We start from the raw sequence: 115,343 nt of genomic DNA on the forward strand, positions 1-115,343 counted from the left end.
CGCACCGCAGGTCGACGTTGACTCTGGCCGACCGGGTCGCCGTCTTGGAGGATGGTCGCATCACCGACGTCGGCACCGTCGACGAACTCACCGAACGCAGCGCGCACTTTCGCCTACTGATGTCCACTGGCGATTGGGATGCTGCCGCCGCCCCCGATCACATCCATACCGAGGGCGAATTATGGCCTACCGCAACCGAATCAAGAATTGACCGCGACAACTCGGGGCTCGGCTCCCAAGTCGTTCCGCCGGCCGTCGCACGGACCCTGGACACACTCGGCCCGGCCACCGAAGAGCCCGGCGTCGACCCCAGCCAGGCGCGCGCGGATAACCCACGTTTCTCGCTGCGCCAGATACTGCGGCCCGTTCGCTGGTTACTCGCCATATCGATCGGTCTGGTCGCTGTGGATACGCTTGCGAGCCTTGCCTTTCCGACGCTGGCCCGCGCGACCATCGATTCGGCGGTGGCGCATCACCTTGACCAGATGGCCATCGCTGTCGGGATCGGAGTGGCACTGGTAATCGGTGACTGGATCTGCGGGGCCGCGCTGATCATGACGTCCACTCGCGCGGGTGAACGGATGTTGTTCGGCCTGCGCGTACGCAGCTATGCCCACCTGCAACGCCTCGGCCTGGACTATTTTGAGCGCGAATTGTCCGGCCGAATCATGACCCGGATGACGACTGATATCGACGCGCTGTCGAGTTTCCTGCAAACCGGTCTGACGTCGGCGGCTGTCGCCGTGCTCACACTCGCCGGAGTCAGCGTCGCGCTGATCATCACCGACCCGCTGATGGGGCTGATCATTCTCGCGCCGGTCCTGCCCATCCTGGTGGCGACGACCATCTGGTTTCGCCGGGTGTCATCGGCGTCCTACACCCGCGCCCGCGAACTTGTCAGCGTCGTCAATGCCGATTTTCAGGAGAATATCGCCGGCGTTAAAACCACCCGCGGCTACCGACATGACTCCGACGCGGCGGCACGCTTCGCACATCATGCCGATGATTGGTATCGCGCGCGGATGGTGTCCCAGCGCGCGGTATCGCTCTACTTCCCGTTCATCATTCTGCTGTCGAATCTCGCCGCAGCCGCCGCGATCGGTATCGGTTCGGCCCAGATCTCCGACGGCGCCTCGGCGGGCACGCTGATCGCATTCCTGTTGTATCTGTCGATGTTGTTCGGGCCTATCCAGCAGTTGACGCAGGTATTCGACGGTTATCAGCAGGCCGCGGTCGGGTTGCGGCGGATTGGCGATCTGCTCCGCACACCCAGTTCACTGTCAGCGTCGGGGACGGCGCTCCCGCCGCTGAGTGGATTCGACGGCCACGCCGTCCTCGACGCTGTGACCTTTCGTTACCGCGGGGCCGATGCGGCCGACACAGCGTTGCCCAATGCGCTCTCGGAGGTCGACTTGGCGATTCCGCCAGGAACCTCACTCGCGTTGGTCGGACAAACCGGCGCGGGCAAGTCCACGATCGTGAAACTGCTCGCCCGGTTCTATGACACGACTTCGGGGTCAGTGCGAATGGATGGCACCGATATCCGGGACTTCGCGTTGAGCGCCTACCGGCAACGGCTGGCCATCGTTCCGCAGGAGCCACATTTGTTCACCGGAACCGTCGCCGACAATATCGCCTACGGACGACCCACCGCCTCCCGCGGTGACATCGTCGATGCCGCTCGCGCTGTCGGCGCGGTGGACATGATCGCCGGCCTCGACGGTGCGATGACATACACCGTCGGCGAGCGGGGACGCGGCTTGTCTTCCGGACAACGGCAATTGATCGCACTGGCTCGCGCCGAATTGGTACAGCCGGACTTGATCCTGCTCGACGAGGCGACCGCCACCCTGGACCAGGCAACCGAGGCACGAGTGCTCGCGGCAGGTGAACGTGTCACTCGTACAAGAACATCGGTGATCGTCGCACACCGCTTGGCGACCGCCGCGCGCGCCGACCGGATCGCCGTCGTCGAGGACGGCCGGATCGTCGAGCTGGGTACACATGCGGAATTGTTGGCCGAAAATGGTCGCTATCAACGGTTTTGGCGTGATGGCACGTCGCCGGACGCCGATACCTGCCGACTTCGCAGCGAAACGTCGTCGGGGTAGTCCCCGAGTCGCTAGCTGAGATAGTCGCCCAACGACGCCAACAGTCCCTCAGTTCCGTTGGCGCGGTTGGGTCCGTCTGCCCAGAATTGATCGAAGAAGACACCGTGCTCGGTGTGGGTGAACCGCGTACCGCCATCGATCGGGTCGAACTCCAGTGTCGCGATCGACGTCGACATGTGGCTGCCGTCGATCCACATGTCGTAAGTGGTGACGATGCGCAGCTGCTCGACAATGTCGGTGTACGTCGCCTCATACCGGGAGACCGGTCCGTCGTGGAATTTCCCTTCGGCGATATCGCGACCGCCGACCCGGAAGTCGAACGCCCATTCGCCCGGCGTAACGGCATCACCCGCGCCCCACCAGGACAACTTCTGGTGCTCGTCGGCAAACGCGTCCCACGCGCGTCCCACCGGAACCGGGTAGTCGCGGGTCAGGGTGAATTCTGCGCGGGCAATTCGGCGTTCAATCGCCATATCCGTGTTCATTTCGTGAAGGTGACGTGGATGGTGCCGCTTTCCGCCACCTCCGACGTCACCCGGTGGGTCTGGTCAAGGTTGGGCAGTTCATCCCACAGTCGGGTTCCGCGGCCGAGGATGATCGGCGCGATCATGAGATGCAGCTGGTCGACGAGCCCAGCGCGGAGGAAGGCGATGGCAGTACCGACGCCGCCGCCCACGCGCACATCGCGTCCGTCGGCAGCCGCCGAAGCCTCCGCCAGCACGTCTTCGATTGCCCCACTGCGGAAATGGAAGGTCGTGCCGCCCCGCATCGCAATCGACGGTCGGGGCGCGGAGTGGGTAAGGACGTAGACCGGGGTTCCGAACGGCGGCTCGTCGCCCCACCAGCCTTCCCAGTCCGGGTCGTCGGGGAAGGCGTGTAGACCGAACATCGACGCGCCGATGATCTCCGCGCCGATTTCATCGAAATGTGCTGCGGCATAGGTGTCGTCGACCCCGGTGGTTCCCGCACTGTCGCCGAGGATTCGCTCGTGAAAAGTGCGCGTCTGCGCGTATGCCGCCGTCAGGCGACCCCAATCATCGCCCATCGGATTGTCGGCGGACTGGCCCGTCGTGGCGGTATAGCCGTCCAGGGAGATGAACATATCGATGCGTACGCGAGTCATGGCAGTCTTCCTTCGGCGGTGGAACGGGTCAGGTGAATGCCGAGTCGATCGGCTTGGTTTTCGGCCGGAGTTCGCTGCTCGCCCAACCACAGGTGCACAACGTCGAGTGCTCCCGGTCGCAGGCTCACGGTGCGGATCCGACCACTCTTGTGAGAGATGACGAGGCCCGCGTTCTCGAGCACGCGCAGATGCTGCATGAACGACGGCAACGCCATCGGGAAGGGTGCCGCGAGTTCGGAGACCACGGCGGGCGACTTCGCCAGTCGCTCAACCACTGCCCGTCGCGTCGGATCCGCGAGCGCGCGGAGCGAGGCGTCGAGCTGGTCGTAATACTTAGGCACAGGACTAAGTATTAGGACGTATCGGTGCCACGTCAAGTACCGCGACCGAGAGAAGTGATGAAATCCCAACATCTACGCCGCAAGGGACCAACACCGTTCGCACCAGATCGCAACGACTCGATGAAGGCGTGCTGTTGGGCACGAGCACCCATCGTCGAATTGGCGGGCCAGACCCTCGACATCGCAACCAGGCGCAAGCGCATATCAGCCAACCCGTGACACGCACCACACTGACTGCCTGTGCGTCCAACCACCCAGCGCGTCCCGTAGCGATACGCGTAGCATCCTATGGTGGTTCACCTGCTCGGGGTTACCACTCCACGGCGAGCCACCGCGCACCCGACACGCTTGAGGGAATTGAGGCGAAACACCGCTGTGAGCAGTTCGACATCAGACTTCGGACAGAACACCTGGCTGGTCGATGAGATGTACCAGCAGTACGTAAAAGACCCCAACTCGGTCGACCCGAGTTGGCACGAGATTCTGAAGGATTACCGGCCTTCGGCGAACGGGACCAACGGCAGCGCACCTACGCCGCCGTCAACCGCGACGCCTTCACAACCCGCGGCAGCCCCCGCGCCCGCCCATAAGCCCAGTGCTCCGGTGACCCTCGACACCGAGCCGACCCGAGCCCCCGCACCGGCGCGGAAGGCTACCCCGACACGGGAGAGCCAGGCGACCAAAGCGGCGTCGGGACGCAGCATGGCTGAGACCGCCAACCGGCCGTCAGCCCCGACCCCGGCCAAAGCACCGGCACCGGAGTCCGCGACCGAGGAGACCAAGATTCTGCGCGGTGCGTCCGCCGCGGTCGCCAAGAATATGGCGGCATCGTTGACGGTCCCGACTGCGACCAGTGTGCGTGCCATCCCGGCCAAGGCGATGATCGACAACCGCATCGTCATCAACAATCACCTGGCCCGCACTCGCGGCGGCAAGATCTCCTTCACCCACATCCTCGGGTACGCGATCGTCCAGGCGCTCAAGTCCTTCCCCAATATGAACCGGCATTTCGCCGAGGTCGACGGCAAGCCGAACGTCGTCACCCCGGCACATACCAACCTGGGCCTGGCCATCGACCTGGCCGGCAAGGACGGTAACCGCTCGTTGGTCGTCGCGGCGATCAAGAACACCGAGACGATGAGTTTCGCCGAGTTCCACGCGGCCTACGAGGACATCGTCCGACGCGCTCGGGAAGGCAAGCTGACCGCGGAAGATTTCGCGGGCGTCACCATCTCGCTCACCAACCCCGGCACCATCGGCACCGTGCATTCGGTTCCCCGGCTGATGAAGGGACAGGGCACCATCGTCGGCGCCGGCGCGATGGAATATCCAGCCGAATTCCAGGGCGCCAGCGACGAACAGATCGCCGAGTTGGGCGTCGGCAAGCTGATGACCCTGACGTCGACCTACGACCACCGGATCATCCAGGGAGCGGAGTCTGGTGACTTCCTGCGCACAATCCACAATCTGCTGATCGACGACTCCTTCTACGATCAGATTTTCATCGCATTCCACATCCCCTACGAGCCGGTCCGCTGGCGTCGCGACATTCCGGCCGGACTCGTCGACAAGAGCACCCGCGTTCTGGAACTCATTGCGGCATACCGCAATCGCGGTCACCTGATGGCCGACATCGACCCGCTAATGATGGATTCCGATGCGCGCGCCGCGCACCCGGATCTCAACATCCAGACATACGGCCTTACCCTGTGGGACCTCGACCGCAGTTTCCGGGTCGGCGGATTCCACGGACAGGAGCGCATGAAACTGCGCGATGTCCTGTCGATCCTGCGCGATGCCTACTGCCGTCATGTTGGCATTGAATACACCCATATCCTTGATCCCTCGCAACAGCGCTGGGTGCAAGAGCGGGTTGAGATCAAACATGTGAAACCACCGGTCGGCGAACAGAAGTACATTCTGTCCAAGCTGAACGCGGCGGAAGCCTTCGAGACCTTCTTAGCGACGAAATACGTTGGGCAGAAACGCTTTTCACTTGAGGGCGCGGAGTCTGTCATCCCAATGATGGATGGTGTCATCGACCAGAGCGCCGAGCACGCACTTACCGAGGTCGTCATCGGTATGCCACACCGCGGTCGCCTCAACGTCCTGGCCAATATCGTCGGCAAGCCGTACTCGAAGATCTTCACCGAATTCGAGGGCAACCTGAATCCGTCGCAGGCGCACGGGTCGGGCGACGTCAAGTACCACCTGGGCGCCGAGGGCAAGTACTACCAAATGTTCGGCGACAACGAGATCACCGTGTCGCTGACCGCCAACCCCAGCCACCTCGAAGCCGTCGACCCTGTGTTGGAGGGCCTGGTCCGGTCCAAGCAGGACGAGCTGGCGACTGACGAAAGGCCGTTCCCGCTCCTGCCGCTGATGCTGCACGGTGATGCGGCCTTCGCCGGGCAGGGCGTGGTGGCCGAGACGCTTAACCTCGCTCAACTCCCCGGTTACCGCACCGGTGGAACCATTCACATCGTGGTGAACAACCAGGTCGGCTTCACCACCGCGCCGGAGCACTCACGATCGACCGAGTACTGCACCGACGTCGCCAAGATGATCGGCGCGCCAATTCTGCACGTCAACGGCGACGACCCAGAGGCCTGCGTGTGGGCGGCGAAACTCGCCGTCGACTACCGCCAGGAGTTCCACAACGATGTCGTCATCGACCTCGTATGTTTCCGCCGACGCGGACATAACGAGGGTGACGACCCGTCGATGACGCAGCCGGCGATGTACGACGTCATCGACACCATGCGCGGTGTTCGCAAGAGTTACACCGAAGCCCTCATCGGCCGTGGTGATATCTCGACCAAAGAAGCCGAAGACGCCCTGCGTGACTACCAAGGTCAGTTGGAGCGGGTCTTCAACGAGGTCAAGGAACTCGAGAAGTACACCGCCGAGCCGAGTCCGTCGGTCGAGGCCGACCAGACCCTGCCGACCAAGTTGGTCACCGCGGTCAGCCCGGAAGTACTCACCGGAATCGGCGACGCGTTCGTCAACGTGCCCGAGGGGTTCACCCCGCATCCGCGCGTCAAGCCGGTACTAGAGCGCCGACAGAAAATGTCGCGCGAAGGCGGCATCGACTGGGCGTTCGCGGAATTGCTCGCCTTCGGCTCGCTGGTACAGGAAGGCCGCCTCATTCGACTGTCCGGCCAGGATTCGCGCCGCGGCACCTTCACTCAGCGCCTGTCGGTGCTGATCGACCGCGAAAACGGCACCGAATACACGCCGCTCAACCATCTCCCCAAGATCGGCGACACCGAGAAGGGCGAATACCTCGCCTATGACTCGCCGCTCAGTGAGTATGCGGTACTCGGATTCGAATACGGCTATTCGGTCGGCAACCCCGAGGCATTGGTGCTCTGGGAGGGCCAGTTCGGTGACTTCGTCAACGGCGCTCAGTCCATCGTCGACGAGTTCATCTCGTCCGGTGAGGCTAAGTGGGGCCAGACGTCGGGTGTCGTGATGCTATTGCCACACGGCCACGAGGGCCAGGGGCCCGACCACACGTCGGGTCGTATCGAGCGGTTCCTGCAGTTGTGTGCCGAAGGGTCGATGACCGTCGCACTACCGTCGACGCCGGCCAGCTACTTCCACTTGCTGCGGCGTCACGCACTCGACGGCATCGAACGCCCACTGGTGGTTTTCACGCCAAAGTCGATGCTGCGCAACAAGGCTGCGGTCTCGCCGGTCGAGGACTTCACCGATTCGAAGTTCCTGTCGGTTATCGACGATCCCAAGTACGTCGCAGGCGGTGACCGCAGCAAGGTCAACCGGGTGCTCCTGGTGAGCGGCAAGCTCTACTACGAACTCGCCGCCCGCCGGGACAAGGAGAATCGCGACGACGTCGCGATCGTCCGCGTCGAGCAGCTCTACCCGGTGCCACACCGTCGCCTGCGAAAGACGTTGGAGCAGTACGGTTCTGCCACCGACTACGTATGGGTGCAGGAAGAGCCGGCCAACCAGGGCCCGTGGCCCTACCTCGGCCTCTGGCTGCCCGAAGTCCTGCCGGAGATCCTGCGGGGTCTGCGTCGGATCTCCCGTCGCGCGATGAGTGCGCCGTCGTCGGGTTCGTCGAAGGTGCACGCCGTCGAGCAGCAGGAGATCGTCGACGGGGCATTCGAGACGTAACCCCACCCGCTCGCAAACCCAACACCACGCGACAGACCCGACTCGATTTCGAGTCGGGTCTGTCGCGCTGAGTGGGGTTTCAGCCCGGCGCAACCACCGCACGAGTGACGATCGAGACGAGTTCACGGATATGAGCGCCGTCGGTCGGTTGCTTGGTGACCAGGCGTCGGTACACGATCGGCCCGAACATCAGATCACGCACCATTTCCGAGGTGATATCGGATGCGATGGCTCCGGCTTGTCGGGCGCGGTTGATCATCCGGTCGAGGACCTTGCCGCGCGGTGAAAGGTACCGCGCGACGAGGTCACCGAGCTGCGGATCGTAATCTGCGCACGCATGCAGTTGCATGACGACGCCGAAATGTCCGCTCTCGATGAACGCGGTCAGGAAGTCGACCGCCGATTCCGTGAGATCAGCCATCGGGTCACCTGTATCGAACTCCCGAATCGGTGGCACCGAATGGGTTATCGCGGCAACCGCCAGTTCCGCCGTGGTAGCGCCACGTCGATAGATCGTCGATCGCGGAACGCTGGCTTCTGCCGCGACCTTGCTGATCGACAGTCCGTGAAAGCCACCGGCAGCCAGGAGCCGCAACGTCGCAGCGGTGATTTTGCGGGCCACCTCGGAGTCCGGTGGTCTGCCCGGGGGCCGACGCTCTTCCGAGTTCATCACCCGAGTATGTCATTACGCTTCACTATGTTGCGTAATTATGTATCGTACCGTTCTGTGAAGACACCAAAACTCGCGATCGTGGCCGTACTGACGTTCGCAACGATATCGGTCCTCGGCGCGACTCCCCCCGCGTCGGCGGCTCCCTCCTGCCCGTCGCCCGACGCCGGGGTATTGATCCGCACAGGCGAACCTGGGCTCTCGTGGGCAGAGAACGTCGGCTACGACCGCGACGGCAACCTATGGGTGTCACGCTCTCTGCGCAACGTCGTCGAACGCTATGACCGCAGCGGCCGACTGACCGGCTCAGTCGCCGTCGAGTCTCCCGGCGCGATTCGACTGGGGCCAGATGGCCGGATGTACGTCGCCGCTGGCGACTCCCCGGTGAATATGATTCCCGGCCTGCCGAGAACCGGCCGCATCATGGCCTTCTCCCCCTCCTTGAAACACCCCCGACCGCGGGCTTTTGCCATCGGCCTCGGGATGCCGAACGGTCTCGCATTTGCCACCGACGGCGCGATGTACGTGGCCGACAGCAACATTGGCGTCGTGCGAATCGACCCGCGCGGTGTGATCGACAAGTCGTGGACCGCGCGCGCACCAAAGAACCTGTCCCCCAACGCCGTCGTAAACGGCACGGGTATGAACGGCATCGTTATCATCGACGAGATCGCTTATGTCACACTCACTTCCAGCCTCACCGGCCGAATTCTGCGTATTCCACTTCGGCATCCGAATGCGGTCGGCGTCGCCGTCGATCTGACCGGACCACTGCCGGGCGTGGTCGACGACCTTGCCGCGCTCGACGATCACACCGTCGCCGCAGCCACCACGACTGGACAGGTGATCGTGGCGGACCTACGCACTGGCCGACGATGTACGGTGTCGCTGGGCGAACCACTGACCTCGGTAGCCGTCGTTCCCGCCCGAAGTCGCACCCTGGTCATCGGAACTGAGTCCGGAAATATCCGCCTAGTGCGCCTCTGACCACCGCACCACCGGCGAACCCCACGCAACAGGTCATCCCCAACACCGAAATGGTGTTGGGGATGACCTGTTGTGCAGGGTTTGCGAGTGCGGGTCAGCAACCGAAGGCGGACGCCGTCGATGCCGGCATACCTGTGCCGCTGCAGATGGAGCCGGTGCCCAGCGCGACGGCGCTCCACCCGCCACCGGTGTAGTGGAACGCCACCCGCGCGGGTTGCGCAGCACTCGACACGGTGGCGCCTATCGCCCAGTCCCCATCGCACTTGATGTTACCGAGGGTGAACGGCTGCACCAGCTGCGAGCCGTACTGCATGTTCGCCACGCCGTGCAACATCTCCGCGGTAGCCGAATCACAGTGCGACACAGCAGTTGTTGTCGCAGCCGGTGTCGACGTGACCGCGGGTGTCGGCGTCGTGGACTGAGTCGTTCTGGACTGGGTCGTCGTGGACTGGGTCGGCTTCGGACCGTCGGCAAGTGATTGCGAGGGCACGTCTTTGTCAGCGGTGATCGTCTTGCCGTTCAGTGTGTAAGTGACAGTCACCGGACCGCCGGTCGGATTGGCATTCGCATCACGCGAGTTGAGCCAGCGGTAGTTCACCGAAACCGAGCTATCCGTCCAACTGGCCACCGACGTGAATGCCGTGTTCCGGTCGGTATCGGTGCGCAGAAAACCGTCGGTGTCGAAGAAGAGCACCTGCTCGGGCGAACTCGCGGTTCCACCGCGCAACTCCGCTTCGACCCACATCAACTTCGGGCAATTGCCGAGTTTCGCGCTCGTGCCACGAACTGCCACCAGATCTCTTCCGTAGTAGGTATCGATGTTTCCGACGGCCCGCGTGACGACCGGCGACATCAGATCCAGACATTTTCCACCCCCGGCGGTCGCCGGCGTCCCCGCGTTACTCGGCGATGTCGAGTTGACCACCGGCGACGCTGGCGCGCCGGAGGTGGTCACCATTCCCGGTGACGTCACCGTGACCGACGGGCTCTTGGTGGGCAAGGCGATGTCGTCGCCAGGCTTACATCCGGTCACGGTCACTGCAATACAAGCCGCCACCCCGAGCGCGGTCACGAGTCGTTTCATGAGTCCCTCCATCGTTGGCTCTCCGGCCGTGGTGGCGAGTGAGCGGCAACGCGTGCTGCCGAGGGTGAATTCGCGCCGTCCCGTTCAACCGTTAGCACCCGGAACTACTGCCCATCCAATCGAATGACGAGCGGTTATGCCGTCAATTCGAGACGGCGGCCGCGACGCTCGCGAGCATCGGCAGCGATCCGGTGATCAGACCGAGGAGTTGGTCTCGATCAACATCGCCCTGATCGGCAAGCCATGCGAGAGTGACTTCTTCGACGAAGGATAGCCAGCCACTGACGGCCATCACTACCAGCGGAGTCACCTCGATTCCGAGGACTTCGCTGTAGTCGATGATGCGTTGACGCATGGTCGCGCGGGTCTGCGCGAAGACCTGCTGCAACGCCGGGTCGGCGCTGGCGGAACCACGAATGATCGCGCGATACGCGCCAGCATTGCCGTAGACGAAATCCACGAACGACGACATCGACACGCGCAAGATCTCCAGCGGGTCCCCCACCGTGGAATCGGGAGCGGTGCGTTCGAGCATGGCTTTGGCCTGCGCCGACGCCAGGGCGACATGGAAGTCCTGTTTGGACTCGAAGTAATGGAACAGCAATGCGCGCGACACCCCTGCGGCGTCAGCTATCGCCTCGGTCGTCACGTCTTCCAGTGCGTGGGCGCGCAACATCTCCATGCCGAGTTCGAGAAACTGCTCCCGACGTGCCTCGGGTGTCATACGCGTTCGTTTGGTCTGCGCGTCAGTTCGGGAGGTCACCAGCCAACCCTAACCCGCTATTGACATTTGTTCAATAGCTATTGACGACCATTCAATAGCGCTCTATGGTTGATGACCATGACAACGAGTGATGTACAAGTCGCGATCATCGGTGCAGGCTTCTCGGGCCTCGGCGCAGCCATCAAACTTAAGCAAGAAGGCATCTCTGACTTCGTGCTGCTCGACCGCGGCAGCGACTTCGGCGGAACCTGGCGCGACAACACCTATCCCGGAGCCGCGTGCGACGTACCGTCACACCTCTACTCCTATTCTTTCGCGCTCAACCCCTCGTGGTCGCGGTCGTATTCGCACCAGCCTGAGATCCACCGCTACATCAACGGCGTCGCCGACACCTACGGAGTTCGGTCCAACGCACGGTTCAATACCGAAGTGACACAGGCGAAATGGGACGACGCCGCATCCCAGTGGATCATCGAGACCGTGTCGGACGGCGTCACGAAGCAGATTCGCGCCGCGGTGATGGTCGGCGCTGTCGGCCCCCTCTGTGAACCGAACCTGCCAGATATCAAGGGATTCAACGATTTCGAGGGCAAAATTGTCCACTCGGCCCGTTGGGACAATGACTTCGACTACGCGGGTAAGCGCGTCGCGGTAATCGGCACTGGAGCGTCCGCGATTCAGATCGTTCCGCAGCTGGGCAAGATCACCGCGCAGCTCGACGTCTATCAGCGCACCGCGCCGTGGATCGTCCCGCGCAACGAGCGTCGCTACCTCAAGGCCGAGAACTGGGCGTTCAAGAATGTCCCAGGATATCAGGCAGCAGCGCGCGGAACCATTTACAGCGCAAGCGAATTCGTGGCGTTCGGAATGACTTACGCACCCGCCGTACTCAAGCCCGTCGAAGGCGTCTGCCGCGCGACGATCGCCCGCGCGATCAAAGATCCGGTACTGCGCGACAAGGCAACACCGAAATTCGCGGTCGGCTGCAAGCGCATCCTCAAGTCCAATGAGTGGTACCCGACGCTGGCTCGCGACAACGTCGACCTCGTCACCGACGGCATCGCGGAAATCACTTCGACGGGCATCAAGACCGTCGACGGCACCACCCGCGACGTCGACGTCATCGTGGTCGCCACCGGCTTCCACGTCACCGACTCCCCCGCCTTCGAGCGCATTGTCGGCGCCGACGGGCGCTCGCTCGCCGCGGTCTGGGAAGACGGCGGCATGCAGGGCTACAAGGGATCATTCGTACACGGGTTCCCGAATATGATGCTGATGGTCGGCCCGTCGACCGGCCTCGGTCATACCTCGATGGTGTACATGATCGAATCACAGCTGAACTACCTGGTTGACTACCTGAAGACCGCCCGCAGCGGCTCGATCACCCGGGTGGACGTCAAACCCGATGCCCAACGCGCCTACAACCAGCACATCCAGCGAAAACTGCGTCGTAGTGTCTGGACCAACGGCGGTTGCGCCTCCTGGTACAAAGATGCACACGGCAATATCACCACCCTGTGGCCCGGTTTCACCTTCGACTTCCGTCGGCTCACCCGCAGCTTTGACGTCGAGGCATTCGACGTCGTGCGCGGGGTGGCCAAGCCGGCCACGGCCACCAAGACATCGGTCACCATCGACGCAGTCACCTAGCCCCACAACGTCACTCACTTAAGGACTGATTATGAAAGACTTCCGCGGAAAAGTAGTCGTCATCACCGGTGCCGGCTCCGGCATGGGCCGCGACCTCGCCATCAAGCTCGCCAAGCGCGGCGCCAAGATCGCCATCTCTGACGTCGATCCCACCGGTCTGGCCGCGACCGAGAAGCTGGTCGCGGCGACTGGCGCGCAGGTACACAGCCAGCTTCTCAACGTCGCCGAGCGTGAAGCGGTGCTCGAATACGCCGACACCGTTGCCAAACATTTCGGCACCGTCAACGTCATCTTCAACAATGCCGGTATCGCCCACAACGGCGACGTCGAGAAGATGGAATTCAAGGACATCGAGCGCGTCATGGACGTTGACTTCTGGGGAGTTGTCAACGGCACCAAGGCATTTCTGCCCTACCTGATCGCATCGGGCGATGGCCACGTGGTCAACACCTCGTCGCTCTTCGGCCTGCTGTCCGAGCCCGGCCAGTCGGCCTACAATTCGGCGAAGTTCGCGGTACGCGGCTTCACCGAGGCGCTGAACCAGGAGATGATCGTCGCCAAGCATCCGGTCAAGGTGACCTGTGTGCACCCCGGCGGCATCAAGACCGCCATCGCGCGGAACGCGACAATGTCGGGTGACGACCCCAACCACGACAAGCTGACCGCAGCCTTCGAGAAGTACCTGCTGCGCATGCCGTCGGAGAAGGCCGCCGACATCATCATCCGCGGCGTCGAGCGAAACCGCGCTCGCGTACTGGTCGGAAACGACGCGAAATTCCTGGACCTGTGGGTCCGTCTGGTCGCCTCGGGCTATCAGGGCATCACCGCCCGGATCACCGCCCTTGGCACCAAGCGGTTCACCAAGTAACACCGGTCCCCGAAAACGGAGACACCAATGTCGCCGAGGGCAAGCTGCCCTCGGCGACATTGCTATCTCCAGATTGTTTAGTGGGTCAGTCCGTGGGTAACGACCCACCGCGCCGCCAAATTAGCCGGATCCGCACCGCGCGCCACCTCGCCGGACATCGCCACTAGGTCGCCTGCGGTCAATTCTCCTGCGACCTTGTTGATCGTTTTGACCTGCTCACGGTTCAACGCCGCACCGCGGTAAACCGGCACCAACTGCTGCGACAGCTCATTCTGGTTATCGGACGGCTTGTCCGACGCCGCTCCGGCCAGCCCCGCCGTGGTGACCGTCGTGGGGTCGGCAAGCGTAATGCCTTGTGGGAGAGATCTGTTCAGCTGAATGTAGGTTTGATCGAAGTCAGCGGCGGGCTCTGTCGACGCCGCTGTCGCATTCGTAGCGACGCTCTGCGGCACCAGCGCGGCAAGGAGTCGACCGCTGAACGCCGGAAAGAGATCTCGCTCCGCGCTGCCCATCGCAGTGAGTTGCGCGGTGTCGTCGGCGATGATGACCTCGGGCGAAACCTCGGTGCCGGCTGCAACGAGCACCGCCCGGTAGATATGAGCGACCATCCTCATCTCCGGTGCGGATGACGCACCAATGACAAGGGGACTCGACTCGTTCGATTCTGATGTCTGCACCGTGCAGCCGGTCAGGATCACCACACCCAGCAGCGCCGCGACCGCAGCGGTCAACCAAGTCGCCGAACGTCGGGAGCGAGACAATCGTTTCACGCGCACGTCATCAAGGTACCGGGTTCACCTCCGCTCGCTATGCACTCGGCATCGGGCCAGTTGTATCAGGAACCTGGGAGTAACATCTGCAACTGTGCCGTCGATACCCAGCATCCGCGGACCCGGCTGGGGACAGCCCGGTCGTCGCGACCAGTCGTCGCTCCCCCATATTCCCGTACCCGTCGCGCGCGCCATCGTCGACTGCGCTATCTACGTCGATGGACGGCGGCTCCCCGGAAAATACGCGTACACCGCCGCGCTACGCCAAGTCCGCGAACGCGGTGAGGGATTCGTCTGGCTTGGTCTGCACGCACCCGACGACGGCCAGATGCAGGGTGTCGCACAGGCTTTCGGCCTCCACGAGTTGATGGTCGAGGACGCGGTGCACGCACACCAGCGGCCGAAGTTGGAAATCTATGACGAGACTCAGTTCCTCGTGCTGCGCACCGTGAAGTACGTGGAACACGAGTCGATTCAAGCGACCAGCGAGGTGGTCGAGACCGGGGAGATCATGATCTTCTTCGGCAAGGATTTCGTCATCACCGTCCGGCACGGAGATCACACGCATCTGTCCGACCTCCGGCATCACCTGGAAAAGCGGCCCGAGCAGCTAACTCTCGGGCCGACGATGGTTATGCATTCCATCGCCGATCTCGTCGTCGACAGCTATCTCGCGGTCACCGACCGGATGGAGGATGACGTCGACGCGATCGAACAATCAGTGTTCGGGCGCGGCGGGCTCGATATCGACCCGGTCTATCTACTCAAGCGTGAAGTACTGGAGATGCGACGAGCCGTCGCACCGCTGATCGGCCCGCTAAGCCAGCTCACGGCGTCGAATCAGGTTCCCAAAGAAGTGCGACGCTACCTGCGCGACGTCACCGATCACCTCACCACTGTCATCGATCGAGTCATCGAATTCGACGACGTTCTGTCGTCACTACTCGATGCCGCTGCCGCAAAGGTTGCGCTGCAACAGAATACGGATATGCGCAAGATTTCGGCGTGGGTCGCCATGGCGGCTGGCCCCACGATGATCGCGGGCATCTACGGAATGAACTTCGACCATATGCCCGAATTACATTGGGGGTACGGCTATTACCTCGTGCTAGCGGTGATGGTATTGCTCACGATCGTGCTCTGGCGCAACTTCCGCAAACACAACTGGCTGTAAGTTCTTGGGTTATGCACCAACTCTTCTCCTACGGCACGCTGCGACTCGCATCCGTCCAACAAGCCACCTTCGGCCGGCTGCTCGACGGACACCCCGATGCAATCGTCGGATTTCGCAGCGAGATCCTGACCATCACCGACACCGAGGTCATCGCCCGCAGCGGAAGTGACAAACACCCAATCCTGCTGCGCGGCAGCGCATCCGATGTGGTCGAGGGAACCACCTTCACCATCGACGACACCGACCTCGCGGCAGCCGACGACTACGAGGTGGACGACTACACCCGGATCGAAGTGCCGCTCCGGTCGGGAGGCGTCGGGTGGGTCTATGTGTTTGGTAGAGCTGAGGCCAGCTCCGGCTGATCAGACACGGTCCGGCTAAATCGGAGTGATCCAAGACTGCCAGCCGCGGCGAGGCCCAGGCCCAGACTGGGAACACTCACAGTCGCGCGCCCGACCGGGCCGGATCGGTCACGTCGATACCGGCCTCCGTCCACGCATCACGCAGTGCCGCAGCGCCTTTCAGCCGAACCCACGCGGCTTCATTCGCAGTGATGGGAACTGCGCGCAGAAAGGTCACCGGGTCCATCGGGTCGGGCAATGCGAGATCAGCGATCTCGTCGGAAGCCAAAAGCAATGCGGTGCAAGATGATCCATCCCACAACGGCTCTCCCAGATCGACCAGCGCGTCAACCGACAGGATCAACCCCTCGACTGCGGGGGCGGCGGCAACGGTTGCGAGCCGCTTATGCAATCCCGGCAACGGCGATGCCGGAGACATTCGCACGACTATCTCCGCACGCGGTCCACGCACCGGGTCGGCGTGCAAATCGGTCGGATCACCCATCGGATGCCGGGAGCAACCGACGGTAGCGAATACCAACTGAGGTTGCCCGTCGACGTCGACGGGTATGCGCAGAACGTCGATCGGTTCGACGCCAAGGAACGTCACCGAGGCCCGTTGCGGTGCGGCATCACTCAGACTCGCGAGATGTCTGGTGACGAGTTCCGCGACCGATTCACTCACGGGTGCCACCCTACCGAGTCCGATGGGTCACGACGTAACCCGGGAGTGCCCGAGCGGATCGGTAGCCTCCTAGCCCTTGTGCAGATTCTGCCCAGTCACCTGATCGAAGACGGCGACCTTGTTCGGCTCGTAGAACAGCTCAGCCTGTGTACCTCTGACGACCGGCGATTCCGCATGCAGGCGGGCTACCATCTCGCCTCCGCCGAGGGCTGCCCCGGTCTCCGCGGAAAGCTCTGCGAGCGTTGCGCTTTCGGCTATCGGCGACGACACACTGAAGTACGCGTACTTATCCGAACCGAGTGACTCCAGCACTTCGACGTTGACTATGAAAGAGTTGCCGCGGCCACGCAACAATGGATCGACCATGGATGCGTCGGAGAGATGTTCCGGTCGGATTCCGATGATCACCTCACCGTTGCTATTGGTGCTACCGGCCCGTTGCACGATGCTCTGGTAGTCGGGTACCGCGATCGTGCCGATCGGTGTCTCGACACCGGCGGAACCGAGGCGTCCGGGCAGGAAGTTCATCGACGGCGAGCCGATGAATCCCGCGACGAAAAGATTCGACGGATCGTTGTACAGCTCAGCCGGCGTCCCGATCTGCTGCACATGGCCCCCGCGAAGCACCACCACCCGATCGCCGAGTGTCATCGCCTCAGTCTGATCGTGGGTGACGTATACCGTCGTCGTATTGAGCCGACTCTGCAGCCGCGCGATCTCAGTACGCATCTGAACACGCAGTTTGGCGTCCAGGTTCGACAGCGGCTCATCCATCAGGAACGCCTTGGGGGAGCGCACAATCGCTCGTCCCATCGCGACCCGCTGCCGCTGACCACCGGATAGATTCGCCGGCTTACGGTCCAGGTGCTTTTCTAGATCAAGGATGCGCGCTGCCTCGTCGACTTTCTGCGCGATCTCCGCTTTCGACAGCTTCGCCAGCGTCAACGGGAACGCGATGTTCTGCCGCACCGTCATATGCGGGTACAGGGCATAGCTCTGGAACACCATGGCGATGTCGCGGTCACGCGGCGCGCGCTCGTTGACACGCTCACCGCCGATCCTCAACTCCCCGCCGCTGATGTCCTCCAGCCCCGCAATCATGTTGAGCGTCGTCGACTTTCCACAGCCCGACGGCCCGACGAGGATGACGAACTCGCCGTCGGCGATGGAGAGGTTCACTCCGGCGACGGCCACCGAACCGTCGGCATACTGCTTGGTGACGTTGTCCAAGACGATGTCGGCCATGGATTATCCCTTCACCGCGCCGGAGGTGAGTCCGGCAACGATTCGACGTTGGAAGATCAACACAAAGATGATGATCGGAATGGTGATGACGACCGCGGCTGCGGCGATCGAGCCGGTCGGTTCCTCGAATTGTGAACTGCCGGTGAAGTTCGCGATCGCGACCGGCGCTGTGATCGCGCGCTCGGTCGAGGTCAGCGCCAACGCGAGCAGCAGGTCGTTCCAGGCGAAGATGAATACCAAGATCGCTGCGGTGACAACCCCGGGCGCCGCCAGCGGCACGATCACCCGACGAAACGCCTGCCACGGCGTCGCGCCATCCATCTTGGCGGCTTTCTCCAACTCCCAGGGAATCTCCCGGAAGAACGCCGAGAGCGTGTAGATCGCCAGCGGCAGCGCGAAGGTGATGTACGGAATGATCAATCCGAGCCAGGTGTCGAACAAGCCGACGCTGCGCTCGATGTTGAACAGCGGTGTGACGAGCGATATCTGGGGAAACATCGCGATCAGCAGTGCTGCGCCGATCAACAACTTCTTTCCCGGAAAGTTGAGCCGCGCAACTGCATAGGCGGCCATTGTCCCGATGATCACCGCGATGATGGTTGTGATCAGCCCAATGCCGATCGAGTTGATCAACGCACTGGTGAACGCACTGGTGTCGAAGATGCCCTGGTAGTTCTCCAGCGTCCATTCCTTGGGAATGAAACTGCCGTCTTTTACAGTGCCCGACGTCTTGAACGACAGACTCACAATCCACAGGACGGGTATGACCGCGTACAGGACCACGAGCAGGTTGGCGACGGTCCAGCCGACCTTCTTATTCACTGAAGTAGCCATGTCGCTCACTTCCCCTCCGCGTCGGAACCTGGTGCAGCTGTACCGAATCCAATGACGAATAGCGCCGCGATGATCGCCACACAGATGAAGATCACCACGCTTATCGCCGAACCGATGCCAAGGTTGAATGCCTTGAATAGGTTGTCGTAACCCAAGATTGAGACCGATCCGGTCTTATTCGCACCAGCAGTCAACACGTAGATATTGTCGAAGATCCGGAACGCGTCGAGTGTGCGGAACAGCAATGCCACCAGGATGGCCGGCTTCATCAGCGGAATGATGATGCGCCACAAGCGAGTCCATGCTCCGGCACCGTCGACTTCAGCCGCCTTGAGCAAATCATTGGGGACCAACGCCAACCCCGCGAGCAAGAGCAGCGCCATGAACGGCGTGGTCTTCCACACCTCGGCGAGCACGATCACCGCGAGCGACTGCCACTGTTGAGTTAGCGGCGCCGAACCGTCGGGTAGCAGATTGGCCAGATAGCCGGTCCCAGGCGTCCACGCGTAGTACCACGAGAACGCCGCGGCCACCGTGACGATGCCGTATGGGATCAACACCAGCGTCCGGATGGTTCCCTTACCGAAGATGGTGCGGTGCATGACCAAAGCGATCGCCATACCCAGGACCAACTCAATGGCAACGGAGACAACGGTGATCAGCAGGGTCACGCCGAAAGCCGTCCACCAATACGAGTCGGAAAGAACGGTCGCGTAATTGTCGAACCATACGAAGGAACTCTCCCCCGGTGCCGACAGGCTCGCCTTGTTCAGCGACAGCCAGAACGCGTAAATGATCGGGTAGCCAGTCACCACCGCCATCAGCAGCGCGGCCGGTGCGACCATCCAAAAGGCAAGGCGCCGTTCGCCGGAACGTCCACCCGATGCCTTCGCCGGCCGACGCGGTACAGCGGCGACCGCCGTCGGGCCGACCGACGCTGATCGCCGGACATTCGGTTCTTGCGCTGCGTCTGACGGTGCCGGATCGGGCAACGCGTGCCGACCGGCGCGGGCCGGTTCATCCCGACGGCCGTCGCCAATGGACCCATCGCGGTAGGTCATGGCACCAAACCTTCCCCATTGATTGCCTTACGTACCTGCTCCACCAGCGGGTCGACCAGCGCCTCGGGATCCCACTGTCCCACCGGGCTCAGTTTTGCCGTGATCAGGGTCGAAATCGATTGGTAGACCGGCGATGCCGGGCGAGCAGGAGCACCAGTGATCTCCAACTGCCGTCGAATGTCGTCACCCATCGGGTAACTCGCCTTGAAGTCGGGCTCATCGTAAATAGACGCAATGGTCGGTGGTGTGCCACCGGAAACGGCGTACTGCTTCTGCGCCTGCGCGTTGGTCAGGCACTGCGCAGCTTGGAACGCCAACTCAGGTTGGCGCGATGTACTCGCGACGGCGAGATTGATACCGCCGAGCGGAGGCCGCATCTTGTGATCGGCGCTGACGCCGGGATAAAGACCCCAGCTGAACTTGGTCCGAACCGCCCTATTCGCCGGTGCGAGTTCGGCGTCAGTCGGCGGATTCTCTTCGTCGGTCAGCATCGACGTGTACGGCGCCAAGGCCGGAATGATCTTGCCCGACGAATCGGTGAAGAACGGCACGTCGCCTGCTGCCGCGTTGGATCGCATCGACGCCCACACGAACGGCCAGTTGATCTCGAATGAGGCCTTGCCGGTCTCCATTCCGAGGCGGGCCGAACCCTCGTCGGAGTTGGTCAGCGACGGGTCATGTCCCTTAGCGGTTGCGACTGCCTTGAGAATGCTCAGCGCCTTGACGGTGGCCGCGCGATGCTCGGGAGTATCGGCGAGGGTGACTTTGTTCGGATCATTAGGGTCGAGGATTTGCCCACCCGCACTGGCGAGCACCGAGGTGAACCACACCATCAGGCCTTCATATTGCTTGCCCTGCACCATGATGTAGCTCGGGCCGCCGGCGTCGGTGATGGTCTTGTTGTCAGAAAGCAGTTGGTCCCAGGTCTTCGGCGGCGTGGCTCGCTGCAAGTACTGGCGCATCACATCCGGTCGATACCAGACGAATTGGGTGTTGGTCCAGGTTGGGATGGCATACAGCCGCTTCTCGGTGTCACTGGCCGTCTTCCAGCGCGCGGTTTCCAGCGGACCTGAAAGCGTTTGTGCGGAAATGGTTTTCGCGAGAGCATCGGGCACCGGTTTGATCCAACCGGCGTCGGCGAATTCCGCGGTCCACACCACGTCCATCCCCATTAGATCCAGTCCGTGATCGTTGCCAGCGAGACGTCGGGCCAGCTGGAGGCGCTGGTCGTCAGCCGACTTGGGCAGCGGCGTGCTCACGATGCGATAGGCGCCACCCGAACCGGCAGAACATTTTTCGGCGATCTTCGCGATCTCGGATGCACCATCCGCAGGCGGGTAGACATTGATAACTCCGGCTTGATACCCGGACCCGCATGCCGCAACCCCAGGGATTGCTATTCCGAATGCTGCCGCCGCGATGACCAATTTGGTCCGCAACCTGCGTTGCACGACGCCTCCTCACGCGTAGAAGTCACGAGTACAAATGACGGCTAACAGTAGCGGTAGCCGTTCGTGACATGCAACACATTCGGTACGGGCGTCGGATTTTGCTCCAGCGCGCAGCTGCGGACCCCGAGCGTCAGATATTCAGCTTCGCGAGCATGTCTCGCGCGCGCTCGGCATTGCGGGGCTCGCAGAGTACGTCGTAACGGCCGGCGACCAACTGCATCGTCGACGAGAAGTCGCGGGTGCCCTTGGTGGCCGCATACGGAATCGACGTGGAGATGACACCGAACACCACGCCACCGATAACACCGAGCCCGATCGCCAGGAATTGTTGTTGCACAACGAAACTCATCAAGAGGCCGAAGAACAGGCCAAGCCAAGCGCCCGAAACCACTCCTCCGCCAATCACTTTGCCCCACGTCAACCGGCCGATGACACGCTCGACCTGCATCAGATCGACGCCCACGATGGTGACCTCCCGAACCGGGAAGTTCTCGTCGGAGAGATAGTCGACGGCACGTTGGGCCTCGGCATAGGTCCGATAGGAACCGATCGGCCAGCCCTGCGGCGGTGTCGGCAGTCCCGGTGTCTCTCTACCCGGCCGCATCGGATTGGTCATGACTTACCTTCCTCTATGTCAGAGCCGCGGTCGCCGCAAGGCTGTGGGCCTCAACGAAAACTCGCCGCTACCACGGTCAAACCGAATCTCAGTCCGAGCGGGCATTACGCTAACCGCATGGCATCGGTCAACAAGCTCTTCGTGGCCAGACTAGTCGGCCTCGCAGTACTTGGCCCGGACGGCGAATCTATCGGTCGCGTCCGTGACGCGGTCGTGTCGATCCGCCTCACCGGTCAACCGCCGCGGGTCCTGGGACTCGCCGTCGAATTGACCACTCGCAGACGCATTTTCGTGCCGATGCTGCGGGTGACCAACATCGACCCCCAGTCGGTGACCCTCACTACCGGAACAATCAGCATGCGCCGGCTCAACATCCGCCCCGGCGAAGCGCTCGCCGTCGGTCAGATTCTGGACACTCGCGTCCGCACCGACGATCCCGATCTTGCGGGCCTACACGGCGCCGACCTCACTGTCGTCGATCTGGGCATTGAACAGACGCGCACCCGCGATTGGCTGGTCACCAAGGTCGCCGTGCGCGGCGGACGTTTGCGGCTGGGCCGCCGCGGCGAGACGCATATCGTCGAATGGTCGCATGTGCAGGGCATCACCCACACATCGTTGAATCTTCCCGGTCAGGGTGTGGCTCAGGTGTTGATGCAATTCGAAGGCATGCGCCCGGCTGACGTCGCCAATGCCCTGCGTGAACTGCCGGACAAGCGGCGCAACGAGATCGCCGCCGCACTCGACGACGAGCGGCTCGCCGACGTGCTGGCCGAATTGCCACCCGACGATCAGACCGCGATGATCGCGCGGATGGATCGCGGCCGCGCGGTCGACGTACTCGAGGCGATGGACCCCGACGACGCCGCCGACCTTCTCGGTGAGATGACACTGACCGAGGCGGAGGCTCTGCTGACCCGAATGGATCCGCAGGAATCCGAGCCGGTCCGCCGCCTGCTGGTCCACTCCCCCGATACCGCCGGTGGTCTGATGACCCCCGAGCCACTGATCGTTACCGCCGCGACGACGGTTGCCGAGGCACTTGCCCGGGCCCGCAACCCCGATGTGACCCCGGCTGCGGCAAGTCTCATCTTCGTGGTCCGACCGCCAACCCAGACGCCGACCGGAAAGTACCTGGGCTGCGTGCACCTACAGGCGCTGTTACGGGAGCCGCCGGCGAATATCGTCGGCGGCATCCTCGACACCGACCTGGCATCACTCAAGCCCGAGGACTCCATGGAAACCGTGACCCGCTATTTCGCGACCTACAACCTGGTCTGCGGCCCCGTCGTCGACGACGACGGTCATCTGCTCGGCGCGGTCAGCGTCGACGACCTGCTCGACGAAATGTTGCCGCGCGACTGGCGCGAGACCGAACCGGATGATGAAGTCAGCCCTTCGCCGAGAACGGCCGACCATGAGCACTGAGTCATCGGGCCGCCGTCTCGACACCCCGAAATCGGGGCGTCGGGGCCCGTTCCTCAACATCGACGCCGACATCATCGGCGTATACGCCGAGCGCATCGCACGTTTTCTCGGTACCGGCCAATACCTGGCCTATCAGACCATATTCGTCATCATCTGGGTCTTCTTGAACCTGGTCGCAGTCACGTGGCGGTGGGACCCCTACCCGTTCATCCTGCTGAATCTCGCGTTCTCCACCCAGGCCGCCTACGCCGCGCCACTGATCCTGCTGGCACAGAACCGACAGGAGAATCGAGACAAGATCGCGCTCGACGAGGATCGCTCCCGCGCGGCCCAGACGAAGGCCGACACCGAATTCCTCGCACGCGAACTCGCCGCGGTACGCCTCGCCGTCGGCGATACGGTAACTCGCGACTACCTGCGCAAAGAACTCGACGACCTGCTCGACGACCTCGTGGCCCGATTATCCGAACGGACCGCAGACCCCGAATCAACCGAGTCAGACTAGCCGTCTAAATCCACGGATTGACGGGTTCGCGATACTGCACCCAATTGCCGAATGTATGGTGGGACACATTCGTGCATCTTGACTGATAGGGGGATGGCGGTGTCACCGACCAGCCATCAGACGCGCGGGAGTCGACGATGACCACCCTGCGCTTCTGGCAGCGTGCCCAAGGACCGAAACGCCCATCGTCGTCGCATCGCGTCTTGACGACGGGCGTCGGCGGCGCTTTGGCCGCCGCGCTCATGCTCGGTGCGGCAACGTCGAGCGCTCATTCCGACGACGCCGCACCCGTACTCGTCGGCGAGACCGTTGCTACCGTTTCGGTCGTCGATGTAGTCCCGGCGGCATCGAATACCCAGGCCATGGGCAATTTCGCGCCGCCCGCACCATTGCCCGCCTCGCTGATCGCACCGCAGTTCCGGTTGGCCGCCGACTTGCCGTCGGGTCCGTTGGGAATCCCCGGCGTGGTACTGCAGGCCTACAAACTGGCCGCCGGTCGACTCGGCGACGAGCAGGCAACCTGCAAACTCCCCTGGTATCTACTGGCCGGCATCGGCCGCATCGAGTCGAATCACGCGAGTAATGGCAACGTCGATGCCTTCGGCACAACCCTGACCGCGATCAACGGGCCCTCGCTGGACGGCACCCTGGCCGGCAACGAAGTGATCCTCGACCATCGGGGCGAGGGCGTGCGCGCCATGGGTCCGATGCAGTTCATCCCCGGTACGTGGAACAAGTGGGGCTCAGACGCCAACGGCGACGGCAAGTCAGATCCCAACAACATCTTCGATGCCACATACTCGGCCGGTCGCTACCTATGCGCCGGGGTCAACGACATCATGGCCGGTCAGAACGAAGTCTCTGCGGTACTCCGATACAACCACTCGATGGAATACGTATCCAACGTGCTTGGCTGGGCCGCCGCATACGCCACCGGCGTGATGCCGACCAACCCGCCGAAGGATCCGCGCCGGGCCGCCGACAAGTCGACGACAACCAAGTCGTCACCGTCGACGTCGGGACCGTCGGCGAGTACCACGCCGTCGACACCGAGTCCGACGACGCGTCCACCGCAGAACTGCTTCATCGTGTGCCTGCCGACCCTGCCCGCTCCGGCGCCCAAGCAGCAGCCCGCACCGAAGTCTGCGCCCAAGACCGGACCGGCCAAGCCGCGGACACCTAAGACCACCCCCGCCGCAGTACCGCGGCCGCGCTGATTTCCCAACGCCGGTAGGCTAGAAGACAATGACTACCGTCGCTGTCCCCACCGAATCGTCGGTGCGCGCTGCTCTGTCTAAGGTCAACGACCCTGAGATCGGCAAACCGATCACTGACCTGGGTATGGTCAAATCAGTCACCGTCAACGACGATTCCAGCGTCGACGTTGTGGTGTATCTGACCACGTCCGGTTGTCCGATGCGCACTGAGATCTCCGGCCGGGTACAGACTGCGGTTTCCGATGTCCCCGGCGTCGGCAAGGTCGACGTCGAGCTGGATGTCATGAACGACGAACAACGCACCGAGCTCCGCAAACAACTGCGCGGTGAGGCGTCCGAGCCGGTTATCCCATTTGCCCAGCCCGGATCACTGACCCGCGTGTACGCGGTAGCCTCCGGTAAGGGCGGCGTCGGAAAGTCAAGTGTCACAGTCAATTTGGCCACCGCGTTGGCAGCTCGAGGCCTGTCGGTTGGCGTACTCGACGCCGATATCTACGGCCATTCGGTACCCCGCATGCTAGGCAGCGACGCCAAGCCGACTCAGGTCGAGCGGATGATCCTGCCGCCGATGAACCACGACGTGAAGTTCATTTCGATCGGCCAATTCACCGACGGAAACACCCCGGTCACCTGGCGCGGGCCGATGCTGCATCGCGCACTGCAACAGTTTCTCGCCGACGTCTACTGGGGCGACCTGGATATTCTGTTACTAGACCTGCCGCCAGGTACCGGCGACGTCGCGATTTCGATTGCCCAGCTCATTCCAGGTGCCGAGATCATAGTTGTCACTACCCCGCAACAAGCCGCGGCCGAAGTGGCCGAACGGGCCGGCGCGATAGCTTTGCAGACCCGTCAGAAGGTGCTCGGCGTCATCGAGAACATGTCGTGGCTCGATCTGCCCGACGGCACTCGGATGGAACCATTCGGTGCGGGCGGCGGCGAGCAGGTCGCCGAACGGCTCACCCGCGCGGTCGGCGCCAATGTCGAACTGCTGGGCCAGATTCCGCTGGAGACCGCATTGCGCGAAGGCGGCGATGCGGGCAATCCGGTGGTGCTGTCAGCACCCGACTCACCGGCCGGTTCGGCCCTACTCGGCATCGCCGACAAACTCGCCGTACGCAAACGCGGGCTGGCGGGTATGAGCCTGGGAATCGACACTACGCGTCGGTAAGGCGAACCTCGGTATCACCGTAATCCGTTGGTACCACGCGGTTTAGCGCAGTGTGGGCAGACCAGCTTGGTACGACGCGGTTAGGTCGCGTCCCACTCGCTGACGTCGTGCCGGGTCTGCGGCTTGACCGGCTGCGCAGGCGACGTCGACTTGGACATATCCACCGCAGGCGTATCCACTGCTGGCGCAGACTTGGTCAGCGAAGGACCAGAGGTAGTTGGCTCGTCGTCATCGTCGCCGAAGTAGGCCTTCGACGACAGCAACGACGAGTCGCCGTCGAGCAGATGTTTCGTTACGAAGCCGGTCGGAGTCATTCCGCGCAATTGATTCAAGTCGGACAGCGGTTTGCGAAGATCCTCAAACTCGGGGCCGAGTTCTTCCTTGAGTTGACTGGTGGCCCCAGTCGCGTAATCGCGCACCTGGCGAAGCGATTTGAAAGTCCACGACACCGCACCGGGAAGCCGCTCCGGGCCCAAGATGATGAGCCCAGCGGCGAGAATGATCAAAATCTCGCCCCAGCCGACATTAGGGAACATAGTGCGAGCCTAGTCGGACGCCGGCGTGATGGTGCCGTTGAAGGTACGCCCACCGCGCCAATAGGTGAACGGGACGGACTTGCCGATCTGGGATTTGAAGACTGCCACCGTTAGTTCATCGGCAAGCTGGACGGCATCGCCGGCGAATCCAGTTATCACGTCGCCTTCACGCAGTCCCGCTCGATCCGCTGGGCCGCCTTGTACGACGTTAACCACCTGTGCGCCGAGTACCCGCACATTGCGCACATCCCGAGTGCTCACGCCGATCTGAGCATGTGCGATCTTCTCACCGCGAATCAGCTTCTGCGCGACGGCCGTTGCCTGATCGATGGGGATCGCGAAGCCAAGGCCGACCGACCCACCGGTACGCGATGCGATCAGGTAGTTCATACCGACGACAGCTCCGGAATCGTCCACGAGGGGACCGCCGGAGTTACCCGGGTTGATCGCGGCGTCGGTTTGAATCGCGTCGATGACCGACGACACATCCGACTCGTCTTCTTGCGGCCCAACCGTCGGGCGGTGCAGCGCACTCACGATCCCGGTAGTCACTGTGCGCTGGAGTCCCAATGGCGAGCCGAACGCGATTACTTCCTGACCGATCTGCAAACTATTGGGGTCACCGATTTTGGACACCGTAAGGTTGTTCACGTTGTCGACTTTGATGACCGCCACGTCGTTTCTGGGGTCACGTCCAACGATTCGCGCAGGCACCCGAGTCCGATCGAAGAAGACCGCCTCGATCCGGCTGTTCTTCGGATCGTCTGCCGCCATCGCGACCACGTGATTGTTGGTGAGGATATAGCCAGCTTTGTCGATGACGAATCCGGAACCGGTACCGCCTGAGGAACCAGCCCGAACGTCGATCGACACCACTGACTTGGCTACCGCATTCGCGACGCGGGTGACCGCACCCGCGGGACGCTGGTCGCCGCTGTCGCCTTTAGCGAGTTCGACGGTGTCGGAATTCAGTGGCGCGACGACCTCGGCTGTCCAGCGGCCCATCAGACCGCCGATCAAGCCGACAAATAGCGCAATGACGACCAGGGTGACAAGCGCGGGCCAGGCGATGCCCCGACCGAGCAGGACTTCTTTGACGCCGAGCTTGGGGCCGGGCCCCGAGGGCCGCACGCCTTGACCTTTAGCGAAGGCAGGCGCGGCGAGCGACGGTGCGCTTTCCGGGTCGCGCCACGGATCGGGTGCGGTCTGCGGGATTTCCTTCTCGCCATATCGGGCGTCGGGATCGCGCGGCAGTGATTCGCTACTGCCAGCGGGACGGCCGAAAGCTTCGGCGAGCACCGGATCGGGCGCTGCGACCGTTGGCTGGGGCTTATCTAACGACGTCGATTTCGATTCATCGAATGACCCGGTAACCCCGTTTGGTCGACCGAAGACACTGGCCTCGGTCGGTGACTTCACCCCGGTCAACGCTATCGGCCCCGCCTTGGGTGCAGTGGACCACGGTTAGTCATGTCGATCTCCTGAGTCGGAATTGCGGCAAGCTGCCCGAGTAGCGACGGCGGCACCGACAGCGGACCCGACGACGAACGAAGCATAGTACGGGCGGCGGCCTGAGCGTCGACCGCGGCGCGGCATTCCATGCAGAGCTCCAGATGGCCCGCGGCGCGCAGATGAGCATTGACGGTGAGCTCGCCGTCGACGTAGGCGGCTACCGCTTCGGGCGCAAGGTGTTCGGTCGCCGCGAATCCGCGACCACCGGGTGTACCCGGTGCGCGATAGCGGGGGTTCGCAGCAAAGGACGTGGTGATGGGGGTCCAGGTCGCGGGATTCCAAGGCGAACGGCGTCGTCGACGCATCTCATTCGCATCGTTTTGCGGAAAACTAGCATCTTCCGCGAACGGAGTGCCAGCAGCGCGGTCGTGCACCTTGCGACCCCTTTCGTTCGTGGAAGCCGAACACCCGGTGCGCTCGACCACCTTCCAAGACTATCCGAGGCTACCAACGAACGACGTATACGAGAGGTTCCCGTGTTACACATGGCAAGGTTCACCGCCGTCGCCGCTGGGGTATCGACCCGGTTTGGGTGTCTACCGCGAACCTCACCGGTTCGCGGTGCCGACCTGCTAGGCGGGCTGCGCTCCGAGATGCACTGACCTGGAATCGGTCAGCCCCTGGGCGATCAGATAGTCGCGGATCGTCTGGCGACCGCGGTGGATCCGGCTGCGCACCGTACCGAGTTTCACACCCAGCGTGGTGGCGATTTCCTCGTAGGACAGACCTTCGATATCACACAGAACCACTGCCGCACGGAAGTCGGGTGCAAGCTGATCGAGCGCCCGCTGCAACTCGGGATCCAAGTTGGCATCAGCGAAGATCTGCTGCGGATCGGGGGTATTGGCCGGTACCCGGTCATACTCCTCGGGCAGTGCCTCCATCCGAATCTTGTTGCGGCGTCGAACCATATCGAGGAAGAGGTTCGTGGTGATGCGGTGCAACCAGCCTTCAAATGTGCCCGGCTTGTAATTCTGCAACGAGCGGAACACGCGGATGAAGGTCTCTTGGGTCAGATCCTCGGCGTCGTGCTGGTTTCCCGACAAGCGGTAGGCCAATCGGTACACACGATCAGCATGCTCGCGGACCAGTTCATCCCACGACGGCATCAGCGTCGAATCGCCGGTGGCGTCGAAACCCGCGGTACCCGGGACGCTAGTCGGAAGGTCCTCCACCGCGTTCGTCGAATCGACTTCATCGCGAACTGCTGGGGTGAACACTGCAGGATCAGTCATCGTGTGTGGCCAGTCCTTCCCGCGGCACGGCCTGTGCCATCTGCACTATGGAGAACGCAACCGCGCGCGGCGGTATTCCGTCCGTTGGTATAGACCTTCTCCTATCGCTGTGTGGCAGCCGTATGAGCGACCTGAGTGTTGCCTGAGGATGTTGTCGGCAGATATCCCCTAAGGTTTGGAGGGTGACTGACTCCCGCGCGCAGGCGCCGTCTCCCGAGGCCGCAATACTCGCCTACGCCGAATCGGCGATCGTCGAAGATGACGCCCTCCTCGCCGCCCGCGAACGTGCCGACGAACTGGGCGCGCCAGCCATCGCGCCATCAGTCGGCGCCCTGCTATCGCTCCTCGCCCGGGCCGCCGACGCACGCGCTGTTGTCGAAGTCGGTACCGGGGCGGGCGTCAGCGGCCTGTGGCTGCTCAACGGGATGTCCGAGAACGGTGTTCTGACCACGATTGATCCCGAGATCGAATATCACCGCGCTGCCCGTGAATCCTTCCGTGGCGCCGATATTGCCCCGGGCCGCACCCGCCTGATCAACGGCACCCCGCGAGACGTGCTGCCCCGCCTCGCCGATGAGTCCTACGACCTGGTCTTCATCGACGGTCCAGTGATCAATCATCCGCAGTTCGTCACCGAAGCGGCCCGCATCCTGCGCCCCGGCGGCATCGTCGTAGTGCACAACGTCACCGCGGACGGCACGGTCGCAGATCCTGACGCCAACGACGCCGTAACCGTGGCTGCCCGCGAAGCGGCATTGATCATCGCAGACGACGACCGATTCCTGCCAGTGGTCGTGCCGCTGGGTACCGGGGTCCTCGCCGCCGCTAAGGCCCGCTAGGTCGTTGCCCGGCTGGAACTGTCCCCCTGATCGACGCAGACGGCAATATGGCGCCTGCGCGTGCCACGGGGGAGATTGCAGCAGGAATCACACGTCGGTACTGAACCGCACCCCGTTGTCGGGTATTTGCACACCCGGCCACACTCGCGCCCCGCGTAGCAATTCGCATCGCGCACCGATGTCGGCGCCATCGCCGATCACCGTGTCACGTACCAGTGCTCGCGGTCCAAGACGCGCACCGTAACCGATGATGCTGCGCTCGACGACGGCTCCCGCTTCGATCACCGCGCCATCGAAGACGACTGCGCCGTCGAGCCGCGCACCAGGCCCGATCTCCGCACCTCGCCCGACGACCGTGCCGCCGATGAGCAGCGCACCGGGCGCGATGCCCGCGCCCTCGTGGACCAGGAACTCACTATGCCGGTCACCAAGGGCCGGCGACGGAGCGATGCCGCGCACCAGATCGGCTGATCCCCGAACGAAATCTTCGGGGGTTCCCATGTCTCGCCAATACGCATGGTCGACATGTGCCTGCACGTGGCGTCCCTCGGCCAACAGTCCGGGAAACACCTCACGCTCCACTGACACCGGCCGTCCCGCGGGTATCTCTTCGATGACCGAGCGACGGAACACATAGGTGCCCGCGTTGATTTGATCGGTCGGCGGGTCCTGGGTCTTCTCCAGGAACGCGGTCACGCGGCCGGTATCGTCGGTCGGCACGCAGCCGAACGCGCGGGGATCACCGACGCGAACCAGGTGCATCGTCACATCGGCACCCGAGGACTCATGAGTATCGAGAACATCGCGCACATTGGTGCCGCCGAGTACGTCGCCGTTGAAGACGAGGATCGTCTCGGCGGTCAATTCCGGCAATACGTTTCGGATACCGCCGCCGGTGCCAAGCGGCTCGGATTCGGTGACATACCGTAGCTTCATCCCCAGCTTGGAGCCATCGCCGTAATAATCGGAGAACACTTCAGCTTTGAATGAAGTGCCCAGCACCACGTCATCGATACCCGCCGCCTGGATTCGCGACAACAGATGAGTGAGAAACGGGATACCCGCGGTCGGCAGCATCGGCTTGGGCGCCGAAAGGGTCAACGGCCGCAAGCGGGTGCCCTTTCCCCCCACCAGGACGACTGCCTGGACCTCCGGCCGGTCCGATGCGTTGCGCTCAGTCGACATTCGATGTTCCTTCCTGATCACGAGAATCCACCGCGGCTGCCGCGTCAGCTCTATCCAACGCTCGACGCGCAGCGGCCACGGCGATCTTCGATCGCACGGCCAGCCCTATCCGTAACGCGAGTCGGAGCGGTGCCCGCACCGGTCCCGGATTACGGTCCGCCTGGAAACGGTAGGCGCTTTGATGGTGCGCGGGGAGCATCTTCTCCGGATGTCGTCCGGCCGCATGGCCTTTGGTATGCACGATATGCGAGGTCGGGACAAAGATGTTGAGCCAGCCCGCTTTGCCGAGCCGATCACCTAGATCGACGTCCTCCATGTACATGAAGTATCGCGAGTCGAAGCCATCGATCGAATCAAAGGCATTGCGGCGCAACAACAAGCACGACCCCGACAACCAACCCACCGGACGTTCGGTTGGCGCGGCGTCCTCTTCGCGGTACGCGGTAGTCCAGGGATTCGACTTCCAGACCGCGCCCAGTAGAGCGTGGCCGGTGCCCGACACCAGATCGGGTACGCGACGTGCGGACGGGTAGACGGTGCCGTCCGGTTCGCGGATCAACGGCCCGAGCGACCCGGCCCGCGGCCAGCGGCGGGCGGCTTCGAGAAGTTCGTCGAGTGAGCCGGGCTCCCAGGCGACGTCGGGGTTGGCGATGACGATGAACTCGACCGCCGGATCGATTTCGGCGACACCGCGATTCATCGCGCCGCCATATCCGATATTGCCGCCGGTGCGGACGAGTGTCACATTGTCGTGGTCACGCTCGGCCTGTTCGGGCGCGCCGTCATCTGAGCCGTTGTCGGCGATGATCACGCGGTGGTTTTCGCTGGTCGCCGACTTGAGGGTGTCCAGGAAGGTCGTCAGGTAGTCACCCGAGGAATACGTCACCGTCACCACGGCCAGCTGATCAGTCACCGAGTCAGGGTAACCAACTCTGCCGCAACGTCGAAAATCCCAGCGCGACTCGACTCGATCAGTCCAGCGACAGCGCGTCGGTCAGCGCCCGACGCCAGTCGCGAAATGGTGTCAGTCCCACCTGCGCCCACGACGCACCCGATAGGACGGAGAAGGCCGGACGCGGCGCGGGGCGCGGGAATTCATCGGTGGTACACCGCTGTACGCGCTGGGGATCCAGGCCCAGCTCGGTGAAGATCTCCTGAGTCAATTCCCACCAGGTTGCCCGGCCCGCATTCGTCGCATGCAACACCTTGCCGGCAACGGCGGCGCGCGGAGCTCCGACCAGTTCCCAAAGGCCACGGGCCAGATCTACCGCGTATGTCGGCGAGCCGATCTGATCGTCGACGACCGAAAGGGTGTCCCGCTCAGCGGCGAGCCGCCGCATGGTGCCGACGAAATCAGCACTGTGTTCACCACCGGTATACACCCAGGCCGTCCGCACGACGGTGACCTCTGGATTCGCATTGTGCGCGGCCCGTTCGCCGGCAAGTTTGGTCTCGCCGTAGATCGTCGGCGGGCTTGCCGCGACGGCCTCGTCGGGTTCGTAGGCGCGCGTCCGGGACGACACGGTGCCGCCACCGGCGGCCGGGCCGTCGAAAACGTAGTCGGTTGAGATGTGGATGAGCCACGCACCCGACGCCGCGCAGGCGGCTGCGAGACTGGCCGGACCGTGCACATTCGCTGCCCAGGCAGCTTCCCGCTCGGATTCGGCACCGTCAACATTCGTGTACGCAGCGCAGTTGAGCACGATGTCCCGGTCCGTCAGATCACCGAATAGACGAGCTACTCCGGCGTCGTCGGCGATGTCGAGGTCCCGCGACGTCAGCGGGACCACCCGGGTGTCGCCGGGGACGGTCGCCAGCAGTGCTCGCCCCAGTTGGCCGCCCGCTCCCGTGAGGAAAACCACACCAGCATTCATACCGACCATCCTGCACCGAAGCGATTCGCGGACATTTCTTGGGCGCGGCTTCGGCGTTGCGCTCCACGACTTTCAGCACGGCACAAGTAGCCTTGCAGTAACACCAGAAACTTTTGCAACAGCAACATCATCAGACGCAGCGTCGTTCCGCTGCCCGAAATCGGAGGGAGCAACCCGGCCGGTGGATTCTCGTTCCCCCCGCACACCCGATCAGCGACGCGCGAAGCCCCCTACGCCGGAGGAGCGCGCGGTTCGGCGCGGTGCTGAAGACCGCGGCGGTGCGCCACGTCCCAACCGTGGGCAGCAGACTCGCGACGGACAGGCACGACGCCCGATCGATGCGGAGCGCAAACCTCGACGTCCCCGTCCCGACGGCGACCGGCAGCGTCCGCAACGCATCCCCAATGACGGTGAAGTGCGGCGTTCGTCGGGTGAAATCCACACTCGCGAGCAGAACGATCCGCGCCGCCCCAAAGCCCGCGCCAAGCGGCCCGCGCAGGCTCGGCCCGATGCTCCGAAAACTGGTGCGGCCAAGCCGAAATCCCCACGCACCGAAGGGCCACGCGACTCTCGCCCGGGCCGATCTAATTCGGCTGGTGCGAAAGCCCGCGCGAAAGATCCAGCGGCGCTGGATAAATCGCGTCCCAAGCGTCCGAATTCGGCTCCTGCCGGTCCACCGCCGCCCGACGGGGGGCCATCCTCGACTCTCCTCGCGGCGATACCGCCGCGCGGTCGGCTGGCCGGACGATTCGCGGTCGCACTGCTGTCCGCCGTCGTCCTGCTGGTCTGTGGCTACGCGTGGAATAGCGTTCGCGGCCTCGAAGGCGGAATCACCCAGCTCGCTGGCCTGGATCTCGGGACCGGCGACGACGGCGCCGTCGACATCCTGCTGGTAGGCACCGACTCGCGAACCGATGCCAAGGGAAACCCGTTGTCGGCGAAAGAACTTCGTTGGCTGCGCACCGGCGACGATGTTTCCACCAGTACCGACACCATCATCCTCATCCGGATTCCCAACAACGGATCGTCGGCTACCGCGGTCTCCATCCCGCGCGACGCGTACGTCAATGTCCCCGGTCTGGGCAAGAGCAAGATCAACGCTGCCTACGGGGCGACCCGAGAGCACGTACGGCGCACCGAAGTCGAGGCCGGCAAAGACGCCAAACAAGCCGAGACCGACGGCACCCAGGCGGGCCGGAAGGCACTCGTGCAGACCGTCGCCGACCTGACCGGCGTTCAGGTCGATCACTACGCGGAAGTCGGTCTACTCGGCTTTGCGCTGCTCACCGACGCGGTCGGTGGCGTCGACGTCTGTTTGAAAGCGCCTGTGCGCGAACCATTGTCAGGCGCCCGGTTCAAAGCCGGTCGCCAAACTCTCACCGGCGGTAAGGCATTGAGCTTCGTGCGGCAACGCCATGACCTGCCGCGCGGCGACCTCGACCGTATAACCCGCCAGCAGGTGTTCATGGCGTCGCTGGCGCAGAAGATCCTGTCCACGCAAACTTTGACCGACTCGGGCCAACTGTCCAAACTTCAGAACGCGGTCTCGCGGTCGGTGGTCATCGACGACAACTGGGACATCCTCAAATTCGCCGAACAACTCAAAGACTTGTCCGGCGGCAACGTCAAATTCTCCACCGTGCCGGTCGTCACCGAGCAGGGGTGGAGTGATGACGGCACTCAGAGCGTGGTCAAGGTCGACCCTGCCGAGGTGAAGAAGTTCACCGAGAAGTTGTTGAGTAGCGGCTCGTCGTCGTCGAAGTCGAAAGATTTCGACCGCGGCGACTACACCGTCGACGTGGTGAACGCCGGCACTATCGATGGCTTGGCCGGAAACGTTGGAAACATCTTGTCCAGCAAGGGTTTCCAGACCGGCAAGACATCGACGTCGAGCGCGAATGACCGCGATAGCGTGGTGTACACGCATAGTAAGGGCAAGGCGTCACAGGCGTTGGCTGCCGACCTGGGCAACATCGCCGTGCGGGAGGATTCGTCGCTGCCGGAGAATACAATGCGGGTCGTGTTGACCAATACCTTCGAAGGCCCGGGCTCGATCGCCGACACCGGCCCGACGTCGGATGCGAGTAAAGCCGCAGCCGACGCCAAACCCAAAGCGGCCGCACCGATTTCAGCGGGCACCAACGGTCCGATGTGTGTCAACTGATGGCGCACAACACGATTACGGCCGCGCTCCTGGCCGCCGTGACCGACTACTCCCAGCCGATGCTGACCTTCTATCACGACGGCACCGGAGAACGGACCGAACTGTCGGCGGCGACGTTGGGTAACTGGGCGGCCAAAACCGCTAACTACCTGCGTGACGAGGCCGGAATCGCTCCGGGTGACGATGTCCTGATCCACCTGCCCGAACACTGGCAGACCGCGGCGATCCTACTGGGCGCGTGGTGGGCCGGCGCGCACGTACATACCGGAGCCGGCGCCGACGACGTCGCACACCTATCAGTCGCCTTCGTCACAGTCGACGACGTTGACCGCTATGACGCAGACGAAGTGGTCGTCGCGTCACTCGATCCGTTCGCGCTCGCTGTCAAAGATCTCCCGATCGGTGTGGCCGATTTCGGTAGTGCGGTTCGGGTACATGGCGACCAGTACTCCCCCGTCGGGATCCCGGCCGGACCGGCCCTCGACGGCAGGTCTGTGGCCCAAGTACTCGACACTGCCGCCGCACACGCAGCCGACAACGACATCTCGGCGGGTACGCGGGTGTTGACCACCCGACCCTGGCATGACGCGAATGGCGTCATCGAACAACTGCTGGCACCGCTGGCGGTCGGCGCGTCGCTGGTGGCTGTCGCGGATGCCGATCCGGCCAAAGTCGAAGCCAAGGCAACCGCGGAACGCGCGTCGGTCCGGCGATAGAGAGCCGACCGGCGTGTGGGATTTTTCGGCTGACATTGGAAAATCCGATCCTGTGAATTTTGCCCGGCGTGTCACGGCGTGTCGTCGGCGTGTCGCCCGGCATGTCGGACACAAATCCATCTCGATACCGTCTAGTCAGCTTTACACAGCGTAGTTAGCACCCCTATTTTGTGACGCATGGGCATCAAAGTGAAAGTTGCTGGGTTTCTTGCTGCCAGCGCCGTCGCAGTGACTACTGCATTGGGTGCGGCGCCAGTCGCACACGCGTCGCCAACGACCGTCGTCAACGGAATTCTGTCTACTGTCGGCGGATGCCAAACGGCCAACGACGATCTGATCAAGTTCTGCACAAACCTCGAGCGACTCACCCCGGAAATCCCGATGATGCTCAAGCTCAACCCCGTCGGCACCCGAATCGTCGTGCTCGGCGCCGCACTCAATCGTGATGGCTCGATGAAGCCGGTACTGATTACCCGACTCAAGGCAGCCTTGTCGCTGGCGAGGTCGTACCCGACCGCGGGCATCATCACCACCGGCGGACTCCCCCGGGGCGGTCGCACCGAAGCTCAGGCCATGCGCACGTGGCTTATCGCCAACGGCGTCTGGCCGTGGCGGATCGCGACCGAGAATCGATCCCGCTCGACCGTCGAGAACGCCCGCTACACCGCGCGCATGCTGGCCGCGGGCCGCGCGACCGGCGCCGTCGTCGTGAGCAGTCCGACCCACGTCAAACGCGCGATGATCAACTTCCGCCAGTCTGTTCGCGGCTCGATCCCCGTCGCCGGAGTGATCTCCGGTTATACCAACGGAGCGCCGTCGAGCGACGGTTCCAGTTCCGGATCCAGCTAGCACTCCACGACACAGGCCCCGACATCTTTTCGATGTCGGGGCCTGTGTCGTGAGTCGGCCGGAAAGATGAAGCCGCTCAGCAAGATTGACGTCTTCGACGCCGTGCGGACCTAGCGGAGCAGCGCCCGGCTCATCACCACGCGCTGGATCTGGTTGGTGCCCTCATAGATCTGCGTGATCTTCGCATCACGCATCATGCGCTCAACCGGGAAGTCACGCGTGTAACCGGCGCCGCCGAACAACTGCACGGCATCGGTGGTCACCTCCATCGCGACGTCGGACGCGAAACACTTCGACGCCGACGAGATGAAGCCGAGGTTCTGCTCACCACGCTCGGCGCGGGCCGCCGAGGTGTACACCATGAGGCGCGCGGCTTCGACCTTCATCGCCATATCGGCGATCATGAATTCCACGCCCTGGAAGGTGCTGATGGACTTGCCGAATTGCTTTCGGTCCTTGACGTATTCGATGGCCTTGTCGAGCGCACCCTGTGCGATACCGACAGCCTGTGCGCCGATGGTCGGGCGGGTGTGGTCGAGGGTCTGCAGAGCGGTCTTGAAGCCGGTGCCCTCGTCGCCGATGATCCGATCGGCGGGAATGGTGCATTCCTCGAAGTAGAGTTCAGCGGTCGGTGAACCCTTGATGCCGAGCTTCTTCTCCAGCGGGCCGACGGTGAAGCCGGGGTCGTCCTTGTGGACCATGAACGCTGATATGCCGTTGGCGCGCTTCTCCGGATCCGTCACGGCCATCACGGTGTACCAGCTGGACTTGCCACCGTTGGTGATCCAACACTTGGTGCCGTTGAGCACCCAGTTGTCGCCATCCTTGCGGGCGCGGGTCTTCATCGACGCCGCGTCAGAGCCGGCCTCACGCTCGGACAAGGCGTATGACGCCATCGCTTCGCCGGAGGCGATGGACGGCAAAACCTGCTGCTTGAGCTCGTCGGAGCCGTTGAGAATCAGCCCCATCGTGCCCAGCTTGTTCACCGCGGGAATCAGCGAAGACGAGCCACAGACGCGGGCAACCTCTTCGATCACAATGCAGGAGGCGACCGAGTCGGCGCCCTGACCGTCATAAGCCTCGGGCACGTGGATGGCGTTGAAACCCGACGCGATCAGGGCGTCGAGCGCCTCCTGCGGGAAGCGGGCCTCTTCGTCGACGGCCGCCGCATACGGCTCGATCTGCTTCTCGGACAGATCACGGATCGCCTCGCGCAGCGCGACGTGCTCCTCGGGTAGCTGGAAAAGTTCGAAATCGGGGTTACCGAAACCCATGACAGCTCCTCACGACACTCAGTGCCAAGATTATAGGTATTCACAGTTCATCACGGCACTGAGTGCCGCGTCAATCCTCCGGGCATTCTCATTGTCGCGGACCCGCGCCCGCATCGCGCAGACGTTCGCCGACTTGGCGGGCCACCTCATCAGACGTCAAGCCGGCATCGAAGGTCACCACGGCGACTCGATGTCGCTCGGCGCCTCCTCCGGCACCGAGTGCCAGCCGGATCCGGTCAAGTTCGTCGCGCAATCGCCCAATGGTCGCCGTGGCGTCACCGCGGATCATCGCCCGCAGCAGATAGTTGTGCGCACCGGTCACCGCCGCGGCGTAACCGGCCAGGTGGGCGGCCGATTCGTCGGGTAGGCGCATCCGCAGGTCCTCTTCGAACAAGCGCTGATAGCGGTAGGTCGTCACCAATTCGCGGTCGCGTAACGCAGGAACTTCCTGCACGACGCGGAATCGTCGCACGGCTAGTTCACGGGTACGTGAGAAGTGACTGAAGACGATCTCCGCAGCCGAGCATGGCGCCTTCCACGGATCGCCCCCGACGGTGGCGAGATGATCGGCCACACGCGCGAAGAGTGCCTCATGATCTGCGAAGATCACATCTTCTTTGGAACCGAACTGACGAAAGAAAGTCCGTCGGGAAATGCCGGCCGCCGTCGCGATCTGGTCCACCGTCGTCGACTCATAGCTCTTCTCACCGAACAGTCGAATCGACTCGGCGACCACCTGGACCCGGAAGTCCACGTGATCGTCGGATACCGACTCCGAATCACTCTCCATACCCTCAGTATCGCCGATCGGGCACGCAGTGCCACACCCGATTGACGACTTCTGAGCCAAACCCTGGTCGGGCGCATATCGTGAGGCACATGAAAATACCTATGGCTGTCGCACGGTTCAACAAACACGTGACCAACCCGATCCAGGGGGTGTGGGCTCCCCGCCTCGCACCGTGGGCTGTCGTCGAGCATGTCGGCCGCAAGTCCGGCACCAAATATTCGACGCCGGTACTCGCCTGGGTGCAGGGGGATCGATTGTCGATCGTTCTCACCTACGGCCCGCACACCGACTGGGTCCGCAACGTTCAGGCAGCCGGCAACTTCCAGATCACCCGAAAGTCGAAGAAGTTCAAAGTGGTTGGGCCGCGGGTCATTCCGTCGGACTCCCCCGACATCGTCAAAGGCGCCCGGGTGCCGGCCAAGGCATTCGAATCCGTCCTCAACGGAACTGTGCTACCGGCGTGAGTGCCAGGGTCGATCCGCTCGACGATTTCACCCGCGACATCTTCACTCACCGCGGCGTCACACATCGCGTCTACACCAAGGGTTCTGGCCCGGCCGTCATCGTGATGGCGGAGATTCCCGGCATCACGCCGAAGGTCGCCGACTTCGCGCGTCGAGTCGCCGATCGCGGCATGACGGTGGTTATGCCGTCCCTATTCGGTGAAGACGGCCTCGACGCCAACATCACCTCGGTCGGTGACGTTGGCGCAGTTGCCAAGGCGATGACCAAAGTCGCCGGTCGGATCTGCATTAGCCGGGAGTTCACCCAGTTGGCGACCGGAAAGTCATCGCCGGTGGTCACGTGGTTACGCGCACTGGCTGCCGACGCGCACGAGCGGTTCGGCGGCCCCGGCGTCGGGGCAGTCGGCATGTGTTTCACCGGCGGGTTCGCGTTGGCGATGTCAGTCGACGATCGGATGCTCGCACCGGTGCTGTCGCAACCATCGCTGCCGTTCCGTCCGGTGGGTAGCGCGCGAAATATCGACATCAGTCCAGGCGACTTGGACAAGGTGAAAGTTCGTTGCGCGGCCGGGCTCCAGGTTCTTGGCCTGCGCTTCGAGGGTGACAAACTCGCGCCGGGCGCTCGATTCGATTTTCTGCGCGAACAACTCGGCGACGCGTTCATCGGCGTCGAGTTGCCCGACAGTACGGCCAATCCGGACGCACAGATTCCACCCCACTCGGTGTTGACCGAACACCTCATCGACGAGCCGGGCGAACCAACCCACGACACCCTTTTGCAGGTACTCGATTTCTTCGCGACGAAACTCGAAGTTGCGCCAGTCGCCTAGCTGAGCGGCGGCGAACTCCGACAGATGATCCCTGATTCGGCACCTCCCCGGTGTCGGATCAGGGTCGCCGAGGGTGGGTCCAAAGCCAGCGCCGCCGACGACCCGCCCGGTACGATCTGCGAACCTTGAACGGTGACCACACTCCATCCCCTCGACGACCCGATCACCAACGCGCTGTTCGGGCGCCAGTCGGGTATCGCGCAGACGAAGGGGCGCATCGCCCGGTTTCACCCCGACATCTCGCTCTTCTACGCCCATCCGCGCGACTTGACCGATCAGGACTGGGCCGACCTCGCCGCATTGTCGTCGGGGACGACCGCGTCGATACGCGACCGTCGCGGACCGCTTCCGGCCGGTTGGCAGATACTGGAAACCGTTGACCTGGTTCAGTATTCGGGTGAGCATGTCGACACCGAACCCTTCGACGGTGCGCCGAAGGTCGTAGAGCTGACCGCCGCGGATGTCGCCGAGATGAGCGCACTGGTACGACTCACCAAACCCGGCCCATTCCTCGCGCGAACGATAGAACTGGGTACCTACCTCGGCGTTCGCGACGACGATGGTTCGCTGATCGCGCTGGCGGGTGAACGGATGCGGCCCGACGGCTGGACGGAGATCAGCGCGGTGTGCACCGCACCGGCCGCACGTGGCCGTGGCCTCGCATCGACACTGATCCGTGCGGTCGGCGCCGGAATCCGCGCCCGCGGCGACCTGCCATTCCTGCACACCTCAGCCAATAACCCCGCTCGAAAGCTTTACGAGTCAATGGGTTTCGAATTACGAAGCGAAGTACCGCTCGAAGTTGTGCGGGCTCCGCACAGCTAGTTCGCCGCCCCGACCACGTCGGCGCAGATCTGCAGATGGCCTGCGTGCTGCGCCAGTTCACGCAGCACGTGCAGAAGTACGAATTCGGGTGATGATGAAGCGGCGCCAGGGCGCGTCGTTCCAGTTGCGTTAGGGTTGCGTATCCCTTCGGTTCGCGCGATTGCCGCCCAACCCGGTACCCGAGATCTAGCGCGTGCCAACAACTCTCGTGCTTGAGCCACAGTTCCAGTGGCCCGGAACTCCGCATCCCGCTCACGCGGGATTGTTTCCCCGGCGACAAACGATCCGAGCCAGTAGCCGACCACTCCGTCGATATGGGTCACGAGTGCGAATACCGAATTGACCCCTGGCACATCGGGTGTCGCGTTCACGGTCGTGTCATCGCATCTGTCGAGTACCGAGGCGATGCAGTCGAAGGTCTCATCAATGATCAACTCATAAGCCGCGAGCAGCGATTCGTCGGAGAATCCAGCGACCGCCATTGGCTCAGTCCTCCAACAGTTTTCGACGCAGAGTCTGGTCCTTGTCCAGAACCATCGTCTCCAGATCACGTTGGAAGTCGCTCATCCGCGCTTGCAGATGCGGGTCGGCCGACGCGAGGATTCGGACCGCCAGCAGACCGGCATTGCGGGCCCCGCCAATGGATACGGTGGCCACCGGGACACCGGCGGGCATCTGGACGATCGAGAGGAGTGAATCCATTCCGTCGAGGAATTTCAGTGGGACCGGCACTCCGATCACCGGTAGCGGAGTCGCCGACGCGACCATGCCGGGCAGATGGGCGGCGCCGCCGGCACCCGCGATAATCACCGAAATACCACGTGCCGCAGCACCTTTAGCGTAGTCCAGCATGCGCTGAGGCGTACGGTGCGCTGACACGACGCCCACCTCGAACGGTACGCCGAATTCAGCCAACGCCTCGGCCGCTGCCTTCATCGTCGGCCAGTCCGAATCGCTTCCCATGATCAGGCCGACCCGCGGTAAGGCCACTGCCGCCGATGCAGCTTCCTCACCAACTGGCAATTCCACTGCCGGAGTGCCGGTTTCAAGTTTTGGGTCGACCGCTTCACGCTCTTGGTCGAAGTCAGCCGTTCCGTCGAACTCGGTCATCGTGTTCATCCTCTCGATAGTCCGTCGCGTCACCGGCTCCGTCCGTCCACGCCGCGTGTGACATCCAGTGCGCGGCACTCTCTGCCCGCTCACGCACATTCACCTGGGGCTCGCCCGGCCGTCCCACGATATTGACATGCCCGATCTTTCGGTCCGGCCGCTCCCCTTTGCCGTACAGATGTACTTTCGCGTACGGCATCCGCGCCATCAGATGGTGCAGGCGCTCATCCATCGACATCGTCGGAGTCTCTTGTGCACCAAGGATATTCGCCATCACCACGACCTCCGAACGTGCCGTGGTATCGCCGAGTGGATAGTCCAATACGGCACGCAGATGCTGTTCGAACTGCGAGGTGACCGAGCCATCCATGGTCCAGTGCCCACTGTTATGCGGACGCATCGCCAACTCGTTGACCAGCAACTCACCGTCGAGAGTTTCGAATAGTTCCATCGCCATCACCCCGACGACTCCCAGTTCGGCGGCCAGCGTCAATGCCATCTGCTGCGCCTGTTCGGCGGTCGCCTCCGACAAACCCGGCGCCGGTGCGATCACTACCGCGCACTGTCCGTGGCGCTGAACAGTTTCGACGACGGGCCACGCCGCGCCCTGGCCATAGGGTGAGCGGCCGATCATCGCCGACAATTCGCGACGCATCGCAACCTTCTGCTCGGCCATCAAGATCGTCGATGCGTCCTCGGCGGCCCGATCGAAGGCGGCCAGACCCGCGTCGCGGTCGTCGATCAGCCATACGCCACGCCCGTCGTATCCGCCGCGCACGGCTTTGAGCACGACGGCCCACCCATGCTCCTGCCCGAACGCTGCGAACCGCTCGCGCGCCGCCGCTCGGTCCCCGGCCAAGTCGACAAACGCCGGGACCGGCAATCCCAACTCCGAGAGTCGCAGCCGCATCGCCATTTTGTCCTGCGCGAATTGCAACGCCTTCGAAGGCGGCAGCACTTTGACGCCGTCCGCCTCCAATGCCCGCAGATGTTCCAACGGCACGCCCTCGTGATCGAAGGTCAGCGCGACCGCTCCGTCAGCGGCACGGCGCAGATCATCAAGATCGTCATGCGATCCAATGACAACGTCGGCGCTCACCTCTGCGGCCGGATCCGCATCGGATGCCGCCAGAACGCGGAGTCCCTGCCCGAGTGCGATAGCCGCCTGATGCGTCATCCGCGCCAGCTGACCACCGCCGATCATCGTCACCGTCGGCATCTTCTCACTCACGCGGACCAGTCTTTCACGCCCTGGTCTCCGGGTTGCGGCGCCTGCCCACCCTCATGCGATGCATCTCTCATTCCTCCCCGCCGAAGCTACTGCCGAGTTGGGTTTCGTACACTTGCATCTTGTGCCGTTGATCGACGACGTAATCGCCGCCCTCCCCGAACCGATTCGTCGGCTCGTCATGCGGCATCACGAACTCATCAAGTTCGCCGTCGTCGGGGGAACCACCTTCATCGTCGACATGGCGATCTACTACACCCTGACCTTTACCGTGCTGGAACCGAAGCCGGTGATGGCGAAGATCATCTCCGGTGTGGTCGCGACCATTCTCAGCTATATCCTCAACCGCGAGTGGTCGTTCAAGAACCGCGGTGGGCGCGAGCGTCATCACGAAGCATTGCTGTTCTTCGCGATCAGCGGCATCGGCGTAATCCTGGCCGCCGCACCGTTGTGGCTGGCCAACAACGTCTTCATGATGCGGTCCAATATCAGTGGCGTAGAGCTGCTGGTCATCGACTTCGCCCTGAACTACATCATCGGCAATATCCTTCAGATGGCATTCCGATTCTGGGCGCTGCGCAAATTCGCCTTCCCCGAAGAGCAACTGCGTGGCGGCGACGCCGGTTCCACCGACCTACGCGCCACATTCGACGAACTCACCGATGAGGAGCTCGGTCACGCTTGACCGCGGTGACCTCCGGGGCGCTGGCCGGCACGACGATGGCGAATACCGTCGGATGTCGTGACACCAAGTCGAGACGACCGCCGTCGGCCTCGATCAGCGCACGTGCAAGTGCCAGCCCGACTCCGCTTCCGCGACCGCCGGTAAAACCCCGGCGGAAGATCTGAGTCACCAGGGCGTCGGGAACACCGCGCCCCTCGTCGCTGACGGTAATCCGCAGCATCGGAGCCGAAACCAGCCCCGCGACACTGATCGTGCAGGTGCCCGCCCCGTGCTGCAGCGCGTTGTCCACCAGCACCGACAGCGCTTCGCGTAGTCGCGAGGGTTGTGAACTCCAGGTCGTCGCGTCTGCTGGTACCCGCAGGACGATTTTGCGGTTTTTCGCCCCGTAGGCGTGTGCGAAGTCGGCGCTGAGTGTCGTCACCAGTGCGGCGACTTCGATCGGGATCGCCGGCGCGTCGGGTGACTCGCGCGATGCCGCGACCATCTCGTCTAGATCCGACGACAGCCGATCCACCTGCGCGGCTGCGGCCTCAGCTTCGACGACGACGTCGGGGTCGGCGTGCATCGACAGTTCGTCCAGTCTCAGCTGGATAGCGGTCAGCCGGCTGCGGAGCTGATGCGACACCTCGCCGACGATCTCGCCTTCGCGCTCCCAGCGGTCGGCGATCTCACTGTTCGCGTCGTTGAGCGCAGTCGACAGCCGATCGAGTTCGGCGATGCCGTAGGTGCGCCACTCGGATCGGAAGTCGCCCTTTGCCATCGCACCGGCCCGCTTGGCGAGGTCGATGACGGGGTCGGCCAGGCGGCTCGCGGTGATCGCGGCGACGACGGTCGTCGCCGCGACCGATGCCACGACGATCGATGCGACGATGCCGATCGCGGCCCACTGATCATCGCGGACCGAGTCGAGCGGGATGGATAACTGCAAAACGCCCAACTCGCCCAGATCCATCCGGTCGGTATAGAGCGGTCCGGTCGGCTGATCCCCGACGACGACCTCGGTCGCCCCGGCACGCGGCCCCGACGTCGGCGCGGTGATCACCAGGATGCCGTTTTCGGGCACGAGCAATCGGAATGCCGAATCGGTCCGCGCGACGCCCGCGACGTCATTCGGGCCGATCTCGTCGCGGATCAGCAGCACCGAGAGCCGCTTGAGGCGGCCCTCAAGATCCTGATGCGCGTGGTCGGAAACCCACCACCATGCGATCACCATCAACGGCGCACCCAGCAACACACCCACGCCGGCAACCATCGCGATCATCGACGTCAAGATGCGGTGTCGCATGACCAGCCCCTATGGATCGAAGCGGAATCCGACGCCGCGCACGGTGACGATATGGCGAGGACGATCACCGGCGTCGTCGCCGATTTTCCGCCGTACCCAGGAGATATGCATATCCAGCGTCTTCGACGATCGCAGATCCGCCGACCCCCACACCTCGCGCACGATGTCCTCGCGGCTGACCACCTCACCCGGTCGTTCCATCAGGAATCGCAACAGGTCGAATTCCCGGTTGGCCAGCACCAGATCGTCGCCGTCGACCAGAACGCGCCGCGCCCTGGCGTCGAGGGAGATATTGCCGCCCTCCAAGACATCGTCGTCGGGGACCGGGTGCCGACGCAGCAGCGCGCGCACCCGCGCGAGCAGTTCGGCGAGACGGAACGGCTTGCCGACATAATCGTCAGCACCCGCGTCGAGTCCGACCACGAAATCGACCTCATCGGTGCGCGCGGTGAGCATCAGCACCGCGAGGTCGGGGCGCTCGGCACGCACCCGACGACAGACCTCCAGACCGTCCATCTCGGGCAAGCCAAGGTCGAGGACAAGCAATTCGAAACCGCCGTTCAACGCACCGTCGAGCGCATCGACGCCGGTGGTGACTACCTCGCAGCCATAACCCTCGCGCGTCAACGCCCGTGCGAGCGGCTCGGCGATCGCGGAGTCGTCTTCGGCGAGCAACACAGCCGTCATCGCCGATCACCGCGTCCCGGTGGGTAGTCCTCGTCGTCGTTCTGGGAGTCGAGTACTTCGTGGTAGAGCAACGCGTGTACCCGCTCGACCTGCGGAATAGCGTGGAATTGCAGGGGATCGTCGGATGCTGATTCGATAATCAGCGTGCCGGTGCGCAGGATCCGGTCGATCACGCCGTGCCGGAATTCGACCGTGTTGATCCGACGGATCGGGATATCGATACCGGAGCGGGTGAACACCCCGTTGCGATAGATGACCCTGCGGTCGGTCAGCACGAAATGCGTTGTCTTCCAACGGACTAACGGCCGCACCAGGAACCAGCAGAACACCAGCGCCCACAGCACTCCGATGACAACCAGCAACCAGAACTTGACGCCGCCGTCGAAATCCGAGCCACCGACCATGCCACCGAGTATCCCGGCGACCAACGTCACCAGCAGGAATAACAACACCGGACCCAGCAGAGATTTCCAATGCGGATGCCGGTGCAGCACGACGCGCTCGTCGGGTGCGAGATTCTCGCGGGGGTACGCCATGTGATCAGCATAGGCAACGCATGAGCCGAAATACGGTGACCACCGATCCTCGCCGCATGTCCGGCAGCGTAGATCCACTGTGCGCGAGGGCCACAGCATCGTTCGTCCCTGCCGACGGGGGCAACCGCGTAGACTCGACGCTCGACCAGGGCGACGGCGAGGAGATCACACCGCGATGAGCAATCAGTACCCGAACGACCCGTACGGTCGGGACCCCTACGGTCGAGATCCGTACGGCCAGGGACCGCACCGCCAGGATCCGACGGCCAGGTACGAGAGCTACCCGCCGTCGCAGGCATACAGCGCCGCTGGACCACATCAGCCGCAGCCGGGCCAGCCCTCCCGCAAGCCGGCTGCGCCGAGTATCAATCCCACGTTGTTCATCGGCGGCGTCATCATGACCGGCATCGTCACTGGCCTGGCGGCCTGGCTCGGCGCGTGGATTCTGCGAACAATCGCCGAGAAGATCAACGAGACCGGCAAACTCGGCGTCTGGAATCCGCTCGCCCGCGACGAGTACTGGTTCGCCGTCGCCGCGTTCCTCTGCGCCCTCGCCGCCGCCGCACTTTGGTACGTCCTGCAGATCGTGACACCGTCGCCCGATCAGTTCTACAGTTGGACGGTCGGACTCCTACTTGCCGCCGCGGTGATCATCCCGCTGCTGTTGTCGCAGGGCTGGGAGGTCGGCATCGCGACCGCGATCATCCACCTGGTCATCGGGCTGCCGATCCTCACCCTGATCCCGACCGTCGGCCGCAAGAGCTATCAGTAGCCGCTAACGCAGGTGCGTGACGTCGCCGGCAGCCGCGACAACCTTCTCCCCATCGGCGTTTACGACGATACGTCCAGCGGCGTCGATCTCTTCGGCGATGCCGACGATCTCCTTGTCGCCGGGGAGGATGAGTTTCACCTGTTTGCCCAGGGTGCCGCTCTGCGCCCGGTAGCGGGTCGCGATGTCGGGCAGGCGGTCGGGCCACAGCGCCAGTAGATCATCCAGATTCGTCAGCACGGCCACCGCCAAATCGGCGTGGTCCACTGGTGCGCCAGTCGCCACCGACAACGACGTCGCGGTCGGTACCGGGAACTGTTCTTCGGTCATCGCGGTGTTGATACCCATGCCGATGATCGCGGTGCCGCCACCGTCAGACCGACCGGCCCCCGCCGCGACGAATTCGGCCAGAATTCCCGCGACCTTTCGGTCGTCGATGAGAACGTCGTTTGGCCACTTGAGATTTACCTGTCCGGGACGTTGGCGCAGGGTCGGGCAGACCTCTTCGACCGCCGCACTCACCGCGACGCCGGTGAGCAGCGATAGCCAGCCCAGGGCCGCCGAGGGCTTCGGCACGCCGACCGCGACCGACATCGCCAACTGCGAACCCGCGGGAGTTGCCCATGCGCGCGCGTGGCGTCCGCGTCCGGCGGTCTGCTCGAGCCCGATCAGTACGTGACCGGCGACCGCAGCCGGATCCCCTGACGCCCGCGCCGCCAGATCGGCGTTGGTCGAACCGATCGAGTCCACCACCTCGATCCTGCTCCACCGGCTGCCCCGCATCCGGTCGTCGAGTTGTGTCTGTAGTTCCGCTGCGATCGTCTCGGTCATATTCAAGTAGCCTACGTCGCCGGAGAATGCCGAGGTAGTGGCCGTCACACCCAAATGTGAGGAAGCCTTCATATTGGCCCGGTTGACGGACCATACCGAGCGATCGCTAGCATCGGTGTTCATGACCACAGCTTCTCGCGACGATGCCGGCGCACCAGACATTCACACCACCGCAGGCAAACTCGCTGACCTGCGCAACCGCCTCGAAGAGACACACCACCCCGTCGGCGAGGGCGCAGTGGAGAAGATCCATGCGAAAGGCAAGCTCACCGCGCGTGAGCGCATCACTCACCTGCTCGACGAGGGCTCGTTCGTGGAACTCGACGCTCTGGCTCGTCACCGCAGTACCAACTTCGGCCTAGCCGACCGCCGACCGCTCGGCGACGGCGTCGTCACCGGGTACGGCACCATCGACGGGCGTGAGGTCTGCGTGTTCTCGCAGGACGTCTCGGTCTTCGGCGGCAGCCTCGGCGAGGTCTACGGCGAGAAAATCGTCAAAGTCATGGACCTGGCGATCAAGACCGGCCGTCCGCTAATCGGTATCAACGAGGGTGCCGGGGCCCGAATTCAGGAGGGTGTGGTCTCTCTCGGCCTGTACGGCGAGATCTTCCACCGCAACGTCCGCGCCTCCGGTGTCATCCCGCAGATTTCGCTGATCATGGGCCCGGCGGCCGGTGGCCACGTCTATTCACCCGCACTCACCGATTTCGTGGTGATGGTTGACCAGACCAGCCAGATGTTCGTAACCGGACCCGACGTCATCAAGACGGTCACCGGCGAAGACGTCACCATGGAGGACCTGGGCGGCGCACACACGCATATGGAGAAGTCCGGCGTCGCGCACTATGTGGCACATGACGAAGAGGACGCCCTCGACTACGTCAAAGACCTGTTGAGCTACCTACCGTCGAATAATCGGGCCGAAGCTCCGGTGCTACCGGTCGCGGAGCCGGCCGCCGGGTCAATCGAGGAGACCCTGAACGAGGAAGACCTCGAACTCGACACCTTGATCCCGGATTCGCCGAACCAGCCCTACGACATGCACGAGGTCATCCGCCGCGTCCTCGATGACGACGAGTTCCTCGAAGTCCAGGCTGAGCGGGCCCGCAACATCATCATCGGCTTCGGTCGCGTCGATGGGCGCAGCGTGGGCATCGTCGCCAATCAGCCGACCCAATTCGCCGGTTGCCTCGACATCGACGCCTCGGAGAAGGCCGCACGCTTCGTCCGTACCTGCGACGCCTTTAATATCCCCATCGTGACCCTGGTGGACGTTCCCGGCTTCCTGCCCGGAACCGATCAGGAATACAACGGCATCATTCGCCGCGGCGCAAAGCTCCTGTACGCATACGGCGAGGCCACAGTCGGCAAGGTCACTGTCATCACCCGCAAGGCGTACGGCGGCGCCTACGACGTCATGGGCTCCAAGCATATGGGCGCTGACGTCAACCTCGCCTGGCCGACCGCTCAGATCGCGGTCATGGGCGCTTCGGGCGCCGTCGGGTTCGTCTACCGCGGAAAGATCAAAGAAGCCGAGAAGAATGGCGAGGATGTCGACGCACTCCGTCTGCAATTGCAGCAGGAATACGAGGACACTCTGGTCAACCCGTACGTCGCCGCCGAACGCGGGTACGTTGACGCGGTGATCCCGCCGAGCCACACGCGTGGTCAGATCGCCACCGCGCTGCGACTCCTCGAGCGCAAGTACGTCAACGTCCTCCCCAAGAAGCATGGGAACATCCCCCTGTGAGCGAGGACAGCGCCGTGAGCGCAGACGAGAGCACTCCGACCCAACAGCCGCTATTGCGGGTTGTCTCGGGCAACCCGACCGACGAGGACCTGGCCGTGTTGGTCACCGTCTTCGCCGGCGCATCGGGTGGCTCAGGCGGTGCCGCACCGCGAATTCGCGACGACTGGGGACACCCGGTAGTCCGACTGCGGCCAACGTGGAATTCACCGACCGGATTCACCAACCTTCGCTGGTGACCCATTTCTGACACATCGCGTCGCGACGTCGCTCCCGAGGTGATCTTGGGTTCGGCGTCGCCCGCGCGTCTGGGAGTCTTGCGCAACGCTGGACTGTCGCCGCGCGTACTTGTCTCCGACGTCGATGAGGACGCGCTGCTGGAGAAGCTGGTCGCCGCGCGGCCCGACGAGATCGTCGTGCGATTGGCGCAGGCGAAAGCCGACGCCATCATCGCGACGATAGCTGCCGAGAATCCCACGGCGGACGCCAAAACGATTGTGCTGACCTGTGATTCGATGCTGCTCTTCGACGGCGCATTGACCGGCAAACCCCACCGTCCCGACATCGCGGTGGCTCAGTGGCGCCGCATGCGCGGCCACTCCGGCGAACTCGTCACCGGGCATTGCGTGAGTGTCCTACAGGGCCCCGACGTCGTCGACAGCGCGCACCAGGCGCATTCCACCGTCATCAACTTCGACGACATAGATGACGCGACGATCGACGCCTACGTCGCCACCGGGGAGCCATTGGAGGTCGCCGGCGCTTTCACCCTTGACGGGCTCGGCGGCTGGTTCATCCGCGGTATAGACGGCGATCCCTCGTCGGTACTCGGCATCAGCCTGCCGACCATCGCCGGCCTGTTGCGTGGGCTCGGCATCGACGTCACGACGCTGTGGAATCGCTGATTACCTCCGAAACCCCTTGTTCTACAACAGCTTCCGAACACGTCACGCGCACTTCTGACAACTTCCGTAGTCGCTTCATGCCGATCAATCCCATCTTTCCCAGCGCGCCACATACTTGAGCTACCGCCAACGCCGGGATCAATACAGGCGGACACAATTAAGTGATCCGCAACCCGGATTCGCATGATCGACAACCTGATTCGATGGCTGAAATCCCTTGTAGCCCTGTACGTTTGACCCAGTGGCTTTTCAAGTTACCTATCAGTACAGTGTGGCCCGTGACGCCTCCCACACTCACTACCGGGCGTGATGTGCAACCCATCACTTCTCGTGTCACCGGCGATGATGACCTTTTCATACGCATGGATCGAGCACTCGGTGTGCCGCTCGCCAACCAAGTAATGTGGCGCCTGCACACCCCCATATCCGTCGAACGATTCGCCGCTATCGGCGAACGGCTGGCGCACACTCCGGTCAATCGGGTGGTGCGCCGCAGTCGAATGGTCTTCGCACGTGACTACTGGGTGGACGCGGGCCCCGCGGGCGGCGCCGTTACCTACGACGCCGAGGACATCGGGGACGGGGAACTCACCGGCTGGCTCAACGATTGCGTGACAACCGAATTCAACCTGACGACCGGTCCGGTGTGGATGCTTCGGGCTGCTCGATCGCGCGACGGTGGCGGCGTCGTGTCATTGACCTCACACCATGCCGTCGGTGACGGGTGGTCGGGGGTGCGCAACGTTCTCAACGCTGTCGATCCGACGTCGGCCACGCTCACGCTTCCCGCGTCTGCACCATCGATCGGAGCTGACGCGCGCGATGCATTGGAGCAAATCTCTTGTATCGCAGGCAATCTCGGTCGGCTCGCGGTTGATTCGGTTCGACGACGTAGTCGCGGGCCGCTGCGATCGGTCATCACGGCCCAATCCATCCCCCAGCCACCGACGCCATCCCCGAACGACATCGCGGCCGAGAAACCTGCCCATCCACCGCTGTCCATCGTCAGCTTCGACTCCACGCAGTGGCAACAGGCCGCCGCACGCCACGGCGGCACCTCCAATGCACTATTGGTCGCGATTACCGCGGGACTTGTCGTCGCAGCCGGCCGCGCCAGGTTCGACGACGAGATCCGAATCATCATCCCGATGTCGCGCCACGACCCCAGTGACGACGACCTTCGGGCGAATGTGACCGTCGGGCTCAATCTCGACGTCCCGACCAGCCTCAGCAGAGACCAGGACTTGGCGACGATTCGTACGCTGGCCAAGCACGTGTACCAACAATCTGGGCGCGCCCCTGATCCGCTCGCGCGACTCCAGCCGCTGATCCAAAGCCTCTCGGACGAGGCCCTGTTACGGCTGAACAAAAATGCCGCCACTCCCCTGGCAGTGGCGTCGAATGTTGGCGAGTTCGCCCCGCGCTTCGCACAGCTGGGAACCGAGGATGTCAAAGACGTTGCGCTGCGGTCTGTTCCACAGCACTCAAGCCCAGAACTCTTAACCCGTCTGCGTGGGGGGTTAGCCTGTTGGCTCAGTTCGACCGACACGACGACCACGCTCGGTGTCGGCTCATATGATCCGATCAGTATCCCGACTCAGTCGGCCCTCACGAAACTGGTCACCGACGAATGTGCCCGCTGGGGCCTCACCCCATCACATTGGTAGGAGCCCTATCGCGCGATCGGCGACCCTCGCAGCGGAGATTATCCGCCTGCGATCGCATCGTGTTCCACCGAATTCCACTTTCTCCCAACGACATATCCGTGCGTTGTGGTTGTTCCTTTGCGTTGAAAGGCTAGGTAATGCTGCCGAAGAATATCTGGATTGCCGCAGTTGTGTGCGCGGTGCTTGTCGGTGTTACCGCACCGATTGCCACGGCCGCACCCAACCGGGCGCGAATCGAGCGCGTCGTGCCGGAAGGGCCAACGCAATCCGCGGCCTACGTCTACTCAGCCGCAATGCGTAAGACCGTCAAGGTCCAAATTCTCACCCCTTCGTCGCAAACACGCACCGCCGGAACAACTTCACGGCCCACCCTGTATATGCTCGGCGGACTCGGCGAAGAAGATCCGAATAACAGCATCTGGCTACTCAAGACCGACATCGTGAAGTTCTTCGCCGACAAGAACGTGAATGTCGTACTCCCCATTGCCGGAAACGGCAGTTTCTACACCGACTGGCGACACGACGACCCAGTCCTCGGCCGCTACCGCTGGGAGACATTCCTGACCAGGGAACTCCCCCCGCTACTGGAAGACCGCTTCGGCGCCAACAATTCTCGTGCCATCGCCGGGCTATCCATGGGCGCGGGCTCAGCGCTCGTCCTGGCTGCCCGACACCCGCAGTTCTACCGGTCGGCCGCGTCATACAGTGGGTGCTACTCGGCCAGTGACGCCTCCGGGCAGATCTCGGCCCGCTCGATCGTCAGAAGCTTCGGTGGCAATGCCGACAATATGTGGGGCCCGGTCAACGACCCCCAGTGGGTCGCACATGACGTCGTACGCCAGGCCGCCGGCCTGCGGGGCACCGATGTCTACGTCTCGGTCGGCAGCGGTTTGCCCGGCCGCTATGACGCACCTGGCTATCCCGGCAACGACAAACCTGCCGACCGCGTGCTGGTCGGTGGTGCGATCGAGCTCGGATCCCTCGCGTGCACGCGAGCTCTACAGTCAGCTCTTGCCGCACAACGAATTCCCGCACGATTCCAATTCGTCAATCCGGGTACCCATTCATGGCCCTATTGGGTGGATCAACTCCACTCCAGCTGGCCGGTGATCGACCGCGCCCTCAATCGTTAACCGATTCCTCTTCGTCGGAAGGCACGCAATGGAATACACCGAACTCAGCGATTACCCCCTGCCCAGCGGACGAGTCACCGAATGGACCGTACGAGTACCCGACGACGCTTGGGTCGCCGACGAGCGGCGCCTTTCGCACACCCACCTGGCACATGCGCGTCGAGCAACCGAGGCCGGCGACGCCTGGTACAGCGAGTGGATCGGGACCGCCTTCCTCATCGAGCATCGATTCGACGCCGAGGTGTTGGCCCGGGCTTTGCAGCGGTGGTACGCCCGCCACGAGGTATTCCGGAGCACGCTCGTCTCAGGCGTCAAGGACGGTCAGTTTCGCCGTCGCACCGCCCCGGCTGACGCTGTCGTCGCGGAGTCCAGGCTGGTCGGGGATCGGTTGTCGAGTACCGCGGTGTACGAGCACATCGACGAACACTTCAACACCACCGTGTCGCCGTTGCGCTGGCCGCATTGCGTCGCGGTTACCGTTGAGCCACAGGATAATCCGGATAGTTTCCTATTCGTGTTCGCCGCCGACCACACCGTGATGGACGCCTACACTCAGGTATTCGCCATCGATGAGGTCATCGCTCTATATGAATCCGAACTCACCGGCGAGCCCGACGAGCTTCCCTCATTCGGCAGCTATATCGATTTCAGCGAGGCAGAGCGTCATCGCGCTGAACAGGTTGAAGCGGGAGATCCCGCCGTCGCCGCCTGGGCGCAATTCTTCAACGACCACGTCAAAACCGCTGTCACACAACCTGACCGGATGCCCGCATTCCCCCGGCAGAACACGCAACATGGTTCAGCTACTGCCGCTGATCTCACCTCAAGCACCCATCAGGCAAGCCTATCCACCTGGATCCTCGACGCTGATCACACCGAGAAATTTCACCGTGCGTGTAAAGCCGCCGGGGTAAATATGCAGGCCGGTGTCTACGCCGCACTGTCGATCGCCGCGTACCGTCACACCGGCCGTTCGGGCGTGCGCTTCATCAATCCAATTCACACCCGTACCGCATCACGGTGGGCGGGCTCGGCAGGCTGGTTCGTCGACATCGTGCCAGTCCACCTTGATCCCGGCGAGGCGCGGACCTTTCTGGACGCGCTGGGTGCGGTCGCGGCTAGCTCCGCGAAATATCAGACGGACTCGACCACACCGTATTCAACCGTCGCCGACGTGCTCGATGATCCCGCAACCGAGCACGCGCCACAGTTCGTGGTCTCCTATATAGATATGCGCACGGCACCGGGCGCTCAACACTGGGCACGGCGACGTGCGCGCGTATTACGCAGCGCGACAAGACAAGCCGACGAGGTCTACCTCTGGATCAATCGCGTTCCGAGCGGAACGAACATCTCTGCCCGCTTCCCCAGCGGACCGGCAGGCAATCCGATGAGCGATTTCATCACCACTCTGACCGGGGTTCTCCGCGAGGTGGCCGCCATCGGCGACACCACCTTCGCTGCGCCGGTCCCCGCAGCCGCGCAGGAGGACATTTCGTGACAACCAATCCGACGACGGCCCGCTCGATCGACAATCCGCTGACGCGCGGCATACCGCGCGGCGGAGACCTCGTCGAATGGCGACTGGCGAACCCCGATTGGGTACGCTCGACGGCGCACCGCCACCCCATCGGACCATCATTCCTACAATACGATCACATCGTCGCCGCCGCGGCCAACGCCGAAGCCGCCCAGCAGGATTCGGCGACTGTCCATCGAAACACCGCCGTGACCGGGGTGGTCACCTGGGTACCGGACGTTTTGAACAGAACCGCGATGGCCGATGCCCTCACCGACTTCGTACGTCGACACGACGAGTTGCGCTGCTTCTTCGAGATCGCCAATGACGGACCGACCAGGTATCTGGTGCCGCCGGCGGCAATCGAATACGTCACCGACGACATCGGCGAGACTCGGCTCGGACACGCGCTGGTCGACTACATCGTCGATCGGATCGAAACGACAACCGGCTATCACCAGTTGCCCGGCTTCACCTTCGGCGCCGCGGACAGCGGGGACGGCTTCGCGTTGTATTTCGGTGCCGACCATTCACATAGCGACGGATACTCGCAACTGCTCGCGATTGACGAGATCGTCACTCTCTACCGTCATCGGATCGCCGGTACCCCCGCGGCATTGCCGCCGACGGCCAGTTTTCTCGACTTCGTCGCCGCCGAGCAGGCGAGGGCGGCGATCGTGTCACCAGACGATCCGCGTATCGACGTGTGGCGCAAGCTATTCGCCTCGACAGACGGCGTCGTGCCACGCTTTCCACTCGATCTTGGTCTCGTCGACGAGGAACCGGTAGCAGCGAGCCGAGTGCATCACGAGGTGCTGTCAGCTGAACAGGCAGCAGCATGTGATCGGCGCGCCGACTCGTTCGGCGTCTCATTCACCGCGGTCGTCTACGCCAGTCTCGCCGCAACCGAATACGAGTTGACCGGCCGCACATCGTATTTCACCGCAACGGTACTTTCCACCCGAACCCCCGCCCAAGCCCGCACCCAGGGTTGGTTGTGCAATTTCGCGCCCATCGCATTCGTCCACGACCCGGATGGGCCGATCGATGAGTTGGTGCACACCGCGGCGTCGGCGGTCCGTCAGGCTCGCGAGCTATCGCACCTTCCGGTGCACGCCGCCCTCGGCATTCTGGCCGCCGAAGGCCGCTACCACCCGGAAGCCGGTGCGCCCCAAATGGTTTCCACAATCGACTTCCGCCGGATGCCCAATCGAGACGAGCCAGCGATGCGCGCCGCCGAGGCATTCGCCGGCCTCGGCCCTACCCGCAACGCGAATATGTGGATCAATCGTTACGAGACCGGCGTTGACCTCGCCGCCCAGATTCCCGCCACGCCGCGGGCCCGCGAGGTAACGAGCCGATACTTCGACATCTTCATCGAGCGGATGCGCGAATTCGCCGCCGGCGGTTGAGCCGTCGTCGGCAATCACGTATTACCTCAGGGCGCAATCCGGTGATGTCGTTGCGCCACATCGGGATGCGCCCGCGTGCGCGACTTCCACGCGTTCTCACCGTAGGTCGCGAAGATCGGATTGGATGGATCGGCCTCGACACCCCGCGCGTCGGCCGCGAGGTGCTCGGGAAGGTCGATGACCGGGATATTCACATCCAGCGCCGGGTTGAGGAAGTACGGTATCGACACCCGGTCGGTTCCCGGGCGCGGGGCCGACACTCGATGCCGGGTCGCCCGCAGGTAGCCGCCGGTAGCGACTTCGAGCAGTTCGCCGATGTTGACGATGAACGCCCCGGGCAGCGGCGGCACGTCAACCCAGTCACCGGTAGGCGTTTCCACTTGCAGTCCATCCGACCGCGGTTCCACCAACAGCAGGGTCAGCACTCCTGAATCCTTGTGTGCACCAACCCCTTGCGGATTGTCGGGGTTGCCCGGATAGCGCACCACTTTGATCAATGTCGCCGGATCGTGGGCGAAGGCGGCATCGAAGGTCTCTTCCGGGGCGCCGAGTGCCGCAGCCCAGTGTCGAAGCAGTCGCCTCCCGATCGCCGACACGTCGAGATCCCAGCGTTGCAACACCGTACGGAACTCCGGCAACGCCGACGGCCACAGATTCGGGCCCTGTAGATTCCAAAACCCTTGTGCACCAGGCACTACATCGCGCTCCGGTCCGATGTCGACTTGTTCACGCCAGTCGACTTCCCCATTGGTCAGCTCGCCACCGACCCTTGAGTAGCCGCGGAACTGCGGGCTGAGCAGTTGACTGATTTCCTGTTTGGCATTGTCGGGTAAGGCGAAGAACTCTCGCGCCACCGACAACACGCCGTCGATCCGTTCGGTCGACAGACCGTGGCCCACAAGATAGAAGAAGCCGATGTCATGGGTGGCGGCAAGCAAGTCGCGACGGAACTGATCCGAGTCGGGGCCATCGGCGACCGAGAGATCGAGAACGGGAAGCATGCCTTCGAGCATTACTCATCGGAGACGAGAAGTCCGCACCGCGCCGACGTTAAGTGCACGCGTGTGAAGAAAATGTATGAACCGCTGCGTATGCTGTATACGTTCGCCCCGAGGCCACAAGCTTCACCGGCAGGACGAGTGACACCGTGAGCCTTTATCCGAGACGATGTGGGAGACATCCGTGCCCGTCGAGACCGACCCCAACCCGACCTTCGCCGATTACGCACACCCCGAACGGCTGGTCACCGCGCAGTGGCTGTCGGGACATATCGGCACTCCGGGACTCAAGATCATCGAGTCCGATGAGGATGTCCTGCTCTACGACATCGGACACATCCCCACCGCGCAAAAAGTCGATTGGCATTTGCATCTCAACGATCCAGTGACCCGCGACTACATCGACGGCGCGAAATTCGCCGAATTGATGAGCACCAAGGGTATTAGCCGCGACGACACCGTCGTCATCTACGGCGATAAGTCCAACTGGTGGGCCGCATACGCACTGTGGGTCTTCACCTTGTTCGGTCACCCCGACGTCCGGCTGCTCGACGGCGGGCGTGATGCCTGGGTCGCCGAGGACCGTGACATGTCCTTCGACGTTCCCGAGTACCCACGCTCGGACTACCCCGTCGTCGAACGTAATGACGGATTGATTCGCGCGTACGCCGACCAGGTCCTCGACTCGCTGGGCAAACAGCCTCTGATCGACGTGCGGTCCCCGCAGGAGTACACCGGCGAACGCACTCATATGCCCGACTATCCGCAAGAGGGCGCGCTGCGCGGCGGCCATATTCCGACTGCCGTCTCCATCCCGTGGGCGAAGGCCGCGGCCCCGGACAGCCGCTTCCGCTCGCGTACCGAGCTCAACGCGATCTACGCCGACTTCGACCCGACCACGCCGACCATCGCCTACTGCCGCATCGGCGAGCGGTCGAGTCACACCTGGTTCGTGCTGACGTATCTGCTGGGCTTCGACAAGGTCCGCAACTACGACGGCTCGTGGACTGAGTGGGGCAATCGGGTTCGTGTGCCGATCGCCATTGGCGAGGAGCCTGGCGACGCCCCCGGCAAGGCTTGACATGTCACTACCACCCGAACTCGCCGAGATCGTCGAAGACTTTGCCGCGCTTGGCGATTCGGACAAGGTAACACTGCTTCTCGAGTTCGCCGATGAACTCCCCGCCCTGCCCGAACACCTCACGCAGGACGCGATGGAGCCGGTGCCCGAGTGTCAGTCGCCGGTGTTCTTGTCGGTCGATGCTTCGGATCGTGCTGCGGTGCGCGTGTACTTCAGCGCACCTCGCGAGTCGCCGACGACGCGCGGGTTCGCCGCGATCCTGTACCAGGGACTCAACGGCCAATCGGCTGAGGTAATCGCCGCCGTGCCACCCGACTTCTATTTCGACCTCGGGTTGGGCGCGATAGTTTCGCCATTGCGATTGAACGGGATGGCCGGGATGCTCGGGCGGATCAAGGGACAGGTGGCGCGGGCGGCGTAACGCTGCCCGAATAGCTGGATGGACGGTGACCACCGACGATCGGAGCCGTTCTTGTCCACCAGACTGATCCGCTTGGTGGTGGTCATATTCCTCACTTTGCCCGCACTCCTACTTGCCACCCCGGCATCTGCCTGTGCCTGCGGCGGCATCGCAAGCTCCGACCCCGACGCTCGCGTCAACGGCGAAATCGCGATCGTCTCGAAATCGGGCAACCGCGAAACCATCGACATGCGTCTGTCAATGCGTTCAATCGCCCACGATGCCGCACTAGTCATCCCGACTCCAACCAGCGCAGCAGTTTCCGCTGGCGATTCATCGACCTTCGACCGCTACGCCACGATTACCGCGCCTCGCGTAGAAACCCGCGAACACTGGTGGGTGTCATCGACTAACACCCCCGACGGCGGCGTCGGAGCACCGGCACCGGGAACCGCGCCAACCGGTGCGCCGACCGTCGTTCAGCAGGTAGCTCTGGGTCCACTGGAGGCAACCGTCCTCACCGGCGGCGATCTGCCTGGCCTTCGAAAGTGGTTGTCGGATAACGGTTACCGACTCAAGACGGCGGTCGGTGACGCATTGTCTCCGTATGTGGACGAGCATTGGTCCTTCGTCGCCATCCGGCTCAATTCCGATACGCCACTGTCCGGCCCACTCGACCCGATCCGAATGGTCTTCGACTCGGATCGGATTGTCTATCCGATGCGGATGTCGGTCGCGGCCAAGGGATTTCAGCGCGTCATCACATACGTTGTCGCCGACCATAGGCAAGAACGCGTCGACGGCGATGCCAATAGTCAGAACATCGAAGTCAGTTACGCCGGGCGACTGGACGACGGCCGATTCCTCACCCAGGTGACCACGATCATCGCGCGACCTTCGACAATCACCTCCGACTTTGTCTTCGCCGACGCCGATAATGACGACCCTTTTCAGGAAGTCCGTTATGTCGACTCCGATGTGAGGATTTTGGGAATTATGGCTGGACCGTTCCTAGTCGGCATTGGGGTGCTCGCAATCGCGGCGGTAGCTGCCATCATTGCCCGACGACGGGGCTGATAGTCCGCGACACGAACATGTTCGCCCACCTTCGCCAGACACCGCCACGCTGACCTGGTTGGATGTGTACTTGCCCGCCACAGCCCGGCGGCAGCCGTCCATTCGCCCGAAACGGAGTCCACCATGGTGTTCGTCGAACGAGCGCCGCGATGAAGTTCATCCAGATTCTTGAGGATTCCGTCGAACCGGGGGCACTGGTCGAGTGGACGCCGATAACGCCGCCACGCGACGAGTGGGTCAGCGACTCGCGGTTGACCTCGCATAACCACGAGGCACACCTACGAGGCGCGATCGCACACTACCGGGAGACGGGTACCGAAGGCGGCCGCGAGTCGTGGCTGGGGCTGGTTATCGAATTCGACGAACCCCTGTCGGTACCCGCCATCCGCGCCGCATTGATCGCCTGGATCGACCGCCACGAGGTCTTGCGCAGCCACGTCGTGATTCGCGGCGAGGGCACCACCGGCGAAGGGCTGCATCGCGTCAGTGTCCCGCCGAGCGTGGTCAAACTCAAAATGGGCCGTATCGGCTGGTATGCCAAACCCGATCTGCTGATCGAACAAATCGCCGGGTCCTTTGACCGTGCGACCGCGCCGACCCGCTGGCCCGCTTATGTGTTCGCGACCGTCGCCCGCGAACACTCCTTCACATTGCTCTTCGCCGCCGATCACTCGCTACTCGACGGCTACTCATTGATCATGGCCCAGCACGAGTTGGTCGAGCTGTATCGCGCTCAGCGCGACAAAGCGATGTCACGTGTCGCGGTGAACCCGAATCCGCTTCCGCCGCAACTAGTTTCAGTCGGTAGCTACGTCGATTTCAGTGCGCAGGAGAGGCGCACCGCCGACATCGCCGATACCACTCACCCAGCCCTGGCGGTGTGGGCGGGATTTCTACAGGGTGCCACCGACCTGCCCGCGTTCGGCAACTCCGAGATCCACATCGACGCCGATGCGCCGCCGGCGCCCCAGGCATCACTGACCACGGATGTCGCCGATGACGGTCAGACAAATCGCTTCACCGCCGTCTGCGCCGAAGCCGGCGGCAACCTGCAAGTCGGCATCATGGCCGCGCTCGCTGTCGCCTACCGCCGGTCGATGAATATCAGCGATTTCCGATGCATCATGCCCCGGCACACCCGCCATGAGGAACGTTGGCTCGGCTCGCTCGGCTGGTTCGTCGCATTGGCGCCCTGCGCCCTCGATACCGCCGACGATCCCACTTTCGACCAAGCCGTCAGCCGGGCCGCCGGTGAACTCAAACGCACGAAACCCGCGGCGACACTGCCATTCCTGCGGGTCGCCGATTTGCTCGGCATCACCGGTTCGCCGCGGTTTGTCGTCTCCTTCCTCGACACCCGCTACGCTCCCGGCGCGCACGAGGCCGATGCCGGCCGGGCAGCGGTCCTGCGTAGCCACAGCTATGCGCCCGACGAGGTCTACCTCTGGGTGAACCGCACGCCGTCGGGCCTACGACTGTCCGCGCGCTACCCGGCCGACTCTCCGGTCACCGACGACGTTCTGCGCTACCTCGACGCGTTCTCATCGCTCATCACCGAGATCGGTGACGCATCGACTTTCTACCACTGAATTTTAATCGGACGAAACACCCATCTGAGCGACGGACCGATCAATCGTTCGGGGGCTGACGTCAGGACCTAAAATAGGTCCGCCTAGTATCAGGTGTTGTGCGTCACCCGGCGCAGTGTTCCGAGATGTCCAGGAGATCAAGTGCCCACTGAACAAGCAGCGATCACTAAGGTCCTCATCGCCAATCGCGGCGAGATCGCGGTGCGCGTGATCCGCGCGGCGCGCGATGCCGGGATCGCAAGTGTGGCGGTCTACGCCGAGCCCGACGCGGACGCATTGTTTGTGCAGTTGGCCGACGAAGCATTCGCTCTCGGCGGCCAAACTTCTGCCGAGTCCTACCTGGTATTCGACAAAATTCTCGATGCCGCTGCCCAGTCCGGCGCCAACGCGATCCACCCCGGTTACGGTTTCCTATCAGAGAACGCCGACTTCGCCCAAGCGGTAATCGATGCCAATCTGATCTGGATCGGACCATCACCCCAGTCGATTCGCGACCTCGGGGACAAAGTCACGGCCCGACACATTGCCGAACGCGCGAGCGCGCCGATGGCCGCCGGAACCAAAGATCCCGTCGCCAACGCCGGCGAGATCGTCGAATTCGCCAAACAATACGGCGTCCCGATCGCGATCAAGGCCGCCTTCGGTGGCGGTGGTCGTGGCATGAAGGTCGCGCACACCATCGAAGAAATCCCCGAGCTTTTCGAGTCGGCGACCCGTGAGGCTGTCGCTGCTTTCGGCCGCGGGGAATGCTTTGTCGAGCAGTACCTCGACAAAGCGCGCCACGTCGAAGCTCAGGTCATCGCCGATCAACATGGCAACGTCATCGTCGCCGGCACCCGCGACTGCTCGTTACAGCGTCGCTTCCAGAAGCTCGTCGAAGAAGCTCCCGCACCGTTCCTCACCGACGACCAGCGCTCGCGCATCCACAATTCAGCCAAAGCCATCTGTAAGGAAGCGGGCTACTACGGCGCGGGCACCGTCGAATACCTCGTCCAGGGCGACACCGTTTCCTTCCTCGAGGTCAACACACGCCTGCAGGTCGAGCACCCGGTCACCGAGGAGACCGCGGGCATCGACCTCGTACGCCAGCAGTTCCGCATCGCCGAGGGCCACAAGCTGACGCTCACCGAGGATCCGACCCCGCGCGGTCACTCCTTCGAATTCCGCATCAACGGCGAGGATGCTGGGCGTGGCTTCCTGCCGGCTCCCGGTCCGATCTCCGTCTACCGTGAGCCCACCGGGCCCGGCGTGCGCGTCGATTCCGGTGTGCGCCAGGGAGATGTCATCGGCGGTCAGTTCGACTCGATGCTGGCCAAACTGATCGTCACCGGCGAGAACCGCGAGCAGGCGTTGCAGCGCGCGTCTCGCGCGCTTCGCGAATTCGAGGTCGAGGGCCTCGCGACCGTCATCCCGTTCCATCGCCACATCGTCGAGAACCCGGCGTTCATCGGCGACGGTGAGAAGTTCGATGTCTACACCAAGTGGATCGAGACCGATTGGGAGAACCCGATCGAGCCATACGCCGGTGGCGAGGCAATCGATGACGAAGATAGTGCGCCACGCCAGAAGGTCGTCGTCGAGGTCGGTGGCCGCCGCGTCGAGGTTTCGCTGCCCGGCGATCTCGCGCTCGGCGGCGGCGGTGGTTCGACCAATGGCGTTGTCCGCAAGAAACCGAAAGCACGCACTCGGAAGAAGGGCGCGGGTTCCGCGGCGTCCGGTGACTCCGTCGCAGCACCAATGCAGGGCACCGTCGTGAAGGTCGCGGTCGAGGAGGGCCAGGAGGTCGCCGAAGGTGATCTGGTCGTCGTCCTGGAGGCGATGAAGATGGAGAACCCGGTCAACGCGCATAAGGCCGGTGTGGTGACCGGACTCGCCACCGAGGCGGGTGCCGCGGTCACCCAGGGCACAGTTCTGCTGGAGATCAAGTAGGGCCGCAACCCACCACGCCGGTCAAGTCGCCGCCCTGGATGGTCGAGTGCCCGGCGAGGCGTTAGCCGAGCCGGGTGTATCGAGACCACGCAACCCGCCACGCCGGTCGAGTACCGCCGAGCGAGCCCGCGAGCCCGACGGTGTATCGAGACCACGCAACCCGAAAGGTCAACTCCCACAACGATGGAACCGGTCGAGATCAACGCCGGGACTTGGTATCTACGCGCCCTGCGCGACGACAACCGAGTCACCGACGTTCCCGCACTCACCGAGCTCGGGATAGCTGATCCGGCCGGTTTCGTCGTCTCCGCGGCCGCCGGCTGGATCGACGATGACCGATTCACCTGGGCCGTCTGTGAACCGACCACGGGCGAATTGATGTCGTTGATAGTCGTCGCCGCTGACCCTGCGAGCCTTTCCGGATACGCACGGCCAGGCCAGCGGCACACCCTCGACGACGCCATACCGGTGATCACCCGGTTCGTAGAAGGCGCGTTGGGTATCCCACTGGACTGAAACTGTCCCCGTCTCCGCCGCAGACGCTATATCGCCATCTGCTCCGCTGAGGGGGATAGTTCCAGGGACCTCACCGGCAATATATGCTGAAGCCGCAATCGGTTTGTTCCTCGCCGGGCATAAGGAGCCCCTGATCCGGCGTCGGACATCGAAAGCTGGTGCCCCGCACCAGCACAAGAGGGAATCCGGTGTAATTCCGGAACTGTCCCGCAGCGGTTAATCGAAACGACCGCCGTCAAATGCACTGGGCATAGCCTGGGAAGCGACGGCCAGTAGGCGCACAGAGTGCATGTCGATGAGTCCGAATACCTGCCGGTTGTACCGGGCACGCCGTGCCCGGTGGCTCACCGCCTCGTGGATAGGGCGACGTCGAACCGGCAGTTCTGGGGCGCATCGAGCCCCACACGGGGCCAGTCCGACTCTCCTGCGATGGGCGGTGATCCATCCGCATACCTCGCAGGAGCACATTTCATGTCTGATCCACAGACGTTCACCACCACCGTCACCGGCACGGCCAGGATTGGCCGGAACCGCGAACTCAAGCGGGCCACCGAGTCATATTGGGCCGGGCGTATCGACGCCGCCGCTTTGCACGATGTTGCCGCGACCATCCGTCGCGACACCACCACCGATCTGATCGCCGCCGGCCTGGACTCGATCCCGGTCAACACCTTCTCGTATTACGACCAGATGCTCGACACCGCCGTACTCCTCGGCGCTGTTCCCTCGCGCTACGCCGGCATCGCCGACGAACTCGATCGCTACTTCGCCGCCGCGCGTGGGAACGCCGAGCTCACTCCGATGGAGATGACGAAGTGGTTCGACACCAATTACCATTACCTTGTCCCCGAAATAGGCTCCGACACCAGCTTCTCGCTGCACCCGGAGAAGGTGCTCGCAGAGTTGGCCGAAGCAACCGCGCAGGGTGCGACGGCCCGGCCCGTGGTGATCGGACCGATCACCTTCCTGGCACTCGCTAAAGCCGCCGACGACGGTGCCGCTCCCCTCTCCCGGCTCGACGAGCTGGTCGGCGTCTACGCCGAACTGCTTGCCACTCTCGCCGACGCGGGCGCCACCTGGGTACAGCTCGATGAGCCCGTCCTCGTGACCGACATAGCAGCGGGACTCCCCGAACTCGCCGGCTCGGTGTATCAGCGCCTGGGTGAGCTGACCGCACGGCCAAAGATCTTGGTAGCCACCTACTTCGGCGATGCCGGCGCTTCGCTTGCCGCATTGGCCGCTACTCCGGTCGAGGGCATCGCAGTGGATCTCGTACGTGGCTCCGCCGAGTCGATCGCGGCGGTCCCGGCTCTCACTCGCAAGCATGTGGTCGCCGGAATCGTCAACGGGCGCAACGTCTGGCGAACCGATCTCGATGCCGCCCTGGCCACCCTGGGCACCATTCTGGGATCGGTCGGATCTCTCGCCGTGTCGACTTCATGCTCCACCCTGCATGTCCCCTATGCATTGGCCGCCGAAGACGGCATCGATCAGAATCTTCGCGGCTGGCTCGCTTTCGCCGATGAGAAGTTCGACGAAGTCGCCACTCTCGCAACTGCATTGAATAAGGGGCGCGAGGCGGTCGCGGAGAAGTTCGCGGCGTCGGCCGCCGCGTTGGCGACCCGCACCGACGACCCGCGTCTGAACAATACCGCGGTACGCGAACGACTTTCGGCGATCACCGACGCCGACATCTCGAGAACCAACGCCGACGATCGCGCGATCGCACAGCAGGCACGACTGAACCTGCCGCCGCTGCCGACCACGACTATCGGTTCCTACCCGCAGACCGGCGAGATCCGCAAGGCTCGCGCCGACCTGCGCGCGGGAAAGATCGACGACGCGCAGTACCTGACGCATATGCGGCAGGAGATCGCCGATGTAGTTGCGCTGCAAGAGAAGATCGGTCTCGACGTTCTCGTACACGGCGAGCCTGAGCGTAACGACATGGTGCAGTACTTCGCCGAACAGCTCGACGGATTCCTGTCGACGCAAAATGCGTGGGTGCAGTCGTACGGTTCGCGCTGCGTTCGCCCGCCGATCCTATTCGGCGACGTGGTGCGGACCGCTCCGATGACCGTTGATTGGATCACCTACGCGCAGTCGCTCACCGACAAACCGGTGAAGGGCATGCTCACCGGTCCGGTCACGATCCTCGCATGGTCGTTTGTTCGCGACGATCAGCCGCGTTCGGCTTCGGCCTTCCAGATCGCCCTCGCGATTCGTGACGAGACCGTCGATCTGGAGAAGGCGGGCATCAACGTGATCCAGGTCGACGAACCGGCTCTGCGCGAACTGCTTCCGTTGCGCGACGACGCAAAGACGGCGTATCTGCGCTGGGCTGTCGACGCGTTCCGGCTGTCGACGGCGGGAGTCGCCGACGAGACTCAGGTCCACACGCATCTGTGCTATTCGGAATTCGGTGAGGTTATCGGCGCCATCGCCGAACTGGACGCCGATGTGACCTCGATCGAGGCCGCACGGTCGGCGATGGAGGTCCTGCATGACCTCAACCAGGTCGGGTTCTCCAACGGCGTCGGCCCGGGTGTCTACGACATTCACTCGCCTCGGGTGCCGTCAACTGACGAAATGACACAGTCGTTGCGGGCGGCATTGAAAGCCGTTCCGGCGCAGCGTCTCTGGGTCAATCCGGACTGCGGATTGAAGACTCGCGGCACCACCGAGACTGTCGCGTCGCTAACGAACCTTGTCGCGGCAGCCAAGGCGGCTCGCGAGTCGCTGGCCTGACGGAAAACGTCCCCGTGGCGCGAGCAGACGCTATATGGCCATCTGCTCGCGCCACGGGACAGTTCCACTGGCCCCTACCCGAATTCCACTATCAAATCTCCGCCGTCAACCTGGGCCGACGAACCCAGCGGCAGCGATGCGATCACACCAGCACGCGGCGCGGTGATAGTCGATTCCATCTTCATCGCCTCGATCGTGCCAACCGGATCCCCTGCGGCGACTTCGTCCCCCACTACGACACTCAGCACGACAACACCGCCGAACGGCGCTCCCAGGTGAGCGGTGTTGTCCGGGTCAGCCCGCCGAATCTTCTCGACCGTGATGTCGAAAGACTTGTCACGCACCGCTACAGGCCGCAATTGTCCGTTCAGGGTGCACATCACCGTTCGCATCCCACGTTCGTCTGGGTCGCTGATGGCCTCCAGCCCGATCAACAGATCGACGCCAGGTTCCAGGGAGACTCGCTCCTCATGGCCTGAACGCATGCCGTACAGAAATAGATTCGCCGACAAGGTCGACGTATCACCATAGAGTCGGCGATGTTCGGAAAATTCTGCTGCCGGACCGGGAAAGAGTAAGCGATTCAATGCCTCTCGCCGCACTGGTCCGGACTTTCCGAGCTGCGTGAGATCCGCGTCGCTCAACTCGACCGGGTCCGCGGCCGGCGCCCGGCCGGCCAACACTTCGGTTCGCAGTGGCTCCGCCCAACCACCGGCCGGTTCACCGAGCTCACCCCGGAAGAATCCGATCACCGAATCCGGAATATCGAATGCCGACGGGTTGGCGGCGAAATCGTCTGCGTCGCAACCCTTCGCGACGAGAGTCAGCGCCAGGTCACCAACCACTTTCGACGACGGCGTCACCTTGATGAGACGCCCCAGGATCCGATCGGCACCGGCGTACGCCTCCTCCACCCGCTCGAACTGGTCGGCCAGTCCCAACGATGCCGCCTGCTGATAGAGATTCGACAGTTGGCCGCCAGGGATTTCGTGTCGATAGACCCGGCCAGTCGGTGACCCGTGCCCCGATTCAAATGGCGCGTACACCTTACGAAGTGCTTCCCAGTACGGCTCCAGCGCACACACCGCATCGAGGTCGAGACCGGTGGCACGCTCACTGCCCGCCAGCGCCGCGACGATCGCCGATAATGCCGGCTGGCTCGTCGACCCGGCCAGCGGCGCACTCGCGCCGTCAACGGCATCGACTCCGGCTTGCACAGCTGCGAGGTAAGTTGCGACTTGCCCGCCGGCGGTGTCGTGGGTATGAAGATGAACCGGAAGATCGAAGTTCGACCTCAGTGCCCCAACGAGTCTCGACGCTGCCGCGGGCCGCAATAGTCCGGCCATGTCTTTGATCGCGAGAACATGAGCACCCGCGCCGACGATCTGTTCTGCCAATCGCAGGTAGTAGTCGAGCGTGTACAAGTCCTCGGCCGGATTCGACAGGTCGCCGGTATACGATAGCGCGACCTCAGCGACAGCGGTCCCCTGTGCCCGTACCGACTCGATCGCCGGTCGCATCGCGTCGACGCTGTTGAGCGCGTCGAAGATACGAAAGACGTCGACGCCGGTGCGAGTCGCTTCAGCGATGAACGCGTCGGTGACTTCGGTCGGATATGGCGTGTATCCGACGGTATTCTTGCCGCGTAACAACATTTGCAGACACAGGTTCGGCATCGCCTCGCGCAGTTTCTCCAGCCGCTCCCACGGATCTTCGCGACAGAACCGCAGTGCTACGTCGAAGGTCGCTCCGCCCCAACACTCGACCGACCATAGCTGCGGCGTCATGGACGCTACATAGGGTGCGACGGCCGTCAGTCCGCTCGTCCGCACCCGAGTCGCGAGCAGGGATTGGTGTGCGTCCCGAAAAGTGGTGTCGGTGACAGCTACCGCATTCTGCGAACGCAATTGGGCGGCAAAAGCTTCGGGTCCCAGCCGACGCAATTCATCCCGGCTGCCCGATGCCGGTTCGCCGAGCGTTAGCCCGGTCAGTTTCGCACGCGGCCGGACGGTCCTATCCGGCATTCCATACGGTCGGTTGACCGTTACATCGGCCAAGTACGTAAGCAGTCTGGTGGCGCGGTCACCCGATACATGCGCATCGAGCAGCTCAGGATGCTCGGCGATGAAACTCGTCGTGATCCCACCGGAATTGAACTGTGGATGAGCCAGCAGTGCGCGCAGAAATCCGACGTTGGTCGCCACGCCCCGGATCCTGAACTCCGCCAAGGCCCTTCGCGCGCGGGCGAATGCCGCACCGTGGTGACGGCCGCGACAGGTGACTTTCACCAGCATCGAGTCGAAGAATCCGGTGACCTCGGCACCTAGATGCGTGCCACCGTCCAGGCGTACCCCGGCGCCGCCTGGGGCGCGGTACGCGGTGATCCGCCCGGTGTCCGGACGGAAGTCGTCAGCAGGATCCTCGGTGGTGACTCGACATTGAACGGCACTGCCGCGCAGATAGATCGACTCCTGACTGATACCCAGCTCGGACAGTGTCGCCCCCGCTGCAATGCGCAGTTGTGCCGCCACCAGGTCCACGTCGGTTACTTCCTCGGTAACCGTATGCTCCACTTGGATTCGCGGATTCATCTCGATAAAGACATAGCGGCCGTCAGGTCCGAGCAGAAACTCCACGGTTCCCGCCCCGCGGTATCCGATCGATCGGGCGAATGCCACTGCGTCAGCACACATCGAATCACGCAGTCGCGGTTCGAGATTCGGCGCCGGGGCGATCTCTACGACCTTCTGATGCCTGCGTTGCACGCTGCAGTCCCGCTCGTACAGATGCACAACGTCCCCATTGTGATCGGCGAGTATTTGCACCTCGATGTGGCGGGGTGAGGCAACGGCCTGCTCGATGAAGACCGTTCCGTCGCCGAAAGCCGACGACGCCTCGCGGGACGCGGCCTCCAACGCGGCACGCAGGCCTTGCGGATCATCAACCAGGCGCATCCCGCGCCCTCCGCCACCGGCCACTGCTTTCACGAAGACCGGGAATCGCATCTGCTGACCGGCCTCGATAAGCACGTCGATATCGGTGTCGGGCGCGCACGATTCCAGCACCGGCACCCCGGCTTCGGCCGCCGCGGCAATGGCGCGGGATTTGTTGCCGGTCAACTCCAGCACCGACGCGGGCGGTCCGACGAAAGTGAGTCCCGCATCGTCGCACGCCCGCGCGAGATCCGGGTTCTCCGATAGGAATCCGTAGCCAGGATAGATCGCGTCCGCGCCGGCACGTCGAGCCACCTCGACGATCGCGGGGATATCCAGGTAGGCCCGCACCGGGTGTCCCGGCTCACCGATCTGATATGCCTCATCGGCCGAATTGCGGTGCAGCGCATTGCGATCCTCGTGCGGATAGACCGCAACGGTGGATATGCCCAATTCGTAACACGCTCGGAAGGCGCGCACCGCTATTTCTGACCGGTTGGCGACGAGCACCTTCCGCACGTTCACGCCCCCAGAACTCGTTGCGGCTGACCGTCATACGCCGACAGCGGACGGATCAGCGCGTTATGTGCGGTCTGCTCGATGATGTGAGCCGTCCAACCGGTGATCCTCGCCATTACGAAGATCGGCGTGAACGACCCGATGTCGAAGCCCATCAGTTGGTACGCGGGACCGGTCGGAAAGTCCAAATTCGGTTTGATACCGGTACGCGCAACCATTTCGTCTTCAAGCTCGCGATAGATACTGAGCCACTTGTGCTCACCGAGATGATCGGAAACCTCGACCAGCGCGTCATACATCGTCGGGACCCGCGAATCGCCGTTCTTGTACACGCGATGACCGAAGCCCATCACCTTGTCCTTGTCCGCCAGTTTCGCGCTCAGCCACTCGCGGGCACGCTCGGGTCGATCGATGTCGATCATGTCGTGCATCACCGCCTCGTTGGCACCGCCGTGCAAAGAACCCTTCAAGGCGCCGATCGCCGCGGTGACGGCGCTGTAGATATCCGATTGCGTCGAGGTGACCACGCGCGCGGCGAATGTCGACGCATTGAAGCTGTGCTCGGCATAGAGCGTCAACGACTTCTCGAATGCTTTGACGATTACCGGATCGGGCACCTCGCCGAAGCACATATTCAAGAAGTTCTCCGCGTAGCCGAGACCGTGGTGCGGCTTGATCGGATCGAACCCGCGACGACGTCGCATATCTGCGGCGACGATCGTGGGCAGCACCGCGTACATGCGAAGTGCCTTGTCCAAGTTGGCCTCCGGAGTTGGTACGTCTTCATCAGGGTCCTCGGTGCCCAGGTAGCTGATGAGCGTTCGCACCACATCCATCGGGTGACAGTTGTCCGGGATCCGGGCAAGCACCGATTCGCCGTTGCGGTCCAACCGGCGGTTTGCCCGCTCTCGTTGGGTGAACAACTGCAATTGACCACTGGTTGGCAACTCGCCGTACCAGAGGAGGTAGGCGACTTCTTCGAAACTCCGTTGCGCGGCCAGTTCTTGAACGGCGTACCCGCGATAGGTCAGCGAGTTCGTCTCCGGCACCACCTTGGAGACAGCTGTGGTGTCGACGACGACACCGGCCAATCCCTTGTAGATGGTGGGTGTTTCCGTTGCCACTGCGGTAGTGGTCATGTGTTCGCGCTCCCTGGAATCGTGAAATTGAATGTGTCGGTGTCGAATTGGTTGTAGTCGGCGTATCGCAGCAGTTCGTACAACCTCGACCGGTGCTGCATCCCGTCGAGAAGATCTTCTTGGGTGCCGGCTGAAGAAATCTTCTTCAGACCGGCCTCTATCGCACCCATGGCGATACGCAGGGTGGTCACCGGATAGATGACCGCGTTGTATCCGACATCGGAAAGTTGTGCGGCGGTGAGTAATTCAGACTTGCCGAATTCAGTCATATTCGCCAACAGTGGGATATCCACCGCGGCCCGGAATCGCTCGAACTCCGAGAGATCTGTCAACGCTTCGGTAAAGATCAGGTCGGCGCCAGCTGCGGCATACGATCTAGCCCGATCGATCGCCGCGTCCAACCCCTCAATGGCGCGGGCATCGGTGCGGGCGCAGATGACGAAATTCTCGTCCCGCCGTGCGGCCACAGCTGCGCGCAGTCGTTTGATCATGGTCTCGACCGGAACTACGGCTTTGCCGTCCAGATGCCCGCACCGTTTCGGATTGACCTGGTCTTCCAGATGGCAGCCCGCAAGGCCTGCATCTTCCAGAGCCGCAATTGTGCGCGCCGCGCTCATCGGCTCACCGAATCCGGTGTCGGCGTCGATGATCGTGGGAAGCCCACTGGCGCGGGCGATCTGACCGCCACGGGTGGCGACCTCGGTGAGCGTCGTAAGTCCGATGTCGGGTAGCCCCAGGTCGGCCGCGAGAACCGCACCCGAGACATAGACTCCCTCAAAACCAAGATCGGCCACCAGTTTCGCGACGAGGGGCGAGAACGCACCTGGCCAGCGCTGCAACGTTCCCGATGCCAGGCCCGCGCGCAACGCGCGCCGCTTGTCGGCGTCGGTGGTCGACGACGAGAACAAGTCGGTCGAGAACTCCTCGGCGACCGCCATCAGAAGATGCCCTCACCGATCACCGGCGCGGCGTTGAGTACGGCGGGTTCGACTGCGACATTGAGAGCGTCCAATCCACCTGCGGGTACGTCGGCCAATCCCGCTGCGACGTCGAGGAAGCGCTGCTGCTCGGGGGCCGCGACGACACCGGCGGCGAGACCGGTGAACTTCGCGACATACTGCTCACGGGCAAAAGGCCTGGCGCCCAACGGATGAGCATCGGCGACTGCCAGCTCGTCGCTGATCACGCTGCCGTCGCGCATGGTGATTACCGCGCGCGCACCGAATGCCTTCTCGTTCGGATCCTCCGAGTGGTACCGGCGAGTCCACTCCGGGTCTTCGACGGTGGAGACCTTATTCCACAGCGCGACCGTATCTGGACGCGAAGCACGCTCGGGCGCATAGGATTTCACGTGATCCCAGGCACCATCCTGCAGAGCGACGGCAAAGATATACATCACCGAGTGGTCAAGTGTCTCTCGGCTGGCGGCCGGATCGAACTTCTGCGGGTCGTTCGAGCCGGTGCCGATCACCACGTGGGTGTGGTTAGAGGTATGCAGCACAATCGATTCAATATCGTCGATATGCGGGATATGCGCTCGCATCCGACGGGCGAGATCGATCGGCGCCTGGCTCTGGTATTCGGCCGAATGTTCCTTGGTGTAGCTGTCGAGGATCGCCCGCTTGGGTTCGCCTAGGTCGGGCAGCGGCACGATGTATTCACCGTCAGGGCCGTCGAGCAGCCAAGCGATCACCCCGTCTTCGCCCTCCCAGATCGGCGCGGGTGCTCCCTCGCCACGCATCGCACGGTCAACCGCCTCGATCGCCACCTTGCCCGCGTAGGCCGGGGCGAATGCCTTCCAACTCGAAATCTGCCCCTTACGCGACTGGCGCGTCGCGGTCGTCAGATGCAGGGCCTGCCCGATCGCCTGGTAGATCGTTTCACCATCCAGACCGAGCATCGTGCCTAGACCAGCAGCCACCGACGGCCCAAGGTGCGCCACATGGTCAATTTTGTGCTTGTGCAAGGAGATTGATCGGACCAGATCGATCTGAACCTCGTAGGCGGTGGCTAGCCCTCGGATCAGATCGGCCCCGCTGACCCCCTTGTGCTGAGCAACGGCGACCAGCGGCGGTATGTTGTCGCCCGGATGCGAGTACTCGGCGGCCAAGAAGGTGTCGTGGAAGTCGAGTTCGCGTACGGCGACTCCATTGGCCCACGCTGCCCATTCCGGCGAATAGCTTCCCGGCACGCCGAAGACCTGCGAACCCGGCTTTCCCGGATGCGCGACGGCCTGCGACCGCGCGGTAGTGACCGGCCGGCGAATCACCGATGCGGCACTCACCGATGCGTTGTCGATAACCCGATTGATGATCATCTCGGTCGTGTCGGCTGGCACCTCGACGGCATCAGTCGCGAGTTGCGCGAGTTTGTAAGCAAGATGCTCGGACTGCGGGAAGTCGTCAGCGCTACGTCGGGTTCGCACGATGTGATTGATCATATTTGCACCGTACGCACCCCTGAACAACAGCGAAACCCCCTGCAAATGCGTATTTTCGCGGACACCGATACGGCCTTTTGCGAACGTTGTGTACATCAATGCGCGTACGCTTACTTGCCATGGCCAAGATGTTCGCCGGCGCGCGGCTTCGCCGATTACGCGAGGAACGCGGTATCAGCCAGGCGGCGCTGGCACGCCGCCTTGACCTATCGACGAGTTACGTCAACCAATTGGAGAACGATCACCGGCCGCTGACGGTGGCCGTATTGCTCAGTCTGGCCCGCGAGTTCGACCTCGGTACCGACTATTTCGCCACCGACTCCGACGCACGATTGGTCGGCGACCTGACCGAAGTCCTGTCCGCACGCGGCGACTCGAGTGACGTCGGCGGACAGATCGAGGAGTTGGTCGCTCGGATGCCGGATGTCGGAAAGGCGCTCGTCGACATGCACCGTCGACTTCTCGCCGCGACAACGGAATTGGAGACCTATCGCGCCAGCGTCACCCGTGACGACACCGAACAGGTTCGAACGCCGATGCCATTCGAGGAGGTCCGCGACTTCTTCTACGACCGCAAGAACTACATCCACGATCTCGACATCGCCGCCGAGGAGATGTTCAGCTCGCACGACCTGGCCGTCGGCGGTCTCGATGAGCAACTGGGCGCGATCTTGGAGCGCGACTTCGGAATTCGTGTCGTACTCGACGACTCGGTGAGCAAACGCACCTACGATCCGCGGAATCGGGTTATCACCATCGCCCGACGCCTGCGGCCGGGCCAGCGCGCGTTCCAGCTGGCTACCCAACTCGCGTTCCTGACGCAGCGCCCGCTCATCGACAATATCGTCACCTCGGCCGAAAATCTGAGCGCGCCTTCGGCTTCGGTAGCTCGAGTTGGTCTGGCTAACTACTTCGCCGGCGCTTTGGTATTGCCGTATAGGCAGTTTCACGCAGCCGCTGAGGAACTCCGCTACGACATCGAGGTGCTCAGCCTGCGGTTCGAAGTCGGTTTCGAGACGATCTGCCATCGACTCTCAACACTCCAGCGACCACGCCTGCGCGGAGTCCCATTCATCTTCGTCCGCACCGATCGCGCAGGAAATATCTCGAAACGTCAGTCCGCCACCGCATTTCATTTCTCCCGCGTCGGTGGGAGCTGTCCGCTCTGGGTGGTACACGACGCATTCGCCACACCCGGCCGGATCGTCACCCAAGTGTCGTCAATGCCCGACGGCCGCTCATATTTCTGGCTGGCGCGCACCACCGACGAACCACAACAGGGTTACCTTGGCGTGCGTAGCAGCTTCGCCATCGGCCTCGGGTGCGATATTTCCTACGCCGACCGTCTGGTGTATTCCACCGGCATCGACCTCGCCGACCCACGCCGAACAGTCCCAATCGGCGCCGGCTGCAAGGTATGTGATCGTCCCGATTGCGCGCAGCGGGCTTTCCCGCAGTTGGGGCGCCCAATCACGGTCGACGACAACGTTTCCGCATCGACGCCGTACCTGTCCCCCCGCGGGTAGAACGACAGGTGAACTACGGCAACCATTGCAGCACTTCCAGAGCTGCGGCGACGCTGATCGCGTTATGCGACAAGGGAACCGGCAACAGTTCACTCGCGCGAGCGACGCGCCGCACCACCGTATTCCGATGCGTGTACAGCCTGGTCGCCGTAGTGGTGGAATTACACCGCTCGGCGAACCATACGCGCAGGCATTCACGCAATTCTGGATCGGCAGTGGCCAATTCGCCGAGCGTCTCACTGACGAAGTCGTCCACGACCGCCCGATCATCACTCATCGCCCCGATCAACGCCAGGTCGTCGTAGCGGACCACCGTACGTGTCGAGCCGAGGCGGGTCACCGTCTGATTGGCCGCGAGCGCCTGAAAATGACTGCGCCGGAAGCCTTCCCGACCATGCCCGGGTTGACCGATGGCGATACGAACGCCCTCGACACCTTCGAGCGCCGGGCCGATATCGAGTGCGCCGGTGGGAAACCACACCCATAGGCGGTCGGCACCGGCGAGCACATTCAACCGCATGCTCAATCGATTGGCGGACATAATCTCGTCACACAGCTCTTCCAGGCGACTCATCGCCGCCGTGGTCGCGGTCAGCACCACGGCAATCTGCGGCCCGGCGAGACGATAGTGCAATTGCGCCTCCGCACGCGCCTGCGCGATCGGCGCACCCTCCAAGATCAGCGCGACGGCGGCTCGACGCTCGGCATGGGTATCGCCGGCGAGCTGGGCCCGCGCGACGTCGATCTGATCGGCCAGTGCGGCGACGGTATCGTCGACGAACGCACTGATCGATTGCGATGTCAGGTCAAGCACCTCGTGAAGGAGGGCGACATCATCGGTCACACTGAAGCAGACTTCCATCCAACGCCGCCACGCGACGGCTTGGGCAGTGCGGAAGGCGTCGAGCATGCCGGCATCCAAGCCGCGGCGGACCATCTCGCGCACCATCTCGGTACCGTCGTCGACCACGCGGACCGGAACTCGCGCACCAGGTGCTACCAGGTTATGTTGGGCCCACTGCTCCAGGTTTCCTTCGTTGGTGCTCCGCAGCGCGTCCATCAAGACCGCGTCGTCGACGATCTCGTCGAGTCGCACACCTTGCAGCGCGGCCCAGTTGAACTCGTCCATCCAGCCCTGCGGGGGATCCACGATCTGCGCCAGCGCCTCCACAATTAACGCCGCGGCGGCGGGGGACGGCTCGTCCCACGTGATATCCATGTGTTCATTATGAACCACACCTCGGCGAGTTTTGGTTCATATCACCCTTGCCGGGTGACGGCGGTCTCAAGGAATATTGAAGATATGACCAGCCAACCCATTATCGCCACCGACGTTTTCGACGTCGTAATCCTCGGCGCCGGCATCTCCGGCATTGGCGCAGCCCACTACTTGCGCACCGAACACCCGGAGAAGTCGTTCACCATCCTCGAATCGCGCGACACTATTGGCGGCACCTGGGACCTGTTCCGTTACCCCGGCATCCGGTCGGATTCGGACCTGCACACCTTTGGCTACGAATTCAAGCCGTGGCGCGATAAGCAGGCGATCGCCGATGCTCCCCGCATTCTCGACTACCTGCGCGAGGCTGTTGACGACGACGATCTGGCCGGCCATATCCAGTTTCAGCGTCGCGCGGTAGCCGCCGATTGGCTCTCGGGCGAGCAGCTGTGGGCGATCACCGTGCGCCACAACGACTCCGGCGTCGAGGAAATCGTCAAGACCCGGTGGATCTTCGCCGGCACCGGCTACTACAACTACGACGAGGGCTACTCCCCCGAATTCCCCGGACGTGAGCGGTTCGCCGGCCAGATCGTTCACCCGCAGCATTGGCCCGAAGATCTGGAGTTCGCGGGTAAGAACGTTGTCGTAATCGGCAGCGGCGCAACGGCCGTCACTCTCATCCCGGCGATGGCACCGGAGACGAAGCATGTCACGATGTTGCAGCGGACGCCGACCTATGTGATCCCCCTGCCACGAGAAGACATGATCGCCAACGCTTTCAAGCGTTTCCTCGGTGACGAACGCGGCTACGCATTGTCCCGGCAGAAGAATATCCTTCAGCAGCGCATCGTATTTCAGCTTTGTCAGCGTTTCCCGAAACAGGCTCGTGCGATCATCCGCAAGTCCAACACCGCTATGCTGCCCAAAGGTTTCGACGTCGACACTCATTTCAATCCTCCGTATGACCCGTGGGATCAGCGACTGTGCGTCGTACCCGACGGCGACCTGTTCCGCACCCTGCGCAGCGGTAAGGCGTCGATCGCCACCGGACATATCAAAACCTTCACCGAGACCGGGATCGAACTCACCGACGGCACGGTCATCGACGCCGACATCATCGTCACCGCAACCGGTTTGAATCTTCAGTTGTTCGGCGGCCTGGAGCTGAGCACCGACGGCACGCCAGTCGACTTGACCAAATCAGTTGCCTACCGCGGGGCGATGCTGTCCGGTGTTCCGAACTTTCTGCTTGCCATCGGGTACACCAACTCGTCCTGGACGCTGAAGATCGGTTTGCTGTGCGAGTACTTCTGCCGGGTCCTGAGGCACATGGACGAGCGCGGCTACGCTTCAGTGCAACCAGTGCCCGATCCGTCGATGACTACTGCGCCCCTCCTCAACTTTGGCGCCGGCTACGTGAAACGCGCACTTGACCGGCTACCCAAGCAGGGAACCGAAGCTCCCTGGCAGATGACGATGAGCGTCGCAGCCGACGTCAAGCAACTACGCAACGGCGACGTCGCCGACCGCTTCATGCACTATCAAAAGGTTCCCGCGCTAGCGGCCAAGTAGTTCCTCAGACCTGCTCGGTGAGGATCACTCCCTTGCCGAGCAGGTTGCCGTCCTCCATATCTTGATGCGCCTGCGCGATCTCGTTGAGTCGGTAGACCCGACCGATTGGCACCGGTGTGCGGCCCGCTGCCGCGTCATCAAGGTAAGGCTGCAACACCGTCGAAGGCAGATTCGCGGCTTCACCCGCATATGCCGTCAGCCGGACACCGGTCGGCAAATAGTCCATCGGATAGAAGTCCGGGATCGTCCACTGGTCGGACAGCATGCCGGTGAAACAGACTGTGCCCTTGGGGCGTACCGCGCGCAGGGTGTCGGGCAGGGTATTGGTGCCGACCAGTTCAACCGCACCGTCGACGCCATCGGGCAGCACCCGCCGAATCTGCTCGGCGATCGCTCCGTCGTCGATGAGAACGTGGTCGGCGAACTGGCCCAAGAAGTCGCTGCGCGCCGCATTGCGTGTCGTGGTGAAGACAGTCGCGCCCGCCCGACGAGCGAGCACCGCCAGAGCCAGACCGACCGACGACGTACCGCCGCGAATCAGAAGCGACTGTCCCGCACCGACATCCGTTCCGACGGTCAGTGAGCCGTGTGCCGTCTGCAACATCTCGGGCACCGCTCCGAGTACATCCCAGCCGAGACTACTGACGAAAACGACCGCCGATGACACTGGTACACAGACGAATTCGGCATAGCCGCCGTCAATGGTGCGGCCCATCCCGCCCATCAACGCCATCACTTGGGTGCCGATCTCGATCTCGCCGCCGGGACACTCCACCACCACACCCGCTGCTTCGATACCCGGAATACGCGGAAAGGACCCGAACGACCCCATTCCCCTTCGGAAATGCAACTCCGACCTGTTCAAGCCGAAAGCGTGGACGCGAATCAAGACCCAGCCAGACTTGGGAATCGGTAGATCGACCTCACGAATCGACAGTGCGGACGGTGGGCCCGGGGCATCCAGTACTGCTGCTCGCATCCTTGCCATATCGAACAGCCTAGTGTCGACGGCTCTCGCGCGGCGCGGCGCGAATACTGAAACCGGCCCCCGTGAGCCGAGCAGATGCACCCTCTCCATCTGCTCGTTCCATCTGCTCGTCCCAGAAGGACCAGTTCAATTTGTTAACTAGCCTCTGAGCAACCCCTTGGCCACATGGGTCACCTGAATCTCGTTGCTGCCGGCGTAGATCATCAGGGACTTCGCGTCACGTGCCAGTTGCTCTACGCGATACTCGGCCATATAGCCGTTGCCACCGAACAGTTGCACCGCCTCCATCGCCACTTCAGTTGCAGCCCTTGAAGAATAGAGCTTCATCGCCGAGGCCTGCGCGAGTGTCGGCGGCTTGCCGTTTTTCGTGGCCTCCATCGCGACGAACAGCATATTCTGCACATTCAGTCGGGCGACCTCCATCTCGGCGAGTTTCAACTGAATGAGCTGGAACTGTCCGATCTCCTGCCCCCAGAGGGTACGACTCTTCGCATAGTCGATCGAAAGTCGTTGCGCCTCATTGATAATGCCTAGCGAGAGGGCTGCGATGCCGATCCGCTCGGCGGTGAATCCCTGCTTCGCGCTATCGCCGCCCCGCTTGTCGCTACCGGTGTCCTCGGTCTCGCCCAGAAGCCGGTCCGCACCGACTTTGACATTGTCGAAGAACAGTTCTCCGGTCGGTGAGGACATCATGCCCATCTTCTTGAACGGCTTACCCTGCGTCAGCCCTTCCATCCCGGTATCGAGTACGAAGGTCAACACCTTGCGATCGCGGATCGGAGTGCCGTCTTCTTCATCAAGCTTCGCGAACACGACCATGGTGTCGGCGTAGGGACCGTTCGTGATGAAGGTCTTCTGACCTTTGAGGATGTATCCGCCGTCGCCATCGCGTTTGACGGTTGTTTTCATGCCACCGAGTGCATCGGAACCTGAGTCGGGTTCGGTGATCGCCCACGCGCCGACCTTGTCCATAGTGACCAACTCGGGCAGCCAGCGCTTCTTCTGCGCGAGAGTGCCACGCGACTTGATAGTCGATACCGTCAGGCCCATCGACACGCCCATCGAGGCGATGATGCCCAGGCTCACGCCGGCCATTTCCATGTTGAGAATCAGGAACATCGAGCCGCCGAGACTGCCCGGCCCAGTGCTCTTCTTTCCATCACCGGATTCTTCGGCGGCCAGTTCCTTCTCCAGCGCGTCACGATTCATCGCGTCGATACCGAAGGTGGACAACATCTTTCGCGTGATGTCGTAGGGCGGAAGCTGACCCGACTCCAACTCGTCGATACTCGGACGCACCTCCTTGTCAATGAACTGCCGCAACGCATCGCGAACCATCAGGTCTTCGTCGGACCACTCGAACATTCAGACTCCTCGGGTGAAACATGTTCTAGCTCAGTTACCAACCACTGTGACACAGAACATGCCGGATGTCTCTAGCGGCCCTCGCCATAGATTGTGGCCGGCCTCAGTTCGGTCGAGAAGAAGTCGCCGACGTCCCGGCAGAGCAGCGCTTGGGCCACTGACTTCGCGACGACTACGGTGCCCGCGTCGGCCCGCTCGCGCCACTTGGAGATCCGCGCCACGAACACCTCGACGCTCTCGCCGCCATGTGGGGCCGACGTCGGATCGCCGAACCACTGCCGCAACTCATCGGTAGGTACGTCCTCCGGAGTTAGCCCGTCCCACCGCCCGACGTCGAGCGCCCTCAGAGCCTCGTCGAGGACGGGCGCACACCCCAATAGCGCGGCGGTTTGGACCGCGACCGCTTCCGGTCCGCAACGGATAGGCCCGACAAGAATGCCGCTCGATGTCCGCAGTGCCGCGACATCACGGCGACCGCGTTCGTCGAGCGGCCTATCAGCACCGCCGAATCGCACGAGTTTGTTAGGTGCGGTCCGCCCCGCGGTAATGATCTGCATGGTCATGCTTCCAACTGATGGTCGAGTGCCTGGCGATCCCCACCGATAGTCGAGTGCCTGGCGAGGCGCCAGCCGATGGTCGAATGCCTGGCGAGGCGCCAGCCGATGGTCGAGTGCCTGGCAATCCCCACCGATAGTCGAATGCCTGGCGAGGCGCCAGCCGATGGTCGAATGCCTGGCAATCCCCACCGATGGTCGAGTGCCTGGCGAGGCGCCAGCCGAGCCAGGTGTATCGAGACCCGGCAAGACAAACTCGCAACTCGACCAACTAAACCGAAGCAGACTCCGCTGCCACCTCGACCCGGTCGTCGGAGCGACGCGACAGCCAACCGAGCACCAATGCGAACACCACACCGAGAACAGTCCACAGAATCACCTGGTTGGCGATCGTGTAGGTGCGGAACAATCCGATCACATCACCCGGAAATCCGGGATAGATGATCTGCCCGGCATCGTTCGTCACCGGTGTCGGAATCTCGTCAAACTTGGGCAGCAGTGCCGCCGAGATCGTGATGACCACCAAATAGCCGATCGTCGCGGTCACCGCTCCGAGCAAACCGCCGATCCGAGGCCGGAGCCAAAGTGCGGCGATTGTCGCCAGAATTACCGCGGCGACCGAGATCAAGGTGAGTGTCAGGTACGAACCTGATCGGGAGCCGATGGTGTCGTCGTTGCCGACGGCGGGTGGATTCGGCGGGTAAACGAAGAATGGAACGCCAACCACCGCGACGAATCCGATCACTGTCAGGGCCGCACTGACCCATCGAGGATCGGCCGCCGGATACCGCCGGCCAACGTACGCCCACAGGATCGTGAATGCGACGGCAAAGAATGCTCCCATCGCCAGCGCGAAACCGACGGTCCCGATTCCGGCACCGATATTCTCCTGCACTGCCCGCGTGAAGACTTCATGCTCGTGCCCGTGCTCACCGGAGAGCATCTCCTCCGCGTGTGAGCGACCCTCTTCATAATCGATCGCCTTCGCGACCTGGGGCTCGATGAATATTCGCGCGAAAATGAAAGCGACGATTCCAGCGATAAGTCCCGAGATGAGACCTGCGCCAACGAACTTCCCGGCGATCGAAGCGCCGGGTGCTGTTTCAGCCATGATTCTGTTGTCTCCTGCTCGTCTAGTGGCAGGGGAAGCCGTTGAAGTGGCGGGCATCATGCACGAACTCGTGTACGTGTGTGTCCGAACCGAACACCGAAACCGCGCCCTGGTCGTAGCCGAGGAAGTAGTAGACGAGCGCTGCGATCAGCACCGTCGCGGTGAGCAGCAACGCCGCGCTGACGACCGACAGATTCGGTACCGCGAGCGAGCGGGGTTTGGATACAGCTTTCGCTGTGGAGGTCATGGGATGTCCTTCCGGATTGCGCGTCCGATTCAGTTGTGACTCATAGCCAGTGCAGGTGTCTGACTCGCAGCATTCGCTTGCTCACAGTGGCGCGACCGTCTCGGATTCTCACCGGGTTCCCCGCGTCGACTGGCTGTGATGACTCTACAACGGATGCAGCTGCGGAGATATGTCCCGTCACGAAGTCAGACGGCATATGGACGTCCCATGTCATTCTCGGGACTTATCCGCGTGGCAGTTCAGTCAATCGGAAGCGGATGCTGACTGCGCGTACGGATCCGATGTTTCTGCGCCATCGTCACTTCGGCGATGTCGGCCAGCACATCATCCAGCACTCCAGCACCTCTCGATAGTCGATCCGCATCGTGATCCACCCCTTGCCGAGCGTTTTGCGGTCGCGGCGAATATCGCGGCGACGCGCGTCCCCAGCGTGCGAGCCTTCGCTGTCGATCTCCAACAGCAAGCGTCCGATTCGAAGATCGCCACGTTTTCGCCCGCGTGAAATTCTCGGCTGTACGTGAACTTTGTAACCCGCTCGCTTCAGACGTATTCGCGCGAGTGACTCACTGCCGGATTCAGCTGCCGCATCGCACCTCCGCATCAATGCGATGAGTTTCTGTGGCACCGTCCCCATCTGCGCCTGTAGATCCGGGACGGTCCAGCTGGTGTTGTGTAAGACGCTGTCGCACATGGCAATCCAATACTCGTTGCTCACACAGCGCGCAGCGCAGTTCAATGCGTGCGGAATCGAATCGACGGCGGTGAGCGTGGGAATCGGTCGGCCGTATCCTTGGCAGATCGTCACCCATGGCGGCCGTGAGATCGATTTGACCTTCGCGGCCCACCACATCGGTATCGGCGGCCGGACATGAATACCAACCGAGACGTTCGGCAGTCATGTTCCCGACATTGACCTCGTTGCGGATACTGCGCTCAGTGTGGCCCAGGTCCCGCAGCTCCTGGATGGTGAAAACTCCACTGCGCTCCATAAGCGGGTTAGACGTCCGGCTCGTCGACTTGGTTCCGTAGCCGCCGAAGATATGTCCCCTTTCGAAGTAAGACGGCATATAGACGCCTGCGCCGCTCTCGGGGCATATCGTCCGCGCCAACTTCGGTTGTCAGACCAATGAGGAAAGATGGACTCGTGCCGCACCCCGTCCTGAACCGATTCTCACCGGCAACCCGTCGGTGGTTCACCGGTGCGTTCGACGCGCCGACCAAGGCACAGACCGGCGCGTGGAATGCCATCGCCAATGGCGACAACACCCTGGTCATCGCACCAACCGGCTCGGGCAAAACCCTCTCGGCTTTCCTCTGGGCTCTCGACCGGCTGTCATCGACGCCCCCGACGACCGCCAAACGCAAAACCCGGGTCCTTTATATCTCCCCGCTCAAAGCGCTCGCCGTCGACGTTGAGCGCAACCTGCGTGCCCCATTGGCCGGAATCGCCCGCGCCTGTGCGGAGCTCGAACTTCCGCCGCCCGACATCACGGTCGGGCTGCGCTCAGGTGACACACCGGCCGCTGATCGCCGCAAACTCGTCACTTCACCACCCGACATCCTCATCACCACGCCGGAGTCACTATTCCTGATGCTCACGTCGTCGGCGCGAGAATCATTGACCGCGGTGGACACCATCATTGTCGACGAAGTACATGCGGTCGCCGGGACCAAACGCGGCACCCACCTTGCCCTTTCGCTCGAACGTCTCGACTGCCTCCTCGACGCGCCAGCGCAGCGAATCGGCCTTTCCGCAACAGTGCGGCCGCCGCAGGTAGTCGCCGACTTCCTGTCCGGCGCGCGCCCGTGCACAGTCGTCAAACCACCGGCATCGAAGACCTTCGACCTTCGCGTCGACGTACCCGTCCCCGACATGGCAAATATTCCGCAACGCGACGACGCCGACCTCGACGAAGCGATGTCGCCCACCGCGGGATCGTTGTGGCCCTATGTCGAAGAGTCGATCGTGGACGAGATCGAGGCCAATCGGTCGACCATCGTATTCGCGAATTCGCGACGCCTCGCCGAACGGCTCACCGCGCGACTCAACGAGATTCATGCCGAACGGAGCGGCCTCGCTCCAGCGGAGAAGCCAACCAATGCACAGGTTCCCGGTGGCTCCCCCGCCTACGTGATGGGTAGTGGCAGTTCCGCCGGCGCGGCGGCGGTCCTCGCCCGTGCCCACCACGGGTCGGTCAGCAAAGAACAGCGCGCCCTCATCGAGGATGACCTCAAGGCTGGCCGACTGCGCTGCGTCGTGGCCACCAGCTCGCTCGAACTAGGCATCGACATGGGTGCGGTGGATCTGGTCATTCAGGTCGAGACGCCGCCGTCAGTGGCCAGCGGTTTGCAGAGAATCGGTCGAGCCGGCCACCAGGTCGGCGAAATCAGCCGCGGCACACTATATCCCAAGCATCGAACCGACCTCATCCACGCGACCGTCGCGGTGGACCGGATGCGTAACGGCCTCATCGAAGAACTGACCATCCCGCAAAATCCGCTCGATGTGCTTGCGCAACAAACGATTGCGGCGGCATCACTCGACGAGCTCGACGTCGAAGACTGGTATGACACCGTAAAGCGCTGTGCCCCATACCGAAATCTCGGTCGTGCGATCTACGAAGCCACCCTCGACCTGATCTCCGGACGGTTCCCATCGGATGAATTCGCCGAATTGCGACCGCGGGTGACCTGGGACCGCGCCGCCAATACCCTGACTGGCCGGCGCGGCGCTCAACGTCTCGCGGTCACCTCCGGGGGCACCATTCCCGACCGGGGCCTCTTCGGTGTCTTTATGGTCGGCGGGGATCACGATGGCGGCAGCTCAACCCGATCCGCGCGCGTCGGCGAGCTCGATGAGGAGATGGTCTACGAATCACGCGTTGGAGACGTCTTCGCGCTCGGCGCGTCCAGCTGGCGGATCGAGGACATCACCCACGACCGCGTGTTGGTCTCCCCTGCCCCCGGCCAACCGGGCCGACTCCCATTCTGGATCGGTGACACCGTGGGCAGGCCAGCTGAACTCGGCGCTGCCATCGGAAAGTTCACCGGCACCCTCGTCGAGCCGAAAAATCTTGACACTCATGCGAATACACTCGGTCTCACTGAATTCGCCCGCAATAACCTAGCCTCCCTCGTCACCGAACAGGCTGCTGCCACCGGACAGGTACCCACCGACCGCACGCTCGTCGTCGAACGATTCCGCGACGAGCTCGGCGATTGGCGGGTAATCCTGCATTCCCCGTATGGCTTGCGTGTGCACGCGCCGTGGGCCAGTGCCATCTCCGCTCGCCTACAACAAGAACTGGGCCTCGACGGTGCGACAACTGCCTCCGACGACGGCATCATCGTGCGACTCCCCGACACCGACGACGACCCGCCTGGCGCATCGGTCTTCACGATCGACGCCGACGACATCGAGCAGTTGGTGACCGATGCTCTCGCCAACTCAGCACTATTCGCGTCTCGCTTTCGCGAATGTGCCTCGCGCGCACTACTTCTACCGCGCCGCGACCCTGGGCGTCGGGCACCGCTCTGGCAACAGCGACAGCGCAGTGCGCAACTGCTGGCGGTGGCGTCGAGATTCCCCGACTTCCCGATCATTTTGGAGACGGTGCGCGAATGTCTGCAGGATGTCTACGACCTTCCGGCACTCACCGACCTGCTGCGGCGAATCGGAAAGCGGCAAGTACGACTCGTCGAGGTTGAAACCCCAAGTGCCTCACCCTTCGCCGCCGCCATGCTATTCGGCTACGTCGGCGCGTTCATGTACGCCGACGACGCACCGCTCGCCGAACGGCGGGCGGCCGCCCTGTCACTCGACACCGCGCTATTGGCCCAGCTCCTCGGCCGGCTCGACCTTCGAGAACTCCTGGACCCGGCGGTCATCGCCGACGTCGAGGCACGCTTGCAACGACTCACCCCGCAACGTCGGGCGCGCGACGCCGAGGACGTGGTTGACCTGTTGCGTTGGCTCGGCCCGCTGACCACCGAGCAGGTGGACGAGCGCTATCAGGGCGACGTGCCGGTCGCGAACGTGCTCGCCCAACTCCATACCGACGGCCAACTGATCATGGTCAACCATGCCCGCCGCGCGGTGTGGGCGTCGATCGACGACACCGCACGCTTACGCGACGGCCTGGGAATCCCCGCACCCCTGGGCATTCCGTCCGCATACACCGAAGCGGTGGCGGACCCTCTCGGTGACCTCGTCGGCCGCTACGCGCGCACTCGCGGACCGTTCACCGCCGACGCCGCGGCCAATTCGCTCGGGCTGGGCGTCGCGGTAGTGATCGACACTCTCACCCGCCTGGCGGGCCAACGGCGGGTGGTCGAAGGCGAATTCGTGCGGGACTTACCGTCGCCGCAGTGGTGCCACGCCGACGTCCTGGCCCAGATCCGACGCGGATCACTCGCCGCGAGCCGTGCCGAGGTCGCGCCGGCACCGCCGGACACGCTGGTACGCTTCGGTCTCACCTGGCAGCACATCAGTTCACCGTTGCGAGGCATCGACGGAGTCGCGACCGTCATCGATCAACTCGCTGGGGTGGCACTGCCCGCGTCAGCGTGGGAGTCGCTCGTACTGCCCAGCCGGATCAGCGACTACCTGCCATCGATGCTCGATGAACTGCTGAGTGCGGGCGAGGTGGTGTGGACCGGCCACGGCGCAATCGGCGGCGCGGATGGATTCGTGGCATTTCACCCAGCCGACGTTCTGCCGGTGACTCTCGGACCGCCCGACGACATAGATCTCACCGTTGCCGCCGCGCACGTCCTTAACACCCTCAATGTTGCTGGTGCGGTTCGCTTTCCACAATTGGCCGCCGATGCCGGGACCGTCGGCGATGTCGAAGATGCCGTGTGGTCGCTGGTGTGGTCGGGACAGATCTCCAACGACTCCTTCACACCGGTCCGCGAGCGGTTGCGTGCCCGCCCAGCCCGTACCTCCGCACCGACACCGAGCCATCGCTCACGCCGCCCTCCCCGGCTTCGCGCGGCACGCCTGTCGTCGAGTTATCTGGCGGGATCGGCGACCTCGGTGGCTTCGACGCCACCGACGATGGGAGGGCGCTGGTCGCTCTTGCCACGACAGGAAATCGATACGACTCTCGCGACACAGGTCCTCTGTGAACAGCTTCTGGATCGGTACGGTGTTGTCACCAAAGGAGCGGTCGCCGTCTCTGGAGTCGTGGGCGGATTCGCTCGGGTATACAAGGCCCTCAACATCTTTGAAGACAGCGGCAAGGTACGCCGGGGCTATTTCGTCGACGGGCTTGGCGGTGCGCAATTCGCTACCCCGGCGACCGTAGACGCGCTGCGCGAACATGTCGAGGTGACTCGCGCTCATCGCTACAGCACCGTGGTACTCGCTGCCACCGATCCCGCGAATCCCTATGGAGCAGCACTGGATTGGCCCAGTCGGGGTGACGCCGACGATCCCGCCGCAGGCCACCGCCCCGGACGTAAGGCCGGCGCGTTGGTGGTTCTCGTCGACGGTGCGCTGACCCTATTCGTGGAACGCGGCGGCAAGACGATTCTCAGCTTCTCCGCCGATGACGACACTCTGACCGCAGCAGCAGGCGGTCTCGTGGACAGCGTCGCGGCGAGCCGCCTCGACAAGCTCAACATCGATCACATCGATGGTCGCCCCGCACTATCGACCGAGTTGTCGAAGATTTTCGTCAGTGCGGGTTTCGCGACCACACCGAAGGGGCTGCGTTTGAGGTATTCCGGTGCCCGAAGGTGACACCGTCTATCGAGCCGCCGGTCGACTGCGTAACGCGCTCGTCGGCCAGGTGTTCACGCGCACCGACTTTCGAGTGCCGGCACTGGCAACCGTCGATCTGTCGGGGCGATCCGTCAGCGGGGTGCGTTCGCGCGGCAAGCATCTACTGATCGACGTCGACGGCGAGCACGGAATTGTTTCTATTCACTCGCATCTTGGGATGGATGGCGCATGGGACGTCTACGGTGTCGGCGCGCGCTGGCGTCGACCGGGGTTCAAAGCGAGGATCGTTTTGGATACCAACGTAAGTCAATGCGTGGGATTCGAGCTGCCGGTACTGGAACTGCTCACCGATGCCGACACGGCGCTCAGCTATTTGGGCCCTGACCTGCTCGGCCCCGATTGGGATGCGGCGCAGGCGGTTACCCTGATCGCCGCGCGGCCGGACGCCCTGATCGGCAGCGCTCTGCTCGATCAGCGGTTGATGGCCGGCGTCGGGAATGTGTACCGCAGCGAAATCTGCTTCCTCCGGGGAGTGTTGCCGACCCGGCCGGTCAGCGAAGTGGAGATCTCGCCGCTGGTTGACCTGAGCCGAAAGCTCCTCTACGCCAACCGAAATCGAGTTGAGCGGGTTACCACGGGTAACACCCGACGCGGTCAGCAACTGTGGGTGTACGGGCGTCGCGCCCAGCCGTGCCGTCGATGCGGGACACCGATTACGCGGGATACGTTGGGCGAGAATGGGATGGAGCGCGTGGTGTACTTCTGTCCCCGATGCCAGACCTAGACGCCCATCACGTCGGATAACGCTCCGGCTCCGGGCCGAACACGAACCGTCGAGCGCTGATCTCGTCAACCGCGATCTCCACGTAATCGTATTTCAGGGTCGGTACCCAACTACGCAACGGAAGCTCGTCAGCGGCTGCAATGTCTCTAGTCGAGACGAGGATCCGCGCGTCACCTTTCGCGATTACACTCCAGCCGCCGTCGTCGTCGGTGGCATCCGCTTCGAAAGCCAGTCGGCGATTCACCGCGATTTCCGACAGTTTCGTCCCGGCTGCGGTTCGGAACAGTATCCGTCCGGCATCGGCGAAATAGTTCACCGGGTAGATGTCGGGTTGTCCACCAACGCTCATCGCGACCCGCCCCAGTTCTCGCGACGACAGCAGCGTCCATGCTTCGTCAGTTGTCACAGCCTCGACCACGTTGCCGTCAACCATGTCGTCCTCCAGGAATCGAAACTTGATGACACCACTGACGCTACGCACGCTTGGTCCCCGGCCATAGGGCCGAAAGTCCCTCGGCGCGACCGACAGCGGGCATTCCCAACACGTCGCGAGTCTCGCGAACTACGGTGGTCAGCAGGGCCAATGCAAGGAGGCATCCACCGGTGAGCGAACCGAGCACCCACGGCACACAGTCCGACGCAGACATCCTTGATGTTGTGATCATCGGCGCGGGACTGTCAGGCATCGACGCCGCATATCGCCTGCGCGAGGAGAATCCGAATCTGCGCTATCGCATCATCGAACGACGATCGCGGGTCGGCGGAACCTGGGACCTGTTCACCTATCCCGGCATCCGTTCCGACAGCGATATTTTCACGCTCAGTTTCCCCTTCGAACCCTGGCGTCGTCCTGAAGCGCTGGCTCAAGGCGCCGACATCCGCCGTTACGTCGAAGACACCGCCGACCGCGAAGGGATTTCTTCGCATATCAGCTTCGGCGAACAGGTACACACCGTCGATTGGGACTCGGAGTCGGACATGTGGACGATTACGTCAACAATTACCGACGCCAAAGTTTCGGCGCGGAAAACTACCCGCCGATGTCGCTTCGTGTACTTCGCCACCGGCTATTACAACTATGACGAGCCGTACCGCCCACGATTCGCCGGCATCGACGATTACGTCGGCACAGTGGTTCATCCTCAGCATTGGCCGGCCGGCCTGGACTATTCGGGGCAGCGCGTGGTGGTCATCGGTAGTGGCGCCACCGCCGTCAGCATGATCCCCGCATTGGCACGAACAGCGGGCCACGTGACCATGTTGCAGCGCTCACCGTCCTATATCGCATCAATGTCGCAACGACAGCGACTAAACCCGATCATCCGAAAACTGTTGCCCGCCAACACCGCCCACCAAGTGATCCGAACGCGGTATGCCGCGCAGACCGCGGCGCTAGTCCATGCCCTGCACCGATTCCCCAAGGTCGGGCGCAAGGTCCTAACCGCGGGCGTCGCTCGGGCGTTACCCAAGGACTATCCGGTCGACGTGCACTTCTCCCCCGCGTACAACCCGTGGGATCAACGGATGTGCATGGTTCCCGACGGCGACCTGTTCGCCGAAATCAGTTCCGGCCGAGTCGAAATGGTCACCGACCACATCGATCATTTCGACTCGGCGGGCATCACCCTGACCTCGGGTCGCCATCTCGACGCCGACCTGATCATCACGGCGACCGGCCTCCAGTTACAGGCCTTCGGCGGGATTCGGGTCGCGCTGGATGGCGCGGAGATCAAGCCGAACGACCGCTTCATGTTCAAGAGTCACCTCCTAGAAGACGTCCCCAACTTCGCCTGGTCAGTCGGCTACACCAACGCCTCGTGGACTTTGCGCGCCGATATGACGGCGCGGGCGGTGGCAAAGCTATTGCGCTACATGCGTTCTGAGGGTTATACCCACGCCTACCCGCATCTCGGCTCGGTGTCGATGCCGTCCACTCCGCTATGGGATCTGCAGGCCGGTTATGTTCAACGCGCACCGGACGCGCTGCCGAAAGCCGGTACCAAGGGCAATTGGCGGGTGCGTCATAACTACTACCGGGACGCGATCGACCACCGGTTCGACGATGTGACCGATTCGATGGTGTTCGGGCGAGCCTGACCGCCTGGGGTACGGCCGACGAGGTCAGCGACGATCAGTGCGGCGGCGATGACCACCGCTATCGTGGTCGCGGTGATCAACTGTGCGGGCGCCGGGTAGTACGACGTCGCGAATACCAATGTGCCGACGACGATCACGGCACCCGCGGGCCACGCGAGCCAGCCGGCTGACCGTGCCTCATGCCCACGCCAAGGATCGGGCAGCAGCGCTCCGACTCCCACGACGAGCAGGGTCGAAATGATCACGTCACTCGGCCGATGCCAGCCATCGGCAACCAGCCCGAAGTCGGCCACCGCGGCCCAGGTGCCTCCGGCAACCGCGAGCGGCAGTCGTAGCAGCGGTTGTGCGGCACGTACCAGTACGACCACGAAGGCCGCGGCAGCGGCGGCATGACCGCTCGGTGCCGAATTCGATACCTGAGTGATCCAGTCGTGCAGATGCGGACGCAATAACACATGGTCCCGGAGAAATCCCGCGCCATAGGCCATGACCGGCATGAATACCAACAGAGAGCCAATGGATACGATTGCGCGCCGAACCGACCAGGTACCGCTGAACCACCTCATTGACGCCAGCAGTATCGCGGCCATCGCTACGCCGCCCCATATGAGTGGACTGGAAATCACGCTATAGCGCGCGAATACCGGGATATCCCCGGTCGGCGCTAACCCCCGGCAGACGTTGTAGAACCACTGGTCCACCGCTTGCCCTGGCGAAGTCCACACCGCGGCGGTGAAGACTCCCGCCGCGACGGTCACAAAGGCGACCGCGACCAGCACGGTGCGGGTCGTCGCACGAGTGTGCGGCACAGCGCGGGTCACGGTCACTTGTTCGACAATAGGCACCGAGTCTGGGAGAACTCTGGCCGAATCCTGAGCGAACTCAGCTGAATTGGTCGATCAACAGCTTCACGCTCATCACCACTACGACCGTGAGCAGTGCGTATCGCACAAATCCGCTACCCGCTCGCAGCGTCATCTTCGAGCCGATCACCGACCCCGTCACATTTGCGACCGCGAGTGTCACACCCAATAGCCACAACACATTTCCCTGCACGGCGAAGACTGTCAACGCGCCGAGGTTGGTGCCAGTGTTTACCACCTTCGCCATCGTTGCGCTGGTCAGAAAATCCGCTGACAAGGCTCCGGACAGCGACAGAATCAAGAACATTCCCGTCCCGGGACCGAAGATGCCGTCATAGAACCCGATTACGCAGAACAGTCCGATCGCGGTCAACAAGTGTTTGCGGTCCGGGCGTCGCTCAGAGGCACCGTCGCTGCGGCCGAAAGTCGGCTTCGCACAGATAAAAAGGCCAACCGCGATCATCAATACGATGACAACCGGACGCAACAGATCCGCACTGATCGCGGACGCCAACGATGCCCCAATCGCAGCACCGAGCGCGCCGAGTCCAAACCCTGTAGCGGCCAGTCGCGCGTCGATTCCATTGCGTCGCACGAACATTACGGCGGCGGTGCCGGTCCCCCAGATCGCCGCCAGCTTGTTCGAGGCGAGCGCCTTGGCGGGCGCCAACTCTGGAAATACGATGAGCAGCAACGGAATCAGTACCAGTCCCCCGCCGCCGACCACAGCGTCGATCCACCCCGCGGTCAGCGCACCACCCAACAGCAGCACCCACATACCCGGGTCGGCGGACAATCCGTTCACTCGGGTACCGGCACCGGCTCCAGGATTTCCCGACGCGACTCGGGGGCAGCCGCACGCAGCGCGTCGGCCGACGAATCATCGGGCTGGCGTTGCGAATCAATCTCCGCTTCAACGCGCGCGATGTAGTTGGCCACCTCGAACGCTGTCCGCTCGGTGTCCCAGCCGAGTATCGGCGCCACCAGTTCGGCAACCTCATTCGCGCAGTCGACGCCACGGTGGCTGTATTCGATGGCGATCCGGGTGCGGCGGGCGAGGAGATCTTCCAGATGCAACGCGGCTTCATTGCGCGCGGCATACACGATTTCCACTCGCAGGTACTGCGGCGCCGCGGCCAACGGTTTGAGCAACGAGGGATCGTCGTCGGCGTAGTAGAGCACATCGTCGACCAGCGACCCGTACCTGTTGAGTAGCCGTCGAATCCGGTAGGGATGCAAACCAAAACGGTGCCCGAGGTGTTCGCATTGGTTGATCAACGCGAAATACCCATCCGCGCCGAGCAGCGGTACTCGTTCGGTGATCGACGGTGCGACACGGGTCGGGATGTAATCATTGCAGGCATCTACCGCGTCGGCGGCCATCACCCGGTAGGTGGTGTACTTTCCGCCCGCGATCGAAATCAGTCCTGGCGCAACGGCTGCCACGGCATGCTCGCGGGAAAGACTCGACGTCTCGTCGTCCTCGCCGGCCAGCAGCGGTCGTAGTCCGGCGTACACGCCTTCGATATCGTTATGCGTCAACGGAGACACCAGTACCTCGTTGACGCGGTCAAGAATGTAGTCGATGTCGGCTCGGGTGGCAGCGGGGTGGGCCAGGTCGAGATTCCAATCGGTGTCAGTGGTCCCGATAATCCAATGTGTCTCCCACGGGATCACGAACAGTACCGAATTGGCGGTTCGCAGAATAATGGCGGTTTCGCTGACTATCCGGTCCCGTGGGACCACGATATGCACGCCCTTCGAGGCACGGACACGGAAATGCCCGCGCTGCTTGGACAATGCCTGCACCTCGTCGGTCCAGACACCCGCCGCGTTGATCACACAGTGTGCGCGAATCTCGGTGGTCTCACCGGTTTCGGTGTCGCGAACCTTCGCGCCAAGTACACGGTCGGCCTCCTTCAAGAACCCGACAACCTGGGTCGATATGCGAATCACCGCGCCGTACTGCGCCGCAGTCCGGGCGACGGTGAGGCTGTGGCGGGCGTCGTCGACAACCGTGTCGTAGTACCGGATTCCGCCGACCAGGGAGTTGCGCTTGAGCGCCGGTGCGACCCGCAAAGCCCCCAATCTGCTCACATGCCGTTGTCCGGGAACAGATTTCGCTCCGCCCATCCGGTCGTATAGGAACAGCCCGGCCGACACATACGGCCGCTCCCAGAAGCGTTGCGTCAGGGGGTAGAGGAACGGCAGCGGCTTGACCAAATGTGGCGCGAGCAGTGTCAATGACAGCTCGCGCTCGTGCAACGCCTCGCGTACGAGCCCGAACTCTAGCTGTTCGAGGTAGCGCAGCCCGCCGTGAAACATCTTCGATGATCGGCTCGATGTTCCCGATGCGATGTCGCGGGCCTCCACCAGCGCGACCCGCAAACCACGGGTTGCCGCGTCGAGCGCCGCCCCCACTCCGACTATTCCGCCCCCGACGACGAGAATGTCGAACTGCTCCGACGAAAGTCGACGCCACGCTTCAACACGCTGCGCAGGGCCTAAATCCGCAGGTCGATCGGGATTGAAGTCGGTCTCCATTGCCCAAACCCTACCGGGTTTTCCCTTCCCCGCTACCGCTCGCGCGTCGGCGTGGCTCACTTCCGTGCCGAGTCGGCGTGTGAGACTTCGGCCACGTGCGAGGATGAGCATCGTGGCGAACACCAGCGGCAAGTACGTGGCAGCGATTGATCAGGGCACCACATCGACACGCGCGATGATCTTCGATCACGACGGACGCGTCGTGAGTTCTGAGCAGATCGAACATCAGCAGATCTTTCCGCGCCCCGGTTGGGTGGAGCATGACGCCGCCGAGATCTGGGTCAACACTCGGCGGGTTGCGGCGTCAGCGCTGGCTTCGGCCGACCTCAAAGGAGCTGACCTCGCGGCATGCGGCATCACCAACCAACGTGAGACGACGCTCATTTGGGATCGCAACACCGGCAAGCCGGTGCACAACGCCATCGTGTGGCAGGACACGCGCACCGCTGAACTCTGCGAACGCTTCGCCGCGGGCGACGTAGATCGCTACCGGCAGCGAACCGGGCTGCCGTTGTCGACATACTTTTCCGGGCCCAAGATCGTGTGGCTGCTGGAGAATGTCGACGGTGTACGAGCTCGCGCTGAAGCCGGTGAATTATGTTTCGGCACAATGGATTCCTGGTGCGCATGGAATATGACCGGTGGAGTAGACGGCGGCCTGCACATCACCGATGTCACCAACGCGTCACGAACTATGCTGATGGACTTGACCACGCTGGACTGGGACCGGGAAATCTGCGCCGACATGGGCATCCCCATGTCACTGCTACCCGAGATCCGCAGCAGTTCAGAGGTTTACGGGCCATTACGCAAGAGTGGCCCGGCGGCAGGGGTGCCGCTGGCCGGCATCCTCGGCGATCAGCAGGCGGCGACGTTCGGACAGGCGTGCCTATCCCCCGGCGAAGCAAAAAATACTTACGGCACCGGCAATTTTCTGCTGCTCAACACCGGCACCGCACCGGTATTCAGTGATCATGGTCTGCTGACCACCCTGTGCTACAAGATCGGCGATGCCGACGCGCACTATGCACTCGAAGGTTCGATCGCGGTCACCGGATCGCTCATTCAATGGCTACGCGACAATCTCGGATTGATCTCCGCGGCAAGCGAAATCGAGCCGCTGGCCGCCAGTGTCGACGACAACGGCGGCGCCTATTTCGTCCCCGCGTTCTCGGGGCTGTTCGCGCCGCGGTGGCGACCTGACGCACGTGGCGTCATCGTCGGATTGACGCGCTACGTGAACAAAGGACACCTAGCGCGAGCAGCCTTGGAGGCCAGCGCATTTCAGACTCGAGAAGTTATCGAGGCGATGCAGGCCGATTCCGGGGTAACGCTCTCGACGCTCAAAGTAGACGGCGGCATGGTAGTCAACGAACTGCTCATGCAATTCCAGGCCGATGTTCTCGGTGTTCCGGTGGTCCGGCCGGTTGTCAACGAGACCACCGCACTCGGGGCCGCCTATGCCGCGGGGCTGGCGGTAGGCTACTGGGACGGCGAGGCGGATATCCGCAACAATTGGGCGCAGGATAAGACGTGGCTGCCCAAGATGAGTGCCGCCAAGCGAGACGACCTGTACGCGCAGTGGAATCGCGCGGTCGAGCACAGCTTTGATTTGAACTGAGGGCCTTAGCGCGATTCGCTGGCCACAAACGGCTTGAGAACTCCCACGACGCCAGCACTGGTCAGCACATGCGATGCCTCATACGCACTCTCCCGCAACACTTCTCGCAATACGGCCGACGGCTGGTCAACGCTAGCCGCGCTAGCGAGATGTAGACAGGTGAGTGCGCGTGCGCGTCGAAACGCGACGTCGCGGTTTGCCTGGTCGTGGCGCCGGTCGGCGGCCAGGACGTCGGCATTCGCAACCAACTCGTCAAGGGCGGTCCGCATCGGCTCGGACACCCCTGCGCCGCATCGCCATTGATTGAACGCCTCCGCGACAACAGGTTCGGCACCAATCGCGGTGACATCAGCACACGCGATCGACACCATTAGGAGGCAGCGCGCGATGTCGGACGTGTCGATGCCGTCGGCCAACCCAGCAAGTCCGGGCACCGTGTCGATCCGGTGGCGGATCGCGGGATCACCAGCCATGTTGGGAGCAATCACTTTTCGGCGCTCCGATCGCGATCGGAGCGCTCCGCTTCCTCAAGCGGCGGACCGGCCCAGTCGCCGATGACCGGCGGACCCACCAGAGGCAGCGACCCGACAACCTCTTCTCCATTGCGCGCGGTGTTCAGAAACGATGCGACCTTGTGTTTGCCGTCCTCGCCACCGCGACTGCGTCCGGCGTGGGGAGCGTACGGTTGCGCGGTGCCTCGATTGGTCGGTGACTGACTTCCGGGCGACCTCATCGGCGTGGCCCCCGGACTGATCGATGAGATACCAACGCGCCGTAGCGGAGTCATCTGCGCCGGGGCCGCGGCGCGCGAGCCGGGTGATCGTGACGGAGACCGGGACCCGCCACCGGTGAGGTTGAGCGGCTTGTCCCTCTTCTGCCCGACCGGATCGATCCGGACCGGCGTTGATGTTCTTATGTTGCGCTGCTTGCCATCATTTGCCGACGTCGGCGCATTGGATTGCTTCTGCGTCGAATCCTGTTGGTTACCAACGGTTGTCGTCGTGGTGGACGTGCTCGGATCCGAGTTGGCGGTCGGAGTCTTGGTCGCTGGGGCCACGCTATTGACAGGGGTGTTCGACGGGGTGTTGTCGGTGGGTGTGAATTTGCCTGGAGTATTCGGCGTCGGAGTGTCGGTGGCTGTTCGTTCGGTCGTGCCTGCCCGCCGGGCGACCCCGGCTCCCCTGGTCGCCGGGACGGTTGTGCCGCTCATCGGATCGCTGTAATGCGAGTTCATCGTCGTTGTCACTGACGCCTTGATCGCAGCTGCGTTCTGCGGCTCAGCGACCGCTTGCGCTTGCAGTGCGGCGAGAGTGAATTCCGTCGTCCGAGTCACTGTTAGCGTCTTACTCGCTTCGGACAGTGCCGAAATGGCCGACGACGCGGAATGCGCACTGGTGGCGATGTCGTCGGCAATCGCGTGTGCCGAGGTGTATCCGGCGGTGGCGGCATTGCCCTGGAGGATCCACTCCGTCGATGTGAATACCGATCCGAGCCGTGTGACGACCGCCTGTGCGGACGTCACCGCCGCGTTGAGCGCAGCGGCGTCGGCCACAGCCTGCTCCGAATCCATGGTGTGCAGTTTCGCGATGATGTCGGCAATGGAATGGGAATCCCAATCCGTCCGCCCTCCCCCTGGCGCCATGCGGCGATGTTACGACGACATCGCATGGTTGACCAGCACGGAAATTGAATGGAACCGATTACCGGCGGCGTGCGTCCAACATAGGATCACCCAAAGTCGATGTCACGAAGCAAGGGAGGCGCAGTGACACCACAACCCAATCCCGGCGATTATGTGCCGCTAGGCAAGAACGGTCCATTACCCCAGGTCACGACGCCGCGGACGGCCGATGCCGACAAGAACGGGGTGGCGACCCAAGGCATCACCATCGTCCAGATGGAAGAGCAGGCATGGCGAGCGCGGGCGGAAGTAGCGAGCTGGGCAGCGGAAGAGTTGAGGGAGTGCAAACTCACCATCGCAAAGGTGCTGCAGCACAACTACTTTGGTGCAGGATGCCTCGAGGGAGCCGCAGTCTACGACGCCCTGCGAGAATCTCTCAAGCATGAGTCCGGGTGGGCAAGGACCCTCGGACTGCACATCTGCGACCTCGAACAACTCGCAGCAACGTCCATGCGTGCCCGTTCAGCTTTGTCTGCCACTGATAACGCAAATCAGGCCAACCTAATCGTTTCAACATGATCAGTCGTCCGATCGCGGCTACGTTTGCGGGTGCAGCCCTGACAATTCTGGTGGCGGGATGCGGAAGTGGAACTGGCTTTCCAACCTCAAGCTCTGGCTTACCTACTTCGACATCGCGTGACATATCCGTTCCGTCGACGTGGGGGTCCGGGCAGCCGACCTTTCCACATCGTAGAAACTCCGGAAACGATGGCACTAGCTACGAACCGTGTCTGGGCCTAAGCGACGAGGCAGCACTTTCAATAGGCGTCGACCCGAAAGCCATGAAAGACGCGGCCCTGGTGGACGGTCAGACAGCACGAGGCTGCGACTGGCGATACACAGACCAGGTTGGCTGGACCGTAAGCCAGATAGTCGGCAATGCCCCAGATCTCGATCACTACAAGATCACTCAAAAGGACAGCAAGTGGAGAGAAGACGTGACGGTAAATGGACGACACGTCGGAATAAGCGAGTTCACAGCTGATACATGCAGCACTCATGTCCAGTCCGAGAGAGCAATTGTCACAACTATCGTCCAGTACGCTTCGCCCAAATCCCCACCCATAGACGAAATCTGTGACCGCGCAATAGCTTTCACCAAAGCCACCATTGGCGGGATGCCGCGATAGGCGACGAACCCGATCGTTATTCGACTGGACCCGGTCCCGGCCCCACGTTACGCGCCTCTCGTAACCTCAGGTCTTGCACGTAGTCGGCTGGGGCACCGGCTATTTCGGCCGCCTCGGCCATCACACCGAGATATCGAGCAGACGGCAGTCCACCCTCGAACGCGTCCATCACGTACAGCCATGCGAGGACCGGCCCGTTGGCGGTGTGAACACGCGCCCGAACCTTACGGTGGATGCCTAGTTCGGATCCTTCCCAGCGGTCGAGGTTGTCCTCGTCCTCGGTGGTGACGTCGTAGAGAACCACGAAGACTTTCGCGTCGGCGTCGATGCGATCTTCGGTGACGGTGGCGAGGGATCCTTCCCAGCCGATGTCACCGCCGGCGAAGGTCAGACGCCAACCGTGCAGCCAACCGGTACCCGCCATCGGCGAGTGCGGAGCACGTTCGGCCATCTGCTCGGGATGCATGTTGGACCCGTAGGCGGCATATATCGGCACTGCGAAAGCCTAGAACACTCCCCGAGGGCTGTGGAAGTGGTGGGGTGGCCCGCAACCCATTAGGTTGATATCCGGCAGCGAACATCCACGCTGACGACACTTGTGCTGGGCAACCTCTGGGCAGGAGAAGATAAAACGATGACCAAGATCGTGATCATTGGTGGTGGACCCGCAGGTTATGAAGCTGCGTTGGCCGCCGCCGCGTACGGCGCCGACATCACGTTGATAGATGCCGATGGCATCGGCGGTGCCTGCGTGCTCTACGACTGCGTGCCATCGAAGACTTTCATCGCCTCAACCGGAATTCGCACCGAAGTTCGTCGTGCGGTTGACCTCGGAATCAACCTCCACCCCGACGATGCGCTGGTCAGCCTGCCGCAGGTCCATCAGCGTGTACGCGATTTGGCCTTCGCCCAGTCGGCCGACATTCGTTCTCGGCTTGTAAGCGAGGGCATCAAGCTGGTGTCCGGTGTCGGCGAACTCGCAGACACTCAGGTTGGTGTTTCTACTCACACGGTCGTCGCGAAGACAGCCGATGGTGGTGAAGAGCGTCTGGAAGCCGACGTCGTACTGCTCGCTACCGGAGCGCGGCCGCGAATCCTGCCCGACGCGCAGCCCGACGGCGAGCGCATCCTGACGTGGCGCCAGCTCTACGACCTCACCGAACTCCCCGAACACCTCGTCGTGGTGGGGTCGGGTGTCACCGGCGCGGAGTTCGTCCACGCGTACACCGAACTCGGCGTCAAGGTGACCATGGTCTCCAGCCGCGATCGGGTGCTGCCTGGTGAAGATGAAGATGCCGCACTGGTCCTCGAGGACGCGTTGGCCGAACGCGGCGTCGAGTTGGTCAAACATGCTCGCGCCGACCGAGTGGACCGCACCGCGGACGGTGCCACGGTCCATCTGGCTGACGGTCGCACGGTCAGCGGTTCGCATGTCCTGATGACAGTCGGGTCGGTACCCAACACCGGCTCATTGGGTCTCGAAGGTGCGGGCGTAGCGGTCGACAAGGGCGGCTACATCACTGTGGATCGGGTGTCGCGCACGTCGGTGCCGGGCATCTACGCGGCCGGCGACTGTACCGGGCTGTTTCCGCTGGCGTCGGTTGCCGCGATGCAGGGCCGTATCGCCATGTATCACGCACTCGGCGAGGGCGTCACCCCGATCAAGCTGAAAACCGTTGCATCAGCGATCTTTACGCGACCGGAAATCGCTACCGTTGGCGTATCCCAGACCGCGATCGACTCGGGTGAGTACCCGGCGCGCACGGTGATGTTGCCACTCTCGACCAATCCGCGAGCAAAGATGAGCGGCCTGCGTCGCGGCTTCGTCAAGATCTTCTGCCGTCCGGCGACCGGAGTGGTTATCGGCGGGGTGGTGGTGGCGCCGACGGCGTCGGAGCTGATCCTGCCGATCGCGCTGGCGGTGCAAAACAAGCTGACGGTGAGCGATCTGGCACAAACACTGTCGGTCTATCCGTCCCTGTCGGGGTCGGTGATCGAGGCCGCGCGGCAGTTGGTACGCCACGACGATCTGGACTAGGTACGCGGTCTGTTAGTTCTTGCGTAAGTTGGCATTTCGTCGTTCGAGGTCTCGATACACCCGGCTCGGCTAACGCCTCGCCGGGCACTCGACCAGCGGCTATACGCCCGTCGAGTACCGAGAAACGCCAGCACATTTCCCGCCCGTCAAGTGCCGAGGAACGCCAGCACATTCCCGCCGGTCAAGTCCCGAGGAACGCCAGCACATTCCCGCTGGTCGAGTGCCGAGGAGCGCTAGCGACGAGGTGTATCGAGACCTCGCAACCCGAAACGCAACCGCACCCACCGCACCTTGCGATCGTGTCTATCCCAGGATTAGGCCGGCCAACGCCCGAACACCAACGCTGAGCGCACGCTCGTCGATATCGAAGTTCGGCGAATGCAGATCGACTTGTGGTCCGAAGCCGTCCCACACTCCCAGCCGCCCCATCGCGCCCGGTGCGTGTTCCAGATACCACGAAAAGTCTTCTCCGCCAGGCGATTGCGGGGTATCAGCTACTGCGGCGGGGCCGCAGGCGCTAACACTGTGAGCCAGTTCGGCGACCGCATCGGCGTCGTTGACCACTGGCGGCACGCCACGGAAATAGGAGAGGTCGTAGCTGACTTTCAACGGCCCCAACAATTCGCCGATAATGCTGCGCACCAACGGTTCCAACTCGGTCCACACGTCGTGAGTGCCGGTCCGAACGGTCCCTTTGAGCCGCCCCTCCTGCGGAATCGCGTTGGGCGCGTTGCCCGCATTCGCAGCTCCCCACACCATGATCGTGCCCGACCGCGGATCGACCCGACGCGACAAAATGCCGGGGAGTCCGGTGATGACGGTGCCCATCGCGTAGACCAGATCACCGGTGAGATGCGGCCGCGAGGTATGGCCGCCCGGCGAATGCAGCGTCAGGTCAACGTGATCGGCAGCCGACGTCAGCGCGCCAGTACGCAAACCGACCGATCCGACCGGCAATCGTGGATCGCAGTGCAGCGCAAAGATTTCCCGTACGCCACTCATCACGCCGGCTTCGATGGCGTCGAGAGCACCGCCGGGCATCACTTCCTCAGCGGCCTGGAAGATGAGTCGCACGCCGACGGGCAACTGCCCGGCCTGCGCCAGGAGATGCCCGACGCCGAGCAGAATCGCAGTATGCGCGTCGTGGCCGCACGCGTGTGAGACGCCATCGACTTGCGAGCGGAACCGAAGTCCGGTGTGTTCGGGTATCGGCAACGCATCCATGTCGGCGCGCAGGGCGATGCGGCCGGGGCCTTCGGGTCCCAGGTCGCACACCACACCGGTTCCCAGCGGCAACCGCTGCGGCGACAATCCGATTGCGGTCAATGCCGCCATCACCTTGTCGGTGGTGACCACTTCCTGCCGCGACAATTCGGGGTGCGCGTGAAAGTCGCGACGCCACCCGAGGAGGTCGTTGGTATGCGCGGCCAGCCACGCATCGATGATTTCCTGTCCGCTGCGCGACGTCACGTCCGTCATGGGCCGAAATCCTTTAGAACAACGACGCCGGCGTCGCGGTATTGAGGTCGGCGAGTAGCGGCTGACGCAATCCGGCCTTGACGACTCCCAGGTTGGCTCCCGAGAGTGGCAGACGCTCTGTGGCTACGGCGCGGGCCCGCTCGACCAGTGCGTCGGCATCGACAATTTCATCCACGATGCCCGCGGCGAGGGCGTCATCCGCACCGTAGCGTCGGCTCGTCAACATTGCCTCGGTGGCTGTTTCATCACGCAGACGGGTGCGCAGCAACGCCGCCATGCCTCGGGTGAAGGGCATATTGAGTTGGGCCTCCGGCAACGACCAGAAACCCCGCTCGGTGCGCATCAACCGGTAGTCGGCACACTCCAGGAGCATTGCTCCGGCACCGAACGCGTGCCCGTTCGCTGCGGCGACCGTCGGCACCGGCAGAGTCAGGACCTTGACGTACAGGGCATGCACAGAGTCGAGGTAGGCCGGGAGTTTGTCCGCGTTTCCAAAGATCCAGTCGGTGTCCAGGCCGTTGGTGAAGAACTTTCCGGTCGCAGTGATCACCAGCGCCTTCTTATCCGACGCGCCAGCCGCCACTTCGTCGAGCAATCCACCGACCGTCACGATCCAGTCCGGGTGAAAACGGTTCTCCGGGTTGGTTTCGTCGAGTTCAACGCCCTCGGTGCCGAGGTAGAGCTCGTACACGTCGTCAGATTCGCGCAAAAATGGCATGTAGCTGACCTTAGTCGTAATCACGACCGGCGGGATGACCAGGGGATGCACGTAGATACCTGACTCTGCCCGGCTCACCACGTCTACGCCAGTCGCCTCGGGGCTCATCACTTAACATCCTTGCTATGGACCCCACCGTCGACGCCGATGCGGCCTCCCGCGCTGCCGCGGCCGCTATCGCTGCCGAGACAGACTCACCCACCCACGACGTCGCCGTTGTACTTGGATCCGGATGGGCCGAGGCCATCGGGGCATTCGGAACTCCCGTGGCCAGCGTATCGATGTCCCAACTTCCCGGATTCGCGCCGCCACAGGCGGCTGGGCACAGTGGCACCGTCGTATCGGTCCGGGTCGGCGATCAGCGGGTATTGCTGCTCGTGGGCCGCACCCACGCATACGAAGGTCACCATCTGTCGCGAGTCGTACATCCGATACGCACCGCTGCGGCGACGGGTGCCCGGACAATCGTGTTGACCAACGCGGCCGGCGGTATCAACCCCGACTATGGCGTGGGTCAACCGGTTCTGATCAGTGACCACCTGAATCTCACCGGCCGGTCACCGCTCATCGGTGCCCAGTTCGTCGATTTGGTGGACGCGTATTCGTCTCGACTACGCAAGTTGGCCCGCGCTGTCGATTCGACGCTGCCCGAGGGCGTGTACGCGGGTTTACCTGGTCCGCATTACGAGACTCCCGCCGAGATCCGGATGCTGGCGACCGTCGGCGCCGACTTGGTCGGCATGTCGACCGTGCACGAGACGATCGCGGCGCGCGCCGCGGGGATGGAAGTACTCGGTGTATCGCTAGTGACCAACTCGGCTGCGGGGATCACCGGAAAATCCCTCAATCATGCGGAAGTCCTTGCCGCAGGGCAAGACTCAGCCGCACGGCTCGGTGAACTGCTCCGTGACATCATCACCCAGTTCTGATTCGGTCCGGGCGTGGATCGATGCCGACCCCAATCCCACGACACGCGCGGAACTCGAAGCGGTGCTGGCTGATCCCCTGGAACTGAGTGAAAGATTCAGCGACACAATGCGTTTCGGGACCGCCGGTCTTCGAGGAGTCGTCCGCGCCGGACCGAACGGCATGAACGTGGCGACGGTAACGCTAGCCACGCGCGCGGTCGGCATCTGGCTTAGCAGCCACGGACATGCGGGCGGTACCGTCGTCGTCGGCCGCGATGCTCGGCATGGTTCGGCCGAATTCTTCGCTACGGCCACCGAAGTCCTTGCCGCACAAGGATTCGATGTCGTCGCCCTGCCCGATCCGGCGCCGACACCGTTGGTAGCGTTCGCCACCCGTAGTCTCGACGCAGTCGCTGGGATACAGATCACGGCATCGCATAATCCGGCCGCCGACAACGGCTACAAGCTCTATACGCGTGGTGGTCGGCAGATCGTCGGGCCAGACGATATCGAAATCGAGCAGCTCATGGCTGAACCCCTAGCGGCCAAAGATGTTGCACGACTACGGATTCTGCCAGACGAGCGGGCTCGTCGCATCCGCGTCGACTATCTTGCCAGGCTGTCCGGATTGCCAATCGGCGCGCACGAGACACCCCTGCGTATCGCGTTGACGCCGATGCACGGTGTCGGCGGGAGTATCGCGGTCGACGCGCTGGCTGGCGCGGGATTCACCGACATCCACCTCGTCGAATCTCAATTCACACCCGATCCCGACTTTCCCACGGTCCCCTTTCCCAATCCGGAAGAGCCAGGGGCGGCGAGTGAACTGCTTGCCACCGCTGCGACCGTCGGGGCTGACATCGCGCTCGCCCTCGACCCTGACGCGGACCGGGTCGCCGTCGGGGTGCCAGCGACTGACGGTTGGCGGATGCTCAGCGGCGACGAGACCGGAGCACTACTGTGCGCGTATCTGCTGGCGAACTCGACATTCGGTCCGAAAACCGTTGCCAGCAGTATTGTTTCGGGAACGCTCGCGGCGAAGATCGCGCAATCGGCTGGCGCGCGGTCAGTCCGTACGCTGACCGGGTTCAAATGGCTGTCACGAGCGGACGACGATCCCGAGATTCCCGCCCTCCGCTACGCCTTCGAAGAGGCGATCGGACACTGCGTAGACCCCGATGCGGTACGCGACAAGGACGGTATCAGCGCCGCAGTAGTACTGAGTGCTATTGCCCGACAACGCAAAACGCTCGGTGTTGATCTCCTCTCGATGCTCGACGAGTTGTACCGGGAACACGGGGCGCATCACACGTCGGCTCGGTCGCGCAGGCTGTCGGGTCCAGCTGAGTTCGACGCCGTCATGAGCGATCTGCGGTCGAATCCGCCGGAGCGAGTCGCGGGGATTGATGTGCGGTTCGAGGACTACGCTTTGCGCGACGACGAGTTGCGCACCGACGCCGTCGCGCTCACCGGCGAGGCCGACGATGTGCGACTGCGGGTGATGGTTCGACCGTCAGGTACCGAACCGAAGATCAAGTACTACGTCGAAACGATTGTGCACGTCACCGGATACGGTGATAATCAGTCGCTCGACGACGTTAACCAACGTGCGGCCGACTTGACCGCTATCGCATTGACCGAATTGCTCGCCGACTGATTCGCCCCAAGGAGGACACGAATGACCTACCCAGGGGGCACCTATCAGCCGTCGGGGCCGCATTCGTCCGGGCAGCCACCCGAACCGCCGCGTTCACCGTGGCGGTCACCGATCGTGCTGATGGCCGTTGCCGCCGGGGTGCTGCTGGTGGTCGCGGGGGTGCTCGGAGCCCTGATTCTGATCCCCGAGTCGGAGTCTTCACCTGCCGCGACGTCATCGACCACAACCGTGTCCAGGCCCGATGGCTCGATCGTGACCAGCATCGTCCCCCGCACACCACCAACGCTTCCCACCACGCCAACCACTCACAGCAACCCCACCGTGGCCGGTACCGATTGGCAAGGATTCACCGACGGTCCGCGATGTAACTCGTCGAAGGATCCCGCTGTGGCTATCGGGTTGACCGATCGCTCTCGGGTGGTGATCTGCCAGGTAGGCGGCTCGGCTGGCCTCTACTATAAGGGAACCGCCGACGGAAAATCCGTCGAGATCGACTTTCCGGTACGCAGTGGCAGCACTTTTACCGCGACCAACGACGGCTACTCGTATGTCATCGGCCCAGACTCGCTGATCATCGCCAGAGGTGGGACGGTGCTCAACTCCGAACCGATGATCGCCTATTGGTCCGATTGAGCGTTGTCCTACTGTTGATGGAATGACTCTGTTGCTCAATGCCGTTGACATCGACGTCGTACGTTCCAAGCGCTACTTGCTACGCGAGGTGAGCATGTCGGTCGCGGCTGGCGAACACTGGGCGCTGCTCGGCCCGAATGGCGCCGGCAAGTCCACGCTGATGGCGATTCTGGGGGCCCGGCTACATCCGACCCACGGGTCCGTCGACGTCCTCGGCGAACGCCTCGGCAAGATCGACATGCGTGAGTTGCGCACACATATCGGGCATGTCGATCCGCGCTGGCGTATCGACATCCCGATGACCGCACACGATATCGTGCTGACCGGCCTGACCAACACCCCAGAACTCGATCAACGCCACGACTACTCCCCGGCCGAACATGCCCGTGCCGATGAACTGCTCGACCTGCTGGGAATGTCATCGAGACGAGAAGCATTGTGGCAGTTCATGAGCCAGGGAGAACGCGGCCGTACCCTCATCGCCCGCGCATTGATGCCGCGGCCCAAATTGCTGTTGCTCGATGAACCCGCGACCGGCCTCGACCTCGCCGCACGCGAACGCCTGCTGACGAGCATCGACCTGCTGCGGAGCCAACAGGACGAGTTGGCGACGGTGCTGGTGACTCATCACCTGGAGGACTTGCCCGCATCGACAACCCATGCGCTTCTACTGGCTGACGGCGAGACAGTGGCGTCGGGCCCGGTCGATGACGCGTTGACCACCGACACGATCAGCAAATGTTTCGATCACGACGTTGTGGTCCGCCGGATAAGCGGACGATGGTCGGCGACTGCCTGACAGCTCGCGCGTAACTGGCCTATCTCGGCCGGTAGAACCCTTGGAAGCCCTGATTGAGGTTGGTCGTGCGCAACGGCGATACCTGCACCGGGTCACCGGCCTCAACCATCTGAGAATTTCCGATGTACATCGCGACATGCCCATCCCAGACCGCGAGATCACCTGGCCTCAATTGCGACTGCGCCACCCGGAAGCCAGCGGTGTCTTGATCTTGCGCGAGACGCGGAAGCTCAAGTCCCGCTTGCCTATACGCCCACTGCGTTAGGCCGCTGCAGTCGAATCCGTTAGGCGTGGTTCCACCCCACGAGTACCGCACGCCACGCTGGCTGAGGGCAGCACGCACCGCTTTGGCCGCACGCGCATTCGGCGCGTACGCGGTTGATCCGTCAGGCAAGGTGATCGCGATTCCCTTACCGTCGACCACATCACGTGCTTTGCCGCCGACCTTCGTCGTGGCCGGTGCTTCATGTCGGACGGATTTGAGCAAGGTGGCCGTGTCGACCCGCAACACGTTCTGCGTGCGGGTCACTACAGCCAGACCGCGGCCCAAATGGTCCGCGGCGACTGGCAATAGCGCGGCAACTCCGGCGACGGTGAAAAGGGTTGGCCCGAGCGCAGTTGCACAGCGCCCGAATGAATCGATCAGCGCGTTAACCTCGTCAGCCGCGTGTTTCACCTTCGTGCTTGCCGATTCAATGGTCGACACAACGGTCTTCGTGTCGGCATTGAGCACGATCGCCTTCTGTTGCGTGGCCCTGACTGCAACCTGCGCTGCATCGCCGCCACTCCCCCTCCATTGTGTGGCAACCTTTTTCGATGCCGTTGCGGATTTGACCCGGGCGTCATCAAGCGCCGTCGAACTCATTCGGAGTTGGGTGAGGGGGCCATCGGCGGGGAGCACACCAGTTCCCAACGCGGCTGCCATGATCTTTAGCGGCATGATCAGAATGTCGGCGGTAAGCATCAGACCCGCACCTCCAGTCCCCGCTTTGCCGTGTCGTCGGTCGAGGTGTAGCGCTGATTGGCCTCGGTCGACGTCGTCGACAGCGACTGGTAGCGCGCTGCACTCGATTCCATCCGATTGGCATGATTTCCGACGACGTAGGCGACTGCGGCGAGGAAGTCCGCTCCGATCAAGCCGAAGGTCCCCACCAGGGAAGAAACGTCGGAACGAGCAGAGGCTGCGGTACTGGAGAGCCGGGTGGCTGCGAACTGTTGCCCGCGGGCGAAGTCGGCTACTGCGGTGGATTCGGTGTGAAGGGCCATGTGGATTGGACGCGCTCGGTGCGCATTCGGTTCCACTCAATTCGGACGAGATGAATGTCGGTTCGCGCACGGTATCGTCGTTATCGTGAATCGCAGCGTTGGAGAATTCGCTCCGCAGGCCAGGGGCACGCGCTCCGCCGCCCGGACGCTCGGTGTCCTTGGATACGCCCTGGAGTCGGTTGGCTGCGGCATCGTCGGGTGGTTCGGCACGCTGATGGGCGCCGGGGTGCTCAGTTATCTGAGCACCGGTGTCGCGATCGCCGCCTGCGCTACGCTCTCGGTCGTCGCTGTCGGCGCGTTGATCGCGCTGCTGATCCGCCGCAAGCGCCTACCCGGCTTTGTGCTCGGTATACCCGTTGGCGTAACTCTGGCCAGCACCTTCGTCATTTTCGTCTTGATTCCGTTCGCCGAATCCATGTCGAACTTCTGACGCCCCCGACGAACGACACGGCAGCACACACCCGACATACTGTCTGCATGCAGATCACGACCGTCGACCATCCGCTTGCGCTCGCTCGTTTGACCACGTTGCGCGACAAGAACACCGACAACGCCGCATTCCGTGGCGCCCTCGACGATCTGACTCAAATACTCATTTATGAAGCGTTGCGGGGCTGGCCGACCGACGACCATCGAATCGAAACCCCGTTGGTCCCGTTTACCGGCGTTCGACTGAACTGTCCACCACTACTCGTCCCGGTGCTGCGCGCCGGACTGGGCATGGTCGATCAGGCACATGCGATGGTGCCCGAAGCTCAGGTCGGCTTCGTCGGTATCGCCCGCGATGAATCGACGGCCCAGCCGGTGCCCTACTTGGCATCACTTCCCGAAGATCTCTCCGATCAGCCCGTCTTCGTTCTCGATCCGATGCTCGCGACCGGCGGCTCGATGTTGTACACCCTGAATCTGCTCGTCGAACGCGGAGCGAGGGACATCACCGCCGTATGCGTCGTCGGCGCGCCCGTCGGTGTCAGGGCATTAGAGGAATCGGGGTTGCCGGTGCGGCTGGTCATCACCGCGATCGATGATCGCCTCGACGAGGCCAACTACATCGTGCCGGGCTTGGGTGATGCCGGCGACCGGCAGTTCGGACCGAGGTAGTTCCTCAGCCAAAAGTGAACGTGTACACCGAGATTCCCGGACTGTAGCGGATGTCGAGCACCCGCTGCGCCGATTGAGCATCGACCAATGTGTACAACCTCGGTGTGCCCGATACGCCGATCTCCTTGTCCGCCATACCCACCGAATGAACGCGTAAGGTTCCCGTCCCCGACAACACGGTAAAAACTTTGGCGGCACGAGTGTTCACCCGCACGCTGGCCTCGGACACCGCGGTGATCGACTCGTCCGCGACATCGAAACGGCCACCGACACTGAACGTGTCGATCGGCTGTATCGCGTTGAGCATGAACGTCTTTCCTCTTCCGACCGTCAGGTCTCCGGTCCCCCGATAGGACGCGGCCCCGCGTGCGGCGCCGAGATAGATCTCCGGCGTCGTCGGGGCCGATGATGAGGTGTCGACACCGCCGGTTACCGCGGCGTGCAGCGTCACCGACGGATTCGCTTGACGCAGCAGGGCCCGAATATTGGCCTCGGTATTCGCATAGTTGCCCTCGCCGAATGCCGTCGCCCGAACATTGCCCGTGCCGTCGACAAGGTATTTAGCCGGCCAGTAGAGATTTCGGTACGCGTTCCAGACCGCAAAGTCGTTGTCCTGCACCACCGGATACCCAATTCCCTCGTCCTGAACTGCATGTCCGACGTTGCCAGCGTCACGCTCGAACGCGAACTCGGGAGTGTGTACTCCGACAACCACCAGACCTGCCGAGCGATAGGCGTCGTACCACTTCTTCACATATGGAGCGTCACGCTGGCAGTTGATACACGAATAGGTCCAGAAGTCGACGAGTACCACTTTGCCGCGTAAACCGGCCACCGTCAGCGCCCGACCGTCGGTGTTGAACCATTGCGCGCCGCCCCGAAATTCCGGCGCCGCGCCGCAATCGGCGAGTCTTCCGGACGCCTCAGCGCACACGTCGGTTCGCAAACCGGCCGAGCCGGCCGGCCGCAACGCGTTGGTTACCGCGTCCTGTCGCGCGATCACCCGCTCGACGCCACTGGTGTAACTGGGTACCAGGCGCTGCAGGGTCGCCGGAAGATTCGCGGCGATCGCGACGGCCATCACCACCAGGATCACACCGCCTCCGATCCGAAAAGCTTTCTGCCGCTTGCGATACGCACCCAGCCGCGATGTCATCGACGCCCCCGCCAACGCGAAGAACGCCAGCGGAATTGCGGCCCCCAGAGCGAACGATATTGTCAATACCACTGTCTGCCAACCGATCTCCGCAGTCGCTCCAGCGATAGAGATCGCGGCGAGTACCGGCCCCGCGCACGGCACGTAGAGAGTGCCCAGGCCCAGCCCCAAGAGAAGCGGGCCGAAGACCCCGTCGCTGCGTCCAGGGGTCCACGACGGCAACTTCGCGAACGGCTTCTCGAGTAGATGCGCCACCTGCGGCACGATGAGGCTCACCCCTACGAGTGCCAGCAACACGATGCCGGCCCACCTCAACAGCCCCGTCGGCAGGCCGAGCAACGAGAGCACCAGGGTGCCCACCAAGGCGATCGTCCCAAAACTGATCACTATTCCGAAGATGATCAACAGCGGCCGATGCCACGTGGACCGCGCAGTGGCCTTCCGCTCCTCGCCCGCTCCGCCCGCAACGAAGACAATCGGAATCATCGGCAACACACATGGCGAAACCCCGGTAATCAGCCCACTGATCAGACCCAACAGCGCCAAAGTGACCACGCGCCAACTCCTTACAGTTTAGGCGTCGCGCACCTGCGCTTCGACGCTCTCACCGATGATTCGGCGCGGCCGGGTTCCCGGATTGGTTAAGCCAGCTCGTTTCTCCGGGTGATGAGGTACAGCGAGGGGACCTGGCCCCTGCACGGTCCCACGTCGCAGCTTCCAGATGTCGCGCCGTCTTATGACACCGGGAAATCGACAACCATCGGCGACGTCGGCTGCGACGACCCCGACGCGGGCTCGATCGATAGGCCAACCGTGATCGGCCGTTCCATGTCGGTCATCACCACCATCGACTTCTCGGGTCGCCCACCGGGAACCATCCCCGCACTCTTCTTCTTGCCGCCCACCGTGATCCACACCTGGTACATCATGGTCGACGGGATGGCCGGCAATCCCTCGGTTGCCACCACGGTCGCCCGCCGCGACGGCGCATACATGGCCGCGACCGTTCCCTGCTCAAGCGAATCCGACGCCTTCGTCATATCCGGAGCGGACAGCACCGATTGCACCATCGGCGGATTCGCGATCGGCGGCTGCGAAGCCGACGTGTCGTTCACTCGCCACATCACCACGGCGGCACCAAGTGCGACCACCACCGCACATGCGGCGGCGAGCAAGATCTGCGTGCGACGACGTCGTGCGGCCAGGTCGACCACACCTCCCGCGACATTGTCGCCGCCCTCGGCATCAACTGCTGCCATCACCCGCTGCCGCACCCCGCCAGGCAGTTCCGCACCCGGAAGCGAAAGGGCCGCAACAGTTTCGCTCAGAGCGGCGACGTCATCGGCGCAGATCGGACACGAACGCACATGCCGCTCGAATGCCGTCCGTTCGTCGTCAGGCAACCCATCGACGACATAGAGTTCAGCGGTCCCCGCGAAATCCGCATGATCGGCCCTCATGTCACACACCTCCCAAACACGCACGCAGTCGCCGCAATCCGTCTCGGATTCGCGTCTTGACCGTCGCCGGATTGCACTCCAGCGAACTAGCCACCTCCACGTAGGTCAGGCCGCCGTAATACGCCAGATCGATTGCCTCACGCTGCAAGTCCGTCAAACCGTCGAGACAGCGCCGAACCCGCTGTGATTCATCCGAGGCCACCACGGCCTCACTGACCCGGTCGTAATCCGGCGCCTGCTGCGCGTGGTAGGCCACATCACGGTGGATCGCCGCCTGATCATGTCGTACCGCGTCGATAGCCCGACGTCGCGTCATCGTCAGAATCCAGGCCGCAGCGCTGCCCCGATCCGGGTCGAACTGATCGGCGTTGCGCCAGACCTGCAGCCACGTCTCCTGGACGACCTCCTCCGCGCGCGCCGCGCTTGCCACCACCCGCTGCGCCAATCCGAAGGTCTGTGGCGCCAGAGCGTCGAAGAGGCGGTCGAATGAACCTCGATCCCCGCGACCGACAGCAAGCAGCAGAACGCCATGCTCGCTCACCGGATCGTCGGTCCGTTCAAGACTCACGCATTCTCCACTGTTGAAGGTCGTCCTCACCCTATGTACTTCGACACCGCGGACGCCGAGGATTGGTCGGCGAATCGAGACCAATCCACGATTCCGGCGGCACCGAATCACAGTTAGGGCCCAGCTGGCGCCCGCCCCCGATTGAAAGGACTCACATGTCTCGCTCACTCAGCCGCACCGCTCTGCTCCCACTGGCCGTAGCGACAGCCGCAGCAGCTGGCGCGTTGCTACTCGGTGCCTGCGACGATTCGGAGTCCGATTCGACGCCCTCGTCCACGACGCCGATGTCGGGTCAGATGACCGCGCCGATGTCCACCGCACCGATGAGTCCGCCGATGTCAGGCGGAATGTCACCGCAGATGAGCGAGCAGATGACGCCACCGTCGACGAGTGCGATGATGCCGCCGATGAGCACCCCGGCGTCGGGTGACCGCATGACCCCGTAGCCCAGCGGACCCACGCTCGGCGGTGAGTACACACCCGGAGGCAGGGGCACTGCGGCAACGTTCAGCAAAGATCGTTAGGCTTTGTGCCCATGGCAGGCGATATCGTCCCGATCGAACTTGGACTGACCGACGGCAACTCGTTCACCCTTTGGGCACCGCGCTGGAGGGAAGGCGACGACGAGTGGGAGGCATTCCTCGGACTCGACGAAGATCTGTACACCTTCCCCGGTGTAGCCGAACTGGTGGCGTTCATCCGATCCAACGATGACAACGATCTGGTCGAGCATCCAGCGTGGCCGACAGTCGTCGAATTGCAGGCCGATGAATTGGTCCCCGACGAGCGTCATAGCTACGACTTGGTAGGCGTACCCGAGCTGGCAGCCGAAGACCCGCAACCCACGGTCATCGCCGAACTCGAAGACGCGCTGGAGATCGTCCGCATCCTCGGCGAGGTATGCGAGTTGACTGTGATCACCAAATTCTTCAACGGCAACCCGATCCTGGGAGCTGTCACCACCGGGACCCGGAACTTCGACGGCCGCGAAGGTTTGGATCTGTGGGTACGCATCGGTCGACTCATCGCCAAACACTGGGATGACGTTGTCGATGCGCTCGACGACGTGACGTCCTCACCCGACGTTCCAGCAGACATCGTCGCAATAGCTGAGGCTGAACTCGAAGCCGCGGTGCCGGCTGAGGAAGAAGACGAGCCGGCGGACGACGATATCGACGCCGTCGGCGAGTCCGAGGACGAGGGCGAAGACGATGAGGACGACGAGCCCGACGACGATGAGATCGACGAAGACGACTTCTGGGCCAATGTGGGCATCGACCCGATCCGCATCGTCACCGGCGACGGCGAGTATCTGTCTCTGCGTTGCTATCTCGGTGATGAGCCGGTGTTCCTCGGCAGTGGCGGCGCCATCTACGTCTTCTCGGCTGAGCGGGCGCTGACACGATTCCTCGCGAACGCCGACTCGCACGACCTCGCCAAGGTTTCGACCTTCGACGACGTCAAGGTTGCCGCGACGGATGGGGCGATCGAATACGACGTCACCGACGACAACGTCTACGTGCTGCCCGGTTTGGCCGAGGACATCCTCGACGGTCCACGTCGCATCGACAGCAACCAGTTGGAGCTTGCGGTCGAATTGCTCACCGATGCAGCGGATTACGCCGGCGATGACACTGTTGGCGAAGCATTCGCCTCGACCAGTCCGCTTGGCTGGTTCGTCGATTACGCGATCAACCCGGATCCGAAGCGGCTGGCACCCTCGGGCCCGTTCGACAACGAAGCTGAGGAATTCCGCGCGGCCGTCCACGACTTCGAAGATCGGTTGTCGAAGAAGGGCTAGCCCGACCCGCAGCCGGGAAGACCACAGCGCAGCGAAGATTCGTGGCCGATCTATTGCCCCGGCCGAGTTTGCGGATTAGCCTTCGGATCGTGTGCGATGAACCGGTCCAATGAGTAGAACCCGGCGAGTGGCTGATTATGTGGTCGGGCGCATCGCGTCCAGCGGCACCAGCCACATCTTCGGCGTGGGCGGCGCGAATATCGAGGACATATACGACGCGATTGATCGGTTCGGGCCCAGGCTGATCGGGGTTGTCGCCAAGCATGAGTTCGGCGCGGCCACGATGGCGGACGGGTACGCTCGGACGACGAATCGGCTTGGGGTCGTGGTCGCGACGTCCGGCGGCGGGGCATTGAATCTTGTTGCAGCACTCGGGGAATCCTACGATTCCCGTGTTCCCGTACTCGCCCTCGTCGGCCAGCCGCCAAGCACGCTCGAAGGGAGCGGCGCGTTTCAAGACACCAGCGGTCGCGCCGGAACGCTCGATGCCACCCAGCTGTTCGGGCACGTTTCCCGCTGGTGCGCAAAGGCTCGGTCGGCTCAGGACGTGCCAC

The 115,343-nt window shown here is 63.0% G+C and carries 107 protein-coding genes and 2 riboswitches (2 of these 109 cut by a window edge); of the genes, 52 read left to right on the forward strand and 55 right to left on the reverse strand.

The window, feature by feature from the left end; genetic code table 11:
• On the forward strand, nt 1-2,111 hold the 3' portion of the coding sequence (locus tag AAFP29_RS14780) for an ABC transporter ATP-binding protein (protein WP_419218158.1). 1,606 nt of this gene lie to the left of the window's left edge; the window shows 2,111 of its 3,717 coding nt (coding positions 1,607-3,717); its start codon lies beyond the left edge, outside the window; the stop codon is at nt 2,109-2,111.
• Between the two features lie 11 nt (nt 2,112-2,122).
• Here the strand turns inward: AAFP29_RS14780 and AAFP29_RS14785 are convergent, their stop codons facing one another.
• From AAFP29_RS14785 to AAFP29_RS14795, 3 genes are read right to left on the reverse strand one after another with little or no spacing between them, the layout of a single operon-like run.
• On the reverse strand, nt 2,123-2,584 hold the full coding sequence (locus AAFP29_RS14785) for an SRPBCC domain-containing protein (RefSeq protein ID WP_419218159.1): 462 nt from the start codon (nt 2,582-2,584) through the stop codon (nt 2,123-2,125).
• A gap of 8 nt (nt 2,585-2,592) precedes the next feature.
• The gene (locus AAFP29_RS14790; RefSeq protein WP_419218160.1) at nt 2,593-3,234 is read right to left on the reverse strand and encodes a dihydrofolate reductase family protein; all 642 of its coding nucleotides are present in this window, start codon (nt 3,232-3,234) and stop codon (nt 2,593-2,595) included.
• A complete protein-coding gene (locus AAFP29_RS14795; protein ID WP_419218161.1) occupies nt 3,231-3,575 on the reverse strand; it encodes an ArsR/SmtB family transcription factor in 345 nt (114 codons plus the stop codon). The genes AAFP29_RS14790 and AAFP29_RS14795 overlap by 4 nt, the downstream gene beginning before the upstream one ends.
• Nucleotides 3,576-3,950: 375 nt before the next feature.
• Here AAFP29_RS14795 and AAFP29_RS14800 point away from each other — a divergent pair, with 375 nt between their 5' ends.
• On the forward strand, nt 3,951-7,715 hold the full coding sequence (locus tag AAFP29_RS14800) for a multifunctional oxoglutarate decarboxylase/oxoglutarate dehydrogenase thiamine pyrophosphate-binding subunit/dihydrolipoyllysine-residue succinyltransferase subunit (RefSeq protein WP_419218162.1): 3,765 nt from the start codon (nt 3,951-3,953) through the stop codon (nt 7,713-7,715).
• A 79-nt stretch (nt 7,716-7,794) separates the two neighbouring features.
• Here the strand turns inward: AAFP29_RS14800 and AAFP29_RS14805 are convergent, their stop codons facing one another.
• Nucleotides 7,795-8,385: a TetR/AcrR family transcriptional regulator gene (locus AAFP29_RS14805; protein ID WP_419218163.1), complete on the reverse strand. Its 591-nt coding sequence runs from the start codon at nt 8,383-8,385 to the stop codon at nt 7,795-7,797.
• A 57-nt stretch (nt 8,386-8,442) separates the two neighbouring features.
• Between AAFP29_RS14805 and AAFP29_RS14810 the strand changes: the two genes are divergently transcribed.
• The gene (locus AAFP29_RS14810) at nt 8,443-9,372 is read left to right on the forward strand and encodes an SMP-30/gluconolactonase/LRE family protein (protein ID WP_419218164.1); all 930 of its coding nucleotides are present in this window, start codon (nt 8,443-8,445) and stop codon (nt 9,370-9,372) included.
• Between the two features lie 94 nt (nt 9,373-9,466).
• On the opposite strand, the gene AAFP29_RS14815 is transcribed toward AAFP29_RS14810, so the two are convergent.
• Both AAFP29_RS14815 and AAFP29_RS14820 read right to left on the reverse strand, forming a co-directional pair.
• Nucleotides 9,467-10,456, reverse strand: coding sequence for an LppP/LprE family lipoprotein (locus AAFP29_RS14815; RefSeq protein WP_419218165.1), 990 nt, complete (start codon nt 10,454-10,456; stop codon nt 9,467-9,469).
• A 142-nt stretch (nt 10,457-10,598) separates the two neighbouring features.
• On the reverse strand, nt 10,599-11,219 hold the full coding sequence (locus AAFP29_RS14820) for a TetR/AcrR family transcriptional regulator (protein ID WP_419218166.1): 621 nt from the start codon (nt 11,217-11,219) through the stop codon (nt 10,599-10,601).
• 78 nt (nt 11,220-11,297) lie between these two features.
• Here AAFP29_RS14820 and AAFP29_RS14825 point away from each other — a divergent pair, with 78 nt between their 5' ends.
• Nucleotides 11,298-12,830 carry a flavin-containing monooxygenase gene (locus AAFP29_RS14825; protein WP_419218167.1) on the forward strand — a complete coding sequence of 511 codons (1,533 nt, stop codon included), beginning with the start codon at nt 11,298-11,300 and terminating at the stop codon, nt 12,828-12,830.
• Nucleotides 12,831-12,861: 31 nt separating this feature from the next.
• On the forward strand, nt 12,862-13,698 hold the full coding sequence (locus AAFP29_RS14830) for an SDR family NAD(P)-dependent oxidoreductase (RefSeq protein ID WP_419218168.1): 837 nt from the start codon (nt 12,862-12,864) through the stop codon (nt 13,696-13,698).
• A gap of 77 nt (nt 13,699-13,775) precedes the next feature.
• Here AAFP29_RS14830 and AAFP29_RS14835 read toward each other — a convergent pair whose 3' ends face one another.
• Nucleotides 13,776-14,474, reverse strand: a complete 699-nt coding sequence (locus tag AAFP29_RS14835) for a hypothetical protein (RefSeq protein ID WP_419218169.1) — start codon at nt 14,472-14,474, stop codon at nt 13,776-13,778.
• A 97-nt stretch (nt 14,475-14,571) separates the two neighbouring features.
• On the opposite strand from AAFP29_RS14835, the gene AAFP29_RS14840 reads away from it, so the two are divergent.
• Both AAFP29_RS14840 and AAFP29_RS14845 read left to right on the forward strand, forming a co-directional pair.
• Nucleotides 14,572-15,642 carry a magnesium and cobalt transport protein CorA gene (locus AAFP29_RS14840; RefSeq protein ID WP_419218736.1) on the forward strand — a complete coding sequence of 357 codons (1,071 nt, stop codon included), beginning with the start codon at nt 14,572-14,574 and terminating at the stop codon, nt 15,640-15,642.
• Nucleotides 15,643-15,653: 11 nt separating this feature from the next.
• Nucleotides 15,654-16,004 carry a gamma-glutamylcyclotransferase family protein gene (locus AAFP29_RS14845; protein WP_419218170.1) on the forward strand — a complete coding sequence of 117 codons (351 nt, stop codon included), beginning with the start codon at nt 15,654-15,656 and terminating at the stop codon, nt 16,002-16,004.
• Nucleotides 16,005-16,080: 76 nt separating this feature from the next.
• Here the strand turns inward: AAFP29_RS14845 and AAFP29_RS14850 are convergent, their stop codons facing one another.
• From AAFP29_RS14850 to AAFP29_RS14875, 6 genes are all read right to left on the reverse strand, one after another.
• Nucleotides 16,081-16,668, reverse strand: a complete 588-nt coding sequence (locus AAFP29_RS14850; protein WP_419218171.1) for a suppressor of fused domain protein — start codon at nt 16,666-16,668, stop codon at nt 16,081-16,083.
• Nucleotides 16,669-16,737: 69 nt separating this feature from the next.
• A complete protein-coding gene (locus tag AAFP29_RS14855; RefSeq protein ID WP_419218172.1) occupies nt 16,738-17,913 on the reverse strand; it encodes an ABC transporter ATP-binding protein in 1,176 nt (391 codons plus the stop codon).
• 3 nt (nt 17,914-17,916) lie between these two features.
• Nucleotides 17,917-18,747 carry a carbohydrate ABC transporter permease gene (locus AAFP29_RS14860; protein WP_419218173.1) on the reverse strand — a complete coding sequence of 277 codons (831 nt, stop codon included), beginning with the start codon at nt 18,745-18,747 and terminating at the stop codon, nt 17,917-17,919.
• A 5-nt stretch (nt 18,748-18,752) separates the two neighbouring features.
• On the reverse strand, nt 18,753-19,808 hold the full coding sequence (locus AAFP29_RS14865; protein ID WP_419218174.1) for a carbohydrate ABC transporter permease: 1,056 nt from the start codon (nt 19,806-19,808) through the stop codon (nt 18,753-18,755).
• A complete protein-coding gene (locus tag AAFP29_RS14870; RefSeq protein WP_419218175.1) occupies nt 19,805-21,259 on the reverse strand; it encodes an extracellular solute-binding protein in 1,455 nt (484 codons plus the stop codon). Before AAFP29_RS14870 ends, AAFP29_RS14865 begins: the two co-directional genes overlap by 4 nt.
• 130 nt (nt 21,260-21,389) lie before the next feature.
• Nucleotides 21,390-21,875: a general stress protein gene (locus tag AAFP29_RS14875; RefSeq protein WP_419218176.1), complete on the reverse strand. Its 486-nt coding sequence runs from the start codon at nt 21,873-21,875 to the stop codon at nt 21,390-21,392.
• A 117-nt stretch (nt 21,876-21,992) separates the two neighbouring features.
• Here AAFP29_RS14875 and AAFP29_RS14880 point away from each other — a divergent pair, with 117 nt between their 5' ends.
• The 4 genes from AAFP29_RS14880 to AAFP29_RS14895 all read left to right on the forward strand — a co-directional run bounded on the left by AAFP29_RS14880 (nt 21,993) and on the right by AAFP29_RS14895 (nt 26,196).
• A complete protein-coding gene (locus tag AAFP29_RS14880) occupies nt 21,993-23,303 on the forward strand; it encodes a magnesium transporter MgtE N-terminal domain-containing protein (protein ID WP_419218177.1) in 1,311 nt (436 codons plus the stop codon).
• Entirely contained in the window at nt 23,293-23,808 is a 516-nt protein-coding gene (locus tag AAFP29_RS14885) for a DUF1003 domain-containing protein (protein ID WP_419218178.1), read from the forward strand. The genes AAFP29_RS14880 and AAFP29_RS14885 overlap by 11 nt, the downstream gene beginning before the upstream one ends.
• Nucleotides 23,809-23,945: 137 nt before the next feature.
• A complete protein-coding gene (locus AAFP29_RS14890; protein WP_419218179.1) occupies nt 23,946-25,025 on the forward strand; it encodes a lytic transglycosylase domain-containing protein in 1,080 nt (359 codons plus the stop codon).
• Between the two features lie 28 nt (nt 25,026-25,053).
• Nucleotides 25,054-26,196: an Mrp/NBP35 family ATP-binding protein gene (locus AAFP29_RS14895; RefSeq protein ID WP_419218180.1), complete on the forward strand. Its 1,143-nt coding sequence runs from the start codon at nt 25,054-25,056 to the stop codon at nt 26,194-26,196.
• An 80-nt stretch (nt 26,197-26,276) separates the two neighbouring features.
• On the opposite strand, the gene tatB is transcribed toward AAFP29_RS14895, so the two are convergent.
• The 4 genes from tatB to sigE form a co-directional block, all read right to left on the reverse strand.
• Nucleotides 26,277-26,732: a Sec-independent protein translocase protein TatB gene (tatB, locus tag AAFP29_RS14900; protein WP_419218181.1), complete on the reverse strand. Its 456-nt coding sequence runs from the start codon at nt 26,730-26,732 to the stop codon at nt 26,277-26,279.
• A gap of 9 nt (nt 26,733-26,741) precedes the next feature.
• A complete protein-coding gene (locus tag AAFP29_RS14905; RefSeq protein ID WP_419218182.1) occupies nt 26,742-28,151 on the reverse strand; it encodes a S1C family serine protease in 1,410 nt (469 codons plus the stop codon).
• Between the two features lie 11 nt (nt 28,152-28,162).
• Nucleotides 28,163-28,618: a hypothetical protein gene (locus tag AAFP29_RS14910; protein WP_419218183.1), complete on the reverse strand. Its 456-nt coding sequence runs from the start codon at nt 28,616-28,618 to the stop codon at nt 28,163-28,165.
• Nucleotides 28,619-28,816: 198 nt separating this feature from the next.
• Nucleotides 28,817-29,479, reverse strand: coding sequence for an RNA polymerase sigma factor SigE (gene sigE, locus AAFP29_RS14915; RefSeq protein ID WP_419218184.1), 663 nt, complete (start codon nt 29,477-29,479; stop codon nt 28,817-28,819).
• Between the two features lie 182 nt (nt 29,480-29,661).
• Here sigE and AAFP29_RS14920 point away from each other — a divergent pair, with 182 nt between their 5' ends.
• Nucleotides 29,662-30,318: an O-methyltransferase gene (locus tag AAFP29_RS14920; RefSeq protein ID WP_419218185.1), complete on the forward strand. Its 657-nt coding sequence runs from the start codon at nt 29,662-29,664 to the stop codon at nt 30,316-30,318.
• An 87-nt stretch (nt 30,319-30,405) separates the two neighbouring features.
• Here the strand turns inward: AAFP29_RS14920 and AAFP29_RS14925 are convergent, their stop codons facing one another.
• Genes AAFP29_RS14925 through rfbD form a run of 3 tightly spaced genes read right to left on the reverse strand, consistent with a single transcriptional unit; the run spans nt 30,406 to nt 33,377 of the window.
• Complete coding sequence (locus AAFP29_RS14925) at nt 30,406-31,503, reverse strand: sugar phosphate nucleotidyltransferase (RefSeq protein ID WP_419218186.1); 1,098 nt, start codon at nt 31,501-31,503, stop codon at nt 30,406-30,408.
• Entirely contained in the window at nt 31,493-32,416 is a 924-nt protein-coding gene (locus AAFP29_RS14930; RefSeq protein WP_419218187.1) for a glycosyltransferase family 2 protein, read from the reverse strand. Before AAFP29_RS14930 ends, AAFP29_RS14925 begins: the two co-directional genes overlap by 11 nt.
• Nucleotides 32,417-32,474: 58 nt before the next feature.
• Complete coding sequence (gene rfbD / locus AAFP29_RS14935; protein ID WP_419218188.1) at nt 32,475-33,377, reverse strand: dTDP-4-dehydrorhamnose reductase; 903 nt, start codon at nt 33,375-33,377, stop codon at nt 32,475-32,477.
• A 181-nt stretch (nt 33,378-33,558) separates the two neighbouring features.
• On the opposite strand from rfbD, the gene AAFP29_RS14940 reads away from it, so the two are divergent.
• From AAFP29_RS14940 to AAFP29_RS14950, 3 genes are all read left to right on the forward strand, one after another.
• Nucleotides 33,559-35,541 (forward strand): LCP family protein, encoded by a 1,983-nt coding sequence (locus tag AAFP29_RS14940; protein WP_419218189.1) that lies wholly within the window; start codon nt 33,559-33,561, stop codon nt 35,539-35,541.
• Nucleotides 35,541-36,257, forward strand: a complete 717-nt coding sequence (locus AAFP29_RS14945) for a TIGR03089 family protein (RefSeq protein ID WP_419218190.1) — start codon at nt 35,541-35,543, stop codon at nt 36,255-36,257. The genes AAFP29_RS14940 and AAFP29_RS14945 overlap by 1 nt, the downstream gene beginning before the upstream one ends.
• A gap of 177 nt (nt 36,258-36,434) precedes the next feature.
• A complete protein-coding gene (locus tag AAFP29_RS14950; protein ID WP_419218191.1) occupies nt 36,435-37,106 on the forward strand; it encodes a YdcF family protein in 672 nt (223 codons plus the stop codon).
• A gap of 110 nt (nt 37,107-37,216) precedes the next feature.
• On the opposite strand, the gene AAFP29_RS14955 is transcribed toward AAFP29_RS14950, so the two are convergent.
• Complete coding sequence (locus tag AAFP29_RS14955) at nt 37,217-38,380, reverse strand: acyl-CoA dehydrogenase (RefSeq protein WP_419218192.1); 1,164 nt, start codon at nt 38,378-38,380, stop codon at nt 37,217-37,219.
• A gap of 88 nt (nt 38,381-38,468) precedes the next feature.
• Entirely contained in the window at nt 38,469-39,170 is a 702-nt protein-coding gene (locus AAFP29_RS14960) for a TetR family transcriptional regulator (RefSeq protein ID WP_419218193.1), read from the reverse strand.
• 89 nt (nt 39,171-39,259) lie between these two features.
• On the opposite strand from AAFP29_RS14960, the gene AAFP29_RS14965 reads away from it, so the two are divergent.
• The 3 genes from AAFP29_RS14965 to AAFP29_RS14975 all read left to right on the forward strand — a co-directional run bounded on the left by AAFP29_RS14965 (nt 39,260) and on the right by AAFP29_RS14975 (nt 41,289).
• Entirely contained in the window at nt 39,260-39,634 is a 375-nt protein-coding gene (locus tag AAFP29_RS14965; protein WP_419218194.1) for a nitroreductase family deazaflavin-dependent oxidoreductase, read from the forward strand.
• On the forward strand, nt 39,631-40,464 hold the full coding sequence (locus AAFP29_RS14970) for a dienelactone hydrolase family protein (protein WP_419218195.1): 834 nt from the start codon (nt 39,631-39,633) through the stop codon (nt 40,462-40,464). Before AAFP29_RS14965 ends, AAFP29_RS14970 begins: the two co-directional genes overlap by 4 nt.
• Nucleotides 40,465-40,596: 132 nt before the next feature.
• Nucleotides 40,597-41,289 carry a GNAT family N-acetyltransferase gene (locus tag AAFP29_RS14975; RefSeq protein WP_419218196.1) on the forward strand — a complete coding sequence of 231 codons (693 nt, stop codon included), beginning with the start codon at nt 40,597-40,599 and terminating at the stop codon, nt 41,287-41,289.
• On the opposite strand, the gene AAFP29_RS14980 is transcribed toward AAFP29_RS14975, so the two are convergent.
• From AAFP29_RS14980 to AAFP29_RS14990, 3 genes are read right to left on the reverse strand one after another with little or no spacing between them, the layout of a single operon-like run.
• A complete protein-coding gene (locus tag AAFP29_RS14980) occupies nt 41,286-41,771 on the reverse strand; it encodes a DinB family protein (protein ID WP_419218197.1) in 486 nt (161 codons plus the stop codon). The genes AAFP29_RS14975 and AAFP29_RS14980 overlap by 4 nt on opposite strands.
• Nucleotides 41,772-41,775: 4 nt before the next feature.
• Nucleotides 41,776-42,399 (reverse strand): 5-(carboxyamino)imidazole ribonucleotide mutase, encoded by a 624-nt coding sequence (gene purE / locus AAFP29_RS14985; RefSeq protein WP_419218198.1) that lies wholly within the window; start codon nt 42,397-42,399, stop codon nt 41,776-41,778.
• On the reverse strand, nt 42,374-43,618 hold the full coding sequence (locus AAFP29_RS14990) for a 5-(carboxyamino)imidazole ribonucleotide synthase (protein ID WP_419218737.1): 1,245 nt from the start codon (nt 43,616-43,618) through the stop codon (nt 42,374-42,376). Before AAFP29_RS14990 ends, purE begins: the two co-directional genes overlap by 26 nt.
• Before the next feature lie 133 nt (nt 43,619-43,751).
• Here AAFP29_RS14990 and AAFP29_RS14995 point away from each other — a divergent pair, with 133 nt between their 5' ends.
• The gene (locus AAFP29_RS14995; protein WP_419218738.1) at nt 43,752-44,312 is read left to right on the forward strand and encodes a GtrA family protein; all 561 of its coding nucleotides are present in this window, start codon (nt 43,752-43,754) and stop codon (nt 44,310-44,312) included.
• Here the strand turns inward: AAFP29_RS14995 and AAFP29_RS15000 are convergent.
• The 3 genes from AAFP29_RS15000 to AAFP29_RS15010 are packed head-to-tail and all read right to left on the reverse strand — an operon-like array spanning nt 44,284 to nt 46,820.
• The gene (locus tag AAFP29_RS15000; RefSeq protein ID WP_419218199.1) at nt 44,284-45,597 is read right to left on the reverse strand and encodes a sensor histidine kinase; all 1,314 of its coding nucleotides are present in this window, start codon (nt 45,595-45,597) and stop codon (nt 44,284-44,286) included. The genes AAFP29_RS14995 and AAFP29_RS15000 overlap by 29 nt on opposite strands.
• A gap of 9 nt (nt 45,598-45,606) precedes the next feature.
• Nucleotides 45,607-46,284: a response regulator transcription factor gene (locus AAFP29_RS15005; RefSeq protein ID WP_419218200.1), complete on the reverse strand. Its 678-nt coding sequence runs from the start codon at nt 46,282-46,284 to the stop codon at nt 45,607-45,609.
• A complete protein-coding gene (locus AAFP29_RS15010; protein ID WP_419218201.1) occupies nt 46,281-46,820 on the reverse strand; it encodes a PH domain-containing protein in 540 nt (179 codons plus the stop codon). Before AAFP29_RS15010 ends, AAFP29_RS15005 begins: the two co-directional genes overlap by 4 nt.
• Nucleotides 46,821-46,995: 175 nt before the next feature.
• Between AAFP29_RS15010 and AAFP29_RS15015 the strand changes: the two genes are divergently transcribed.
• On the forward strand, nt 46,996-47,592 hold the full coding sequence (locus AAFP29_RS15015; RefSeq protein ID WP_419218202.1) for a DUF6069 family protein: 597 nt from the start codon (nt 46,996-46,998) through the stop codon (nt 47,590-47,592).
• A gap of 3 nt (nt 47,593-47,595) precedes the next feature.
• Here AAFP29_RS15015 and AAFP29_RS15020 read toward each other — a convergent pair whose 3' ends face one another.
• On the reverse strand, nt 47,596-48,543 hold the full coding sequence (locus AAFP29_RS15020) for a biotin--[acetyl-CoA-carboxylase] ligase (protein WP_419218203.1): 948 nt from the start codon (nt 48,541-48,543) through the stop codon (nt 47,596-47,598).
• On the opposite strand from AAFP29_RS15020, the gene AAFP29_RS15025 reads away from it, so the two are divergent.
• The 7 genes from AAFP29_RS15025 (at nt 48,503) to AAFP29_RS15055 (ending at nt 56,803) form a co-directional block, all read left to right on the forward strand.
• Nucleotides 48,503-50,170: an acyl-CoA carboxylase subunit beta gene (locus tag AAFP29_RS15025; RefSeq protein ID WP_419218204.1), complete on the forward strand. Its 1,668-nt coding sequence runs from the start codon at nt 48,503-48,505 to the stop codon at nt 50,168-50,170. The genes AAFP29_RS15020 and AAFP29_RS15025 overlap by 41 nt on opposite strands.
• Nucleotides 50,167-50,406 (forward strand): acyl-CoA carboxylase subunit epsilon, encoded by a 240-nt coding sequence (locus AAFP29_RS15030; RefSeq protein ID WP_419218205.1) that lies wholly within the window; start codon nt 50,167-50,169, stop codon nt 50,404-50,406. The genes AAFP29_RS15025 and AAFP29_RS15030 overlap by 4 nt, the downstream gene beginning before the upstream one ends.
• Nucleotides 50,407-50,451: 45 nt before the next feature.
• Nucleotides 50,452-51,072, forward strand: a complete 621-nt coding sequence (locus AAFP29_RS15035; protein ID WP_419218206.1) for a Maf family protein — start codon at nt 50,452-50,454, stop codon at nt 51,070-51,072.
• A 278-nt stretch (nt 51,073-51,350) separates the two neighbouring features.
• Nucleotides 51,351-52,739, forward strand: coding sequence for a hypothetical protein (locus AAFP29_RS15040; RefSeq protein WP_419218207.1), 1,389 nt, complete (start codon nt 51,351-51,353; stop codon nt 52,737-52,739).
• A gap of 137 nt (nt 52,740-52,876) precedes the next feature.
• Nucleotides 52,877-53,872, forward strand: a complete 996-nt coding sequence (locus AAFP29_RS15045) for an alpha/beta hydrolase (RefSeq protein ID WP_419218208.1) — start codon at nt 52,877-52,879, stop codon at nt 53,870-53,872.
• Between the two features lie 28 nt (nt 53,873-53,900).
• Nucleotides 53,901-55,373 carry a condensation domain-containing protein gene (locus AAFP29_RS15050; protein ID WP_419218209.1) on the forward strand — a complete coding sequence of 491 codons (1,473 nt, stop codon included), beginning with the start codon at nt 53,901-53,903 and terminating at the stop codon, nt 55,371-55,373.
• A complete protein-coding gene (locus AAFP29_RS15055; RefSeq protein ID WP_419218210.1) occupies nt 55,370-56,803 on the forward strand; it encodes a condensation domain-containing protein in 1,434 nt (477 codons plus the stop codon). The genes AAFP29_RS15050 and AAFP29_RS15055 overlap by 4 nt, the downstream gene beginning before the upstream one ends.
• Nucleotides 56,804-56,829: 26 nt before the next feature.
• Here AAFP29_RS15055 and AAFP29_RS15060 read toward each other — a convergent pair whose 3' ends face one another.
• Complete coding sequence (locus tag AAFP29_RS15060; protein ID WP_419218211.1) at nt 56,830-57,804, reverse strand: isopenicillin N synthase family dioxygenase; 975 nt, start codon at nt 57,802-57,804, stop codon at nt 56,830-56,832.
• A gap of 181 nt (nt 57,805-57,985) precedes the next feature.
• Between AAFP29_RS15060 and AAFP29_RS15065 the strand changes: the two genes are divergently transcribed.
• The 7 genes from AAFP29_RS15065 (at nt 57,986) to metE (ending at nt 67,141) form a co-directional block, all read left to right on the forward strand.
• Nucleotides 57,986-58,882, forward strand: a complete 897-nt coding sequence (locus tag AAFP29_RS15065; protein WP_419218212.1) for a sulfurtransferase — start codon at nt 57,986-57,988, stop codon at nt 58,880-58,882.
• A 1-nt stretch (nt 58,883) separates the two neighbouring features.
• The gene (locus AAFP29_RS15070) at nt 58,884-59,303 is read left to right on the forward strand and encodes a SufE family protein (protein ID WP_419218213.1); all 420 of its coding nucleotides are present in this window, start codon (nt 58,884-58,886) and stop codon (nt 59,301-59,303) included.
• A gap of 51 nt (nt 59,304-59,354) precedes the next feature.
• On the forward strand, nt 59,355-60,359 hold the full coding sequence (locus AAFP29_RS15075) for a DUF2330 domain-containing protein (RefSeq protein ID WP_419218214.1): 1,005 nt from the start codon (nt 59,355-59,357) through the stop codon (nt 60,357-60,359).
• Nucleotides 60,360-60,508: 149 nt separating this feature from the next.
• Nucleotides 60,509-61,948, forward strand: a complete 1,440-nt coding sequence (locus AAFP29_RS15080) for a condensation domain-containing protein (protein ID WP_419218215.1) — start codon at nt 60,509-60,511, stop codon at nt 61,946-61,948.
• Nucleotides 61,949-62,089: 141 nt separating this feature from the next.
• Nucleotides 62,090-63,877 (forward strand): acetyl/propionyl/methylcrotonyl-CoA carboxylase subunit alpha, encoded by a 1,788-nt coding sequence (locus tag AAFP29_RS15085; protein ID WP_419218216.1) that lies wholly within the window; start codon nt 62,090-62,092, stop codon nt 63,875-63,877.
• 183 nt (nt 63,878-64,060) lie between these two features.
• A complete protein-coding gene (locus tag AAFP29_RS15090; protein ID WP_419218217.1) occupies nt 64,061-64,393 on the forward strand; it encodes a hypothetical protein in 333 nt (110 codons plus the stop codon).
• Between the two features lie 139 nt (nt 64,394-64,532).
• Nucleotides 64,533-64,725: riboswitch (cobalamin riboswitch) on the forward strand.
• A 139-nt stretch (nt 64,726-64,864) separates the two neighbouring features.
• Nucleotides 64,865-67,141: a 5-methyltetrahydropteroyltriglutamate--homocysteine S-methyltransferase gene (gene metE / locus AAFP29_RS15095; RefSeq protein WP_419218218.1), complete on the forward strand. Its 2,277-nt coding sequence runs from the start codon at nt 64,865-64,867 to the stop codon at nt 67,139-67,141.
• Between the two features lie 74 nt (nt 67,142-67,215).
• Here metE and AAFP29_RS15100 read toward each other — a convergent pair whose 3' ends face one another.
• Genes AAFP29_RS15100 through prpD form a run of 4 tightly spaced genes read right to left on the reverse strand, consistent with a single transcriptional unit; the run spans nt 67,216 to nt 74,172 of the window.
• A complete protein-coding gene (locus tag AAFP29_RS15100) occupies nt 67,216-70,593 on the reverse strand; it encodes a pyruvate carboxylase (RefSeq protein WP_419218739.1) in 3,378 nt (1,125 codons plus the stop codon).
• Nucleotides 70,594-70,595: 2 nt separating this feature from the next.
• Complete coding sequence (locus AAFP29_RS15105) at nt 70,596-71,732, reverse strand: bifunctional 2-methylcitrate synthase/citrate synthase (protein WP_419218219.1); 1,137 nt, start codon at nt 71,730-71,732, stop codon at nt 70,596-70,598.
• Nucleotides 71,729-72,670 (reverse strand): methylisocitrate lyase, encoded by a 942-nt coding sequence (gene prpB, locus AAFP29_RS15110; protein ID WP_419218220.1) that lies wholly within the window; start codon nt 72,668-72,670, stop codon nt 71,729-71,731. Before prpB ends, AAFP29_RS15105 begins: the two co-directional genes overlap by 4 nt.
• On the reverse strand, nt 72,670-74,172 hold the full coding sequence (gene prpD / locus AAFP29_RS15115) for a 2-methylcitrate dehydratase PrpD (RefSeq protein WP_419218221.1): 1,503 nt from the start codon (nt 74,170-74,172) through the stop codon (nt 72,670-72,672). Before prpD ends, prpB begins: the two co-directional genes overlap by 1 nt.
• A 119-nt stretch (nt 74,173-74,291) precedes the next feature.
• Between prpD and AAFP29_RS15120 the strand changes: the two genes are divergently transcribed.
• Nucleotides 74,292-75,698, forward strand: coding sequence for a short-chain fatty acyl-CoA regulator family protein (locus AAFP29_RS15120; RefSeq protein WP_419218222.1), 1,407 nt, complete (start codon nt 74,292-74,294; stop codon nt 75,696-75,698).
• A gap of 13 nt (nt 75,699-75,711) precedes the next feature.
• On the opposite strand, the gene AAFP29_RS15125 is transcribed toward AAFP29_RS15120, so the two are convergent.
• A complete protein-coding gene (locus AAFP29_RS15125; RefSeq protein WP_419218223.1) occupies nt 75,712-76,917 on the reverse strand; it encodes a PucR family transcriptional regulator in 1,206 nt (401 codons plus the stop codon).
• Nucleotides 76,918-77,001: 84 nt separating this feature from the next.
• Here AAFP29_RS15125 and AAFP29_RS15130 point away from each other — a divergent pair, with 84 nt between their 5' ends.
• Nucleotides 77,002-78,492 (forward strand): flavin-containing monooxygenase, encoded by a 1,491-nt coding sequence (locus AAFP29_RS15130; protein ID WP_419218224.1) that lies wholly within the window; start codon nt 77,002-77,004, stop codon nt 78,490-78,492.
• Between the two features lie 4 nt (nt 78,493-78,496).
• On the opposite strand, the gene AAFP29_RS15135 is transcribed toward AAFP29_RS15130, so the two are convergent.
• The 5 genes from AAFP29_RS15135 to AAFP29_RS15155 form a co-directional block, all read right to left on the reverse strand.
• On the reverse strand, nt 78,497-79,480 hold the full coding sequence (locus AAFP29_RS15135) for an alcohol dehydrogenase catalytic domain-containing protein (protein ID WP_419218225.1): 984 nt from the start codon (nt 79,478-79,480) through the stop codon (nt 78,497-78,499).
• A 138-nt stretch (nt 79,481-79,618) separates the two neighbouring features.
• Nucleotides 79,619-80,845 (reverse strand): acyl-CoA dehydrogenase family protein, encoded by a 1,227-nt coding sequence (locus AAFP29_RS15140; protein ID WP_419218226.1) that lies wholly within the window; start codon nt 80,843-80,845, stop codon nt 79,619-79,621.
• Nucleotides 80,846-80,916: 71 nt separating this feature from the next.
• On the reverse strand, nt 80,917-81,408 hold the full coding sequence (locus AAFP29_RS15145; RefSeq protein WP_419218227.1) for a histidine phosphatase family protein: 492 nt from the start codon (nt 81,406-81,408) through the stop codon (nt 80,917-80,919).
• A 262-nt stretch (nt 81,409-81,670) separates the two neighbouring features.
• Complete coding sequence (locus AAFP29_RS15150) at nt 81,671-82,483, reverse strand: CbtA family protein (protein WP_419218740.1); 813 nt, start codon at nt 82,481-82,483, stop codon at nt 81,671-81,673.
• Between the two features lie 49 nt (nt 82,484-82,532).
• On the reverse strand, nt 82,533-82,757 hold the full coding sequence (locus AAFP29_RS15155; RefSeq protein WP_419218228.1) for a CbtB domain-containing protein: 225 nt from the start codon (nt 82,755-82,757) through the stop codon (nt 82,533-82,535).
• Nucleotides 82,758-82,789: 32 nt separating this feature from the next.
• Nucleotides 82,790-82,924: riboswitch (cobalamin riboswitch) on the reverse strand.
• A 522-nt stretch (nt 82,925-83,446) separates the two neighbouring features.
• On the opposite strand from AAFP29_RS15155, the gene AAFP29_RS15160 reads away from it, so the two are divergent.
• The 3 genes from AAFP29_RS15160 (at nt 83,447) to AAFP29_RS15170 (ending at nt 89,269) form a co-directional block, all read left to right on the forward strand.
• Entirely contained in the window at nt 83,447-83,629 is a 183-nt protein-coding gene (locus AAFP29_RS15160; RefSeq protein ID WP_419218229.1) for a hypothetical protein, read from the forward strand.
• A 254-nt stretch (nt 83,630-83,883) separates the two neighbouring features.
• Nucleotides 83,884-88,503, forward strand: coding sequence for an ATP-dependent helicase (locus AAFP29_RS15165; RefSeq protein ID WP_419218230.1), 4,620 nt, complete (start codon nt 83,884-83,886; stop codon nt 88,501-88,503).
• Nucleotides 88,490-89,269 (forward strand): DNA-formamidopyrimidine glycosylase family protein, encoded by a 780-nt coding sequence (locus AAFP29_RS15170; protein ID WP_419218231.1) that lies wholly within the window; start codon nt 88,490-88,492, stop codon nt 89,267-89,269. The genes AAFP29_RS15165 and AAFP29_RS15170 overlap by 14 nt, the downstream gene beginning before the upstream one ends.
• Nucleotides 89,270-89,276: 7 nt before the next feature.
• Here AAFP29_RS15170 and AAFP29_RS15175 read toward each other — a convergent pair whose 3' ends face one another.
• Nucleotides 89,277-89,702 (reverse strand): pyridoxamine 5'-phosphate oxidase family protein, encoded by a 426-nt coding sequence (locus AAFP29_RS15175; protein WP_419218741.1) that lies wholly within the window; start codon nt 89,700-89,702, stop codon nt 89,277-89,279.
• A 170-nt stretch (nt 89,703-89,872) separates the two neighbouring features.
• On the opposite strand from AAFP29_RS15175, the gene AAFP29_RS15180 reads away from it, so the two are divergent.
• Complete coding sequence (locus AAFP29_RS15180) at nt 89,873-91,366, forward strand: flavin-containing monooxygenase (RefSeq protein WP_419218232.1); 1,494 nt, start codon at nt 89,873-89,875, stop codon at nt 91,364-91,366.
• On the opposite strand, the gene AAFP29_RS15185 is transcribed toward AAFP29_RS15180, so the two are convergent.
• The 3 genes from AAFP29_RS15185 to glpD are packed head-to-tail and all read right to left on the reverse strand — an operon-like array spanning nt 91,300 to nt 94,773.
• Nucleotides 91,300-92,193: a hypothetical protein gene (locus tag AAFP29_RS15185; RefSeq protein ID WP_419218233.1), complete on the reverse strand. Its 894-nt coding sequence runs from the start codon at nt 92,191-92,193 to the stop codon at nt 91,300-91,302. The genes AAFP29_RS15180 and AAFP29_RS15185 overlap by 67 nt on opposite strands.
• A gap of 55 nt (nt 92,194-92,248) precedes the next feature.
• Nucleotides 92,249-93,034: a TSUP family transporter gene (locus AAFP29_RS15190; RefSeq protein ID WP_419218234.1), complete on the reverse strand. Its 786-nt coding sequence runs from the start codon at nt 93,032-93,034 to the stop codon at nt 92,249-92,251.
• Nucleotides 93,031-94,773, reverse strand: coding sequence for a glycerol-3-phosphate dehydrogenase (gene glpD, locus AAFP29_RS15195; protein ID WP_419218235.1), 1,743 nt, complete (start codon nt 94,771-94,773; stop codon nt 93,031-93,033). Before glpD ends, AAFP29_RS15190 begins: the two co-directional genes overlap by 4 nt.
• 136 nt (nt 94,774-94,909) lie before the next feature.
• Between glpD and glpK the strand changes: the two genes are divergently transcribed.
• Nucleotides 94,910-96,394: a glycerol kinase GlpK gene (glpK, locus tag AAFP29_RS15200; RefSeq protein ID WP_419218742.1), complete on the forward strand. Its 1,485-nt coding sequence runs from the start codon at nt 94,910-94,912 to the stop codon at nt 96,392-96,394.
• A gap of 5 nt (nt 96,395-96,399) precedes the next feature.
• Here glpK and AAFP29_RS15205 read toward each other — a convergent pair whose 3' ends face one another.
• Both AAFP29_RS15205 and AAFP29_RS15210 read right to left on the reverse strand, forming a co-directional pair.
• Nucleotides 96,400-96,867, reverse strand: coding sequence for a hypothetical protein (locus AAFP29_RS15205; protein ID WP_419218236.1), 468 nt, complete (start codon nt 96,865-96,867; stop codon nt 96,400-96,402).
• 11 nt (nt 96,868-96,878) lie between these two features.
• A complete protein-coding gene (locus AAFP29_RS15210; protein ID WP_419218237.1) occupies nt 96,879-98,036 on the reverse strand; it encodes a hypothetical protein in 1,158 nt (385 codons plus the stop codon).
• 123 nt (nt 98,037-98,159) lie between these two features.
• Between AAFP29_RS15210 and AAFP29_RS15215 the strand changes: the two genes are divergently transcribed.
• Together AAFP29_RS15215 and AAFP29_RS15220 are read left to right on the forward strand one after the other, a co-directional pair.
• On the forward strand, nt 98,160-98,594 hold the full coding sequence (locus AAFP29_RS15215) for a hypothetical protein (protein ID WP_419218238.1): 435 nt from the start codon (nt 98,160-98,162) through the stop codon (nt 98,592-98,594).
• Nucleotides 98,591-99,205: a DUF3558 family protein gene (locus AAFP29_RS15220; RefSeq protein ID WP_419218239.1), complete on the forward strand. Its 615-nt coding sequence runs from the start codon at nt 98,591-98,593 to the stop codon at nt 99,203-99,205. The genes AAFP29_RS15215 and AAFP29_RS15220 overlap by 4 nt, the downstream gene beginning before the upstream one ends.
• A gap of 16 nt (nt 99,206-99,221) precedes the next feature.
• Here AAFP29_RS15220 and AAFP29_RS15225 read toward each other — a convergent pair whose 3' ends face one another.
• Nucleotides 99,222-99,701 carry a gamma-glutamylcyclotransferase gene (locus tag AAFP29_RS15225; RefSeq protein ID WP_419218240.1) on the reverse strand — a complete coding sequence of 160 codons (480 nt, stop codon included), beginning with the start codon at nt 99,699-99,701 and terminating at the stop codon, nt 99,222-99,224.
• 138 nt (nt 99,702-99,839) lie between these two features.
• Here AAFP29_RS15225 and AAFP29_RS15230 point away from each other — a divergent pair, with 138 nt between their 5' ends.
• Nucleotides 99,840-101,243 carry an NAD(P)H-quinone dehydrogenase gene (locus AAFP29_RS15230; RefSeq protein WP_419218241.1) on the forward strand — a complete coding sequence of 468 codons (1,404 nt, stop codon included), beginning with the start codon at nt 99,840-99,842 and terminating at the stop codon, nt 101,241-101,243.
• 303 nt (nt 101,244-101,546) lie between these two features.
• Here the strand turns inward: AAFP29_RS15230 and AAFP29_RS15235 are convergent, their stop codons facing one another.
• Both AAFP29_RS15235 and AAFP29_RS15240 read right to left on the reverse strand, forming a co-directional pair.
• Nucleotides 101,547-102,722 (reverse strand): amidohydrolase, encoded by a 1,176-nt coding sequence (locus AAFP29_RS15235; protein ID WP_419218242.1) that lies wholly within the window; start codon nt 102,720-102,722, stop codon nt 101,547-101,549.
• Nucleotides 102,723-102,735: 13 nt separating this feature from the next.
• Nucleotides 102,736-103,440, reverse strand: coding sequence for an enoyl-CoA hydratase/isomerase family protein (locus AAFP29_RS15240; RefSeq protein ID WP_419218743.1), 705 nt, complete (start codon nt 103,438-103,440; stop codon nt 102,736-102,738).
• Between the two features lie 125 nt (nt 103,441-103,565).
• On the opposite strand from AAFP29_RS15240, the gene AAFP29_RS15245 reads away from it, so the two are divergent.
• Genes AAFP29_RS15245 through AAFP29_RS15260 form a run of 4 tightly spaced genes read left to right on the forward strand, consistent with a single transcriptional unit; the run spans nt 103,566 to nt 107,437 of the window.
• Nucleotides 103,566-104,369, forward strand: a complete 804-nt coding sequence (locus tag AAFP29_RS15245; RefSeq protein ID WP_419218243.1) for a purine-nucleoside phosphorylase — start codon at nt 103,566-103,568, stop codon at nt 104,367-104,369.
• The gene (locus tag AAFP29_RS15250) at nt 104,290-106,005 is read left to right on the forward strand and encodes a phospho-sugar mutase (protein WP_419218244.1); all 1,716 of its coding nucleotides are present in this window, start codon (nt 104,290-104,292) and stop codon (nt 106,003-106,005) included. The genes AAFP29_RS15245 and AAFP29_RS15250 overlap by 80 nt, the downstream gene beginning before the upstream one ends.
• 21 nt (nt 106,006-106,026) lie before the next feature.
• On the forward strand, nt 106,027-106,638 hold the full coding sequence (locus tag AAFP29_RS15255) for a hypothetical protein (RefSeq protein ID WP_419218245.1): 612 nt from the start codon (nt 106,027-106,029) through the stop codon (nt 106,636-106,638).
• Between the two features lie 22 nt (nt 106,639-106,660).
• Nucleotides 106,661-107,437: an ABC transporter ATP-binding protein gene (locus AAFP29_RS15260; protein WP_419218246.1), complete on the forward strand. Its 777-nt coding sequence runs from the start codon at nt 106,661-106,663 to the stop codon at nt 107,435-107,437.
• A 19-nt stretch (nt 107,438-107,456) separates the two neighbouring features.
• Here AAFP29_RS15260 and AAFP29_RS15265 read toward each other — a convergent pair whose 3' ends face one another.
• On the reverse strand, nt 107,457-108,401 hold the full coding sequence (locus AAFP29_RS15265; RefSeq protein ID WP_419218247.1) for a C40 family peptidase: 945 nt from the start codon (nt 108,399-108,401) through the stop codon (nt 107,457-107,459).
• Nucleotides 108,401-108,703: a type VII secretion target gene (locus tag AAFP29_RS15270; protein WP_419218248.1), complete on the reverse strand. Its 303-nt coding sequence runs from the start codon at nt 108,701-108,703 to the stop codon at nt 108,401-108,403. Before AAFP29_RS15270 ends, AAFP29_RS15265 begins: the two co-directional genes overlap by 1 nt.
• An 85-nt stretch (nt 108,704-108,788) precedes the next feature.
• On the opposite strand from AAFP29_RS15270, the gene AAFP29_RS15275 reads away from it, so the two are divergent.
• Nucleotides 108,789-109,133, forward strand: coding sequence for a hypothetical protein (locus AAFP29_RS15275; RefSeq protein ID WP_419218249.1), 345 nt, complete (start codon nt 108,789-108,791; stop codon nt 109,131-109,133).
• Nucleotides 109,134-109,180: 47 nt separating this feature from the next.
• Nucleotides 109,181-109,804, forward strand: a complete 624-nt coding sequence (gene upp / locus AAFP29_RS15280) for a uracil phosphoribosyltransferase (protein WP_419218250.1) — start codon at nt 109,181-109,183, stop codon at nt 109,802-109,804.
• 4 nt (nt 109,805-109,808) lie between these two features.
• Here upp and AAFP29_RS15285 read toward each other — a convergent pair whose 3' ends face one another.
• From AAFP29_RS15285 to AAFP29_RS15300, 4 genes are all read right to left on the reverse strand, one after another.
• A complete protein-coding gene (locus AAFP29_RS15285) occupies nt 109,809-111,515 on the reverse strand; it encodes a cytochrome c biogenesis protein DipZ (RefSeq protein WP_419218251.1) in 1,707 nt (568 codons plus the stop codon).
• Between the two features lie 179 nt (nt 111,516-111,694).
• Complete coding sequence (locus tag AAFP29_RS15290; RefSeq protein WP_419218252.1) at nt 111,695-112,420, reverse strand: anti-sigma factor; 726 nt, start codon at nt 112,418-112,420, stop codon at nt 111,695-111,697.
• 1 nt (nt 112,421) lies between these two features.
• Complete coding sequence (gene sigK, locus AAFP29_RS15295) at nt 112,422-112,988, reverse strand: ECF RNA polymerase sigma factor SigK (RefSeq protein WP_419218253.1); 567 nt, start codon at nt 112,986-112,988, stop codon at nt 112,422-112,424.
• 292 nt (nt 112,989-113,280) lie between these two features.
• Nucleotides 113,281-113,484, reverse strand: a complete 204-nt coding sequence (locus AAFP29_RS15300; protein WP_419218254.1) for a hypothetical protein — start codon at nt 113,482-113,484, stop codon at nt 113,281-113,283.
• Nucleotides 113,485-113,523: 39 nt separating this feature from the next.
• Here AAFP29_RS15300 and AAFP29_RS15305 point away from each other — a divergent pair, with 39 nt between their 5' ends.
• Nucleotides 113,524-114,789 carry a primosomal protein gene (locus AAFP29_RS15305; RefSeq protein WP_419218255.1) on the forward strand — a complete coding sequence of 422 codons (1,266 nt, stop codon included), beginning with the start codon at nt 113,524-113,526 and terminating at the stop codon, nt 114,787-114,789.
• A gap of 109 nt (nt 114,790-114,898) precedes the next feature.
• On the forward strand, nt 114,899-115,343 hold the beginning of the coding sequence (locus AAFP29_RS15310) for a thiamine pyrophosphate-binding protein (RefSeq protein WP_419218256.1). 1,241 nt of this gene lie beyond the right edge of the window; 445 of the gene's 1,686 nt are visible here — the first part of the coding sequence; it begins with the start codon at nt 114,899-114,901; its stop codon lies beyond the right edge, outside the window.

Source organism: Gordonia sp. CPCC 205333, from assembly GCF_048537885.1.
In the GTDB taxonomy this organism is placed as follows: Bacteria; Actinomycetota; Actinomycetes; order Mycobacteriales; family Mycobacteriaceae; genus Gordonia.

Bases quoted from the DNA above. Each gene is read 5' to 3' on its own strand.
- AAFP29_RS14785 (WP_419218159.1), bottom strand. From the start codon at position 2,584: ATGGCGATTGAACGCCGAATTGCCCGCGCAGAATTCACCCTGACCCGC.
- AAFP29_RS14790 (WP_419218160.1), bottom strand. From the start codon at position 3,234: ATGACTCGCGTACGCATCGATATGTTCATCTCCCTGGACGGCTATACC.
- AAFP29_RS14805 (WP_419218163.1), bottom strand. From the start codon at position 8,385: ATGAACTCGGAAGAGCGTCGGCCCCCGGGCAGACCACCGGACTCCGAG.
- AAFP29_RS14815 (WP_419218165.1), bottom strand. From the start codon at position 10,456: ATGAAACGACTCGTGACCGCGCTCGGGGTGGCGGCTTGTATTGCAGTG.
- AAFP29_RS14825 (WP_419218167.1), top strand. From the start codon at position 11,298: ATGACAACGAGTGATGTACAAGTCGCGATCATCGGTGCAGGCTTCTCG.
- AAFP29_RS14830 (WP_419218168.1), top strand. From the start codon at position 12,862: ATGAAAGACTTCCGCGGAAAAGTAGTCGTCATCACCGGTGCCGGCTCC.
- AAFP29_RS14845 (WP_419218170.1), top strand. From the start codon at position 15,654: ATGCACCAACTCTTCTCCTACGGCACGCTGCGACTCGCATCCGTCCAA.
- AAFP29_RS14855 (WP_419218172.1), bottom strand. From the start codon at position 17,913: ATGGCCGACATCGTCTTGGACAACGTCACCAAGCAGTATGCCGACGGT.
- AAFP29_RS14860 (WP_419218173.1), bottom strand. From the start codon at position 18,747: ATGGCTACTTCAGTGAATAAGAAGGTCGGCTGGACCGTCGCCAACCTG.
- AAFP29_RS14865 (WP_419218174.1), bottom strand. From the start codon at position 19,808: ATGACCTACCGCGATGGGTCCATTGGCGACGGCCGTCGGGATGAACCG.
- AAFP29_RS14875 (WP_419218176.1), bottom strand. From the start codon at position 21,875: ATGACCAATCCGATGCGGCCGGGTAGAGAGACACCGGGACTGCCGACA.
- AAFP29_RS14880 (WP_419218177.1), top strand. From the start codon at position 21,993: ATGGCATCGGTCAACAAGCTCTTCGTGGCCAGACTAGTCGGCCTCGCA.
- AAFP29_RS14885 (WP_419218178.1), top strand. From the start codon at position 23,293: ATGAGCACTGAGTCATCGGGCCGCCGTCTCGACACCCCGAAATCGGGG.
- AAFP29_RS14890 (WP_419218179.1), top strand. From the start codon at position 23,946: ATGACCACCCTGCGCTTCTGGCAGCGTGCCCAAGGACCGAAACGCCCA.
- AAFP29_RS14895 (WP_419218180.1), top strand. From the start codon at position 25,054: ATGACTACCGTCGCTGTCCCCACCGAATCGTCGGTGCGCGCTGCTCTG.
- tatB (WP_419218181.1), bottom strand. From the start codon at position 26,732: ATGTTCCCTAATGTCGGCTGGGGCGAGATTTTGATCATTCTCGCCGCT.
- sigE (WP_419218184.1), bottom strand. From the start codon at position 29,479: ATGACTGATCCTGCAGTGTTCACCCCAGCAGTTCGCGATGAAGTCGAT.
- AAFP29_RS14925 (WP_419218186.1), bottom strand. From the start codon at position 31,503: ATGTCGACTGAGCGCAACGCATCGGACCGGCCGGAGGTCCAGGCAGTC.
- rfbD (WP_419218188.1), bottom strand. From the start codon at position 33,377: ATGAATGCTGGTGTGGTTTTCCTCACGGGAGCGGGCGGCCAACTGGGG.
- AAFP29_RS14945 (WP_419218190.1), top strand. From the start codon at position 35,541: ATGGCGCACAACACGATTACGGCCGCGCTCCTGGCCGCCGTGACCGAC.
- AAFP29_RS14950 (WP_419218191.1), top strand. From the start codon at position 36,435: ATGGGCATCAAAGTGAAAGTTGCTGGGTTTCTTGCTGCCAGCGCCGTC.
- AAFP29_RS14955 (WP_419218192.1), bottom strand. From the start codon at position 38,380: ATGGGTTTCGGTAACCCCGATTTCGAACTTTTCCAGCTACCCGAGGAG.
- AAFP29_RS14960 (WP_419218193.1), bottom strand. From the start codon at position 39,170: ATGGAGAGTGATTCGGAGTCGGTATCCGACGATCACGTGGACTTCCGG.
- AAFP29_RS14965 (WP_419218194.1), top strand. From the start codon at position 39,260: ATGAAAATACCTATGGCTGTCGCACGGTTCAACAAACACGTGACCAAC.
- AAFP29_RS14980 (WP_419218197.1), bottom strand. From the start codon at position 41,771: ATGGCGGTCGCTGGATTCTCCGACGAATCGCTGCTCGCGGCTTATGAG.
- purE (WP_419218198.1), bottom strand. From the start codon at position 42,399: ATGACCGAGTTCGACGGAACGGCTGACTTCGACCAAGAGCGTGAAGCG.
- AAFP29_RS14990 (WP_419218737.1), bottom strand. From the start codon at position 43,618: ATGCCGACGGTGACGATGATCGGCGGTGGTCAGCTGGCGCGGATGACG.
- AAFP29_RS15000 (WP_419218199.1), bottom strand. From the start codon at position 45,597: ATGCGACACCGCATCTTGACGTCGATGATCGCGATGGTTGCCGGCGTG.
- AAFP29_RS15005 (WP_419218200.1), bottom strand. From the start codon at position 46,284: ATGACGGCTGTGTTGCTCGCCGAAGACGACTCCGCGATCGCCGAGCCG.
- AAFP29_RS15010 (WP_419218201.1), bottom strand. From the start codon at position 46,820: ATGGCGTACCCCCGCGAGAATCTCGCACCCGACGAGCGCGTCGTGCTG.
- AAFP29_RS15015 (WP_419218202.1), top strand. From the start codon at position 46,996: ATGAGCAATCAGTACCCGAACGACCCGTACGGTCGGGACCCCTACGGT.
- AAFP29_RS15020 (WP_419218203.1), bottom strand. From the start codon at position 48,543: ATGAACACCGATGCTAGCGATCGCTCGGTATGGTCCGTCAACCGGGCC.
- AAFP29_RS15045 (WP_419218208.1), top strand. From the start codon at position 52,877: ATGCTGCCGAAGAATATCTGGATTGCCGCAGTTGTGTGCGCGGTGCTT.
- AAFP29_RS15050 (WP_419218209.1), top strand. From the start codon at position 53,901: ATGGAATACACCGAACTCAGCGATTACCCCCTGCCCAGCGGACGAGTC.
- AAFP29_RS15060 (WP_419218211.1), bottom strand. From the start codon at position 57,804: ATGCTTCCCGTTCTCGATCTCTCGGTCGCCGATGGCCCCGACTCGGAT.
- AAFP29_RS15070 (WP_419218213.1), top strand. From the start codon at position 58,884: ATGTCACTACCACCCGAACTCGCCGAGATCGTCGAAGACTTTGCCGCG.
- AAFP29_RS15080 (WP_419218215.1), top strand. From the start codon at position 60,509: ATGAAGTTCATCCAGATTCTTGAGGATTCCGTCGAACCGGGGGCACTG.
- AAFP29_RS15090 (WP_419218217.1), top strand. From the start codon at position 64,061: ATGGAACCGGTCGAGATCAACGCCGGGACTTGGTATCTACGCGCCCTG.
- metE (WP_419218218.1), top strand. From the start codon at position 64,865: ATGTCTGATCCACAGACGTTCACCACCACCGTCACCGGCACGGCCAGG.
- AAFP29_RS15105 (WP_419218219.1), bottom strand. From the start codon at position 71,732: ATGACCACTACCGCAGTGGCAACGGAAACACCCACCATCTACAAGGGA.
- prpB (WP_419218220.1), bottom strand. From the start codon at position 72,670: ATGGCGGTCGCCGAGGAGTTCTCGACCGACTTGTTCTCGTCGTCGACC.
- prpD (WP_419218221.1), bottom strand. From the start codon at position 74,172: ATGATCAATCACATCGTGCGAACCCGACGTAGCGCTGACGACTTCCCG.
- AAFP29_RS15120 (WP_419218222.1), top strand. From the start codon at position 74,292: ATGGCCAAGATGTTCGCCGGCGCGCGGCTTCGCCGATTACGCGAGGAA.
- AAFP29_RS15125 (WP_419218223.1), bottom strand. From the start codon at position 76,917: ATGGATATCACGTGGGACGAGCCGTCCCCCGCCGCCGCGGCGTTAATT.
- AAFP29_RS15130 (WP_419218224.1), top strand. From the start codon at position 77,002: ATGACCAGCCAACCCATTATCGCCACCGACGTTTTCGACGTCGTAATC.
- AAFP29_RS15135 (WP_419218225.1), bottom strand. From the start codon at position 79,480: ATGGCAAGGATGCGAGCAGCAGTACTGGATGCCCCGGGCCCACCGTCC.
- AAFP29_RS15140 (WP_419218226.1), bottom strand. From the start codon at position 80,845: ATGTTCGAGTGGTCCGACGAAGACCTGATGGTTCGCGATGCGTTGCGG.
- AAFP29_RS15145 (WP_419218227.1), bottom strand. From the start codon at position 81,408: ATGACCATGCAGATCATTACCGCGGGGCGGACCGCACCTAACAAACTC.
- AAFP29_RS15155 (WP_419218228.1), bottom strand. From the start codon at position 82,757: ATGACCTCCACAGCGAAAGCTGTATCCAAACCCCGCTCGCTCGCGGTA.
- AAFP29_RS15160 (WP_419218229.1), top strand. From the start codon at position 83,447: ATGGCAATCCAATACTCGTTGCTCACACAGCGCGCAGCGCAGTTCAAT.
- AAFP29_RS15165 (WP_419218230.1), top strand. From the start codon at position 83,884: ATGAGGAAAGATGGACTCGTGCCGCACCCCGTCCTGAACCGATTCTCA.
- AAFP29_RS15175 (WP_419218741.1), bottom strand. From the start codon at position 89,702: ATGGTTGACGGCAACGTGGTCGAGGCTGTGACAACTGACGAAGCATGG.
- glpD (WP_419218235.1), bottom strand. From the start codon at position 94,773: ATGGAGACCGACTTCAATCCCGATCGACCTGCGGATTTAGGCCCTGCG.
- AAFP29_RS15205 (WP_419218236.1), bottom strand. From the start codon at position 96,867: ATGGCTGGTGATCCCGCGATCCGCCACCGGATCGACACGGTGCCCGGA.
- AAFP29_RS15210 (WP_419218237.1), bottom strand. From the start codon at position 98,036: ATGGCGCCAGGGGGAGGGCGGACGGATTGGGATTCCCATTCCATTGCC.
- AAFP29_RS15220 (WP_419218239.1), top strand. From the start codon at position 98,591: ATGATCAGTCGTCCGATCGCGGCTACGTTTGCGGGTGCAGCCCTGACA.
- AAFP29_RS15230 (WP_419218241.1), top strand. From the start codon at position 99,840: ATGACCAAGATCGTGATCATTGGTGGTGGACCCGCAGGTTATGAAGCT.
- AAFP29_RS15235 (WP_419218242.1), bottom strand. From the start codon at position 102,722: ATGACGGACGTGACGTCGCGCAGCGGACAGGAAATCATCGATGCGTGG.
- AAFP29_RS15240 (WP_419218743.1), bottom strand. From the start codon at position 103,440: ATGCCATTTTTGCGCGAATCTGACGACGTGTACGAGCTCTACCTCGGC.
- AAFP29_RS15245 (WP_419218243.1), top strand. From the start codon at position 103,566: ATGGACCCCACCGTCGACGCCGATGCGGCCTCCCGCGCTGCCGCGGCC.
- AAFP29_RS15250 (WP_419218244.1), top strand. From the start codon at position 104,290: ATGCGGAAGTCCTTGCCGCAGGGCAAGACTCAGCCGCACGGCTCGGTG.
- AAFP29_RS15255 (WP_419218245.1), top strand. From the start codon at position 106,027: ATGACCTACCCAGGGGGCACCTATCAGCCGTCGGGGCCGCATTCGTCC.
- AAFP29_RS15260 (WP_419218246.1), top strand. From the start codon at position 106,661: ATGACTCTGTTGCTCAATGCCGTTGACATCGACGTCGTACGTTCCAAG.
- AAFP29_RS15265 (WP_419218247.1), bottom strand. From the start codon at position 108,401: ATGCTTACCGCCGACATTCTGATCATGCCGCTAAAGATCATGGCAGCC.
- AAFP29_RS15270 (WP_419218248.1), bottom strand. From the start codon at position 108,703: ATGGCCCTTCACACCGAATCCACCGCAGTAGCCGACTTCGCCCGCGGG.
- upp (WP_419218250.1), top strand. From the start codon at position 109,181: ATGCAGATCACGACCGTCGACCATCCGCTTGCGCTCGCTCGTTTGACC.
- AAFP29_RS15290 (WP_419218252.1), bottom strand. From the start codon at position 112,420: ATGAGGGCCGATCATGCGGATTTCGCGGGGACCGCTGAACTCTATGTC.
- AAFP29_RS15305 (WP_419218255.1), top strand. From the start codon at position 113,524: ATGGCAGGCGATATCGTCCCGATCGAACTTGGACTGACCGACGGCAAC.